Genomic DNA, 115,343 nt, shown 5'->3' with positions numbered 1-115,343 from the left:
GCCTGCCATGCCACCAGTTGGGCGACGTTGATGCCGCCGATCCCGAGGGCGGCCTGGTGCGGTCGTACCGCTCGAGTTGCCGCCGCCGCGGCCGCGGCCGCCGCGTCGTCGGCGACCGCGGCGGGCTGGGGGGCGGCGGGAGCGACGGCGGCTTGCGGGGGCGGCGCGGCCTGCACCGTGGCGGTGGCCTGTGCGGCCGCCGCGGCCCGTGCCGCGCCGGCCGCCTGGCTGATGTACGCGGTGCCGACAGCCGCCTGACCCTGACCGCGCTGTGCCAGGGCATCCGGACGTGGGCCGCTGCCGGCCCGGCTCACCGTCGGCGCGGGCGCCGCTACGCCGGCCTGCTGCGGCGGTGCCACCCGTGGGGCGGGCGGCACCTGCGGGGCCGGTTGGGCGGCCACACCCGGATGGTGCTGCCAACCCGGTTCGCCCGGCCGTGCCGCACCCGGATGCGTCACCTCGCGTCCCTCCTCACCTGGGCCGGCCCGCTCAGCGACCGATCGCGGCGCGGATGTCGGCCGCCGTCACGGTACGCAGCTCGTCGAGGCTGGGCCGCTGACCGGACTGACGCAGCCGTTGCGCCTGGGCCTTGCGGACGCCCTCGAAGAGCTTGCGGGCCTCGCGGGCGTTGCCGAAGTTCTGGTCCCGCTCGATGGTGGCGAAGTGCGTCTGGAGCAGGTCGGAGACCCCGTCGGCGAGCACATACTCGTCGCCGCCGGCCATCCGCTCCACGATGACGACCAGTTGCTCGGGGCTGTAGTTGCCGAACTCGATGGTCTTCGCGAAGCGCGACGCCAGACCCGGGTTGGCGTCGAGGAACTGGAGCATCTCCCCGGTGTAGCCGGCGGCGATGACGGCCACCTCGTCGCGATGGTCCTCCATCAGCTTGACGAGCGTGTCGATGGCCTCCTGCCCGAAGTCGCCACCACTGCCGAAGGAGCGGGAGAGGGTGTACGCCTCGTCGATGAAGAGCACCCCGCCCCGGGCCAGGTCGAAGGCCGCGGCCGTCTTCTCGGCCGTGTGGCCGAGGTACTGGCCGACGAGGTCCCGCCGGGACACCTCCCGGAACGCGCCGCCGGGCAGCGCGCCGAGCGCCGCCAGCAGCTCGCCGTAGATGCGGGCCACGGTGGTCTTACCGGTTCCGGGTGCGCCCGCGAAGATCAGGTGGTGGCTGACCGTGCCGACCGGCAGGCCGGCACTGCGCCGCCACTCGTTCACCTGGATCTCGTCGATGAGCGCGCGGACCTCCTCCTTCACCGACTCCAGGCCGACCATCGCCTCGAGCTCCGCGAGCAGCTTGTCGGTGCGCGCGGTGTCCTGCTGCTTCGCGGCCTGCGCCGCCTCGGCCCCGAAGGTGGCCCGCCGGCTGGCCACGCCCTCCACGATGGTCGGTGCGGCGCCCTCGGCGACCTCGATCGCCGGCAGTGCGGTGTTCTCGGTGGTGCATTCCTCGACCGTGCCCTGACACCCACGGGCGAAGGAGACGGCCGGGCCGCGGGTGTCGCGGATCCGGCAGCGGCGCAGCACGGGCGCGCTCTGGTGCACCACGGCGACTCCGGCGTGGCCGGTCTGGGAGATGTCGCAGGCCTCGATGGTCGGGCGGCCGTACTGGTAGACGTAGATGCCGCGGTTGCCGCAGCGGGTGACCGTGCTGGTCCGGATCGTCGGGGCGGCGCCGATCCGGACGATGATGCCGTCCTCGCTCAGGTCGCTGAACTCGCAGCCCTCCACTGTGCCGTCGGAGTCCTCGACCACCAGCCCGTAGCGGGCGCCGGTCACGCGGCAGCGGGTCAACGTGAACTCCGACCGGCTGGCCACCGAGACGGCCGGGCCGAAACCGGCGCTCAGCTCACACCCGGTCATGCTGAGCGTCGCCCGGTCGACCGCCACGACCGGCGCGTCGCCGGCCTTGAGGACCAGATCGCGCAGCTCCAGCCGGCCCGAGTTGCAGGACACCGTGGGGTACGCCCCGGACGAGGCGTCGATGGTGACCGTGCCGGCGCCCTGCGCGGCGACGATGGTGGCCCCGCGGTCGTTGACGAACAACGCCTCGTAGTAGGTACCGGGGCTGACCGAGACGACGGCGTCGTCGTCCGCCACCGCGAGCGCGTCACCGATGGACGGATAGGCGCCGGGCTGGTCCGGGGAGACGAGAAGGGTGCGCGTCATGGCTCCGGTCTTCGTACGGCGGAAGGGTCACGCCGACGATATCCCAGGCGGTCGACACGGCGGGAGCCCCGTCGCCGCGAGCCGAACCGCGCCATCCGGGGCCCGTCCGGCGCGGGGCGGCGGGACCGGACGCGCCGGCTTGTCGGCGGCGCCGGGGGAGGTTTCACGCGGCCGGGCCAGGTCGACGACGGGTCGGGCAGCCCGGTGCCGGCCCGAGCGGCACGGCGACGGGCCGCTAGGCTCGAGCCCGGACCGATGGCTGGTACGCAAGAGCTGGAGGACGGATGGCGGAACTCCGGATGTTGCCGCTCGCCGCGGGCGCGTTGCTGGTCGACGGGACCGTCCATACCCACACCTCGATCCGCGGCGACCTCGCGCCCGACCTGCACCCGGTGATCCGGCGCTTCCTGCACGAGCTGCCGAGCGGCCAGCGGGAGCGCTTCGCCGGCTGGTGCGCCGAGTCGGTCCTGCTCTCCGACCGGCTGTACGCGGCCGAGGCCGGTGGGGGGTCGCTCAGCCCGGCCCGGGCCCGGTCGCTGCTGTGGGGCGCGAAGGTGCGGGTGACCCGGGTCCGGGAGGAGGGCGACCCCCGCCACGGTGAGGTGCAGCCGCCCTGCCGCTCGTGCGCGGCCCTGCTCGACTGGTTCGGCGTGGAGGCGCTGGCATGACCGCACGCTTCCCACCCCTGGTGGCCGAGACGCTCCAGGTCGCCGGTTGGGTTCCCGGCCGGCGCGACGACGAGCGGGCCCGGCGGTGGGCGCTGAGACTGGCCGCCGACGCCGCGCCGGACGGCCGGCAGCACACCGTCGTCCGCGCCGCCGTCGAGGCGTACGCCGAATTCGGCGGCCTGCTGGTGCGCCCGCAGGGCGACGGAGAACAGATCGCACCGAGCACGTTCCACCTGGACCCGTTCCTGGTGAGCCACTCGGCGGCCACCCTCGCCGCGCTGGCCGGGGTCATCGGCGCGCCGCTCACGCCGCTGGGCGAGGAGGGCGACGGCACCGGCATCCTCGCGGTCGACGAGCCGGGGCGCGTGTTCGTGCTGGACCACGGCGGCGACTGGTATCTCGGCGAGCACCTCGACGAGGCGATCACCGCGTTGGTGCTCGGCCGGCAGCCCCGCCGGGTAGGTCAGGACGGCAGGTGGTGACCGACTGGGCGCCCGCGACCCCGACCGAGGAGGCGCTGCTGGCCGCCGCCGAGGCCGGGGACCGGGACACGTTCCTGGCGACGCTGGCCACCGGACCGCTGCTGCTGCCGGTGTCCCCCGAGGCGGCAGCCGGCCGCGCGCCGGTGGCGTGGCCGACGGGCGGGTACGACGGGCGGACCCACGTCATCGCGTTCACCTCACCCGGGGCGATCGCCGCCTGCCTGCCCGGGCAGTCGGTCAGCTACCGGGTGCTCGCCCTTGCGGACCTGGCCGCCGACTGGCCGGACGACGACTGGCTGCTCGCGGTCGACGCCGGGCTGCCGATCGGCGTCCAACTCACCGCCCGGGAGCTGCGCGCGGTCGCCGGGCCCGCCTTCGACGCCGAGCGGGAGCTACGCGAGGCGATCGCCCGGCAGGATCCGGACGCCCTGATGGCGGCCCTGCTCCGGGCGGAGCTGCTGCTGCCGCTGCGGCCGGGCGGGTCCGAGTCGCGGGATCTGTCCGATCCGGACTTTCCGTGGTGGTGCCTCCCGGACGAGCAGGGGCAGCCCTGCCTGCCGGTCTTCACCGCCGAGGTGCGGCTGCGGCAGGCCCTCGGCGACCACGACCTGGTCGCGGTCAGCAGCCTCCAGTTGGCCGAGCAGTGGCCGGACCCCTCGTGGCAGCTCCTGCTGAACCCTGGCACCCCGCTGGCGGCGGCGCTGCCCGGCGAGGCCGTGCGGACCCTGCGCGACTGGCTCGGTCAGCTACGGCAGGCGGTCACCAGCGCCAGCGAGGAGGAGCGCCAGCGCCTGGAGACGGCCGCGTACGCCGAGCCGGCCACGGTGGGCGTACCGGCGCAACGGACGGTGCCGGACGAGGACGCCGAGTACGAGCCGGACCCGGACCTGCCGGTGCGGCTGCAACTGGTGATCCCGCACCGGTACCTGCCGTCCTATCTGGAGGACGGTTACCAGCGGGCCGCCGGGCTGGTGCACGCCTGGGCCGGGCCGGGCCGGGACACGCCCACCCGGCTCTACCGGCGCCTCGGCCTGCTCGGCGAGGGTTCGCCGTTCGCGGAGTCCGACGAGTGGGTGGCCGTGTTGCGGTGGGACCCCAACGAGGACACGCCCGAGGACTGGGGGCGCGGCCAGCCGCGGATGGAGTCACTGGTGGTGCCGGACGGGACGGGCCTGCACTGCCTGCACCACGACGGCCGCGACGAGCTGCTGGCCCGCTTCGACGCGGCCAGCGGGCGCTGGTTGCCGGCCTGACCGTCGGCCGGCTCGCGGCCCTGGCGCCGCCGCAGCCCGGAGGGCCGGGGCTGCGGCGGCAGCGCGGGTCAGCGCCGGTTGCCGGCGAACCAGCCCCGGGCCGACCGGCTCTTGAGCAGGACGAGCGCCACCCCGGAGAGCCCGCCCACGACCAGCGGCGTGACCATCGTCGGTTGGAAGCTGAGCTTGCCCTGGACGAGCAGGCCGACCAGGGCGAGGACGAAGAGCCCGAAGGTGAACGTGGCCGGCGTCCGCAGCCCCGCGGCGCCCGCCCGGCGCCAGGCGAGGACCATGCCACCCACCGTCATGGCCACCAGCAGCAGGCAGAGCGCCAGGATCAGCAGGGCGATGACGATCAGGAAGACCTTGCCGTCTCCGTCGCTCCTCGCCATCGCCACGAGGAAGGCGACGCCCGCGACGAGCCAGGTGAGGGCCGTGGGCACCATCAGGAGGATCGCCGCGACCACCGTGGCCGGCCGCCGGGTGGCCGTGGGCGGCACCGGCGCACCGGGCGGTCCGGCATGCGGGGGTACCGCGCCGGGCGGTGACGGAGGCCCGGCGCCGGGGAACTGGGCCGGCATCTCGCCTCCTGTCCGTCAGGCATCCGGCCGGCGCCAGCCGGCGTCACCCGTCGGGTCGGTGGGGTGGGCCGGCTGCCCGCCCGCCGGGCCCGACGGCGGCACGCCCGGCCCGACCGGATGCGCCCCCGGTGCCGGCGGGTACGGGGTTCCGCTCCCGGCGGGACCGGCGACCGACGTGCGGGCGTCCTGCGCGGATGCCGCGCTCCTCCGACGGCGGCGTCGCCACACGAGCAGCACCACCGTCACCACGAGGCCGAGGACGACGAGTACGACCGCCAGCGAGAGCACCCATTCGAGAACCTTGTTCGGGCTCCCTGAGTTCTCCGCGCGCGCCCGGGCCAGCGTCGGGTCGAGCGAGGGCTCCCGGGGTGCCTGGGTCCGGCTGCCTCGGCCGTCCGGCTCGCCGGTCAACGCCCGGCGCAGGTCGAGCTGGCCGTAGCCGTAGTCGAGGTCCTTACCCGGTGTGCCGGCGTCCCGCGTGGTCTCCAACATCCGCTTGAACAGGTCGTGCGAGTTGAGGTTCGGGTACTTCGACTTCACCAGGGCGACCGCGCCGGAGACGAGCGCGGCGGAGCCGCTGCTCCCGGTGCTCATCGTGTACCGCCCGCCGGGCAGCGCGGCGAACAGGTCGTCGCCGGGTGCGGCGAGGTCGGTCTCCTCGGCGGGAATGGCGGCGATCCGGCTGGGGCGACCGTTGCGGTCGGTGCCGGTCACGGCGAGCGCGCCGGGGTGCCGGGCCGGGCTACCGATGATCGCGTCCTGCTTGTTGCCGACGGCGGCGACGACGATGACGTTCTTCTGGTACGCCCGTTTCACCGCCCGGTCCAGATCGACGTCGGTCGAGCTGCCCAGGGAGACGTTGATGACGTCGGCGCCGTGGTCCACCGCCCAGTCGATCCCGGCCGCGAGCGCGTCCGGCGCGATGATCGCCTTGCCCTCGGCGCCCTGAACGGTCACCGGCAGGAGCTTGGCCTTCGGGGCGACGCCGAGCACGCCCTCGCGGCCGCCCGGGCCGTGCCCGTGGCCGGCGATCAGGGACGCCATCGCGGTGCCGTGCCCCTGCCGGTCCTGGTGCCCCTTGCTCCGGTCGTCGTAGAGGTCCACGCCGGGGAGCACGTTGTTCTTCAGGTCCGGGTGCCGGGCGTCCACTCCGGTGTCGACGACCGCGATCGTGATGCCCTCACCCTGGCTGAGCTTGTGCAGCTCGGTCAGTTCGAGGGCGTCGAGGTGCCAGGCGTCCTTGCGGCTGTCGGCGGCTTGGGCCGGCGTGCCCGCCAGGGCCAGGGCCGCCAGGACGCTCAGCGCGGCCGTGGCCAGCGTGGCCGCCGGGCGAGGGACGAGACGCATCGCGCGTACCTTCCTCTGTGGGCCGTCGATCGGCCGGATGCACGGTCACCGCATGGTACGGGCCGGCCACCCATGGTGTGGTGACCGGCCCGCCTGTGCGTCAGCCCTGACCGAGCGCCCTGCCCTGCTGCTGCGGTCGGTGCTCCACCGGCGCCTCGATATTGCCGACCGCGACCGACTCGGTCGTCCAGAGCTCGTCGTCGCCCTCGCCGTACTCCCAGGTCTCCTGCTCGTCCTCGGCACGGCGTGCGGCGCCGCGGGCGCCCGGGACGGCCGGGCCTCCCCGGCGTCCACCCAGCGACGGCGCCGGGCCGGTGGTGGGAGCCGGACGCGCCGCGCCCCCCGCGCCACGGCCCGTGAGATCCGGACGGGCACCCGTGCCAGGGGTGAGCGGGCCACCCGCACGGGTGCCGCCGGCGCTCGGCGTGGCCGGGCGAGCGGCGCTCGGCGGTGTGCCGGGACGGCCGGCGGTCGGGGAGCCGGCGCGCGGACCGGAGGTGGCGGGCGTGGCCGGGCCGGTGCCGCGCTGGCCGCCGAGGCTCGGCGGCGGCGACGCCGGCCGACCCGGAGCGCCCCCCGCGTGCCTGGGGCCGGCGGTGCTGCCCGGCAGGCGCGGGCTGGACGGGGGGGTCGCCGGACCGGTCGGCCGAGTGCCGAGGCCCGGCGCGCCGGAGCGGGGGCCACCCGGCCGGCCCGTGCCGGTGTTGCCGGGCAGGGTGGGTCGGTTCGGCGCCGGTCCGCGACCCGCCGGGTTCCCGCCGGGGTTGCCGGTGCCCGGCAGGGTGGGCCGGTTCGGCGCCGAGCTGCGGGCGCCAGGGTTGGGCGCCCCGGTGCCCGGCAGGGTGGGCCGGTTCGGCGCCGGGCCGCGGGAGCCAGGGTTGGGCGCCCCGGCACCCGGCAGGGTGGTGCGCGGGGTGCCCGGCCGGCTGGTGTTCGGCGGGTTCGGGCGCGGATTGCCCTGGCCGGCCACCGGCAGCACCGGGGTGGGCGGGGGCGGGGTTGCCGGCGTGGGGGTGACCGGCGGCGCGGCGGGCGGGGGCCCGGTCGGCGCGGGAGGCGCGGTCACGGTGCCGGCGAGCGTGAGGTCGTTGGGCACGCCGGGCGGCGGCGTGGTCGGCGTGTCGGGCGTGTCGGGGCGGCTGGGCATGTCCGGCCGGGTCGGCCGGTCGCCGGACATCCTCGGGGCGACCGGCTTCGGCCCGGCCGGCGCGCCGGGTCGAGTGGGCCGCGGGGCCAGCGAGGGGGTGTGCACGACCGCGTTCGTCGGCCCCTTGTACATGCCGCCGCGCGAGATGTTCGAGATGTAGACGTCGATGTAGAGGTCCGCGAGCGGCTTGACGATGTTCTTCGCCCGGTCGTGGAATTCCTTCTGCACGTCCTCGTACGATTTGGCGTTGTTGATCCCGAAGAGGTCGCTTACCTGGACGCCCTCGTCGTCCTTGCGTTTGTCGGCCTGGTGCTCCTGCTCGGCCTTGTACTCCAGCCAGAGCTCACGCATGTCCCGCTGGGTCTGCGCGATCTTGCTGGCGATCTGCTCCAGACCGCTGGCCGTCTTGTCGGCGACGTCCTTCCACTCGTCCAGCGAGTAGAGGGCCGCGCCCACCTTGCCCATGAAGACCCGGCCCGCCGGCGACCGCCACTTGGCGTCCAGCGCGTCGGCGTGCCGCTTGAGGTTCTCCCGCGTGGTCTGCAGCAGGCTGCTGGCGCGCCGCCAGGTTTCGGCGAGGGCGACGGTGCGCTCGTCGCTCTCCTTGCGGGCGTACTCCCACATCTCCTCGATGGTGACCCCGTCCCACGCCGTGGGTTCGTAGGGTGCGGCCTGGGCAGACCGCTCGGCGGCGTAGTCGTCGACGACACCGGCGTAACTCGGAATGTACGTCGGCGTCCACCCGTAGTAGTTGTCGCTCATCCCCGCTCCTCAGCGTTCCCGTCCCCTGCCCACCGTCAGGACCGCACGTCCGGGCGTGCCACCTCATCGCCGTACATCTGCTCGTTGTCACCCTGGACGCGGTAGGAGCCGGGGCCCTCGCCGATGGTGTCCGGCTTGTCCACGTCCGGTGTCTCCTCCGAGTCGTCGTCCGCGGTGCAGACCTCCGGGCCGTAGTAGGTCGCCGGGTCCGTGGCCTCCGGCGGGACCGTGTTGGCCGGGTTCTGCTGCTCGTCCCCGCCCTGCTGCCAGTAGTCGTTGAGCGTCTTCTGCCCGTCGATACCGTTGAAGGCGTTGTAGACGTCGTCGTTGGTGGCCTGGGCCAGCGCGTCCCCGGTGAGGTACTCGGCGGAGATCGACGCCGCGGCCGTGCTGAGGGAGACCAGGCCCTTCATCGCGTCGCCGAGCATCTGCGCCACCGCCGAGCGGCTCTCGTCGTGCCGGCCCCGGAAGAACTTGCCCTCCTTGAGCCCACCCCCGCCGAACGGCGCCTGCACGGTGAGCATGGGGCGTACGCCGTTCTCGAAGCTGGGCCGGAAATTGACGTCCAGCTCGTCCTGGATGGCCTTCGCGAAGTCCTTCAGCTGCTGGATGTCGACGTCGATGTTCTCGTCGACGAGCCACTCGTCGCCCATCTGCCTCCCCGTTCGCTCACACGCCAGCGGCGCGGCTGTGCCCCCAGCCGCAGCGCCATGGTTCCACTCTGGTGGACGATAGCCTCATCGGGCAACCCCGCGTGGTGCTCACGTCCGTGGCGGCAGGTGCACCAACTGCACGAGGCGGGTGCCCTCCCGCCGCGTGACCAGCCAGCCCCGGCCCGGCGGCAGCGGCCCGGGGCGGACGGTGCCGAGCAGCACGCCCTCGTCCCGGTTGCCGGACATCACGATGCCCGGCGTGCTGATCTCGCGCAGCCGCATCAGCACCGGCTCGTACAGCGCCCGGCTCGCGCCGCCGGTGCGGCGGGCGATGACCAGGTGCAGACCGATGTCCCGGGCCTGCGGCAGGAACTCCAGCAGCGGGGTCAGCGGGTTGCTGCCCGCGCCCGCCACCAGGTCGTAGTCGTCGACCAGGACGTACAGGTCCGGTCCCTTCCACCAACTGCGGGCGCGCAGTTGGTCGGGCGTCACGTCGTTGGGCGGCAGCCGGTCCCGCATCACCGCGGCGACCTCGGCGATGATGCCCTCGGTGAGCTGGGCCGACGAGCCGTACCCGATCAGGTGCGGGGTGTTGATGTCGCCGAGCATGCTGCGGCGGTAGTCGACGATGACCAGCCGGGCCTCGGTCAGCTCGTTGCGGTCGACGATGGTCTGCGCCAGCGCCCGCAGGAACGTGCTCTTGCCGGACTCACCGTCGCCGAAGAGCACGAAGTGCGGGTCGGCGGAGAAGTCCAGGTGCACCGGTTGGAGGTCCACCTCGGCGATGCCGATCGGCACCCCGGGCCGTCCGGTGGCCGGCAGGCTGCCGTACGGGACCACCGACGGAAGCAGCCGGATCGGCGGAGCGCCCGGCCCCTGCCAGGCGCCGGCCAGGTCGTTGACCAGCTTGCGGGCCCCCTCGGGCAGAGTGTCCGTCTCCTGCACGCCGTCGGTGCGGGGCAGGGCGGCGAGGAACTGCTGCCCGTCGGCGGTGATGCCCCGACCGGGTGACTTCTCCGGCACGTTCATCGCGGCCCGACGGTCCAGGAGGGAGTCCCCCGCGTCGGCCAGCCAGAGCTCCAGCCGGGTGCCGAAGACGTCCCGCACGGCAGGGCGCAGGTCCATCCAGCGGCCGGCGGTGACGATCAGGTGGATGCCGAAGGAGAGACCGCGGTTGGCGATGTCGTTGATGGTCGACTCGAGGTCCTCGAACTCGGCGCGGATGGTGGACCAGCCGTCGATGACCAGGAAGACGTCGCCGAACGGATCGTCGGTGTGCTGACCGTGCCGGCGGGCCCGCCGGTACTCGGCCATCGAGTCGATCCCACGCTCGCCGAACCGCCGCTCCCGCTCGCCCATCAGCAGTTGCAGCTCGGCGACGGTCCGGCGGACCAGACCGCCGTCGAGCCGGGTCGCGACCGAGCCGACGTGCGGCAGGTCGCGCAGCGAGGAGAGCGCGCTGCTGCCCAGGTCGAGGCAGTAGACCTGAGCCTCCCGGGGGGTGTGGGTCAGCGCCAGCGAGGCGACGATCGTACGCAGCAGGGTGCTCTTGCCGCTCTGCGGGCCGCCGACGATCACCGTGTGGCCGGCCGCGCCGGCCAGGTCGAACCAGAGCACGTCCCGGCGCTGGTCGAACGGCTTGTCGACGACGCCGACGGCCACCTGCAGCTCGCCCACCAGGCCGGCGTGCGCCACCGTCACGCCCCGGGCCGGGTCGGCGGTCAGCGGCGGCAGCAGCTGGTCCAGCGTCGGCGGCTCCGCCAGCGGGGGCAGCCACACCTGGTGGGCCGGCGCACCCCGGCCGGCGAGCCGGCCGACCAGGATGTCCAGCACGCTGTCGCCGCCCGTGTCGGCCGGCTCCGGTGTCGTCTCCGGGACCGTACGGGTCACCGGCGGCGCGACGTAGGCGGTGCTGTACTCCCGCACGCGCTCCTCGCCGTCACCGGCGGCGACCGCCTCGGCCGTCTTGCTGCGGTAGGTGCCGGAGACGTACGCGGCCTTGAAGCGGACCAGTGGTTCGGTGCCGAAGCGCAGGTAGCCGTGGCCCGGCGACCGGGGCAGTTCGTACGCGTCGGTGGCGCCGAGCACCACCCGGCTCTCCATCGCCGAGAAGGTCCGCAGACCGATGCGGTACGACAGGTGGGTGTCCAGGCCGCGCAGCCGGCCCTCCTCCAGCCGCTGCGAGGCGAGCAGCAGATGCACGCCGAGCGACCGGCCGACCCGGCCGATCTGCACGAACATGTCGATGAAGTCCGGCTTGGCGGTGAGCAGCTCGGAGAACTCGTCGCAGATGATGAGCAGGCTCGGCAGCGGCGCCAACGGGGCGCCCGCCGCGCGGGCCTTCTCGTAGTCGCGTTGCGAGGCGTAGTTGCCGGCCGAGCGCAGCAACTCCTGCCGACGCACCAGCTCACCGTTGATCGCGTCGGTCATCCGGTCGACCAGCGGCAGCTCGTCGGCCAGGTTGGTGATCACCGCGCTGGTGTGCGGCAGGGCGTCCAGCCGGGTGAAGGTAGCGCCACCCTTGAAGTCGACCAGGACGAAGTTCAGGCTCTCCGAGCTGTGCGTGGCGGCGAGCGCCAGCACCAGCGTGCGCAGCAGCTCGGACTTGCCGGAGCCGGTGGCGCCGATCAGCAGGCCGTGCGGGCCCATGCCGTCCTGCGCGGACTCCTTGAGGTCCAGCTCGACCGGAGCGCCGTCGACGCCCACCCCGATCGGCACCCGCAGCCGGTCCCGGTTCGGCCGGGGCTGCCAGGCCCGGTCCACCTCGAAGTCGTACGGATCGCCGAGGTTGAGCAGTTCGGCCAGGCCCAGCTCGGTGGTGAGCGGGGCATCGCCCCCTCGGGACGCGGCCGAGAGGCGCAGCGGGGCCAGCTGCATGGCGAGCGTCTCGATCTCCGCGATCCGGCAGTCGTCGGCCCGCCCGATCTCCGCCGAACCGTCCACTGTGGTGCTGTGCAGCCGCCGGTCGGCGGTCACGTCGAGCACCAGCCGGGCCCGGTCCAGCACCCGCGGCGCCGGGTGGGAGAGGTCGAGCAGGGTGACCCCCTCCACGCCGCCCTCGGTCATCAGGTGGTCCGATCCGGCGGTGTCGCCGCCGTCGATGATGACCAGGACGTGCGGTCCGCCCACCTGGGGCGGCCCGCCGGAGGAGTTGAACCGCGGACGGCTCGCCAGCACGTCGTCGAGCATCGCCTCGAGCCCGGTGACCGAAGGTGCGACCAGCCGGAGCTGACCGAGCGCGTCGGTGCGGGTCGGGTGCAGCGCGTGCGGCAGCCACTTCGTCCACTCCCACGCGGCCCGCCGGTCGGGGGCCACGCAGACCGCGACGAGCATGTCGTCCGGCGCGTGGAACGCGGTGGCCTGGGCGAGCACCGACGTGACGAGCCCCCGCACCGCGTCGTCGTCGCCGCGCAGGTGAACCCGGGCGAAGCCGTTGAGCGCCATCGTCACCGGCAGGTCCGGCACCTCGCCGTAGGTGGTCAGGAAGCGGCGCAGCGCCAGCGCGCACATCGGCTCCAGCTTCTCCAGCGAGGTCGCGGGCGGCGGGACCAACGGCGTGGCCAGCTCCTGCGGGCCGAGACCGATGCGCACGGTGGCGAAGTCCACGTCGCCGCGCCGGCGCTCCCACAGCCGCGGCCCGAGCGGGACGGACCAGAGCGCGTCCGGATCCGGGTGCCGGTAGAACGCCGCTTCCCGCTGCTTGCGGATCGTCTTGAGCACCCGGCGGCGCTGCCGCGACAGGTGCGTCATGTACTCCCGCCGCTTCTGCAGCATCTCCTGCTTGCTCGGGCCGCCGGAGTTGTTGGTGAGCTGGGAGGCGAGCATGCCGATCGCGGAAAGGCCGAAGAGTCCGCCGGTGACGTAACCGAGGGTGCTGCCGCCCCGGCCGGCGAACATCAGCGCCATGGCGAACGAGCCGGCGAGCATCGGCAGCAGCATCAGCATCTGGCCCCAGGCGCGTCCACTGGGTGCGGGCACCTCGGGCGGCGCCTCCAGCAGGACCTCACCGGACGGGTACTCCGGCTCCGGCTGCCGGGCCGGACGTTTTACGACGACCGTGCTCACCTATCAGACCTCCCCGCTGGCGTGCCCGGACCGATCGGACCGAACCGGCGCCCACGCCACCGGCACATGGTAGGTAGCCTTCTCTCGTCATGACAGCCGCGGGCCCTACCCGGTCCGCTCCCCGTCCCGAGGGGTCATCAGTGGTCACCCAGGCCGGAACCGGTCTCGTGCGCATCGCCGTCGTCACCCCGAACCGGCGGCTCGATCTCGCCCTGCCCGAGCATCTGCCGCTCGTCAGGCTGCTCCCCGCCGTGCTGCGGCAGGCGGAGGAGCACCCGTCGGACGGGACGTCACACGGTGGCTGGACGCTGCGCCGCACCGACGGCACCGCCGTCGACCTCAACCGCACGCTCGCCGTGCAGAACGTCCGGGACGGCGAGACGCTGCACCTGGTGCCGCGCCGCACCGAGTGGCCCGAGCTGGCGTACGACGATCTGATGGAGGCTGTCGCCGACGGTGCGCGCCGGCGCGGGGTGGCCTGGAGCCCGTTCGCGACCCGACTGACCGGTCTGATCGTCGGCGGCGCGCTACTGCTGCTCGGCCTGGCCGTCATCGTCGCCTCCGACGAGCCCGGCTGGCTCGGTGGCGTGATCGCCCTCGGCACCGCCGTGGTGCTGCTGCTGGTCGGGATCGTGTTGTCCCGGGCGATGGCCGACTCCCTCGCCGGGGCCGTGGTCGCCGCCGCCGGTCTGCCGTACGCCTTCGTCGGCGGCACCCTGGTGATCGGCACCGGGGAGTCCGTCTGGGCGCTCGGCGCGCCGCACGTGCTGCTCGGTTCCGCCGTCCTGCTCCTCACCGGCCTGCTCGGCTTCCTCGGTGTGGGCGACGCGACCCGGGTCTTCGTGGCGGCGGTCTTCGCCGGGTTCTGGGGCATGCTCGGCGGCCTCTTCGCCCTCGGCTCGATGGACGCGGCGCAGGGCGCGGCGATCGTGGTCAGCGTCGTGACCCTGCTGCTGCCGGCGATGCCGCTGCTCGCCGTACGGCTCGGCAAGATTCCGATGCCGGCGCTGCCCCGCACCGCCGAGGACCTGCTGCGCGACGAGCCGCAACCCCGGCGCGAGTTGGTCTACCAGGCCACTGCCCGGGCCGACGAGGTGCTCACCGGCATGATCTTCGGCTCGTTCGTGGTCACCGTCGGCTGCCTGATCGTGCTCACCGCACACGGCTCGGTCGCCGCCCTGCTGCTGACCGGAGTGGTCGCACTCGGTCACCTGCTGCGTGCCCGGCTGGTGCCGACCGTCCGGCACCGCGTGCCGCTGCTCGCCGTGGGCCTGGTCGGGCTGGCCCTGCTGCCCCTCGTCGGCGCGGCGGACGCCGGAACGGTGCTGCGGGTGCTGGCGGTGCTGCCGGTGGCGGTGGTCGCGGCCGGGTTCTCGGTCAGCGCCGGACTCGCCTACAGCCGGCGCGCCCCGTCGCCCCGACTGGCCCGCCTGGGGGACATGCTCGACATCCTGCTGCAACTGGCCGTGGTGCCGGTGGCCTGCAGCGTGCTGGGCCTGTACGCGTTCATGCGCGCGCTGAACGGCTGACGCCGGGCGCCGGCCGTCGGTCCGCCGAGGTGTCCGGGGCGCCGAGGGCTCACAGCGTTACGTCGCTGACCGCCGGCGCCTTGCCACCACGGATGAGCGCGATGATCGCGGTGTCGATGTCCTGACCGATGAAGAAGTCGTCGGCCCAGTGCAACTGGAAGACCCGTCCCTGAGCGTCGATGACGAGTTCCGAGGGCCCGTCGGCGTTGTTGCCGAGCGGAAAGACCGGGATGCCGTACTCCTCGGCGAAGACCTCGGAGCCCTCCGCCAACACACCGCCGCGGGTGGGATGCAGGGCGCTTCCGAAGCCGCCTCCCGGCTCGCCGTGCCCGCCGAACTGGGGCAGGCGCAGGCCACCGAATTCGACCAGGGCGGCGCGTGCCGCCGGGAAGAACTCCAGCCCGGCCAGTTCGTCGGCGAAACGGGTCAGCCACAGGTCGACGGCGGCCGTCATGTCCCGGCCGGGAAACCAGCCGGCCTTCTCCAGCACCTCGCGGACGTCCGGCGGGAAGCGGCCCTCGGCGGCGCGGTGCTTCGCGTACCGTTCGGCGATCGCCGGGGCGGGCAGCGACGGCCACTGGGACAGTTCCCCGGTCTCCCGGTCGATGACCGCTGTGGGTTGTCCGGTTGCCGACGGTGGCCGGGGCGGCCCGTTCGCCGCCTCCGGCTCGGGTTCACGGCGCGAGGCGATGAAGCCCAGATCGAACTCGTAGAGGTCGATCTCCGGCGGCGGGCCGGGGTGGCCGGCGGCGGCCCACTCCCGGGCGCGGGCCAGCGCCTCGTCGCGACTGATCATCGGAACTCCCTCGGGCCGTGGTCGTCCTGGTCGCCGGCTGCGACCGGGTGCCGGCACCACCGTGTTCGGCGCGGTGCCTATCGTAGGCACCGCGGTCCGGCGCTTCCGTCCGCGCCGACCGTACGCCAGGGGAGGATGCCATGCCGTCGCGGCGGGACCAGGTCCAGTCGTACCAGTTCTTCGTCCAGCGGATGACGTCCGCGCTCGTGGCGCGCGAGCCTGATCCGGAGGCCGCGCCGTTCCGGCGGCTCGGCGGCGCCGGCTTCGCGGGCGTCATGGTCGCGGTGCTCTGCCTCGCCGCGGTGGGCGTCTACGGCCTGCTGCGCCCCGGTGGCGCCACCAAATGGAAGGCGGGCGGGGCGGTCGTCCTCGAGAAGGAGACCGGCACCCGGTACGTCTACCGGGATGGCCGGCTGCACCCGGTGGTCAACTACTCGTCCGCGCTGTTGGCGATGGGGTCGGCGGTGCCCACCGTCTCCGTCTCCCGGAACTCGCTGGTCGGCACGCCGCGCGGCCCCCGGATCGGCATTCCGGACGCACCGGATGCCCTGCCCGACCCGAAGCGGATCCTCTCCGGGCCGTGGACGCTCTGCACCCAACCGGCCCGGAACCAGGCCGGCGGGACCGTGGCCACCACCGTGCTCACCGTCGGCAGGGCGCCCAGCGGTGGACGTGCGATGGGCGACAGCGCGCTGTTGGTCCGGGACACCAAGACGAGCCGGTTGCACCTGATCTGGCACGACCACCGGTACGAGATCCGCAACCAGAAGATCGTCCTCGAAGGGCTCATCATGACCGCGGAGCCGGTGGTCGAGGTGGGCGGGGCCTGGCTCAACGCGCTGCCCGCCGGCGAGCCGATCGCCACCCGGACGGTGGCCGGCCGGGGTGAGCCGTCCGACGCGCTGCGGGATGCCCGGGTCGGCCAGATCTTCGTCGTGGAGAGTCAGAACGGCAGCCGCCAGTACTACCTCGCCGACCGGGAGCGGCTGGCTCCGCTGACTCCGCTGCAGGCCGACGTGTTGTTGGCCGACCCGGAGACGCGGCGGTCCTATCCGGACGGGTCTACGCCCCGGGCGGTCCCGCTCGCGGCCGGCACCGCCGCAGCCGCCCCCAAGGCGTCGGTCCCTGCGGCGGGGCGTCACCGCGCCCCCGACGAACGCCCCGAGGTCGCCCGGCTGACCGGCGACCAGCCGGCCGTCTGCGCCGGCTACCAACCGGGGCAGGACGAGCCGACCCTGCTGTTGGACGCCCAGGTGCAGCCGGTGAAGGAGCCGGTACGCACCGGCGAGCAGACCGGCGACGGCATCCCGCTCGCCGACCGGGTGGTCATCGAACCCGGGTACGGCGTGCTGGTCGCCGCCATGCCGTCGCCGGACGCCCCGACCGGCACCCTGAACCTGGTCACCGACCTGGGATACCGGTATCCGTTGGCCTCCGAAGATGTGCCGGGGATGCTCGGCTACCGGGGTGTGCGCCCCGTCGAACTGCCGGCGAGCCTGGTCGTCCGGCTACCGGCCGGTCCCGCGCTCGACCCGACGAACGCGAAACGGGCGCTGGACCCGGAGTGAACGCACCTGCCACAGTGGCGCGCGTTGCGGGTCCGAATGCCAACCGGCCTAGCGTCGGCTGGACGCGACCCGTTACGGTTCGTACGAGAAATGGTGCACGAGCGCCGTAACTATGGCTGCCCCCGGCGACGCGGGGCGATCGACGAGGACGGGGGTGACTCCACCATGACGATGCGTACCGACACCGGCTTGATGGTGAAGACCGAGGGCGACGTAGATGCCGTCGCCGACCGGCTCACCAGCAACCTGAACGGGCTGATGGACCAGCTCACGCCGCTGTACGACCAGTGGAAGGGTGCTGGTGCGGGCTCGTTCCAGCAGGTTCGCGAGCGGTTCGACCAGGACATGGCCCGGTTGAACGTGGCGCTGCGGGCCATCGCCGAGGCCGTCGGGTCCGCGGGTAAGGACTACGACGTCAGCGACGACGAGATCCGGTCCGACATGGACTCTGCCGGTGCCACCGCCGGCCAGATCACCGCCGCGCTCAAGCTCTGACGGGGAGGGGTTCCGAGATGGAGATTCGCTACAACTTCGGTGCGCTGAACGCCGCGGCGGACAGCTGCGGCGGTGCCGTGAGAAACCTGACCGGCGAGCTCGACGGGCTCAAGTCCGGCATCGCGCCGCTGCTCGCGACCTGGGACGGTGACGCCCGCGAGGCGTACTTCCGTCGGCAGAGCGACTGGGAGTCGGCCGCCAACGACCTGCGTGACCTGCTCGGCCGGATCGAGAAGGCGCTGCGCGAGTCGGCGGTCAAGATGCAGGCCCGCGAGGCCGCCAACCGGGCGAAGTTCGGCGACTGAGCTCGACCGTTACGCGTCGATGGCCCGGCCCCGTGCCGGGCCATCGTCGTTCCCACCATCGTCTGACGACGCGGGCCCGGCCTCGGGCTCGCCCTGACGACGCGGGCTCGGCCTCCGGGTTGTCCCTCAGCCGACGCCGCAGGCTCGGCCTCCGGGCTGTCCTCAGCCGCGGGGCAGCGAGGTGGGCACCCGGAAGAACGCCTCCTCGGGCTCGTCGACCTCGCGGACCGGGGGTGGCGGCGCCGTCGGCCGGGTCGGCCGCCACCGCAGGCGACGTCCGCGCGGCAGCAACGAGGCCGCCGCGCCGATGGCGAGCGCGATCGCCGCCGCCACCAGCCCGCCCCAGAGCGCCACCCGGCCGAAGACGCTCCACCGCTGCGCGCGCTCCTGCGCCACCGGGTCGTACGACGGATCGGGCAGCGGGGGCTGGGCCACCGGCGCCCCCCTGGTCAGCCGCTCGGTGACCGCCCGGTACGGGTTCAGCACGCCCTGTCCGTAGCCCTGCTCCGGATTCCCGCGCGCCGGGTCCACCGTCGCGACCAGCCGGCGGGTGACCTCCTCCGCCGACAGGCCCGGCTCGGCGGCGCGGATCAGGGCGGCCGTCGCGCTCACCAGCGGGGCCGCGAAACTGGTGCCGCTCCAGACCGCGTGGCCGGAGAGACGGGTCGCCGCCACCACCGCGCCACCGGGCGCCACGAGATCGACGTACGGTCCGACCTGCGACTGCTTCACCCGCGCGCCCTGCTGGTCGATCGCGCCGACCCCGATCACACCCTCGTAGGCGGCGGGATAGGGCACCGGGTCGGGACGCTCGCCGTCCTGGTGCAGGTTGCCGGCGGCGGCGATCAGCACCACGTCCTTCTCCCGCGCGTAGCGGATCGCGCTCTCGACGGCGGGGTCGGGGCGGTAGAGCGTCAGGGACATGTTCACCACGTCCGCGCCTTCGTCGACCGCCCGGCGGATGGCCTGCGCGAAGACCGCCGTGGAGGCGCTCTCGCCCTGGCCGTCCACGCCCTCGTTGCCGGCCCGTTCGCTGACCCGGATCGGGACGATCGTGGCGTCCGGGGCCAGTCCGTGGAAGCCCACGCCGTCCTGCGGACGGGCGGCGATGAGGCTGGCGACCGCCGTGCCGTGCGAGACGCAGTCGACGTCGCCGCCGGCAGCGCCGCGCAGCGCGTCGAAGCCCTTCGCCACCCGGCCGCGCAACTGGGCGTGGCTGCCGTCCGAGCCGGAGTCGATGACCGCCACCCGCACCCTCGCGCCCGTGCTGAACGGCCACACCCGCTGCGGCGAGAGCCACTGCTGGTGCCAAGGGGTCTCGCGGATGACCTGCCCCGGATCGCTCGGGTTGCCGCAGACCGCCGGGGCCGCCACGGACCGCGCCGGCGTGCCGAGGATGGTCGTGCCCGTCAGCGCCACCACCAGGGCAACTGTGGACGTACGGCGGCCGAGGGCCATTCCGCGCTCACCTCCCGTCTGCACGGCGTCGGTGCATCGTAGCGATGCCCGGACCTGGACCGGATACCCGATGTCGCGCCGGTTCAGTATGGTCGACCTGTCACGCCGTCGGTGGGACCGCGGCGGCGCATGGACGTGCAGGGGGAGGACGTCATGGACACGCAGGCGCTGCGCGCCCGGGCCGACGAGCTGATGGCCCAGTTCGAGCGGATGCGTTCGGGCGTGGGTGACCTCCAGCAACGACTCAAGGCCGTGAACGCCACCGTCACCTCCGACGACGGGTTCGTCACCGTCACCGTGGGCCCCCGGGGCCAGGTGGTGAAGGTGGAGTTCGACCCACGCATCTACCGGCGGCCGAACTCGAAGGAGCTCTCCGCCACGGTCACCGAGACGATCCGGCGCGCCACCGAGAAGGCGATGGCCGACGTCGAGGAGCTGTTGCGGCCCTTCGTGCCGGACAGCCAGTTCCAGGCGTACATGGACCACGACCTGGACGGCATCTTCCGCCAGTTGGACAGCGATCTTCCACGGGAGGACGACCGATGAGTGACCCGAACGAGACCTTCGTCAACCCCGACGGCGCGCGGGACGGCGGCCGTCAGCTCGGTGTCGCCGGCTCGACGCTGGCCAGCCGATGGGCGCAGCACGCGGCCACCATCTCCTCGCTGAACGCCTCGGCCCCCTGGGGCACGGACGAGCCGGGCAAGGAGTTCAACAAGCACTACCTGGAGGGCGACGACGCCCCCGCCACCAGCGTCCTCACCGGTGGCAAGACGATTGTCGACCTGGTCAAGGTGCTGGGTCCCGACGTGACCAGCGCCGTCGACGGCACCGTCGAGGTCGACGACATGGTCGACAAGTGGTTCGGCGGCGAGGACAAGTAGCCTCCCACTCTCGGGCGGTCGAATCAGGGCGGAAGGGCACAACAGGTGGCGGTACCGAATCCCAAGGCCTCGCTCGGCGAGTACGCGTGGGTCTGGGACGCCATCTGCTGGGTCAGCGCCGGTGAGGCGTGGCCCACCGGCGACGAGGACCGGATGCGCGACCTCGCCGACGCGTGGAACAACCTCGCCGAGACGATCAACGACGCGCTCGCCGACGCCGACCCGGCCGCCATGAAGATCCTCCAGAACTGGGGCGGCGGCGCCGGCGAGGCGTTCGGCCAGCTCTGGAACCAGCTCGGCGTCGATCCGGGCACCGGCCTGCCGTTGATCCAGGAGGCGGCGTCCGCCTTCGCCAGCGGCTGCGACAACGCGGCCATGGAGATCGAGTACGCGAAGCTGACGGTCCTCATCGCCGTGATGATCACCGTGATCGCGGTCTTCGTGGCGCTGCTGATGGCCTGGCTGGGTGGGGTGTCGGCCGGAGCGATCCCCGGCATCCTCGCCGCCGGCCGGCAGGCCGTGACGGTCGCGTTCCGGCGGCTGATCGCGCAGATGGGCCGGCAGCTCCTCACCCGCGCCGGGATGCAGGCGGCCCTGCGCACCGTCGGCACCCAGATCACTCGGCGGGTCACCAGCGAGGCGCTACGCAACGCCGGGCGGCGGTTCGCCCTCGAACTCGCCGAGGAGGTCGGCGAGGAACTCATCATCGACATCGGCGCCCAGGCGTACCAGATGAACGCCGGCACGCGGACGGAGTGGGACGTCAAGCGTACCGCCACCGCGGGCATCGGCGGCGCCTACGGTGCGGTCCTCGGCACCGGCCTGAACGCCGGCACCCGCTTCGCCCGCAACAACGTGGCGCCCCGGATGCCGGTCTCGTTCAGCCCTCCCTCGATGAACTTCCGGGGTGCCGGGGTCGTCCGCTGGGGTGGCAACTCGATCGCCGCCGGCCTGCAGAACGCGGTCATCTCGCCAGCCGCCAGCGTTCTGGCCAACGCCACCATGACCGGGCAGTGGAACATGCCCGGGGCTGACGCGTTCCTCGGCGGCTTCGCCAGCGGCGCCGGTCGCGGCGGGGCCACGATGGCGGCCAGCAACCTCGGCAGCGGCATGGCGAACCTGCACAACCGGCTCGCCGGCTTCGACCCCGGCGCCGCGACCGGCACCGGTACCGGGCCCGGCACGGGTACCGGGAACCCGGCAGTCGGCGGGGCGAACCTCGGCAACCTCGGCAACGGCCCGGGGACCGGCGCCGGCACGGGAACGGGCAGCGGCGCCGGCACGGGCACCGGCAGCGGCGCGGGCACAGGAACCGGCAGCGGCGCCGGCACAGGTTCGGGTTCGGGTTCGGGGAGTGGCTCCGGGTCGGGCTCCGGCACGGGTTCGGGCAGTGGGTCCGGCACGGGTTCGGGTAGCAATTCAGGCTCGGGTTCGGGCAGTGGGTCCGGCACGGGTTCGGGCAGTGGGTCCGGCACGGGTTCGGGCAGTGGGTCCGGCACGGGTTCGGGCAGTGGGTCCGGCTCGGGTTCGGGCAGCGGTTCGAGCGGCAGCGGCCAGGGCGACGGGAGCGCCGACGCCGGCCCGAGCAACGCGCCGACCACCGGGTCCGGATCGATCTCGCTCGCCCCACCGACGGCCGACGCCGGCGCCCCGCCGAGCGCGGACACGTCCGACACGTCCGACACGTCGGCCACGGGCACCACCCAGGGCACCGATACGGGCACGAGCGGCGGCACGCCGGCCGCCGGTGCCCCGGTCACCGCCGATGCGCCGGGCACTGGCCTGGTCACCGACCAGGGCTCCGCCGACGCCGGTACGGGCAAGGGCGCCGACTCGGCCGCCTCGACCGCCGACGGCACCCAGGACGGGTCGTCCACGACCACCGTCGGCAACTCCGGGCCGTCCGCAGAGTCCACGGTGGATGCTCCGCCGTCGCAAACCACCGACCACTCCGGGACGAGCGACACCACGTCGGACTCCGCGGCTGATCCGCTCACCGGCGACCAGACGCCCGCGGTCGTACCCGGCACGACGACGGGCACCTCCGTAGCCGGCGGGCCTGCCGGCACCGTGTCGGCGGCGCCGATCAGCGGCGGCACCGCCACGAACCCGGCCGTTGTCGGGTCGACGGCAGCGACCACCGCACCGTCCGCTGCCACCGCGAACGCTCCCGTCGCGAACGCGCCGACCACGAACGCGCCGACCACCAACGCTCCCGCCGCGAACGCGCCAGGCACGAACACGAGCAGCCAGACCGGGACGGGCACCCAGGCCGCGCCGGCGACCAACACCGGCACGAACACGCAGCCGACCACGGGTCGCCCGACGCCCACCGTCAACCCGACTACGGCGAACTCGGCCGGCTCCATCTCGCTGGGGCCCGCCACCACGCCGTCGACCAGCGCCTCGACGACGAGCACCGCGCCGGCCAGCAACACCAACCAGGGCACCCCGAACCAGCAGGGCACCCCGGCGCAGCAGGGCACGACCAGCCAGCCCGGCATCAGCCAGGCCGACCCGTCCGGACGGCCGGAGGGGCGTACCCCGCTGGTCGGTGTCGGGCCCACGGACGTCGCCGCGGCACCGGACGGCTCGACCCGCCCGGACGCCGCGCCGGCCGTCCCCGACGCGACCGGGACCAACCCGTCGAGCACGCCCGACCCGTCGGCAGACCCCGAGGCCGACGCCGACGCGACGACGGACCCGGCGACGGATGCCGTTCCGGCCCAGCGGACTTCCGCCGACGGCGTGGTGCTCGTCCCGGTGTCGACCAACAACGATCCGAACAGCGGCACCCCGACCGCGCCGAACGCCAACAACGGGACGGTCGACCCGACCACGCTGACCCGCTCCACCGGCCCGACCGGTCGTGGCACCCACAGCTGGCACCTCGACCCGACCACCGTCCCCGGCGATCCGACCGGCCCGGACGCCGAGCGCATGCTCATCGAGGCGTCCCGGACTCTTGCCGAGACCGTCCGGACTGCGGTCAAGGCCAAGACGATCTCCAAGGGCAAGATGCCGGGCATGGCGGGCGCGCTGATGATGCCGAACGGCGACATCACCACCCACACCAGCATGACGGTCGACAAGAGCACCAATCCGCCGACCGGGCCAGCGGTGCACCCGCTCGCTGAGGCCGCCCTCCGCCGGACCGAAGCCGCCCTGGGCAGACCTGGGGCCGGCCACGGCAAGTGCGCTGAGGTCGCGCTGGTGTCGGATCAGCTCTACCGGCTCGAGCAGCAGTGGCGGGAGGCTGGCGAGCCGGGGAACTTCGAACAGTACGCCCTGGACGCCTTCCAGGGGTCGAAGATCGTCACACACCAGGTCGCCACCGGCTTCGATGACGCCGGGGTTCGATACGACCTGGGCCACTACCGGTCCCCGTGCCGTTCCTGCACGCACTTCCTGCCACAGTTCAACGTCGACCCGATCGAAGACACGGAGCGGTTGCCGGCGAACTACCAGCCGCCGGTGCCCGGGGTGGTGGGTAACGGGCGACCGCTGAGCGACTCCCGTCCGTACGGGGATCCGCAGGGCTTGGTGCCACCGGACCAGGCCGACCAGCAGGCACTGGACGACGCCGTGCCCCGCGACCCGGACACCGGCCGGCCCGAGGTGCACCCCGACCCCCGCGTGGGCAACTGGGCGGGCCTGGTCAACGACGGAGGCCCGACGGTACCCGGCCGGGACCGCAACTGCGCCGACGCCGGTCTCTCCTTCCTGTCCACCTGGTTCGGCCGGCCCGAGGTGGCAGCGGCCACGGCGGACGCGGCGACCGTCGAGCGCAACAGCACCGCCCGGCAGGAACAGGCACTGCGCACCACGTTCAGCCACCGCGGCACCGGCAGGTCCGGACTGGCCGAGATCGCCGCCGCTCTTCGGGACGCCGGCCACGGCTCGGCTGCCCTCATCATCACCACCGCCACGGACGCCAGCGGCCGGGCGCACACCTGGAACGCGGTGAACCACAACGGGACGATCGTGTGGGTCGACGTTCAGGCGCGAACGGTCTCCGACACCGACCCGATCTACAGCGACGGTGTCGACAACGTCTGGTCCATCACGCTCGACGCCCAAGGTGACCCGTTCACGCCGGGCGTCACCCGGACCGACGCCGACGCCCGGGCCGCCGGGGCGGACCCGGTGCCGCCGCACTCCACCGCACCGGCTGACCAGAACTCCGAGCCGGGCGCCGGTGACACCACGGCTGCCCAGGACCAGCCGGCCGCCGCCTCCGCTGCCGACGGAAGCGGAGTTGACGGAGATCTGCCGCCAGGCGACCCGACCATCGACAACCCGGCGGCCGACACGTCGACCACCCCGGGCCCGGACGCCGCGCAGAGCGGCGGCGCGATCCGCCCGCGCAACGTGCTCGATGTAACAGCCCAGGATCGCTGGGCGGCCCGCGCGTACGAGGTGTTCCGCTCCGATCCGACCGACGTCGCGCAGATGGCGGAGAACCTTGCGCAGGTGCCGCGCGACGACGGCTCGGTCGGCTTCAGCGCGGCCGAGATCCAACAGATCAAACAGCACCTGTTCGTCAACGAGCATCTGTTGAACGTCTACGACGACAACGGGGACGTGGTCGGCCACCAGCTCGGCCACTTCGAGCCGGACGCGGACATCGCCGAGGCGTGGATCCGCCTCCGCGGCGGTGAACCGCTGCCCCAGGACGTGGTGCTGCTCGAGCATGAACTGCGCGAGTCGCGCTACGAGCGCGAACAGCCGAATGCGACGTACGCTGAGGCGCACGCGTATGCAAACGAGCGGTACAACTGGGAACAGAATGTCCCCGAGCGCACCGGGGAGGATCTTGATAGTTGGGGACACCGGGATGGCGATTCTGCAACGCTTCCGCAAGGCCGAGGAGACCGACCAGGAGGTGCGCTACCTCTTCGGACATCCGATGATGGACCGGCAGTTGACCATCAACAAGCTGGACCGGACGTACCGGGTGGCGGACCAGCGGGAGGACATGGCCTTCCGGGCGGTGGTACGACGGATCATGGTCCGCGAGGCGGACGAGAAGGCCTGGCCAGCGGGGGGCGGGGTCCAGTCCTAGACGGCGACCTGCCGTCGGGTGATCCGACCGTCGATGCCCCGCCGAGCGGGGAGACGGCCGGCGAGCAGACCGTCGAAGAGCCGCCCGGGAACGACGACCAGACCCAGGGCTACCCGGACATGCAGGGCTGGCCGATGCCGGACACCCGGCGTTTCGGGCCGGACGAGCTGGCGCCGCTGGAGGATCCCCGGTTCCAGGATGATGTCGCCGACAGCCTCCGGACCCCCGACGGGTACGCCGTCTTCGCCGATCCGTCCACCCACCCGTACGGCCAGCTGATCAACGACGGTGGGGTGGGCCAGCCCGGCCGGAGCAACAACTGCATCGACTGCGCCATGGCGGCGCTGGCCAGCTTCTTCGGCGATCCCCAGGTGGCCCTGCCGCGCTGGCCGGACCAGCTCGAGGACGGCTCCATCGACACCGTGACCGGTGAGCTGGACGGCTTCGGCCGGGTGCAGAGCTGGCTCGGCGGCGAGTGGACCGGCGACAGCGACGCGATGCCGTCCACCCCCGGCGAACGCGCTGCGGCGGTCACCGACCGGTACGAACAGCTCTACCAGCGGATCCATGACGCCGGACCGGGGTCGGCCGCGGTCGTCGTCGTCGAGTGGCTCGCCTTCGACGAGAACACCGGCGAGCCCCAGCTCGACGAGGACGGCAACGTGCGCGGGGCCGCGCAACACGCCTTCCTGATCGTCTATCCGGAGGGCGCGGACGGGCCGGTCTGGTGGGACCCGCAGCAGGGCGACACCATCTCGGACGTGCTGCCCGGCGACTACGTTGAAGGGACGTACGACCTGTGGTCGATGGAGGTGCAACCGAGCGATGCCGATGACCAGGGAGGAAGCCCGGCAACTGATGACCCGCCTGCTGGGGACCAGCAACCCGGTGGCGGTGTTCCCGTTCGAGTTCGGCTGGGCGGCCCAGGAGACGCTCTCTCCGCAGGACCGGGCGCAGGGCAGGCAGCTGGGCCAGGGGGTCTTCATCATCGACGAGACGGGAGTGGTGACGGCCCATCCCAGCCTGCCGCCACCCCTGGTGATGAAGCGGTACGCGGCGGCGCGCCGGGAGGGCCGGGTGACCGGGCGGCAGGTGTGGCCGAAGGTGGACCAGCCGGACTGACCTCAACCGACGTCGCCGTCGACGTCGACACGACCGCACCCGGCATCGACGTCGACCTGGACGTCGACGCCGACACGACCGCACCGGACCGCGACGTCGACCACGCCGCGCGGCCGGCGACCCCGGGCAACAGCGGCGCGTCCACCGACGGCAGCGTGGCGACGGGCGAACCGATCACCGCGAGCGCACTGCCCGGCACGGCCTTCCACGGCGAGGGCCGGACGCAGGCCGATCCTGACGCCGTCCTCGACCGGGCGCGGGCCGCGCTGCCCGGTCTGGCCGCCCACGCCGGCGTGCAGGCCGTGACCGCCCTGACCGACGGGACGTACCAGGTCACCCGCGCCGACGGCAGTCAGTTCAACCTCCGGGTGACCAGCGCCCCGGTCCCCGACAGCGCGGTCGCGGCCAGCGCGTTCGACAACGACGGTACGGCCGTGGTGACGGTCTCCGACCGGGCCGCCGACGCGGTGATCGAGCGTGCGCTGGCGCACGAGGTTGCCGAGCTGGCCGCCCTCGGGCAGCCGCTGGCGGAGGGCGCACCGGTCGTCACGCCGCTCACCCCCGCCGACGTGGCCGAGCTGGTGACGGCCGCGCACCAGGTCCGGACCGCGGACAGGTGGTCCCAGTCGGCTGCGCGACGCGAGCTGGCCGCCGTCGTGGACCGGCTGGGCCTGCGTGACGGCATGCTCGGCGCCGAGCAGCGGATCGCGGCCCTGCCCGCCGAGGCGCGGGCCGCGCTGGCCGACGCGACCAGCCAGCGTGCGGCCCGGACGAGCGAGCGTTCCCGGCTGCGCGCCGACCGCCGCTCCGCCGAGGCGGATTCGAACGCCCGCCCCACCGGTCTCCCCCGGATGCGGACGTACCTGGTCACGCATTTCACCGTGAACTCTCTCCTGGCCTCGCTGGCGGTGAAGCTCACCCTGGACGCCGGCGGCCGGCCGGAGGTCGCCCTGATGGTGGGCGCCGGCGCGCTCGTCGGAGCGATCGCCACCGGGCCGGCGAAGTGGCTGGCCAAGCGGGCCGGCCTGGCCGCCGAGGACCGGCGGGCGCGGTACGACGCCCGTCAGGACGCCCGCAGCGCCGTGGAGACGGACACCACCACCGGGGAGGCGCTCGCCGCCCGCACCGGCGACGCGGCCTCGGCGCTCCAGGAGCTGGGCGAGGCGGTGACCGGGCTCGGCGAGCAGGCCGCGGCCGTCCAGGAGCAGCTGCGCCAGGGGGAGCGCCGGCACCGGCTGATGGGCCGGCCCCGCCGGTTCCCGCCGATCGGCGGGGACCCTTCGGCGGCGGCCGGCCGCGATCCCGGCAGCGGTACGCCGACGTCGCCCGACGGCCAGAGTGGTCCGCCCGTCGTCGGGTTGACCCCGCACGAGCACGGACGGCTCGCCGAGTTGCGCAGCCTTGTCGCCCGTCATGACGGGGCGCGGCCGTGGTCCCGGTTGGGCACCGGCCGGGAGATCCGGGCGCTGCTCGACAACCTCGGGCTGCGGCAGGGGACGCCGGGCGCGAACCAGCGCCGGGAGCTGCTGCCGGCCGACGTGCGGCCGCTCGTCGACCGGTTTGGCGACTCGCGGACGACCGCGGTCCGGGAGCGGGTCCGGGTCGTCATCGACCGCCAACCGGCCGATGGGCAGCGGCCGGGCACGGTCGCGCCCTGGTGGATGTCGGTGGCGGAGACCGCGCCGCACCTGCTGACGGCCGCCACCATCGCGGGGGTCGGTGACCTCCTCGGCCAGTTGAAGCTCGGCTGGTTCGGCATCGCGGGCGCGCTGGCCGCGGCGGCGACCGGCGTGGCGGTCGACCCGGTGATCGCCCGCAGGGAGGCCGCCGCCAGGGACGCCCGGGACACCTGGGACGCGGAACACCCGGCGCTGCCGGCGGAGGCGCTGCTGTCCCAGGCGGCCGAGGCGCTCGCCGACCCGATCGGCGCAGTGGCCGACCGCGCCGCGGCCGCCGCCCGACGGACGGCCGACCTGGAGCAGCGCCTGGCTGACCTGGAGCGCCGGCTCGCCGAGTCGCAGCGCCGCAACGGCGTCGCCGACTCGCTCCGCCGCCTGCTCCTCGGTGACCCGGCCTGGGCGGGGCTGGCCGCGCCGGACGTCACCACGACCCCCGAGCCCCGCGCGTCGACCGACCCGGCGACGTCGAGCGACCCGGCCGCTGCCGGGTCGCTCGACCCGCGCGACACGGCATCGCTGCAACGGCTCACCGAGCTTGCCGCGCGGCACGAGGCCGCAGGACTGCTGGAGCGCCCGTCGGTGGCCCGGCAGTTGCGGCTCCTGGTCGACCAGCTCGGTCTGCGGGAGGGCACGCCGGGCGCGGATCAGCGCCGTGAACTGGTGCCGGCGGAGCTGCGGCCGGTGGTCGAGCGGCACGGGCGTCCGGGCCTGACCGACCGGGCGGCACGGCTGCTCACCCGCCCACCGGCACACGCGACGGACAGCGCCCAACGGCCGAGCGACGTGCCGAGCATCGGGGTCTACGCCGTCGAGCAGACGCCCGGCCCACTGGTGCAGGCCGGGATGACGGTCGGGGTGGCCAAGGCCCTCCAGGTCGCCGCCGGGGCCGGGCCGATCAACATGCTGGCCGGTGGGCTCGTCAGTCCGCTCCGCGACCTGCTGCTCAGGCGCGTCGAGGCCCGGATCATGGATGCCCGCCAGGCCTGGGACCTGGCCAACCCCAACCCGGCGACGGACCCCACGTCACGGGTGGAAGGGATCGCCGGCCCGTCGGCGACGGCCGTGACCGACACCGCCCGGCAGCTCGACGCGGCCTCGCGGCGCCTCGACGACATCAACGCGGCCATGGACCGGCTGGGGCAGAGGCACACCGCCTCGCGCGGGTCGACCGAAACCTCGACCACGCCCGGTGGCACGACCACACCCGACCCGGCCGCCACGCCGGACCCGGGCGGTACGCCGGATGCGACCGGTCCGGACCGGCTGAGCAGGGCCGACGCCTGGGAGTTGCAGACGGCCGCGCACCAGGTGCGTACCGCTGATCCCGTCTCGTTGAAGCCGGCCCTGCGCGAGCTGCACGCGGTGATCGACCGGCTGGGTCTGCGGGACGGCATGCTCGGGGCGCCGGACCGGATCGCGCAGCTGCCCCCCGAGGCCCAGCAGGTGGTCGCGGAGTTCGGCGGCGACCGCGCCGGCCGGACGCGGCAGCTCCGCACGCTCCGGGCCGAGCGGCGGGCCGCCGAGGACGCCCGTCCACCGGGCATTCCCCGCCTGCGCACCTTCCTCGTGTCGAGTGTGCTGACGACCGGGGCGACCGCCGCCGCGGCGACTGCGGTCGCCTTCGCGGTGGCCAGTCCGCTGGCGCCGGTGATCCCCATCGCCGCGGTGGCCGCCGCGCCGGTGATCGGGGTGGCGAAGTGGCACGCCAAGCGGCGGGGCCTCGCCGCCGAGGACGTGCGCGGCCGGTTCGACGCGCGCAGCGACGCCCGGGACGCCGCCGACAGGGTGGACCAGGTCGTCGACCGGTTGAACGAGCCGATCGCCGAGCTGGAGCGGGCGGCCGACCGGCTCGAGGGCCGGCTGAGCGCCGCCGAGTCGGCCACCGGTCGGCTGGCGGAGCGGCTGGCGGAGAGTCACCGCCGCGCGGGCCTGCTCTCCGGCCTCTTCGGCGCGTCCGACAGCGGGCAGGCGGACCCGACCGCGACCAACCCCGAGAACGGCAATCCGGAGATCCGCCCAGGCCCGGCGGGCAGCGGCGACCCCGACACCGGCGCCGACCCCGGGCGGATCACGGCGGCGGCGGTACCGAACTCGGGTTTCCACGGTCTGGGGCGGCCGACGGCCGACCCGGCCGCGGTGCTGGACCTCGCCCGGGCCGCGTTGCCGCAGGTGGCCCCGTACGCCGGGGTGGACGAGGTCGCCGCCGTCGCGCCGGACCGCTTCGAGGTGCGCGCGGCCAACCTGTTCCCGCTGCGGGTGGAGCTGACCGTCGGCCCGCTGACCGACGGGGTGGTGGCCCAGTCGACGCGCAATCCGGACGGGTCGTTCACCGTGACCGTCTCCGACCGGGCCGTGGACGGCGTCATCGCCCGGGCGCTCGCGCACGAGGTCGCCGAGCTGGTGGCGCTGCACGAGTCCGGGCAGGCCCTGGTCGGACCGCTCGACCCGGGCAACGTCGAAGGGCTGATCGACCCGGCCGGCCTCACCGCGCACGACCGGGGCCGGATGGCCGAGATCCGCCTGCTCGCCGCCGAGTACGAGACCGGCGACCAGGCCACCCGGCTCGCCGTACGCGCCGAGATCGACGCCCTCGTCGACCATCTCGGCCTGCGGGTGGGTGATCCGGCCGCACCTGCGCGGTGGGCCGCTATGCCGCGGGACGCGGTCGCGCACCTGTTGCGCCTGAGCGTGCCGTCGGTGACGTCCGAGTCGGTCACCCGGGTGCTGCAGGGCGGCCCGGCGCTCACCGACGTCGAGCGGTTCCGGCTGATCGACTATCGGGCGCGACTCGCCCCGGACTTCCAGGTGCCGTCGACCGCCGAAATCGACGCGCGGCTGCGTGAGCTGGCGGTGCAGGGCGAGCAGGCCCAGACCAGCCTGCCGCGGATGCCGGCGTACGCCGGGCAGATCATCGTCATGCCGCCGGCTCAGCTGGACGCGATCCGGCAGGTGGACCCGCAGCTCGCCGACCGGATCGCCGCCCAGGGCGTGTACGTCGACCTGACCGGCCAGTTCGACCTGCGACCGTACGCGGTGGACGGCCAGCCCGAGATCGGCCTGGGTGACGGCCGGGCGGCGTTCGACCTGGGGACGCCGGCCGGCCGGCAGGCGCTGCTCGTCGAGGACCGGGTCCGGGCACGCGCCGCGCTGCGTGGTCTCACCGGCGGCCAGCCGGTCCCGCTGCTCGCCACCCACGACTTCCACTACCTGGGCGCGGGTCGGGTGATGGGTCTGGTGCCGGACGCGCTGACCCGGGTGCTGCGCGGGTTCAGCCCGATCGCCGAGGCGACGACCGCGGAGACCACCGCCACCGTAGTCAGCCCGACGGAGACCGCCGTGGTCGCCGACCGGGTCACCCTGCCGGCCGCCGAGGCGGGCACCCCGGCCGTGGCGTACGGGCAGGCGCTCGACGGCCAGACCGGCCAGCCGCCGCCGCTGTTCGACGGGCCGCCCAAGCGCGAGGACGTGCAGCAGGGCATGCTCGGCGACTGCGGCATGATCGCGGTGATCGGTGCGGTGGCCGGCCACCTGCCCGCGGCGCTCGCCGATATGTTCCACCTCAACCCGGACGGGACGGTGGACGTGCTGCTGCACGAGAGCAGCCTGCCCGGCCGGTCGGTGACGCCGACCGGGCGGCGGCTGCGGATCACCGTGCAGCCGGACGTGCCGCTGCGACCCGGCGTGACCGGCCGGACGGCGTACGCGGACCAGTCGGCGGTGGGCGTGGCCTGGGCGTCGCTGCTGGAGAAGGCGATCGCCGCGATCGACCGGACCTGGACGCAGGAACGCCACGACCAGTGGCAGCAACTGTGGACCAACCGACCCGACGTGGCCGACAGCCGGGCCGCCCCGCTCGGCTACGCGCGGCTGAACAGCGGCAGCTCGCGACTGGTGCAGGCGGAGCTGCTCACCCAGCTGACCGGCCTGCCGACCTCGGTGGACCAGCTGGACAACGCGCCCGGTCAGGAGGCCGCCGCCGAGGCCCGGCTGGCGGAGCTGCTGGCCGCCGGCAGCCCGGTGATCACCGGCACCCGGCCGGCGTCGGCGTACCAGACCACGACGCTTCCGCACGGCCTGTACGCCGGGCACGCCTACGAGGTGGTCGGCGTCGCCAACGGTCAGGTGCAGCTGCGCAACCCGTGGAACAGCAGCCACCCCACGCCCATGTCGGTGCGCGCCTTCCTCGACCTGATGAGCCCCTGGTACGCGCACGTCGAGCTGGCCCGTACCGCTACGACCGCGGTGCCAGACTCGTCAATCGACGGGGTGGGTCGCCCGGCGGCCGACGCCGTGGCGGTGGCGGACGCGGCCCGGGCCGCGCTGCCCACGGTGGCCGGCGCCGCGCGGGCGGACCAGATCGTCGCGGTCGGCCCGGACCGGTTCGAGGTGCGGGTGACCGGCCTGGACCCGCTGTCGGTGCGGGTGGCGGCCGGCCCGCTCGCCGACGGCGTGGTGGCCCAGACGGTGCGGAACCTGGACGGCTCGTTCACGCTCACCGTGTCCGACCGGGCGACCGACGCCGCGATCACCCGGGCGCTGGCGCACGAGGTGGCGGAGCTGGTGGCGCTGCACGAATCCGGCCAGGCGCTGGTCGGTCAGCTGGACGTCGACCACCGCGACGGGCCGATCGACCCGGCCGGCCTGACCGCGCAGGACCACGGCCGACTGGCCGAGCTGCGTGTCCTCGCCGCGTCGTACGCCGACGCGGATCCGGCGACCCGGCTCACTCTCCGGGCCGAGATCGACGCCCTGGTCGACCACCTCGGGCTGCGCCTGGGCACCCCGGACGCGTACGCCCGCTGGGGCGTCCTTCCCGGCGACGTCTCCACCCGTCTGATGCAGTTGAGCGTGCCGCTGGTGACTCCGGAGTCGATCGCCGGCGTGCTCAGCGGCAACCCGACGAACGCCGTCGAGCGCTTCCGCGCGATCGACTACCGGGCCCGGCTGGCTCCGGACTCCCAGGTGCCTCCGGCCGCCGCGGTGGATGCCCGCCTGCGTGAACTGGCCGTCCAGGGCGAGCAGGCGCAGTCCAGCCTGCCCCGGATGCCGGCCTGCGCCGGGCAGATCATCGCCATGCCGCCAGCCCAGCTGGACCTGATCCGGCAGGTGGATCCGCAGCTCGCCGACCGGATCGCCGCCCAGGGCGTGTACGTCGACCTGACCGGCCGGTTCGACCTGCGCCCGTACACGCTCGACGGCGCGCCGGAGTTCCGGCTGGCGGAGTCGCGGGCGGCCTTCGACCTGGGCACCGAGGTGGGGCGGCAGTCGCTGCTGGCCGAGGACCGGGTTCGCGCCCGGGTCGCGTTCCGGGCCGAGTACGGCGCGAACCCCGCCGCCATGGCGGTGCTGAACACGCACGACTTCCACTACCTGACCAACGCGCGGGTGCTGGCCCTGGTGCCGGACGTACTCGCCCGGGCGTTGCACGGGCTGGTGCCCGGCGCGCCGCCCCTGGACGTCGAGGTCAAGGCGACCGTCACGGCCGGTGAGTCCGCGGTGGTCGCCGATCGGGTCACGCTGCCGGCCGCGGAGCCGGGCCAGCCCGCCCCGGAGTACGGCCAGGCGCGCGACGCGCAGACCAGTCAGCCGGCGCCGCTCTTCGACGGGCCGCCCCGCCGGGAGCAGGTGCAGCAGGGCATGCTCGGCGACTGCGGAATGCTGGCCACCATGGCCGCCGTCGCCGGCCACCGGCCGGACGCGATCGCCCAGCTCTTCCAGCCCAACCCGGACGGCACCGTCGACGTGCTGCTGCACGAGAGCACCCTGCTCGGCGACGCGATCAACCCGACGGGCCGGCGACTGCGGATCACGGTGCGCCCGGACGTGCCGCTCAGCCCCGGCCAGAACGGCGTGACCGCCTACGCCGACCAGTCCGCGAACGGCAGCTCCTGGGCGTCGCTGTTGGAGAAGGCGCTGGCGGCGGTGGATCGGACCTGGAGCACCGAACGCCATCAGCAGTGGCAGCGCGCCTGGTCCTCCTGGCACAGCCCGAACGATCCACACGTGGCCGCGCCGACCGGATACGCCCGATTGGACGTCGGCAGCCCGTCACAGATGCAGGCCGAACTGCTCACCCAGCTCACCGGACTGCCGAGCCGCGTCGAACTGTTCGACCCGACGCCCGGGCGGGAGTCCGCCCTCGAGGCCCGCCTGACCGCACTGCTGGCTGGGGGCAGTCCGGTGACCACCCATACCAGGCCGAAGGAGCACTACCCCGTAGCGATCCGCAACAAGCTTCCGCACGGGCTCTATCCCGGACACGTCTACGAGGTGGTGGCGGTCAACAACGGCCAGGTGCGGCTGCGCAATCCGTGGAATCAGGATCACCCGACGTCGATGACGGTGCGGGAGTTCCTCGACCTGATGGATCGGAGCTTCGCCCACCTGGAGCCACAGCCAACCCCGCCGCACGCGGCCGCCGTGGCTCCGCAGCCGCCGATGCCGCCGATTCCGCCGATGCCCCCGCAGGCGCCGGTGGGACCGGTGGGACCGGTGGGACCGGTGGGACCGGTGGGACCGGTTCAGCCCCCGGGGCACCCAACCCGCCCGCACCCCCTCGGGCGGACCTACCTGGAGGAGTTCAGGTACGTCATCGCCTACTACGCCCTGCTCGCCACCGACGGTACGGTGAGTGGCCTGGGGGTGGTCGAGTCGTCTGAGCGGGGACAACGCACCCTCCACTGGACGGCCGACGGTGCGCCCCCCGGTCCCGGACGCTCGCTACCGGTCGGCCGGGCCGAGGCCGAGCGGATCGCGCGGGAGGTGCTCGGCTTCGCGCTGCCCGACGAGGCGACGCTGCACGACATGCTGGACGGGTGACCGTGCCGAGAAGAGAGCTGGGAGGAGAGCCGTTGCGCTCCTACACGGACGTCATGTCCATCCGCAACAACGTGCCGTCGGACATCGGGCCGGCCCGGCTCGGCGTTCGATGGATCGACGAGGGCCCCCCGGTCCGGTGCGAAATCGTCGTCATGCCCGGCCGAAGCGGAGAATCCCCTCACTACGAGGTCACCCTCGGCGAGACCTTCCCGGTGGGCGACGAGACCTGGCGCTTCGCGGACGTCGACATGAAGAACGCGGACGAGTGGCGGGTGATCGTCCGCCGGGTCGACGAGAACGAGGTGATGACGCCACCCACCGGCCACGTCTGGCAGTCCGCCCGGCTGCGGCCCTATGGTCAGCTCGACGAGGCGCAGCTGCGGGCGGTGGAGGCCGAACTCGGCACCCCGTTGCCGCCGGGCTACCGCGACTGGCTGCGTGGGAACAACGGGGCGCAGCCCGAGGTGGAGCACCACGTCCCGGGTCTGCCGTTCGCGCTCATCCCGGAACGCCCCCTGTTCGGTGTGCATCCGCAGTACCCGCCGTTCGACCTGGTGCACGCGCAGCGCGTACACCGGGATCCCTGGCTGTCGCCGGACTGGCTGGTCATCGCGAACCTCTCCGGCGGCCTCCTGATGCTCTCGCTGCGGCCACGCGACATGGCGGAGGAGGGTGTCTACTTCCTGCCGGACACCGGCCTGGGTGGGCCGATCGGGCCCGCGGGTGCCGCCGGGCGGGAGCGGCACCTCGTCCCGGTGGCCCGCACGATCGGACACTTCCTCGGCCGGCTGACCCCGATCGGCCTGTCCGACCTGCCGCCGGCACAGATCATCCGGCCCGGTGAGGCCGGCCACTCCCACCACGAGGACCAGCCGCGATGACCACGACGCAAACCGGGCAGGCGCTGCTGCTGCCGGTCGGGCAGTTCTTCGGCACCTTCCACCCGGTGGCCGGTTCGACCGAGCGCTACCACCGGGTCCGCCTCGGCGACGAGGTGTGGGAGCTGGACGACCAGCGCTTCACCCTGTGGGCGCTGGCGCACGGCGCCGGCGACCGACCGGCCGAGGAGCCCTGGACCCTGCCCGCGGTACGCGACGCGGCCGCCGCACAGCTGCCCGGTGTCGACAGCGCCCCGCTGCTGCACGGGCTGCTGGCCGAGGGGCTCGCCGTGGAGGTCGCCCCCGCCGAGGCGGTGGAGTTCGCCCGCCGGCACCGGGTCGGCGCCCGCATGCTCGGGTTGGGCAACAGCGCCGAGCAACCCTGGCTCTGGTCGATCGGCTTCTTCGAGCACCCGGTCGTGAGCGTCACGCGCACGGTCTACGACATGTGGGAGCGGTGCCCGTCCGGGGAGAGCCTCTGGACGATGTGCCAGGCGCTCGCCGACGAGGAACGGGAGGCCGGCGGCACCGAACCGGACCTGGTCGACCCGGAACGGCTGCTCACCGCCTTCCTCGGTACCGCCCACCTCCTGCTCGCGGCCAGCGTCGTCTACCTGGAGCCGCTGCCGTGACCGACACGACGAGGAACCCCGCGATGGCCGATCCGCTGATCCTGCCGGTGGGGCGCTACACCGGGGAGTTCCACCCGGCCGTCGGCGCCCCGGTGAAGTACCACTCGCTGAGCATCGGCCGCCTCTCGGTGACCCTGGAGGACCCACAGGCGTTCGCGGTCTGGGCCGCTGCGCACCGTCCGGTGGACCGGCCCGACGCCATCTGGGACCGGACCGCCGTGACCGATGCCGCCAGGCAGCTCGGCGTGGCCGACCCGGACCGCATCGTCGCGGAGTTCCTGGAGGACGGCCTGCTGGTGGAGATCGCGCCGAACGCGCCGGACGTGGTGGACTTCGCCCGCGCGCACCGGGTGCTCCCACTCATGGTGTCGCTGGGCAACACCCCCGACGACCCGCTGCGCCACAACATCGGCCTCTTCGGCGCCGCGCCGGTGTTGCGGGTGCCGGCGTTGGTGCACGACGTGTGGCAGTGGAGCAGCGTGGGTGCCAGCCTCTGGGACGTCTGTCAGGTCTTCGCCGACGCCGGCGCGCGGGCCGAGGTGGCGGATGCCCGCGAGCACGACCCCCGGCACGTGCTGAGCGAGTTCCTGGCCGCGCTGCCCCTGCTGGTCGGCGCGAACGCCGCCTGCCTGGACGAGGCCCGCCGGTGAGGATCGCCGCCTCCGGGACCTGGCGGGCCTGAGGACCGACCGCGCGGGACGGTGTCACTGCCGGAAGGGCTCGACGCGATGCGGCCGGCATCCCGACCGCGGGTCGCGCCGGTGCCGTGCGAGGGTCGAGGGCGACGCGCGTGCGAGGGTCGAGGGCGACGCGCGGTTCGCTCAGACGGCCTGCGGCAGCATCCCGGCGTACGTGTCGCGGACCGCGGCCAGCCGGCCGCGCCGGAATCGACCCGGCTCCCGCTGGCGCAGGTCGCGTCCCCACTCGCTGGTGCAGGCGGCGGCGGGCACCACGTCCTCGCCGGGCGGGATGAACTTGAGCACCTCGTCCAGCGCCGCGACGGCCCGGATCAGCGTGGCCCGGGCCGGCTGCCCCGCGTCCCCGACCGCCGGCACCGACCTGGCGTACGTGTCGGCCACCCGGAGCCACTCGCCGGGATCGAGCAGCTGCGACGGCTCGTCCCCGCCATAGCGGAAGCCACCGGCCCGGGCCACGGCAGGCTCGGCCGGCAGCCGGAAGGTGAACTCGCGCGGCTGGCCGCAGGCGGGGCAGGCACCGGTGTAGCGGGCGGCCAGGTCGCCGTCCTCGAGCGCCACGACCGCGCTCTGCCGGGCGAACCGCGCCTCGCCGCAGGAGCAGGGCCGCAGGTCCATGTAGAGGTGCGCCTCCGCGCTCGTACGGCTGGGGGGCAGGATCATGCGCTCCACCGTACCGATCCTCCGCCCTCCCGGGCGACCGCAACCTGGTGCCGCCGACGCGAGCCGACGCGGCGGTTCGGCCCTCCCGTCGCTCGGACCGGCACGGCCGCGGCCCGCCGGGCGGGGCGCGATAGGACCGGCGGCGTCAGCCCGGCCCCGGCCAGGACAGGGCGGGGCGGGGCGGGGTCCACCCTGGACGACGTGGTGGCGGTCACCCGGTCCGACACCGCCGCCGCGCTGCACGGTCCGCGCATGGGCGTTAGGTTGGACGGGTGCCGTCCGCAGCGTCCACCGACCCGTTCTGGTCGGTCACGCTGCGCTCACTGCGCGAGCTGACCCGGCTGGCCGTCGCCGCGCTGGTGCTCGCCGTCGGCCTCGGCGGCGTGACCGCCGCACCGGCACCGGCCACCCCCACCCTCGGCCCGGTCGTCGCGAGCACACCGGTCGCCGCGAGCGCCCCGGTCGACCGGCTGCTGCCGCACCGGGAGCCGGCCGCTGAGCGGGTGGCCGACGCGGCCGCCCCGCCAACCGTCCGCCGGGCCGAGACCCCGGTCGCGCCGACCGCCCGCCCGGACGTGCCGGCCCGCGACCCCGGTCGGGGCGTTCCCACCCGGCGCGGTCCACCGACCGCCTGACCCGTCGGCCGCCGTCCCCGAGGCGATCGGCCGCCGCGGCGGACCCTCCCGCAGTGCGAGGCCGTCCGACCGGGCCGTCTCCCGGCACTCCGGCCGCCACGGCTCCGGCCCGCCACCGCGTGGACCGCCATGCCGCCACGGCCGCCTCCGCCTCGGCGTCGGTCCGCCCGACCGTTCCCGCGGGCCCCGCCGGAGACGACCACCTGCCGCGGTACGCCCGCAAGCGCCCACGATGCCCATCCGCCCGTCCGCCGGGCACAACCACGTCGATATCCCTCGATCGACCGCGAGGTGCTGACCATGCAGACCGTGCTCTCCTCCGTACTGCTCGACGTGCCGCGGGCCGCCGCGATCTGGCTGAGCCTGCTCGGCGTCATCGCCGTCACCGTCGCCGGCTTGTTGCTGCGGCCGGGCCGACTCCGCTTCGACGCGGGCGCCCGCATCCGCCGCGCGGCGATGCCGAGCGAGCTGGAACGTGCCGAGGAGCAGCGTGAGCGGTCCCGGTACGCGGAGGAGATCGCGGTGGCCGCGGAGCGGGCCGGCACCACCGCCGCCCGACTGCGGGCCGAGTGGCTGACCGCGCAGGAGGCGGTCGAGGCGGCCTGGCAGGCGTACGAGGCCGCCGAGGCCGACGTCCGCCGGCTGGCGACCGCCGAGGCGATGCCCCTGCCGAGCACCCCCCGGACCCCGGCCGAGTACGCCGAGCGCGAGCGCTTCCTGCACCGGGCCGCGCTGGACGCGTACTGGCGCAAGGAGCTGTCGGTGGACCAGCTCAGCGACGTCTTCGCACACCGCAACGGGTGGGATCCGCGCCTGCACCCGGTCGAGCAGGAGCTGGTGCTGCGCCGGGCGGTACGGGACAACCTGTTCGCGCGGCAGCAGGCCGCCCGGGACCGGGAGCAGGCCGCCTGGCGGGCCGCCGAACGCGCCGCCGAGGCCGCGCGCAGCCTGCGGGACGAGGCGTTCGCCGCGGTCAACAGCCGCCCCGAGGAGTCGCAGTCGCTGCTGCCGCTGATCGAGGGGACGGGTGAGCAGACCCGGGAACTCCCGGCGGGGCCCGGCCGCGAGGTGTCCTCGGTGGCCCGGGGGCGGGCGGCCGTCGCCGCGTACTGACCGGGGCGACGCGGCCGGCCCGGCAGTTCCGGGCAGGGCTGGCCCGGCTGGGCTAGCGTGGCCGTATGTCCAGGGAGGCGTGGATCGTCGTCGGCGTCGTGGCGCTCGCCACGCTGGTCGGCGCAGTGCTGCTGGCCGTCCGCGTGATCCGGACCCGCCGGATGCTCGGCACGCTCGGGGTGAACGGCAAGGTCGCCTTCTACGGGGCGCTGCTCTACACCGTGCTGCCGATCGACCTGCTGCCCGACCCGATCTACCTGGACGACATGGCCGTGCTGACCGGCGCACTGATCTATCTCGGCCGGCTGGTCCAGCGGCGGCGCGCCGGGAATCCCCCGCTGCCCGGCGCAACCGGCACCCCGCCCGCCGACCGGACCGGCCGCCGGGTGCCCTGACCGGACGACTCGGCCGCCGGCGATTCGTCCCGCGACCGCCGGGCCCCTCACCGGACAACTCGGCGCCCGGTGATCCGCCCCGCGACCGTTGCGTCCCGACCCCGGGCGGTTCGTGCCATGATCGGAGCCGCACCGCGAGGACAGGGGACGGACATGGCCGGCGACCATCGGTTGGCACCGCACGACGAGCGGGTCGCCGCGTTCTGCCGGGAGCGCCATCTCGCCACGTTGACCACCGTGCGCGCCGACGGCACCCCGCACGTCGTGCCGGTGGGAGTCACCTTCGACGCGGCGGCGGGCCTGGCCCGCGTGATCACCAACGGCACGTCCCACAAGGCGCGCCACGTCGCCGCCGCCGGCCCCGGGGGCGCCCCGGTGGCCGTCTGCCAGGTCGACGGGCGGCGCTGGCTCACCATCGAGGGGCGGGCCGTCGTCCGCACCGACCGGGCCGCCGTGGCGGAGGCCGAGCGCCGGTACGCCGACCGGTACCGGACGCCGCGTCCCAATCCTGACCGGGTCGTCATCGAGATCGCCGTGACGCGCCTGCTGGGAAGTCTGTGACCGGCTGACCGGTTCGCCCCGGCCCGGCCCCCGCCCGCCCGACCGTGGGCGCCGCTGCGACCCGGCCCGGCCCGCCCGACGGCAGGGCCCCCAGGGTCAGCCACGGCGTGTGACGAGCGGCATCCGTACGCCGGAATCGCGCTGCCCCGGGCGCCGTTGCATCTCATCGTGCGGCCGGGACCCCGGCCGTGGGCCCGGAATGCCCGGCGCAGCAGGGCCGTTGGATCCCCGGTACGCCGGCGGACCGACGCGGTCCGGGCCGTCGAATCCCTCCAGGCGAGCGCCTTTCCCGGTGCTTGCGCCTCCGACCCCCGGAGGCGTCAAACCCCCGATTGGAGCCCGACCATGAAGCCGATCATTCACAAGAGCGGTCTCTCCGTCGCCGGCCTGCTGGTGGCCGGCGGATGCATCGCCGGACCGGCGGTGGCCGCCCAGGCCGCGCCGGTGACGACCACCCCGGTCGCCTCGGTGCACACCGACAAGGGCGGGCGTGCGGAGCAGGCCGACAAGGGCGGCCGCGCGGACAAGGGTGGACGCGCCGACAAGCGGGCCGAGCGCATGGTGGGCATCGAGTACCAGGCGCAGCCCAACTTCTACTACTGCGGCCCGGCCGCGACCCGGATCGCCCTGTCGGCGCAGGGCAAGATCCTTTCGCAGGACGAGGTCGCGAAGATGCTGGGCACCACCGAGGCCGGCACCGACTCGGCCCTGGACACCACCCGGGTGCTCAACGAGCTGACCGGCGGCGGGTACCGGACGACCGAGATCCCGGGCCCGGTGGCCAAGCCGGAGGAGGTCGACCGGCTGCGGGCCGACGTGGTCGCCGCCCTGGACGAGGGCCGGCCGGTGGTGGCCAACGTCAAGGGCACCGCGGTCGACACCGACGGTCACCCGCAGTCGTACGAGGGCGGGCACTACCTGACCCTGGTGGGCTACCGGGACGGCGGTGACCTGATCCGGATCGCCGACCCGGCCTCCCCGGAGGGCGAGTACTGGATGACCCTGGAGAAGGTCGCCAACTGGATCGCCGAGCGCGGTTACTCGTCCTGACCGGACGGCACCGGCGAGGGCCGGTCTCCCATCGCGGGGAGACCGGCCCTCGCGCGTCTCCGCACACGTGCCCGGGCGGACGGCCGGAAAACCGGCTGCCGCGTGGGCAGGAGAACGCGCGCCGCCTCGCCGCGCACGTGCCGCTGCGTCGACACCCGGTGGATTCGGCCGGCGACTCGGGGGTACCAGCAGCGAAGAGCCGACCGTTCCGCAACCGGTAAGGGGCAGACATGACCGACACACACGGCACCGGTCAGGACGTCGTCGACGTCCTGACCGCCGACCATCGCGAGGTGGAGGCGCTCTTCGTGGAGCTGGAGAGCCGGCGGGGCACCCCCGAGCACCGCCGGCAGCTGGCCGACGTGGTGATCGCCGAGCTGGTCCGCCACGCGGTCGCCGAGGAGATGTACGTCTACCCGGCCGCCCGCAAGGCGCTGCCGGACGGCGACCAGGTCGCCGAGCACGAGATCTCCGAGCATTCCGACGCCGAGCGGACGATGAAGGAGCTGGAGTCGCTGGACCCGTCCGAGCCGCGCTTCGACGAGGTGCTGGCGCACCTGACCCGCACGATCCGGCACCACGTGAAGGACGAGGAGTCGGACCTCTTCCCCCGCCTGCGGGCGGCGGTGGCGCGCGAGGAGCTGGTGGAACTGGCCGGGAAGGTGGAAGCGGCCAAGAAGACGGCACCGACCCGGCCGCACCCGGCCGCCCCGGACCATCCGCCGGCAAACAAGCTGCTCGGCCCGGGCGCCGGCCTGGTGGACCGGATGCGGGACGCCCTCAGCGGCCGGCCCACGTCGATGGCGGAGCTGCGCGAGAAGCAGCACTGACCCCCTGCCACGTCGATCGGTCGCCACGCCCGCCCGGGCGTGGCGACCGGCGTCTCACCGGCCGAGCGGATCCGGCGGGCGGTCGAAGAAGGTCTCCAGCACCACGATGGTCCGGGTGCCGGTGACGCCCTCGATCTGGAACAGTCGCCGCAGGCTGGCCTGGAGCTGCTCGGGGGGACTTAGCCCTGATCTTGACCAGCAGCGAGGCCGGTCCGGCCACCCCGACGGCACCGACACCGTCATCGCCGACCGCTACCGGGGGCAGTGGCTGAACAGGCCCAACGACGTGGTCGAGCACTCCGACGGCTCGATCTGGTTCACGGACCCGAGCTTCGGCATCGACAGCGACTACGAGGGCCACCGCGCCGAGGGCGAGATCGACGGCAACCACGTCTACCGGGTCGACCCGCACGACGGCGAGGTGCGCCTGGTCGCCGACGACTTCGCCCAGCCGAACGGGCTCGCGTTCGACGCCGACGAGTCGGCGCTCTACGTGGCGGACACCCGGCATCGGCACCTGCGGCGCTTCAGCGTCGGCGCGGACGCCACCCTGCGCGGCGGCGAGGTGTTCGCGCAACCATCTCTTCGTCTGCGCGTCCAGCTCGCTCTACGCGCTGCGCGTCAACATCAACGGGGTCCGCTACCCGGGGCACTTACCGACGGGCGTGCCGGCAGGCGTGCCGGCACGCCCGCCCGGTTCACGGCTCCGGGGCGATCCGGCGCAGGCTGCCGACCTCGGACACGATGACCGCCTCCATCGGGCAGGAGTCCGCGGCGTCGATCAGCACGTCGTCGGGCGCCACCCGTTCGGCCAGCGGGCGGGACATCCCGTCCACCAGCACGAAGTGCCCCGGCGCGGTGCCCGCGCAGATTCCCGACCCGATGCACCGGGTCGTGTCCACGTGCACCCGCCACCGCTCGTCCGGCCCAGTCACCGGTTCACCAGCTCACCGGCATGGCGACCAGGCCGCGCACCAGCAGGCCGCTCTTCCAGGTCAGCTCGGGTTCGGGCACGGCCAGCCGCAGGCCGGGGGTACGGTCGACCAGGGTCTCCAGGACGACCTGGAGCTCCATCCGGGCGAGCTGCGCGCCGATGCAGTGGTGCACCCCGTGCCCGAAGCCGAGGTGGGGGTTGGCCTGCCGGGTCAGGTCGAGCCGGTCCGGCTCGGCGAAGACCGTCTCGTCCCGGTTCGCCGACGGGATCGACACCATGACCGGCTCGCCGGCACGCACCAGCACGCCCCCGAGCTCGACGTCCTCCAGGGCGTAGCGGGCGAAGGCCGAGGACGCGCCGAGCGGGACGAAGCGCATCAGCTCCTCCACGGCGCTCGGCACCAGCGCCGGCTCCGCGCGCAGCCGGTCCCACTCGTCGGGGTGGGTGAGCAGCACGTACACGAAGTTGGGGATCTGGGTCACGGTCGTCTCGTGGCCGGCGGCGAGCAGCCCGGCGGCCAACTGCACGACCTCGTCCTCCGCGAGCCGGTCGTCGGCGTCCCGAGCCCGGACCATCGCGCCGAGCAGGTCGTCGGTGGGCTCCCGGCGCCGCCGCGCGATCAGCTCGCCCATGTACGCGAAGAGGTTGTCGATGTACTGCTGGGCCACCTCCGGCGTGAGCGAGGTGGTCGACACGATCGCCTCGGACCAGGTGTGGAAACGGTCCTGGTCGGCCACGGGCACACCGAGCAGGTCGCAGATGACCCGGATCGGCAGCGGGGTGGCCAGGTGCTCCACCAGGTCGGCCGGCGGCCCGGCGGCGAGCATGCCGTCGACCAGTTCCTCGGCCATCGCCCTGGTGCGGGGACGCAGCTGCTCTACCCGGCGGGCCGTGAACGCCTTCGCCACCAGCCGCCGCAGCCGGGTGTGCTCCGGCGGGTCCATGGCCAGGATCCCGGTGTCCTGCTGCCGCGCCGAGTTGCGTGGCTCGTCCCGCCCCACCGAGGCGGCGCGGCTGAACCGGGGGTCGCCGAGCACGGTCCGGACGTCGGCGTGCCGGGTGGCGAGCCAGGCCGGCTCCCCGAAGGGCAGCCGGATCCGGGTGAGCGGCTCGTCCCGGCGCAGCTTCGCGTAGCGCGGGTCGAGGTTGAGCCGGTCGGGCTCGCTGAACGGATAGCGCTGGGGGTGGGTCGTCGTCTCGGGGGCCTCGGTCACCGGCTGACTTCCTCTCGTCGCGGCGTCCGAAGGAGGACGCCGGTCCGGTCGGGGGCGGACTCCACGAAGAGTCATGTTCCGACTGCGGATGGTAGCGAGAGTGGTCGATCCTTGGCTAGCGGTAACCGTTGATCGATCGGAAGGCGTGCCGCACCGCCGGCGGTGCGGCACGAGAAAAGACGCTCCCGGGCTGCCGAGGAGCGGCGGCCCGGGAGCGGGGCGGCGACGTCAGCGGACCTCGTCGCCCTCGCCCGTACGGGCCTGGGCCTGGTCGACGCCCTTGTCGATCTGCTCGTCGTACCTGCCGCCGGTGCGCTGGTCGGCCATGTCGCCGCCCTTCTCCAGGCCCTGGTCGACCTGCTTGTCGTGCTTGTCGGCGAAGTCCTTGGCCTTGTCCATGAAGTCGCTCACCGGGTCCTCCTCGAATCGGGGTTCGGTCCCAGCCTTCCCTGCGGTCACGGGCGCAAACGCGGTCCGGACAGGGCGGCGCGAAGGCGGCGGGAGGCCGCGTCGGCGCTGATCGGCGCCCCCGGGAGCCGCCCGGGCATCTAGCGTGAAAGGGGACGCGGGTGTCGCGGGGACGCCGGCCGGGTACCGACTCGCCGGAGATCGAGGAGGGCCGACGTGGTCGCAGACGGTGCCGGGCGGACGCCCGAGGGGTCGACGGACCGGGGCGCGGGTCCCCGACAGAGCTGGGCGGCGCTGCCCTGGCTGGTCCGTTCGGCCGTGGTGTGGAGCGCCTGCCTGGTGGTGGTCGTCGCCGGGCTGTACCTGCTGGGAAAGATCGCGGTGCTGCTCGCGCCGCTGGCGATCGCGCTGGCCGCCACCGTGTTCCTCACCGCGCTGCTCGATCCGGTGCAGCTCGCGCTGCGCCGGCTCCGGCTGCCGGCCTCGCTGGCCGCCCTGCTCACCGTGCTGCTGCTGCTCGGCGTGCTGTTCGGGGTCGGCGCGCTGGTCTGGAACCTGACCGCGGACCAGTTCAGCGAGCTGAGCCAGGAGCTGAGCCAGGGCCTGGGACGGACCCGCGAGTTCGTGACCTCCACCCTGCCGGTCAGCGACCAGCAGCTCGACCGGCTGCTCGACCAGGCCCGGCAGGGCGCCGGGCAGGGCTCCGTCGACCCCGTGTCGGGGGCCCGCACGGCGGCCGAGGTGCTGGGCTCGGCGCTGCTCGCGCTCGTGCTGCTGTTCTTCCTGCTCAAGGACGGCCGGTCCATGTGGCACTGGCTGCTGTCCCGGGCGACCGGGCCGAACCGGTCGGTGACCGCGGAGGCGGGCCGGGTCGGCTGGCGGACGCTCGGCGCGTACAGCCGGGGCACCATGATGATCGCCGCGATCGACGCCATCGGCATCGGCCTGGCCCTGGTGCTGCTCCGGGTGCCGCTGGCCTTCCCGCTGGCGCTGATCACGTTCTTCGGCGGCTTCATCCCGATCATCGGAGCGACCGTGGCCGGCGCGGTCGCGGTGCTGGTCGCGCTCGCGGCGAAGGGGCCCTTCACCGCGCTGCTCGTCCTGGCCGCCGTGATCGCCGTACAGCAGATCGAGGGCAACCTGCTGGAGCCGCTGATCATGAAGCGCCAGGTGCGCCTGCACCCGGCGGTGATCCTGGTGGCGGTCACCGCCGGCACGCTGATCGCCGGGATCGCCGGCGCCTTCGTCGCGGTGCCGATCACCGCCGTCGTCTGGCGCGTCATCGACACCGTTCAGCAGCACCGCCAGGGCCGCGGTCCCGAAGCCACGACCACGCCGCCCGCCCGCGCCTGAGCCGACCGTCCCCGCAGCCGGCCCGGGGAGGGCCGGGCCGTGGCCGAGCCGGACGGCGGCGGGCCGTGGCCGAGCCGGACGGCGGCGGGCCGTGGCCGAGCCGGACGGCGGCGGGCCGTGGCCGAGCCGGACGGCGCGACGGGCCCGGCCTCAGGCCGGCCGGGGCACGGCGAGGTGGGCGGTGAACCAGTCGGCGGCGCAGTGGGCGACCTGTTCCAGGGTGCCCGGCTCCTCGAAGAGGTGCGTGGCGCCGGGGATCACCGTCAGCTCGGCGCTCTCCGGCAGCGCCTCCTGTGCCTGCTCGTTGAGAGTGATCACCTGCTCGTCCAGGCCGCCGACCAGCAGCAGCGTGGGCGCGCGTACCTGCGTCAGGGCGGGGCCGGCCAGGTCGGGGCGGCCGCCCCGGGAGACCACCGCGCCGACGAGGTCCGGCCTCGCGGCGGCGGCCACCAGCGCGGCGGCGGCCCCGGTGCTGGCCCCGAACAGGCCGACGGGCACCCGGCCGAAGGGCCGCTGGGTGGCCAGCCAGTCCACGATCGCCGCGAGCCGGCCGGCGAGCAGCCCGATGTCGAAGCGCAGCTCGGCGGTCCGGGCGTCCACCCGGTCCTCGGCCGGGGTCAGCAGGTCGACCAGCACGGTGCCGAGGGCGCTGCGGTTGAGCACGTGCGCCACGGCCGTGTTGCGCGGGCTGTGCCGCGAGCTTCCACTGCCGTGCGCGAAGAGCACCACGCCGGCCGGCTCGGCCGGGACCAGCAGGTCCGCGGGGAGTTCGGCGTCCCCCGCCGGGATCGTCACCTCGCTGCTGCGCACGTCCATCTCCGCCTCCGTCCCGTACGTCGTCCCCGGCGGCCCGCATACCCGCCGGCGCCGCCGTCAAGCGGGGGCGGTCCATCCGGCGTTTGTCGAGGGGGGCGCCGGGTAGGCGGCGGGTGACCGCAGACCGTACCGGCGCAACCGCGCCCCCGACGGATCGCGAGGATCGCCATGGCGCAGCAGCGAGAGTCCCGCCAGCAGACCGCCGAGCAGGAACGGCGCGAACAGGACGCCGAACGCGGCCGGGACTGGGCGGACGAGGCGGCCCAGGCACGGACGGCCGACGACCCGCGGGCGATGGCGCCCCGGGACGCGGCCGGGCGCCCCTCACAGGGCAGAGCGCTCTGACCGACGCCGCCGGCCCGCCGACCGCGGGCCGGCGGCGGTCACGGCTCGTTCTCGGGCAGGCGGAGCAGCGGGGCCCGGCCCGGGGCCTGCTCCGGCGACGGCCCGGAGACCTCCGCCGGCGGGATGGGCATGGTGACCGGCTCCTCGCAGGTGAGCCGGACCGTCTCGCCGTGGTGGCGCAGCTCCAGCACGTCCTCCGGGTCACCGTGGCGCAGCGCGTACGTGGTCTCGTGCGGCCGGACGTCCACCCGCAGCCGCAGCCCGCGCCACTGGAGCGAGAACTCCAGCCGCCCGAGCCGGCTGGAGAGGCGCGGCGCGAACGACAGCGTGCCGTCGTGGTCGCGCAACCCGCCGAACCCCGCCACCAGGGCGATCCACGCCCCGGCGAGCGACGCCATGTGCACGCCGTCGCGGGTGTTCTCGTTGAGGTCGTGCAGGTCCATCAGCGCGGCCTCGCGCAGGTAGGTGTGCGCCAGCTCCGGGTGGCCCACCTCGGCCGCCAGCACCGCCTGCGTGCAGGCCGACAGCGACGAGTCGCGCACCGTCCGGCGCTCGTAGTAGAGGAAGTTGCGCAGCTTCTGCTCCGGGGTGAACGCGTCGCCCCGCCAGTGCATGGCGAGGACCAGGTCCGCCTGCTTGACCACCTGCTTGCGGTAGAGGTCGAAGTACGGGTAGTGCAGCAGCAGCGGGTACTTCTCCGGCGGCGTGTGCGCGAAGTCCCACTCCTGGAGCCGGGTGAAGCCCTCCACCTGCTCGTGGACGTCGATGTCCTCGTCGTACGGGATGTGCATGGACGCCGCCGCGTCCCGCCACGCGGCGGCCTCCTCGTCGGTCACGCCGAGGTGGAACGCCTCGTCGCGGTAGCGCATCACCGCCTCGGCGGCGGTGATGAGGTTCCGCTGCGCCATCAGGTTGGTGTAGATGTTGTCGTTCTTCACCGCCGTGTACTCGTCGGGGCCGGTGACCCCGTCGATGTGGAACTGGCCGTGCCGGTCGTGGTGGCCCAGCGACCGCCACAGCCGGGCGGTCTCCACCAGCAGTTCCAGCCCGATCTCGCGTTCCAGCTCGGTGTCCTCGGTGACCTGCACGTAGCGCCGGAGCGCGTCGGCGACGTCGGCCGCGATGTGGAAGGCCGCCGTGCCCGCCGGCCAGTACGCCGACGACTCCGGCCCCTCGATGGTGCGCCAGGGGAAGGCCGCGCCCTCCAGGTTGAGCGTCCGGGCCCGCTCGTGGGCGGCGGCCAGGGTGCGGTACCGCCAGTGCAGCGCGTCCCGCACGGCGGACGGGTGGGTGTAGGTGAGCACCGGCAGGACGAACATCTCGGTGTCCCAGAACGCGTGCCCGTCGTACCCGGGGCCGGTCAGGCCCTTCGCGGCGATCGGCCGCTGCTCGGCGCGGGCGCCGGCCTGGAGCACGTGGAACATGCCGAACCGGACGGCCTGCTGGACCTCCGGGTCGCCCTCCACCACCACGTCGGCGACGTCCCAGAACTCGTCGAGGTACTCCCGCTGCTCGCGGTGGAGCCCCTCCCAGCCGTCGAGCCGGGCCGCGGCCAGGGCCGCCCCGACCTGGTCCCGCAGCGCCGGCAACGAGCGGCGGCTCGACCAGCCGTAGGTGAGGTACTTGACCACCCGGAGCTTCTGGCCGGGCTGGAGCACGCACGCGATCGTGGTACGCACCCAGTCCTCGTACCCCTCGGACTCGATGGTCTTGCGCTCCGGGCCGTACACCTCGTGCTCCATCGCGGCGGCCACCCGCAGCCCGGAGACCTTGGTCCGGTGGATCAGCAGCCCGCCGTCGGGGGTGGTGAGCTCCTCCTCGGCCTGCAACGGCGACTCCAGCACGGCCGCGACCCGGGGGTCCCGGCTCTGCGCTGGCAGCGTCTCGTTCGCCACCAGCTCCGACTGCAGGATCAGCCGCAGCGGGCCGTCGACCGCCTCCACCTCGTAGTTGATCGCCGCGACCGCCCGCTGGGTGAAGGAGACCAGCCGCGTGCTGCGGACCTTGACCTCCCGGCCGGCCGGGGATCGCCAGTGCAGCTCCCGGTGCAGGGTGCCGGCGCGCAGGTCGAGGACCCGCTCGTGGGCGAGGAGTTCGCCGTACCGGACGTCGAGCGGCTCGTCGTCGACCAGCAGCCGGATCAGCTTGCCGTTGGTGACGTTGACGACCGTCTGACCGGATTCCGGGAATCCGAAGCCGGCCTCCGCGTAGGGCAGCGGGCGCAGCTCGTAGAAGGAGTTGAGGTACGTGCCGGGCAGGCCGTGCGGCTCGCCCTCGTCGAGATTTCCGCGCAGCCCCACGTGCCCGTTGGAGAGCGCGAACACCGACTCGGACTGGGCCAGCACGTCCATGTCGAGCCGGATCTCCCGGACGTGCCACGGCTCGACGGGATACGCGCGTTCCCTGATCACGCGGGTCGCCCGGTGTCGAGCAGGTCCGCGAGATCGGTTACCACGACGTCGGCCCCGTGGGCGCGCAGCTCGGCGGCCTGGCCGACCCGGTCGACCCCGACCACGTAGCCGAACCCGCCGGCCCGGCCGGCGGCCACCCCGGCCAGCGCGTCCTCGAAGACGGCGGCGTTGGCCGGGTCGACCCCGAGCAGCCTGGCCCCGGCCAGGAAGGTGTCCGGGTGTGGCTTGCCGCGCAGCCCTCCGGCGCGGGCGACCAACCCGTCGACCCGCCCCTCCAGCAGCGGTTCCAGGCCGGCGGCGGCGACCACCTCCCGGCCGTTCGCGCTGGCCGTGACGACCGCGCGGCGCAGGCCGGCGGCGGCCGCGGCCTTCAGGTAGGTGACCGAGCCGGGGTAGACGTCCACCCCGTGGGTGCGCAGCCGCTCCAGCAGCAGCACGTTCTTGCGGTTGCCGACCCCGTTGACCGTGTCGGCGTCCGGCGGGTCGTCGGGCGCGCCCTCGGGCAGCACGATCCCCCGCGAGGCGAGGAAGGTCCGCACCCCGTCCGCCCGGGGCCGGCCGTCGACGTAGCGGTTGTAGTCCGGCCCCGGGTCGAAGGGGCGGAACGGCTCGCCGGTGGCCGCGGCGCGTTGGCGCAGGAAGCCGTCGAACGTCTCGGTCCACGCGGCGTTGTGCACGCGGGCGGTCTGCGTCAGCACACCGTCCAGGTCGAAGAGGCAGGCGGTCACGTGAGCAGGCAGGCCCAGCACGGTACGAATCTATCCAGACCCCCGTGCCCGGCAAACCTGTTTCGGCCCGCTTGCCCGGAACCGCTCAGTGCGGGCGCAGCGTCCAGACGACCGTCATGGCCGAGGTGGGCTTCCCCTCCTCGGTGGTGATCTCCACCTGCACCGGGAACTCCGGCCGCTGGCCGGCCTCCAGCTCCGCGACCACCTCGGGCGCCGGCCGGCCGAGCCGGGCCGTCGCCAGCACCGGGCCCATGGCCAGCTTGCGGTACGCGATCTCGGCCCGCACCGCGAGCGGCGTGGCCCGGTCGAGCAGCTGCCCGAACGCGGCCAGCACGACCGCGCCGGAGGCGGTCTCGCCGAGGGTGAACATGGCCCCGGCGTGCGGCCCGCCGACGTGGTTGTGGGTGGCCGGCGAGTCGGGCAGGCGGACGACCGCCCACACCCCGCCCTGCGCTTCGGGGGCCACCTCCACGAATTCGAAGCCGAGCGTGCGGGCGAACGGCACGGCCTCCAGCATGCCGGCCGCCACCTGGCGCGAGTCGATGCTCATGCCCAGACGTTACTAGTCGGTAACTTCGACCACAAGCCCCACCCCCGGCGCACGGAACGGCCTTCCCGCAACACCCGGCGCCGAGAAGACGCCCTTCCTCGCGTCGTCAGCGCCAGCCGACGTCGATGCGGTCGCCCCGCTCGTCGAAGAAGTGCAGCGCGTCCATGCGTACCGAGACGGCCAGGGGGTGACCCGCCGCGACCGCGGGGTACGGCGCCAGCCGGACCGCCAGTTCGGCGGGACGGCGGTGGTGCCGGCCCGGGTCGTTGAGCACGCTGGTCCGGGCCCCGGAACCGGGGGCGCGCTCCTCCTCCGCCGCGCGCCCGGTCAGCCGCTGCATCACCTGGCCGAAGCGGCGCAGGCCGCGCTGGTCGACCGGGGCGTCGACCGGGGTGCCCATCTCGTCCACCACGATCGCGGTCGCCCCGATGTCGAGGAAGGCGAGCGACTCGTGCCCGTGGTGCTCCAGGTAGCGGATCCGGCCGTGGAGCACGTCGCCCGGGGTGTCCGGGGCGACCGGGGTGAGCGCCTCGGCCCGCATCCCGACCACGATCCGCTCCCCGTGGTAGTGCGCCACCGCCCGGCTGCGGATGTCGTCCCAGGGCAGGTAGAGCGCCTGCTCGCCGAGGGTGAGGGTGACGTAGCGGTCGAGGTGGACGTAGACCGACGCCTCCAGCAGGTTCATCCGCGGGCTGCCGAGGAACGCGGCCACGTAGAGGGTGGCCGGCCGGCCGTAGACCTGCGTCGGGGTGCCCACGTCCTGAAGGACGCCCTTGCGCATGATGGCGACCCGGTCCGCCATGGTCAGCGCCTCGGCCTGGTCGTGGGTGACGTAGATGGTGGTGACGCCCAGCTCGCGGGTCAGGCCGGAGATCTCCGCGCGCAACTCGGCCCGGAGCCCGCTGTCGAGGTTGGACAGTGGCTCGTCCATCAGGAACAGCCCGGGGCGGCGGACGATCGCCCGGCCCATCGCGACCCGCTGGCGCTGCCCGCCGGAGAGCTGGCTGGGCTTGCGGCCGAGCACGTCGCCGATGCCGAGCGCGCTGGCCACGTCGGTGACCCGCTCGCCGCGCGGCTCGGGCTCCACACCGGCCAGCCGCAGCGGGAAGGCGATGTTGTCGCCGACGGTCATGTGCGGGTAGAGCGCGAAGTCCTGGAAGACCATGGCGATCTTCCGTTCGCGCGGCGGCAGGTCGTTGGCCAGCTCGCCGTCGAGCATCACCGCGCCCGACGTCGGATCCTCCAGGCCGGCGACCATCCGCAGCACCGTGGACTTCCCGCAGCCCGACGGACCGAGCAGCACCATGAACTCACCGTCGTTGACGTCGAGGTTGACGCTGTCGACGGCGAGGGTGCCGTCCCTGAACACCTTCGTGACATCCTTGAGCGCGACGGTGGTCACCGTGCCCTCCCCCCAGCTCGTGGACCGAACCCCGAATGACTGTGACGAGGATCATTCGGTTCGCACATCGGGTAAACGTGCCATGTTCGACTCGTAACGGCCCTGTAACGCCCACGGGCCGGGACGGCGCAGCGGTCAGCAGCCGCCCGGGGCGGGTTCCGGCTGTTCGCCGAGAAAGACCCGGCGGACCACCCGCTCGGCGGCGCGGCCGTCTTCGAGCGCGCAGAACCGGGCTCGGAACCGCTGCCGGGCCTTCGTCGCCGCCTCCGCGTCGACCGTGCCGGAGCGGAACAGGTCCAGCAGGTCGGCGAAGCTCGTGGCGACCGCGCCGGGCGGCTGGTCGAGCAGGTCGAAGTAGACCCCCCGGGCCAGCCGGTACGCCTCCCAGTCCGGGGCGTAGACGACGATCGGCCGGTCCAGCACGGCGTAGTCGAACATCGCCGACGAGTAGTCCGTGACCAACACGTCCGCCACGAGGTAGAGGTCCTCGACGCGCGGGTGCCCGCTGACGTCGCGCACCCGTTCCCGGTCGGCGGGGCGCCGGACGCGCCGGTCCCGGTCGTGGAAGTAGTGGCTGCGCATCAGCAGCCGGCCGGACGGGCCGAGCACGTCGAGCAGGCGCTCCGGGTCGAACGGCGGCCGGTAGCCGGGCAGGTGCTCCCGGTGCGTCGGGGCGTACAGGACGACCCGCTCGCCGGGGCCGAGGCCCAGCTCCGCGCGCAGCCCGAGCACCTCCTCGGCGGTCGCGGTGACCAGCCGGTCGTTGCGCGGGTAACCCACCTCCAGCGTGGTGTACGCGGCCGGGTACGCCCGCTCCCACATCTGGGTGGAGAAGCTGTTCGCGCTGACGCTGTAGTCCCACCGGTCCACCCGGCGCAGCAGCCCGGCGAAGTCCATCCCGACCGCGCCGATCGGGTACCGCTGCTGGTCGAGCCCCATCACCTTCACCGGCGTGCCGTGGTGGGTCTGCACGTGCACCGACCCCGCCCGTTTGCGGACGAAGTCCGGGAAGTTCACGTTGTTGACCAGCCAGCGCGCCCGGGCCAGCGCCCGGTAGTACGCGGGGGTGCCGGCCACCACGTACTCGACGCCCTCGGGCACGGTGTGCACCCGGTCCCGCCGGACGATCCACACCCCCCGGACGCCGGGCGCCAGCCGCCGCGCCGCCTCGTAGATGGCGGCCGGGTTGTCCGCGTAGCCGCGGTACCAGTAGGCCGCGTACACGGCCAGTGTCGGGTCGACGGGCCGGCGCAGTTCCGCCCGGTAGTACTCGCGCAGCAGCGTGTCCCGGGCCAGCCGCGCGGCCCGGCGGGCCGGGGGCGCGACCCGCCGCTTCGTGCTCCGCGCGGTACGCCGGGCGGCGTCCCGCGCGCGGTAGGCGCTGCGCAGCGCGCTGAACGTCCGCCACCGGCCCGCCGCCACCAGCCGGTGCTTGAGCCCCTCGGTGCCCTCGGGCGCCGGGTAGCCGCCGGGCGGCAGCCAGCGCGCGTAGTCGGCGGTGATCTGCGCGAAGAAGGCGGGCCGCAGGTCGGGGGCGATCCGCTGCCCGTTGCCGAGCACGGTCAGGTAGTGCCAGATCATCCGCTCGAAGATCGCCGGGCGCAGGTCGTCGACCGCCGGCCCCCAGGAGTCCATCAGCCGGAACACCCGGTGCCACTGGTGGAACACCTCGAAGTGCCGGTCGCCCCGCGTCCTGGTGATCGCGCCGGCCCGGCGCTGGCGGTAGTTGACGCAGACCCGGTCCAGCACGCCGATCCGCTCGGCGGCCATCAGCACCGGATAGCTGAACGAGACGTCCTCGTACCAGCCGGGGGCGAAGCGCAGCCCCTCCTTGAGCAGGAACTGCCGGCGGACCAGCCGGTTCCAGGCGGTGTGCAGCAGCCGCAGCGTCTCGGGCCGGTCCCGCAGCCGGAAGGTGCCCTCGCCGGGCGGCTCGGGGAACACCTCCGCCATCGCGCTGCTGGTGGCCGCGTTGTTCCAGTGCGTCCGCACGTGGTCGACCAGGAGCACGTCGGGCCGGGTGGCGCGGAGGCGCTCGGCCACCTCCGCGAGGCACTCCGGGGCGAGCCAGTCGTCGCCGTCGACGAACCAGACGTACTCGCCGACGGCTCGGTCCAGCCCGACGTTGCGGGCCGGACCGAGCCCGACGTTCTCGGTCAGCCGGACGGCGTGCACCCGCCGGTCGCGGGCCGCGTACTCGGCGAGGATCTCGCCGCTGTCGTCCGGCGAGCAGTCGTCGACGCCGATCACCTCGATGTCGGCGACCGGCTGGTCGAGGATGCTGTCCAGGCACTCGCGCAGGTAGCCCTGCACCCGGAAGGCCGGCACGACGAAACTGATCAGGGTCATCGGCCGGCCCCTCCGTCAGCCCGGCGAGCGACCCCCCGCACCGGCCAGGCCCACCGACGCCCGCGTGGCGCGGGCGGGCAGGACGACCCAGGCGAGGACGACACTCCCCACGAAAACCACGAGAAGGTACGTACCAAGTGTAGCCATCCCGATACCCGCAATTCCGACGATCGCCGCCAGGGCCAGCAGCACCGACCGCCCCTCCCAGCCCAGCGTGACGCCGTGCAGCGGCGGCGCGGACTGCCGCTTCTCCAGCCGCGCGGTCAAGTCGTAGTGGTGCAGGGTGAGCACGAAGACGTACCCGAACACCAGCCACGCCGGCACGTCACCGACCACCCCGACCGCGATGGCGAAGAGGTACTCCCCCGCCCGCAGCGCGGCCGGCACCAGCCAGTCCAGCGGCCCGTTGTGCGCCGCGCCCGCCCCGAGGCCGCCGACCAGCAGCACCAGCAGCGCGACCGGCACCGCCCAGCGCAGCCCGTCCGCCCCGTCGCCGTCCGCCGCGACCAGCGCCGCCACCAGCAGCGCCGCCGGCCCCGACGCCGCCACCACCGCCAGCGTCAGCGGGCCCATCGGGCGGACCACCGGCAGGAGCCGGGCCAGGGGGCCGTCGTCGCGGTGCAGGGTGGCGTCGACCGTGTCCAGCACGGGCACCCACATCCAGCGCGCGCGCAGCGTGCGCAACGCCCCGGTGTACGCGAACGCCAGCACCCCCCACGCCAGCACCGCGTACAGGCTGACCAGCGGGCCGAACAGCGCGACCGTCAGCGCGATCAGCGCCCACCGTTCCCCGATCGGGAAGACCACCGTGCGCTTCAGCCAGTACGACACCGACCCCGTGTCGGCCTGCACCCGGTTGGAGGCGGCGTTGAGCTTGTCGCCGATGCCGCCGCCCCCGGCGCCGACCGCCTTCGGCCGGCGGGCGGCCTCGTCGTGCAGCACGCCGTACCAGGTGTCCGTCATGTGCCGCACGGTCTGCAGCGTCATCGCGGCGATCGCCAGCGCCCAGCCGTACCGGAACCCGGCCTGGGTGGCCCCGTAGCCGAGGCCGGCGTAGACCACGTACTCCTTCGCGCGGTCGGCCATCGTGTCCAACCAGCCGCCCCAGGCGCTGAAGTGCCGGGTGTAACGGGCGAGCTGCCCGTCCACGCAGTCGAGCACGAAGCCGAGGTAGAGCAGCACCGCCCCGGCGACCAGTGCCGGCCGGCCGCCGACGCCGAACAGCACCGCGGCGGCCACCGCGAAGGCCACCGAGATCATGGTGACGGCCGTCGGGCCGAGCCCGAGCCGGGCGGACGCCTTCGTCACGTACGGCGACCAGGTGCTGACGAAGAAGGTGGTGAAGAAGTCGTCCCGCTCCTTCACGGAGAGCCTCAGCTCGGCCCGGTCCTCGTCGACGGCGGCCACGGCCGCCTCCGCGTCGGCCAGCCCCGCCGGGTCCGTCACCCGGCGCGCGACGAGCAGGCGTACGCGATGGGCGAAGGTCAGCACGCCCAGCCCGGTGAGGCCGGCGAAGAGCCGGTCCACGGCGGGCCCGGCCACCGGCGGCGCGGCGGCCGACGGGGCGCCGGCGGGCAGCATCCCGGCGGCGGCCGCCCGCGCGGCGGCGGCGAGCGACGGCAGGTCGTCGACGCCGACCCGCAGCGCGCCGCCGAAGATCCCGGTGGCGTCGCCGTTCAGCGCCTCCGGCGGCCCGGCCTCGACCACCTGGCCGCGCTCCTCCCGCACGGCCGTGCGCCCGTGACCGGGCGGGTCGGTGAGCACCAGCGCCACCGTCGGCCCGACCGGGCTGGTCGCCAGATGCCGCAGGACGGCCGTGTGCGCGACCAGGTCGACGCCGGTGACCAGCACCGGCCCGGTGGCCGCGTCGACCAGTGCGGCCAGCTCGCCCAGGTCGGCGGCGCGGCGCACCTCGTCCGCCCCCGCGCGGCGGAGCTGGGCGGCGAGCCGGTCGGCGAGGGGTTCGCCCGCGCGGGTGGAGAGACTCGCGGCCGGGGCGTCGGCGGCGAGCACGATCGCGAGCGTCACCGCGGGACCGCGGTGTGGTACGCGTCGAGCGCCTCGGCGATCGTGCCGTCGACGCTCAGCCGGCCCGCGTCGAGGTAGAGCCCCCGACGGCAGAACCGGGTCAGGTCCTTTTCGTTGTGTGACACCAGCACCAGAGTGCGCCCCTCCCCGAGCAGACGGTCGATCGTCGCATAACACTTCTTGCGGAACTCCGCGTCCCCGACTGCGGTCACCTCGTCCATCAGCAGGATCGGGTGCGGCAGGTGCGAGATGATCGCGAAGCCGAGACGGACCTTCATGCCGGACGAGTAGTGCCGCACCGAGGTGTCGATGGCCCGCTCCACCTGCTCACCGGCGAACGAGACGATGTCGTCGAAGTGCCGCTTCAGGTAACCCGACGACAGCCCGTGCAGCCCGCCGACCAGGTATAGGTTCTCCCGTCCGGTCAGGTCGTTGGAGAAACCGGCGGAGAGCTCCAGCAGCGGCGCCACGTCCCCGCGCACCCGGATCCGGCCCTCGTCCGGGATCAGCACGCCGGCGATCAGCCGCAGCAGTGTGCTCTTGCCCGTGCCGTTGCGACCGATCACGCCGACGGTCTCCCCGGCGGCGATCGAGAACGACACGTCCCGCAGCGGCCAGAACTGGCCGGCGGACGCGCCGCGCCTGCCGCCGTGGATGAACAGCTCGCGCAGCCGCAGCTGCCGGCGCCGGTTGCGGACGAAGCGGATGCCGAGCCCCTCCGCCTCGATGATCGGATCGGCCATCGTCACAGTTCCTTGAGCACGGCGGGTTCGAGCCGGCGGAACGACCACCAGCCGACGGCCAGCACCAGCAGGCTGACGCCGGCGGTGGTGGCGAGCAGCCGGGCGTCGGGGAACTCGTCCGGGTACCAGACCGCGTGGTGGAGCTGGAAGATGCCGACCAGCGGGTTCAGCTCGTACGCGACCTTCAGCCAGCCCGGCAGGTCGGCGTCCCGCACGAGGCTCAGCGGATAGATGATCGGTGTCGCGTAGAAGAGCACCCGGATGATCAGCCGCATGAAACGCTCGACGTCGCGCATCAGCACGTTGACCGCCGAGAGCAGCAGCGCCAGCCCGACCAGCAGGACGCCCTGCACCGCCACCGCCAGCGGCAGGGCGAGCAGCGACCAGCCCGGGTCGATCCGGTCGTACGCCGCGTACCCGACGGCGACGGCGACCAGGATCGGCAGGCCGGCGGCGTACTCGGCGAAGCGGCCGGTGACCCGGCCGATCGGGAAGACCTGGCGGGGCACGTTCATCGTCGTGATCAACCGGGACTGGCCGGTCAGCGCGTTGGTGGCCTCGCTCAGCGCCGAACTGGTCCACATCCAGGCGAAGATCCCGGTGATCAGGAACAGCGGGTACGAGTCCGCCGCGTCACCCAGGTGGCGGATGGTGTCCCGGGAGTAGAGGACCCCGAAGACGAACCAGTAGATCGCCCCCATGCCGAGGGGCTCGATCAGCGACCAGAGGTAGCCGAGCACCGACTGCTGGTACTTCACGGCGAGGTCGCGCTTGACGAGGATGCGCAGGGAGTTGCGGTGCGACCACAACGCCGCGACGCCAGAGGTCACCGCCGCCTCCCGCCTCACCGGACGGACGACAGGTTAGCAGTCGTCGAACGAATGCCCCCTCAGCACTCGATCACGTTGACGGCCAGGCCGCCGCGCGCCGTCTCCTTGTACTTCACCTTCATGTCCGCGCCCGTCTCCCGCATGGTCTTGATGACCTTGTCCAGCGAGACGTGGTGCACCCCGTCACCGCGCAGCGCCAGCCGGCGGCCGTGATCGCCTTGATGCTAGCCACCGCGTTCCGCTCGATGCAGGGGATCTGCACCAGGCCACCGACCGGATCGCAGGTCAGCCCGAGATTGTGCTCCATCCCGATCTCGGCCGCGTTCTCCACCTGCTCGGGGGTCCCGCCCAGCGCCTCGGCCAGCCCGGCGGCGGCCATCGAGCAGGCCGAGCCCACCTCGCCCTGGCAGCCGACCTCGGCACCGGAGATCGAGGCGTTCTCCTTGAACAGCACGCCGATCGCGCCCGCCGCCAGCAGGAACCGGACCACCCCCTCCTCGGAGGCGCCCGGCACGAACCGGGTGTAGTAGTGCAGCACCGCCGGGATGATCCCGGCCGCACCGTTGGTCGGGGCGGTGACGACCCGCCCGCCGGCCGCGTTCTCCTCGTTGACGGCGAGGGCGAACAGCGTCACCCAGTCCATCGCCCGCAGCGGGTCGGCGGGGTCGGACTCCGTCTCCAGGCTGCGCCGCAGCTCGGCGGCGCGGCGGCGGACCTTCAGCCCGCCGGGGAGCACCCCGTCCCGCGAGCAGCCGCGCTCGACGCACTCCCGCATGACCCGCCAGATCTCCAGCAGGCCGGCGCGCACCTCACCCTCGCTGCGCCAGGACAGCTCGTTGGCGAGCATCACGTCGCTGATCGACAGCCCGGTCGCCGAGGTCACGTCGAGCAGTTGCGCGCCGGTGAGGAACGGGTGGCGCACCCGCGTGGCGTCCGGCTTGATCCGGTCCGCCCCGGCCGCCGCCTCGTCGACCACGAACCCGCCGCCGACCGAGTAGTACGTCCGTACCCGCAGCTCCGCGCCCCGGTCGTCGAACGCCACGAAGGTCATCCCGTTGGGGTGGTACGGCAGCGACCGACGCCGGTGCAGCACGAGGTCCCGGTCCGGGTCGAAGTCGATCTCGTGCGCGTCGAGCAGGCTCAGCCGGCGCTCGGCCCTGATCCGGCCGATCCGTGCGTCGACCGTGTCGGTGTCCACCGTCTCCGGCGCCTCACCGGCCAGCCCGAGCAGCACCGCCCGGTCGCTGCCGTGGCCGTGCCCGGTGGCGCCCAGCGAGCCGAACAGTTCCGCCTGCACCCGCACCGTGCCGGTCAGCAGCCCGTCGGCCTTCAGCCCGGCGACGAAGGTGCGGGCGGCCCGCATCGGACCCACCGTGTGCGAGCTGGACGGCCCGATGCCGACACTGAAGAGGTCGAAAACGCTGATCATGCTGCACTTCCCTCGCCGTCGTACCCCTCGTGGGTCCGGCCCGGTCGTGGCCGTCCCGGGTGCGGGCGGCCGTCCGGCACCCAGGCGTACGGGTGCCCGACCGGCGAGCCTACCCGCCCAGCTCAGCGGCCGCCCGGCGCGTCGCCACCGCCCCCTCCCGCCGGGTCCCCTCCGGCCGCGGCGCCGCCCGGGGCGGCGTCGCGCGTCGGCTCGCGGGTAACCACCTACGGGTACGGGGACCGCCGCTCCTCCTCGGGACCGAGGGCGCGGTGGCCACCCCTTCCTACCGTGGAGACAGACGCGGCGAACGCCGCAGAGTGGGAGTACGACGATGAGTCGCAAACTGGTCCGCCCCCGTCAGGGACGCATGATCGCCGGTGTCTGCGCCGGTCTGGCCCAACGTTTCGGCAGGTCGGCAGGGTTCGTCCGGCTGCTGTTCCTGCTGTCGCTGCTGCTGCCCGGCACCCAGGTCGTCGTCTACCTGGTGCTGTGGGTCCTGATGCCGAACGAGGACCGCTACGCCGCCACCCGCTACTGACCTTCGACCGTCACCTGCGCCACGCCCGGCCGCCGGTCGAGGCGACAAACGTCCCCGAAGTAGCCCTCTCCGGCGCCACGGAGGGGGCTACTTCCGTGCGGTCGCGCGGATCACGGGGCGGTGTAGGTGACCGTGACCTTCTCGTAGCCGAGGGAGCGGAGCAGCCCCTCCAGCATCTTGCGGGTGTTCTCCTCGGCCCGCTGGGTCAGGCCGCTGTCGCGGGCGGCGGTGGTGATGCGCTCCTCGGCGAGCTGGTAGACCTGCTGCTGCCGGTTGGGGTCGCCGCCGACCAGCTCGCCGATCCGGTTGAGCAGCCCGCGCTCCTCGGCGAAGACGTAGCTCTTCTCCAGGTCGAGGTTGGTCTTGGCGAGCTGCGGCGCCGGCAGCCTGATCTCCACGGACTTGCCGTCGGCGGACTCGACCACCGCGCCCTCGGAGATCTTGGCGAAGTCCACGTACGCCTCGACGCTGCCCGCCCCGACGAAGAGGGTGCGCTGGTTGAGCAGCCAGTCGGGCACGTTGCGCCGGTCGTTCTGGAGGTCCACGACCACCTGGAAGTTGCCCTCGGCGGCGACGTAGCGGCTGAGATCCTGGATCGACTTCAGCAGCGGCGGCTGGCTGCGGTCGGTCTGCTCCTTGGCGAACGGGTTGCGGAAGTCCGGCAGGATGCCCGTGGCCTGCACGCCGAGCAGCACCACCACCGCCAGCGCCGCCGCGCCGAGCACCCACAGCAGGCCGCGGGCCGGTGTCGGCGCACCCGGCGCGGGCTCGGGCGCGACGTCCGTGCGGGCCTTGAGCTCCTCGCCGGTCGGGTAGCCCGGGAACTCCCTGGTGGGCTCGTTGATGTCACCGTCGCGGGCCATGGCCCTCACCGTCCTCGTCAGACACGTCGTCTGTCATGACGGTAAGGCCCCCGTACGACAGGCGCTCGCCGAGCGGCGCAACCGGACGCGATCGCCCCCCGGCACCGCGCCGGAACGCCGGCCGGCCGGGCGGAAGCGCAGGTCAGGCGAAGGCCGACAGCCCGGTCAGCCGCTGCCCGATGACCAGTTGGTGGATCTCCGAGGTGCCCTCGTAGGTGAGCACGCTCTCCAGGTTGTTGGCGTGCCGCATGACCGGGTACTCCCCGGAGACGCCGTTCGCGCCGAGGATCGTGCGGCACTGCCGGGCGATGGCCAGCGCCTCCCGGACGTTGTTGAGCTTGCCCACGCTCACCTGGTCGGGGCGCAGCCGCCCGGCGTCGGCGAGCCGCCCCAGGTGCAGCGCCAGCAGCGCGCCCTTGTTCAGCTCGACGGCCATGTCGGCGAGCTTGGCCTGGGTGAGCTGGAAGCCGGCCAGGGGACGGCCGAACTGGGTGCGCGTGGTGGCGTACTCCAGGGCGGTCTCCAGGCAGTCGCGGGCCGCGCCGAGCGCGCCCCAGACGATGCCGTGCCGGGCCTCGGTCAGGCAGCTCAGCGGCGCCTTGAGCCCGACCGCCCCGGGCAGCCGGGCGTCCGCCGGGAGCCGGACGTCGTCGAGCACGACCTCCCCGGTGACGGAGGCGCGCAGCGACATCTTGTGCCGGATCTCCCGCGCCGTCACCCCCGGCGTGTCCATCGGTACGGCGAAGCCGCGCACGCCGTCGTCGGTGCGCGCCCAGATCACCGCGACGTCGGCGATCGGCGCGTTGGTGATCCACATCTTGGCGCCGGTCAGCACCCAGTCGTCGCCGTCGCGGCGGGCCCGGGTGGTCATCGACGCGGGGTCGGAGCCGTGGTCGGGCTCGGTCAGCCCGAAGCAGCCGATCGCCTCGCCGGTGGCCATCGGCGGCAGCCAGCGCTGCTTCTGCTCCTCGCTGCCGTAGCGCCAGATGGCGTACATGGCCAGCGAGCCCTGCACCGACACCAGCGAGCGCAGACCGGAGTCGCCGGCCTCCAGCTCCAGGCACGCCAGCCCGTACGCGACGGCCGACGCGCCGGCGCAGCCGTAGCCGGTCAGGTGCATGCCGAGCAGGCCGAGCTTGCCGAACTCGCGGGCCAACTCGCGGGCGGGCACCCGGCCCTCCTCGTACCAGCCGGCGACGTGCGGGCGGACCCGGTCGTCGACGAGCTGGCGCACGACGGCGCGGATCTGCCGCTCCTCCTCGGTGAGCGACGAGTCCAGGTCCAGCAGGTCGGTACGGCTCATGGCAGCCACCTTAACGAAGCCTCAGGGCCGGCCGCTCACTCGATGGGCCCGGAGAGGACGAGCACCCGGGCGTGGATCTGGTTGCGCTGCTGGAGCGCCGCCCGCAGCGCACGGTGCAGCCCGTCCTCCAGGTAGAGCCCGCCGTTCCACTGCACCACGTGCGGGAAGAGGTCGCCGTAGAAGGTGGAGTCCTCGGCGAGCAGCTTGTCCAGCGCCAGCTCACGCTTGGTGGTGATCAACTGGTCCAGGCGCAGCGGCCGCGGCGGGATCTCCGCCCACTGCTTGAGCGTCAGGTTGTGCTCCGGGTAGGGACGCCCGTCCCGGACCGCTCTGAAGATCACGACGGCACGCTCCCCTCCCCCTGGCCGGGCCGACCCCACGACGCCGGGGCCGGGTCGCGGCGTGGCGCCGCGTACCGCGGCACCGATGACCGTGCCAGCGTAGCGGGCTGCACCACCCCGCGTTCTGCTCCCTGATGTCAGTTTCGCTACCCACCGTCCGGTTCACAACCGGACGAACCACCCGGAGCCCCTCAGCTCCACCGCCCCCGCCGGACCACCTCGCTCGCCGGACGCCGCCCCCGGCGCAGCGACGGTGACCGGTGGTCCGGCGCCCGGTAACCCACCGTCACCGCACCGACGGGGTCGTACTCCGCCGGCACCCCGAACGCGTCCCGGTAGGCGTCGAGGCGCTGCGGCGGGATGCCGAAGAAGCACGCCCCCAGCCCCTCGTCCACGGCGGTCAGCAGCATCAGCAGGGCGGCGAAGCCGGTGTCGACGTACCAGTACGGCACCGGCCAGCGCTCCGCCGAGCGGTCCGCCCAGCCCTTGTCCGGCTCCGCGTACCGCTCCAGGTAGGCCGAGCGGTTCGCGTGCGGCACGACGATCAGCGGGGCCCGGCGCATGCCGGCCAGCCAGCGCTCCCGGCCGCCCCCGCCGGGGGTGGTCGCCGCCCAGAACCGTTCCCGGTCCGCCTGCTCCTCCAGCACCAGGAAGCCCCAGCCCTGGGCGAAGCCGGCCGACGGCGCGCGGACCGCGTGGTCGAGCAGCCGCTCCACCACGTCGGGCGGGACCGGACGGTCCGGGTCGTAGTTGCGGACCATCCGGCGCCGCCGGACCACCTCGCCGAACTCCATGCGCTCCCCCGCTCAGACCCCCGGCCGTACGCCCCAGACACCCCGCCAGGTCGCGCCCGGCTTCAGGATGATCACGTCCCGGCCGGAGCGGAACGCGTCCGGCGGGCAGGTCATCGGCTCGACCGCGACGGATCGGCGCTGCCGCTGCCCGGATAGCGCGTCGCCGGTGAACACCTGCCACCAGCCGAACTCCCGGTCGGCCCAGATCCGCACGCCCGCCGAGCCGTCCGGGGCGGCCAGGCTGACCGCCGAGCCGCCGTCCTCGTCGCGGATCACGTCGCCGAAGGTGAGGTCCAGCCGGGCCCGGCCGATCCGGCGCGGGCTGGTCCAGTCGTACTCGGTGCCGGCGACCGGGGTCACGCCGATCGGCAGCAGCCGGGAGTCCACCTGCAACCGCGACCGGGCCGGCAGCCGCATCGACAGGTCGTCCACCGCCACCCCGGGCACCCGCAGGTACGGATGCACGGCGAAACCGAACGGCGCGGGCTCGACGCCGAGGTTGGTCGCCTCGTGCTCGGCACGCAGCCCGTCCGGGCCGACGCTCCACCGGGTGCGCAGCCGCAGCGGCCACGGGTAGCCGGGCTGCGGCGGCAGGTCGTAGCCGACCGTCACCGCGTCCGGCGACCGCTCCACCAGCCGCCACGGCACCCAGGCGACCAGCCCGTGGATGGCCACCGCCCGGTCCGGCTCGCTGAGCGTGAGCTGCAACAACCGGTCGCCGAAGGTGTAGCGCCCGTCGCGGATCCGGTTCGGCCACGGGGCCAGCACCTGGCCGGCGCAGCCGGGGCACATCTCGTCGGCCCCGTACCCGTCGAGGTGGTCGACCCCGTCGTGCCGGTATGTCCGCACCCCGCCGCCCACCTCGACGATGACGGCCTCGTGGCCGTCAGCGGCGATGGTCCACTGTGTCCCGGACGGTGATGACCTCACGGCGCTGTCCATGCCGGCGACCTTAGTCGACGCGGGCAGGCGCCCCGGCCATCGCCCGCGGTGCCGCCGGCGGTCAGCCCGACGAGCGGGCCCGCCGGGCACGGCGCCACCGGGAGCCGCAGTTGGACCCAGCGGTGCCTCGGAAGGGAAATCACGCCGAGGAACATGATCAGGTATCGACTATCCTGACAAATGCCCCTGGGATGGACCGATGTCGCGGAGCGGGTCCGTCCGGTTCATCAGCTCGGCTGGAGGTCGCAGTGGGTCCTGAAGGGCGTGCGCGGGCCGGGTTCCGGGTGCTCGGGCCGGTGGAGCTGCAGACCGGGACCGGACACGTCGCCCTGACCGGCAAGCAGGGCGCGTTGCTGACGATCCTGCTGCTGAATGCCAACCACGTGGTGTCGGTCCGGCGGCTGGCGGAGTTGCTGTGGGGGGAGCCGCTACCCAGTTCGCCCGCATCCCGGATCAGGACCCTGGTCTCCGACCTGAGGAAGACGTGCCTCGCCGCGGGGGACGATCTGATCCACACCCAGCGGCCCGGGTACCTGCTGCGGCTGGAGCCCGATCGGCTCGATCTGACCACGTTCCTCGACCGGGTCGCGCGAGCGCGCGAGGCGGCCGCCGAGGGTGACCCGACCTCCGCGGTGATCCGCTACGACGAGGCGTTGAGCCTCTGGCGCGGGGCGCCCCTGGAGGGGGTCGACGGCCCCTTCGTCCAGGCGGAGGCGGTCAGGCTCGGGGAACTGCGGTTGCAGGCGGTGGAGGAGCGGGCCTCGGCCCTGCTGGCCACGGGCAGGCACGCCGAGGCGATCACCGAACTCACCGCCGTCATCACGGACCATCCGCTACGCGAGCCGGCACATGGTCAGCTCATGACGGCCCTGTACCGAAGCGGCAGGCGTGCCGACGCCCTGGCGGTCTACCGGAGGCTCCGGGATCGAGTCAGCGCGGAGCTGGGGCTGGAGCCCGAGAGCGAGCTGCAGCGGCTGCACCAGCGCATCCTCAGCTCGGACAGCACACTCGCACCCGCCCGCACCACGCCCGACCCGGCGGACACCGCGCCGGCACCCACAGACACGACCCCGGAACCGCCGCGGCACGCGCCCCGCGGGCCGGTGGCCCCGGTGCCGGTCCCCCGGCAGTTGCCGGCTCCGCCGCCGCACTTCATCGGCCGCGAACGCGAACGCGCCGAGCTGGACCGCCTTGTCGACGACAGCACCACGAACAGCGTGGCGATCGCCGCGATCAGCGGCACCGGGGGAATGGGGAAGACCTCGCTGGCCCTGCACTGGGCGCACGACAACCTCGAGCTGTTTCCCGACGGCCAACTCTATGTCGACCTCCACGGGTTCGACCCGACCGGCGGCCCGCTGCCGTCTCATGTGGCGCTGCGCCACTTCCTCGGTTCCCTCGGTGTCCCGGCCGCGGCCATGCCGGTCGGGGAGGTGGCCCAGTCCGGTCTCTACCGGTCACTGGTCGCCGGCCGCCGCCTGCTCGTCGTCCTTGACAACGCCCGTGACGTGGCACAGGTCGAGCCGCTGCTCCCCGGCAGCCCCAGCTGCACCGTCGTGATCACCAGCCGCAACCGTCTCCCGGGCCTGAACGCCACCCGTGGCGCCAGCCTGATCGGGCTGGACGCCCTCACGCGCGCCGAGGCCCACCGCCTGCTCCGCCGCCAGCTGGACGGCTCGAGGGCCGCGGAGGATCCGGACAGCGTGGCCATCCTCGTGGAGCACACCGGCGGCCTGCCCCTGGCGATCGGCGTGCTCGCCGCACGCGCCGCCATGCATCCCGGCTTCCCCCTGTCGGTCCTCGCCAAGGAGCTGAGCAACCCCTCCACCCGTCTCGACGCCCTGCAGACCGGCGACCTGAACACCGACCTCCGGGCCACGTTCGCCGCCTCGTACGAGGCCCTCGACGCCGCCACCGCCCGGCTGATCACGCTTCTGGGACTGACGCCGTGGCCCGACATCAGCCTGCGGTCGGCCGCCGCGCTCGCCGGCCTGCCCACCTCTCGTACCAGGGTGTTGCTGGACCATCTCGAAGCCGCCAACCTGATCCACCAGCGGCGTCCCGGGCGGTACCGCATGCACGACCTGGTCCGCCTCTACGCCGCCGAACGCGCGCAGTCCGATCGGCCTGACCACGAGCGGGCGGAGGCGCTCACCCGCCTGATCGACTCGTACGTGTACACCGCGTCCGTCGCCGACCGGGTGCTGAACCCCGGCCGTCCGCTCGCCACGCGGATCTTTCCCGAGCGGGCACAGGACGAGTTCGAGGACGCCGCATCGGCCTGGGCCTGGTTCGAGGACGAGCAGCTCAGCCTCATCGCCGTTCAGCAGCTGGCCGTCAAGCTGGGCATGGACGAGGCCGTCTGGCGACTGGCCTGGGCGATGGACACGTACCACAAGCGGTGCCAGCACGAGCAGCGCATCGAGTCCTGGCAGCGGGCCCTGAGCGCGGCCGATCGACTGGGTCACCGGAACACCCGGGCCTTCGCCCACTGGTACCTGGGGTACGCCTACGCGCAGGCCTCCCGCGCCGAGGACGGCCTGGCGCACCTGCTGCTCGCGCTGAACCTGTTCGAGCAGGACGAGGACCTCGCGGGACAGGCGCACACCAGCCACACCCTCGGGTTCGCCTGGCTCGAACGAGGCGAACCCGCGAGCGCGCTCCCGCACGTGGAGAACGCCCTGCGCCTGCAGCGGGAACTCCAGGACCCCCGCTGGGAGGCCAACGCGCTCAGCGCCGCCGGCTGGTGCCACGCCAGACTCGGCCACTACTCGACGGCGCAGGCGTACTGCGAGCAGGCACTGCGGCTCTTCCAGCGGTACGAGGACCGCAACGGCGAGTCCGCCACCCTCGACAGCCTCGGCTACATCGCCCACCGCGCCCGGCGACACGACGAGGCGCTCGGCTACTACGGCCGGTGCCTCGAGCTGCGCGAGAGCCTCGGCAACGCCTACCAGGCCGCCGACACGCTGGTCCGCATCGGCGACGTCCACCAGGGGTCGGGCCGGCTCACCGCCGCCCGTCGCGCCTGGCAGCAGGCGCTCGACTCCTACCGCGAGCAACGCCGCACCGTCGAGGCCCGCAACGTGCGGGAGAAGATCAGACGCCTTGCGGTACGACCTTCCTCCGCAGCCCGACCCGCAGGTCACGGGGGACCAGCAGACCGCTGAAGTCGGGCGTCGCCTCCGGCGGCCCGGTGATCTCCATGTCGCCGACCAGCCAGGACGTCGCCAACGTCAACTGCATCATGCCGAGTTGCGTCCCCACGCACACCCGCGGTCCCGCGCCGAACGGCAGATACGTGTGCCGGGCGGGCGCGACATGCGGGTCCAGCCACCGCTCCGGCACCAGCCGGTCGGGGTCGGCCCACCAACGGGGATCCCGATGCAGCCGGTACAGGCTGAACAGCACCTGGTCACCGGGGTTGAGACGCCACCCGTCGAGTTCCGTCTCCCGCCGTACGGTCCTGCCGATCAACCAGGTCGGTGGCCACAGCCTGAGCACCTCCTTGACGAACGCCTCGGTGTACGGCAGTTCCTCCAACTCCGGGACATCGCCGGCTGAGGCCGACTCGGCCGCCAGCCGGGCCCGCACGTCCGGCCGCCTGCCGACCTCGTACACGATCCACGTGAGGGCGGCGGCCGGGACGCCCAGCGCGGCGAGCATGATCCCGCGCAGGAACCGCTCGATCTGCAGGTCGGACAACCCCCGGTCCGCCGAGGCGAGCAGCACGTTGAGGAGATCCTGAGCCGACGGATCTCCGGCCAGACGGCGGCGGCGCACGACCTCGGCCATGAGCGCCAGGAGCCGCTTGCGGGCCCTGGCGAAGCGCCGTACCCGACGTGACGGCCACCAGGACGGTGGCTGCAACGAGTCGCGCGAGAGGGGGTCGATGGCCGCCACCTGCTCGGCCAACGCCTCCGGCACGCCCTCCGCGTCGACGCTCAGGCAGAAGTCGGCCGTCGCCCGACCGAAGAAGTCGGCCATCGTGGCGAACACGTCCATTTCCCCGTCACCGACGGTCTTGCGGAAGAGCTCGCGCAACCGCGTCGCGTGCGCCTGCGCCACCCGCCGGTGCAAGCCCTGCCAGCCCGCGCGACGGGCCGTGGTCCACAGCTCGGCGGCGGCCGCCATCCGCTCGGTGTCCATGCGCCCGGCGAGCGGCGACGTCTCCGCCAGGAAATCCTTGTTGGTCCGGGCGAGCAACGCATGCACCTGATCCGGCGAGGACACCACGATGGTGCGGGCGTCGTAGGAGAAGACGTCCCCGTATTCGCGGTGACACCGTTCCAGGAAGCCGTTCCTGTCGCGGTCGTACTCCTCGGTGTTGCCGAACAACCAGTGCCCTCGCGGCCCTGGCGGCCGCTCCGGACCAGGTGCATGCGTCGTCACTCGTCGGCCCTCAACCGGTCAGTTGTAGATGTTCCAGTAGCCGTAGATGCCGCCCATGCGGATCCGGCCCAGGACGCGAACGGTTGCGTGGCGGATGTGCTTCATGCCCGACCTCCAACAGTTGACGGTGTTACCGACCACGATCGATCGTCCGGCGCATGATCCCCGCATGAACGCCGCAGGCATGGCGCCTGATTCGTGATCGGTCCGGGCTCGCCGTCGCGGAGGGATCGCTGCACGAACGGGCCGGACAGCCCGGCGGACGGCTGGCCCGCACCGGCGTGAGCCCGGGTGGACGACCGGTCAGTCCCGGTCGGCGGCAGTGGTGGCGGCCCGGTAGCGCAGCAGGACCGGGAAGGCCACCACCAGCAGCACCGCGAGCACCGCGGAGATCAGCCCGCCGCTGACCCAGGCGACGCCGCCGCCGAAGCCCGCCGCCACCGCACCGGCCCGCAGGTCGCCCAGGCGCGGACCGCCGGCGATGACCACCGTGTTGACGCCCATGAGCCGCCCGCGCATCCGGTCCGGCGCGTAGACCAGCAGCATCGACTGCCGCAGCACCGCGCTGACCAGGTCGGCCGCGCCCGCCACCGCCAGCAGCAGCACCATCAGCCAGAGCCGGCCGGCCAGCCCGGCCGACGCCACCGCCAGCCCCCAGGCGACCACCGCCGCCACCAGCGCCAACCCCTGCCGGCGGAGCCGGCCGATCCAGCCGGAGGTGAGCCCGCCGAGCATCGCGCCGAGGGCGAGCGCGCTGTAGAGCCAGCCGACCGCCGCGCCGCCGCCGAACCGCTCGTCGGCGATCTCCGGAAAGAGCGCCCGGGGCATGGCCAGCACCATCGCGATCAGGTCGATGACGAAGGAGAGCAGCAGCACCGGCGTGGTGGCCAGGTAGCGCAGCCCGTCGACGATGCTGGCCAGCCCGGCCCGCCGGGGGGTACCGGCCGACTCCGGGTCCGGATCCGGCGGCATCGCCGGCAGCTTCGCGGTCGCCCACACGGCGAAGGTGAAGAGCACCGCGTCGGCCGCGTACGCGATCGGCAGGCCGAGACCGGTGCCCCACCAGGCGAAGACCAGGCCGGCGACCAGGGGCCCGAGCACCGAGGCGGCGGTGTAGGTGGTGAAGTTCAGCGTGGTCGCCGCCGGCAGCAGGTCCGCCGGCACCAGCCGGGGCAGGATCGCGTTGCGGGTGGGCGAGCTGATCGCGAAGGCGACCGACTGCACCGCCACCAGGGCGAGCAGCAGCAGCGGGCTGCCGACGCCGAGCACCGCCTGCACCACCAGGCCGAGCGTCGAGGCCCAGAGCACCGCCGCCGTCGCCAGCAGCACCTTGCGCCGGTCGTGCGCGTCGGCCAGCGCGCCGCCCCAGAGCCCGAAGACCAGCAGCGGTACGAACGCCGCGATGCCGATGAGGCCGACCCAGAGCGAGCTCCCGCTGATCTCGTACATCTCGACGGGCACGGCGACGGCGGTGAGCTGGATGCCGAACATCGCGATGCCGTTGCCGAGCCACATCCGGCGGTACGCCGGCACCCCCAGCGGGCGCAGGTCGATCGCGAACCGGCGCAACCCGCGCGCGCCGGGCTCCTTGAGCTGGGTCACGGGGCGAGCCGCTCGACGGCCCACTCCCCGGCCCCGGTGAGCCGGAACCGCAGCCGGTCGTGCAGCCGACTGGCCCGGCCCTGCCAGAACTCCACCGACTCCGGCCGCACCCGCAGCCCGCCCCAGTGCGGCGGCGCGGGGATCGGCTCGACGTCGGCGAACCGCTCCGCCGCCGCCCGGTACGCCTCGTCCAGCGCCGTCCGGTCCGGCACCACCCGGGACTGGGTGCTGGCCCAGGCGCCGAGCTGGGAGCCGCGCGGCCGGCTGGCGAAGTACGCCTCGGTCTCCGCCCGGTCGACCCGCTCCACCCGGCCGGCGACCACCACCTGGCGCTGCATCGCGAACCAGGGGAAGACCAGGCTCGCGTGCGGATTGGCGGCCGCCTCGGCACCCTTGCGGGACTCGTAGTTGGTGAAGAAGACGAAGCCCTCCGGGTCGTACCCCTTGAGCAGCACGGTCCGCGCGCTCGGCCGGCCCGCCGCGTCGGCGGTGCCGACCACCATCGCGTTCGGCTCGGGCAGCCCGGCGGCGACCGCGTCGGCGAACCAGCGGTCGAACTGGGTGTGCCAGTCGGCGGCCAGGTCCGCCTCGGAAAGGCCCAGGTCCGCGGCGTACTCGTTACGCATCGCCGCCGGCGGCAGTGTGTCGCCCGTCACGTTCTCTCCCCTCCCCGTCGACCCGGCCCGCGCCCTCCGAGCAGGCCAGCCCGTACCGCCCAGTGTCGCCGACGCCTCCGGGCCGCCCCGGACGGGGGATGTCACGCGCAGCACAGTCGCAGCGGGTCGCGGATCTGGTTACCCACCAGGCAAGATGTCACGAACACATCCCTGAGGGTCGCCTGAGGCGCTCGGCCGGTTGGCCGGATGAGGGCCCGACCGGGCGCACCGAGCAGATCCAGGAGAGCGACTATGGCCGATTTCAAACCCGGGCTGGAGGGCGTCGTAGCCTTCGAGACCGAGATCGCCGAACCCGACCGCGAAGGCGGCGCACTGCGCTATCGCGGGGTCGACATCGAGGATCTCATCGGCCAGGTCTCCTTCGGCAACGTGTGGGCGCTGCTGGTCGACGGGCGGTTCGGCCCCGGCCTGCCGCCGGCGGAGCCGTTCCCGGTGCCGGTGCACTCCGGTGACATCCGGGTGGACGTGCAGTCCGCGGTCGCGATGCTCGCCCCGTACTGGGGCCTCAACCAGCTCCTCGACATCTCCGACGAGCAGGCCCGCGAGGACCTCGCCCGGGTGTCGGTCACGGCGCTCTCCTTCGTCGCCCAGTCCGCGCGCGGCCTCGGCCTGCCGGCGGTGCCGCAGAAGGAGATCGACAAGGCCTCCACCATCGTCGAGCGGTTCATGAAGCGCTGGCGCGGCGAGCCCGACCCGCGGCACGTCAAGGCCGTCGACGCCTACTTCATCTCGGCCGCCGAGCACGGCCTGAACGCCTCCACCTTCACCGCCCGGATCGTCGCCTCCACCGGCGCGGACGCCGCGGCCTGCATCTCCTCCGGCATCGGCGCCCTCTCCGGCCCGCTGCACGGCGGCGCCCCCTCCCGGGTGCTCAGCATGCTGGAGGCCGTCGAGCGCAGCGGCGACGCCGAGGGCTACGTCAAGGGCGTCCTCGACCGGGGTGAGCGGCTGATGGGCTTCGGCCACCGGGTCTACCGGGCCGAGGACCCGCGCGCCCGGGTGCTCCGCCGCACCGCCAAGGAGCTGGGCGCGCCGCGCTTCGAGATCGCCGAGGCGCTGGAGAAGGCCGCCCTGGCCGAGCTCCAGGCCCGCCGCCCGGACCGGGTGCTCGCCACCAACGTCGAGTTCTGGTCGGCCGTGGTCCTCGACTTCGCCGAGGTGCCGGCGCACATGTTCACCTCGATGTTCACCTGCGCCCGGATGGGCGGCTGGAGCGCCCACATTCTGGAGCAGAAGAAGCTCCAGCGGCTGGTCCGCCCGTCGGCCCGCTACGTCGGCCCGGGCAGCCGCAAGCCCAGCGACGTCGAGGGCTGGGACGCCATCCCGCACGGCGTCTGACCGCGCACCTCCGGGGGGCCCCGTCCGCGCGGACGGGGCCCCCGCGCGTGTCTGTGGCGCACGCCTCACGCCCCGGGAGTGGGACCAGCGGCCGGACCGGCCGGCCCGGGTGGGAGGATGAAGGCCGGCAGTGTCGCCGGACCGGGCCCGGATCCCGGCCGCCCCGCGCGCCCGCGCGCGTCCGCCGTCGATCCGCGCCCGTTTCAAGACCGGGCCCGCCCTCGCCCTTGCGGAAGGATCTCGACAACCGTGGCTGACGCACCGACCATCCGGATTCCCGACGACCTCAAGCCCGCCGACGGGAGGTTCGGCTGCGGGCCGTCCAAGGTCCGTCCGGCGGCGGTCTCCGCCCTCACCGACGTCGCGACCAGCTACCTGGGCACCTCGCACCGGCAGAAGACCGTCCGCGACCAGGTCGCCCGGCTGCGCCGCGGCATCGCCGAGTTCTTCTCCCTGCCCGAGGGCTACGAGGTGGTGCTCGGCAACGGCGGCACCACCGCGTTCTGGGAGGTCGCGACCTTCGGCCTGGTCCGGGACCGGGCGCAGTTCGCCAGCTTCGGCGAGTTCGGCGCGAAGTTCGCCAAGTCCGTCAAGGACGCCCCGTTCCTGGGCGAACCGACCATCCGCAAGTCGGCGGCCGGCAGCGCCCCCGCGCTGGCCGCCGAGGCGGGGGTGGACGTCTACGCCACCCCGCACAACGAGACCTCGACCGGCGTCGCGGTGCCGATCAGCCGGGTGGCCGGCGCCGACCCCGGCTCGCTGCTGCTGGTCGACGCCACCTCCGGCGCCGGCGGGCTCGACGTGAACGTCGGCGAGACCGACGTCTACTACTTCGCCCCGCAGAAGTGCTTCGGCTCCGACGGCGGCCTCTGGCTGGCCCTGATGTCCCCCGCCGCGCTCGCGCGCGCCGGTGAGATCAAGGCGTCGGGCCGGTACATCCCGGCCTTCCTCGATTTGGTCACCGCGATCGACAACTCGCGGCTGGAGCAGACCTACAACACCCCGGCGCTGGCCACCATCTTCCTGGCCGCCGAGCAGACCGACTGGATGAACTCCCAGGGCGGGCTGGCGTGGGCGGCCAAGCGCACGGCCGAGAGCGCCGCGATCGTCTACGGCTGGGCGGAGCGCTCCGAGGTGGCGACGCCGTTCGTCACCGACCCGGCGCTGCGGTCCAACGTGGTCGCCACCATCGACTTCGCCGACTCCGTCGACGCCACCGCGATCGCCAAGGCGCTGCGCGCCAACGGCATCGTGGACACCGAGCCGTACCGGAAGCTGGGCCGCAACCAGCTCCGGGTCGCGCTCTTCCCGGCCGTCGAGCCGGCCGACGTCGAGGCGCTGACCGCGTCCATCGACTACGTGGTGGAGCGGCTCTAGGCCGTCGTCACGTTCGGTGGCCGCCGAACGCGTCGGCGGCCACCGAACGTGATCATCGCCGCAGCTCAGTCGCGACATGCGGGTGTCGCATCCCCCACCTCGGGGCAGATACGCGTACGGTGGTGCGAGACGCCCGGGTGGCCGGCTCGTGGCGTGACGGCCAGCGAAGCGGGACGGAGGCAACGCTATGCGCCCAGTACGCTTCGTCGCCCTCTCCGAGGACGGCCAGGCCCTGGTGCTCGCCGACGAGGTCGGGCGACTGCTCGCCCTGCCCATCGACGAGCGTGTCGCCGGTGCGCTGCACGCCGAGCCCGGCGCCCCGCCGCTCGCGGTGGCCCCGGCCGCCGCGGCCGATCCGGTGCCCTCCCTGTCCCCGCGGGACATCCAGGCGAAGATCCGCTCCGGCGAGTCCGCCGAGGACGTCGCCCGGATCGCCGGCGTGCCCGTCGACCGGGTGCTGCGCTACGCCGGCCCGGTGCTCCAGGAGCGGGCCATGCTGGCCCAGCACGCCCGGCGCACCCGGCTCAAGGGCGCCGAGAAGCCCACCCCGCTTGCCGAGGTCGTCAACGGCCGGCTGGCCCAGCACGGGATCGACACCGAGAAGATCTCCTGGGACGCGTGGCGCCGCGACGACGGCACCTGGCGGATCGTGGCCACCTGGCCGTCGGGCAAGGCGACCGCCCAGGCGGTGTGGGACCTCGACAAGACCCGGCAGGCGGTCACCCCGCACGACGACATGGCGCAATACCTGTGCGCCGAGCGGCCCACCCCGATCCTCGGCCAGGAGCCGGCCCCGGAGCGGGGCGGTCACGCGCTGCCCGGCCCGTCGCGCGGCGAGCCGAGCCGGGGCGGGCACGGCCTGCCGGCGCCGGCCGAGCACAGCCGTCCCGGCCGCGATCCCATCCGGGCCGGGCGGGACGCCCTGCTCGCCTCCCTCGACCGTCCGCTCGGCTCGACTTCGGGCCGTGGGCTCGACCCGCGCTCCCCGGCCGCCCTGGCCGGGCAGGACGCGCCACGGCAGCGGCCGGTCGCCGGCGGGGCGGCGGCGCTGCTCGGCGGCGGACAGGGCTCCGCGTTCGACGACGACTCGGACGCGCCCAAGGAGGTGCCGGCCGTGCCGTCCCTGGCGGTGCTCCGGCCCCGCCGCACGGGTGCCGCGGCGGCGTCGGCCGCCGAGTCGGCCGACGCCGGGGGCAAGCCCCGCAAGCGCCTTCCGAGCTGGGACGACGTGCTGTTCGGCAGCGGGCCGGCGGCCCGCGAGTCCTCCTGACGCGTCGACTCCGGCGGCCGCCTGCGCCGGAGTCGACGCGAGGCACTCGAAGTGCCGCCGTGGCAGGGTTGCCGTATGGACTACACGAACCTGGGCCGCACCGGCCTGTCCGTCAGTCGTCTCTGCCTCGGCACCATGAACTTCGGGCCGCAGACGACCGAGCCGGACAGCTACGCGATCATGGATCGGGCCCTCGAACACGGCATCAACTTCTTCGACACCGCCAACGTCTACGGCTGGCAGACCGGCGAGGGGATCACCGAGCAGATCATCGGCCGCTGGTTCGCCCGGGGCGGCGGCCGGCGGGAGAAGGTCGTGCTGGCCACCAAGGTCTACGGCAAGATGGGCGAGTGGCCCAACGAGCAGGGCCTCTCCGCCCGGCACATCATCCGGGCCTGCGAGGACTCGCTGCGCCGGTTGCAGACCGACACCATCGACCTCTACCAGATGCACCACGTCTCCCGGAGCACGCCGTGGGAGGAGATCTGGCAGGCCATGGAGACCCTGGTCGCCCAGGGCAAGGTGCTCTACGTCGGGTCGTCCAACTTCGCCGGTTGGCACATCTCGGTGGCCCAGGAGGCGGCGGCCAAGCGCCACTTCCTCGGCCTCGTCTCCGAGCAGTGCATCTACAACCTGCTCACCCGGCACGTCGAGCTGGAGGTCGTGCCGGCCGCGCAGCACCACGGGTTGGGCATCATCCCGTGGTCGCCGCTGCACGGCGGGCTGCTCGCCGGGGTGCTGCGGAAGATGGCCGAGGGCGGGGCCGCGCGCGGTGCCAGCGGCCGCTCCGCCGACGCGCTGGCCGCGCACCGGCCGACCATCGAGGCGTACGAGAAGCTCTGCGCCGAGCTGGGGCACGACCCGGCGGACGTGGCGCTCGGCTGGCTGCTGTCCCGGCCGGGGGTGACCGCCCCGATCATCGGGCCGCGCACCACCGACCAGCTCGACCGCTCCCTGGGCGCGCTCGACGTCAGCCTCGGCGAAGACGCTCTGCGCCGGCTCGACGAGCTCTTCCCGCCGATCGGCAACGGCGGCCCCGGCCCGGAGGCGTGGGCCTGGTAGCCGACGGCCAGCCAGGCTCCGGGCCCCGTCCGAAGGTCCGGAGCCTGGCCGCCGGCGCCCGGGTCGGCCAGCCTCGGCCGCCCGGGCGATGGCGCTCCCGGCACGGCTCGACCGGTCACAACGGCCAGGCGGCCAGGCGGTCGTAGGTGGGGCGGGGGCCGGGGTGGCTGCGCACCAGCACCATCTCGGCGGCCGGCCACTCGGGGCCCTCGTAGTCGTCCAGGGTCGCCACGTCGGCCGTGACGTCGACCGGGGGGAGGCGGTCGCCGGGACGGGCGACGGTCAGGTGCGGGCGGAACGGCTTGTCGTCGTGCGGCAGGCGGGCGTGCCGCAGCCGGGAGCGGATCAGCCGGGCGAGCACCTGGATCTGCTCGACCTCGCCCCGCAGGTCGACCCAGAGCACGGTGAAGCGGCCCCGACCGAAGCGTCCACCGCCGGCGAGCCGGAGCCGGGGCGTGGTGGCCCGGCCCTCCCGGGACCACTCGGCGGCGAGCCCGAGGGCGCTCTCCACCTCGACCAGCCGGGCCGCTTCGACGTCGCCGAGGAAGGCGAGGGTGACGTGCGCGGTGGCCGGGTCGGCGAGCCGGACGTTGGTCCCGGCGGCGGCCGCCGCTCCGATGCGCAACCGGGCGACCTGCGCGCCGAGGTGCGCGACCGCCTCGGGCGGCGGGTAGACCGCGACGAAGAGCCTCAAGCCGGTCCGCCGCTCAGTGGTGGCGCTGCCGGTCGCTTGCCCGGGCGGCGGGCAGGGTCAGGCCGGCGGCGTGCAGGAGGCCCTCCACCCGGACCCGTTCCAGCTCAAGGTCGACGCCCGCCAGCTCGGTCAGGTGCTCGGTGATCCCGAGCGCCCGGCAGGCCAGCCGGAGCCGGTCGTCGTACGCCTGGAGCACCGTGCCGTGCCAGACCGCCTGCCGGCCGTGGGCGACGGCCCCCTGGCCGCGCAGGCGGCGCAGGTCGGCAGCGAGTTGTTCCAGCGGGCGCCGGTCCGGCCGGTCGAAGTCGGTGAGGTCGATGTCGCGGGTCAGGGCGTCGGCCTCGACGGCCCGGTCCAGCCGCGCGATGGTGCGCCGCTCCCGCCGGCGGTCGCGCCACTCGGCGTAACCGCAGGCGACCCGGTCGATGATCTCGTCGGCGCAGAAGATCAGCGCGATCAGCGCCGGCAGGCTGGCCACGCCGACGAAGGCCAGGACCAGCAGCACCCCGCGTCCGACCTCCACGCATCGACGCTAAGCCCCATGCCGGCGGACCGCCACCGGATTGGCCGCATCCACGCCATCCGCCGGATGGGACGGATCGTCCCATCCGGGCGGCGGTCACGGCTCAGCAGTCGGTCGAGGTGACGTAGAAGCGGGGCATCGGCAGGACGCGGAAGCGCAGCCGGGCGCCGGAGCGGCGCAGCTGCCAGGTGAGCGCGATCAGGGCGGTGGCCAGCGAGACAAGCCCGCCGATCCAGATGCTGGCGCCGGCGCCGTAGGTCTCCGCGACCCAGCCGATCACCGGCGCGCCGACCGGGTTGGTGCCGAGGAAGACCAGCACCCACAGGGCCATCACGCGGCCCCGGAACGCGGCGTCCGTGCCGAGCTGAACGCGCTGGTTGGCGGCCTGGGCGAAGAACACCATGAAGAACCCGGTGGGCAGCAGGAGCGCCACCACCATCCAGTACGCGGGGGCGAGCCCGACCAGGGTGCCGAAGCTGGCGCAGCCGACCGCGGCGCCGAGCACCAGCCACACCGAGGGGCGGCTGCGCCGCCCCGTGCCGGCCAGCGCCCCCACGAGCGCGCCGACCGCCAGCGCGGTGCTGAACAGCCCGAACGAGGCCGCCCCGGTCTGGAAGACGGTCTTGGCGAGCGCGGCCAGGGTGAGCTGGAAGTTGAACAGCGACATGCCGATCACCGACATCACCGCCATCGGCAGCAGCAGGTCGGGGCGGCGCGAGACGTAGCGCAGCCCGTCGACCACCTTGGCCGACGCCCGCTCGTCGCGCGGCGGCAGCGCCTCCCGGTACAGCTCGGCCGGGCGCATCCGGACCACGTTGACCAGCGGGGCGACCGAACTGAGCGCGGTGAACAGGAAGACCGGCCCCACGTCGAAGGCGGCGATGGCCAGACCGGCGACGGCCGGCCCGACGATCCGCGCGGAGTTGAACACCGCCGCGTTCAGCGAGAGCGCGTTCGGCAGCAGCGACGTGCCGACCAGCTCCGACACGAACGCCTGCCGGACCGGGGTCTCCACGGCGTTCGCGACGCCGAGCAGGGCCGCGAACGCGAAGACGTGCCAGAGCTGCACGAGGCCGGTGATCACCAGCAGGCTCATGGCGAGCGCCAGCACGGTCCAGAACGCGTTGGCGACGAAGAGCAGCATCCGCTTGTCGTAGCGGTCGGCGAGCCGCCCGGAGAGCAGGGTGAGCAGCAGCACCGGGGTGAACTGGAGAGCCGTGACCACGCCCAGCGCGGTGGCCGAGTTGTCGGAGAGCTCGAGGACGAGCCAGTCCTGGGCGATGAACATCATCCAGACACCGATCAACTTGATCAGTTGCCCGGATGCGAAGAGCCGGTAGTTGCGGACCTGTAGGGACTGGAACATCGTGCTCAGCTTCGCCTGCACTCTTGGTGCGCCTCCTCGCGGTCGTACGCGTCATCGACGGCGGACGGCGCGGTGGTGCGAGGCGCGCGGGTCAGGCGCGGGCGAGCTGCTGAAGGATCTCCGCGGCCTGCCGCAGGGTGTCCCGTTCTGCTTCGGTGAGCTCGGCCAGCCGGTGGGCCAGCCACTCGTCGCGGGCGCGCTCGAACTGCTCGAGCACCGCCCGTCCCCCCTCTGTCGCCGCGAGGATGACCTGCCGGCCGTCGGTCGGGTGGGGGGTGCGCTGCACGAGGCCGCGCTCCTCCAACTTCGCGACGATCTTGGTCATCGTCGGCGGCTGCACCCGTTCGACGTCGGCCAGTTCCCGGGGCGTCAGCGCGCCCGCCAGCCGGAGGCTGGTGAGCGCGGAGAGCTGGGTGACCGTCAGGTCGCCGACCGGCCGGGCCTGGCGGACCCGTCGGTTGAGCCGGGTGATCGCATCACGCAGCTGGGGTGCCAGCTGCGCCGGTGGCACGCGTTTCGCCGTCACCGTCCGCTCCGTCACGATAGTTAGCCTAACTAATGAGCCTGGCTAATGAGCTGCGATATGACCATGCTCACGAGAAGTTTGCCCTGCTCCGGGCCGGGTATCCGATTCGGTCACCGGCCCGGAGCGCAGGGTGTGTCAGAGCACCACGGACTCGATCGGCCCGCGCAGGAAGTACAGCACGAAGAGGACGGCCACCCCGTACAGCAGCGGGTGGACCTCCCGGGCCTTGCCCTTGGCGAGCTTCACCACCACGTACGTGATCAGGCCGGCGCCGATGCCGTTGGAGATCGAGTACGTGAAGGGCATCAGCACGATCGTGAGGAACGCCGGGACGGCGATCTCGTAGTCGGACCAGTCGATCGTCCGCACCGCGGTCATCATCAGGAAGCCGACCACCACCAGCGCGGTGGAGGCCGCCTCGAACGGCACCACCACGACCAGCGGCGCCAGGAACATCGCCAGCAGGAACATGCCGCCGGTGACCAGGTTGGCCACGCCGGTCCGGGCGCCCTCCGCCACACCGGCGGCGCTCTCGATGTACGACGTGTTGCTGGAGGTGCTCGCCGCGCCGCCGGCCGCCGCGGCGATCGAGTCGACCAGCAGGATCTCGCGTGCCCGCGGCGGGGTGCCCCGCTCGTCGAGCATCGCCCCCTCCTGGCCGACCGCGACCATCGTGCCCATGGTGTCGAAGAAGTCGGTGATCAGCAGGGTGAAGACGAACATCAGCGCGACGACCCAGCCGGCCCGGCCCCAGGAGTCGAACAGGTTGAAGTTGCCGACCAGCGACAGGTCCGGCACGTCCACCCAGGTCTTCGGGAACTCGGGGACGTTCAGCGCCCAGCCCTTCGGGTTCGGCTTGCCGTCGACGAACGACGGCCCGATGTTCGCCACCGCCTCGACGACGACCGCCAGCACGGTGGAGGCGAGGATGCCGATCAGGATCGCGCCCCTGACCCGACGCACCAGCAGCACGATCGTCAGCAGCAGGCCCACCACGAAGACCAGCAGCGGCCAGCTGGCCAGCTTGCCGCCGATGCCCAGGCTGACCGGCACGGTGGTGTTCTGCACGTCCGGAACCCGGCGCACGAAACCGGCGTCGACGAGGCCGATGATGGTCAGGAAGAGGCCGATGCCGACGCCGATCGCCGTCTTCATCTGCGTCGGCACCGAGCGGAACACGGCCGTCCGCAAACCGGTCAGCACCAGCACCGCGATGATCAGACCCTCGATCACCACGAGGCCCATCGCGTCCGCCCAGGTCATCTCCGGGGCGATCTCGTACGCGACCAGCGCGTTGACGCCGAGGCCGGCGGCGAGGGCCAGCGGGAACCGGCCGACCACACCCATCAGGATCGTCATCAGGCCGGCGACCAGGGCGGTGGCCGCGGCGAGGGCGGGAATGGGCAGTGACTTGCCGTCGCCGTCGACGGCACCACCGAGGATGAGCGGGTTGAGCACCACGATGTACGCCATCGTGAAGAAGGTCGCCAGGCCACCGCGTACCTCGCGGCTCATCGTCGAGCCACGGGCGGAGATCTCGAAGAAGCGGTCGAAACCGTTACGCGGATGAGCGGGGTCGGGTGGTGTGCCGTTGTCGGGCGGCGCTACTGCCATCAGGTCCTCGCAGGTGATCTTCCGTTTGTCGCGCGCATCGTCGCAGATCACCGGCAGGCAGGGAAAGTTGATCGCGTACGCTTGCCGCGTGCCGAAGGAGCAGCCGCCGCGACCCGAGCCGCTCGACCCGCCGATGGTGCCGTTCGCCCTCGCCGGGATGGCGGGCTGGGCACTCGCCGGGCTGGTGCTGCTGATCTTCTTCCGCGGCTGGCTGACCGAGCACGGTCACCAGGACTGGCTGTGGATCTGCCTGGCCGGTTTTCTGTGGGGTTTCCCCGGTCTCGCCGTGATGATGCGGCACGACGCCAACCGGCGCCGCCGTCGCGCCGGCCGCTGACCTGCGCCGAGCGTCGATCCGACGCCCCGGCGGTCCGTCAGGGGTGGCCGTACGGCTCCGCCGGCTCCGCGGCCTCCACCGAGCCGGGCGCGCGGCTGACCGACACGGGCTCCACCGCGCTGTCGTCGTAGACCGTCGGCATCTCGTCGACCGTGGTGTCCGCGGCCTCGATCAGTGCCTCCGAGTGGGCGCCGCAGCCGTGGTCGGCGCTGACCACCCGACCGTCGTCGGGGGCGTAGAAGTTGCCGCAGGCGCCGAAGGACTGCCGCAGGGCACCGGCGAGCGGCAGGTAGAAGCCGCAGGTCCCGCAGCGCGCGGCGGCGGGGGCGGCGACCGAGATCGCCGCGGACGGGCCGTGGTCGCCGTCGTACCAGCGCTGGGCGGCGTCGCTGCGCCCCTCCCGGGAGAGCACCCGGGCCCGGCCGAGCCCGAGCTCCCAGGCGGTCTCCTCGACCGCCGGGTCGTCGGAGAGCACGTAGCCGGGCTGGAGCCGCTCGTCGTCCGGCGGGGTGGGCAGCAGGTCACCGGGGCCGAGGTCGCCCGGCTTGAGCCGCTCCTGCCAGGGCAGCCAGCCGGGCGCGAGCAGCGCGTCCGAGCCCGGCAGCAGCACCGTTTCGCAGACGGTGACGTGCCGGCTGCGGGGCACCCGGGTGACGGTGACCGCCCACCGCCAGCCGCGGTAGCCGGCGAGCCGACACTCGAAGTAGTGCGTGACGAGCCGGTCGCCCTCCGCGACGGCCTGCAGGTGGTCGCCGATGTCCGAGGCGTCGACCTCGGTGATGGCGTCACGTGCCACCTCGACGGCGGCGGCGCAGACCTGGTCGAGACGAGCGGCGCGGGCGGAGGCGGGCCTGGTCACCCCACCATTGTTCCCCATGCGTACGGCCGACCGACAGGCACCCGCCGATGACGTTCTGGCGCAGTGGTGCGGCGTGCGCCGATCGGATGGGCCAGGATGGTGGGCATGCCGCTGTTCTCCCGCTCCGGGCGTTCCGTACTCGGGCAGACCGTCGGCACCGGCATCAGGGCCGTACGCCTGCTGTTCCGGGGTTCGGTCAGCAGCGGGCGCTGGATGACCCGCCGGGCCGGCCGCGCCCGCGCCCGCGGCGCCGGGGGCGAGGTCGGCATGGTCCGGCTCTTCGACCTGCACGCGGTCTCCTGCGCCGGGGACACGCTGATCGCCATCGGCCTGGCCGGGACGATCTTCTTCAACGTCCCGCTCGGCGAGGCGCGCAGCAAGGTGGCCCTCTACCTGCTGGTGACCATGGTGCCGTTCGCCATGCTCGCCCCGGTGGTGGGGCCGCTGCTCGACCACTTCCGGCACGGCCGGCGGTACGCGCTGGCCGCCACCATGCTCGGCCGGGCCTTCCTGGCCTGGCTGATCTCCGACTACATCCACGGCTTCGGGCTCTATCCGGCGGCCTTCGGCGTGCTGGCGCTCTCCCGGGCCTACGGGGTGGCCCGCTCCGCGGCCGTGCCCCGGCTGCTCCCCGAGGGGCTCGGGCTGTCCCAGGTGGGCGCCCGGGCCAGCGTCTACGGCACGGTGGCGGGCGCGCTCGTCGCCCCGATCGGTCTGGCCGCCTTCTGGTTCGGCCCGCAGTGGCCGCTCCGGGTGGCCTCGGTCATCTTCCTGGTCGGCATGGTGATCTCCCTGCGGCTGCCGCCGAAGGCCGACTCGGAGCCGCCGGAGCGGGTGCCCCGACCGCTGCGGGCGCTCGGCCGCCGCGCCGGGGACCGCCCGCTGGGCCGGGGGCGGCCGGCGGGCCGGCTCGTGATCGCCACCCTGATCGGCGCCGCGACCCTGCGCGCGGTCTACGGTTTCCTGCTGCTCTTCCTGGCCTTCGCGATCAAGGCGGGCGACCTCACCACCGTCGTCTTCGGCCGGGACCTGGGCGACGAGGGCGCGCTGGGCCTGGTCGGCGCGGCGCTCGCCGTGGGCACCTTCCTGGCCACCGCGGTCGGCACCCGGCTGCGCATCCACCGGCCGGCCGCGATCCAGTCCAGCGGCATGGTCATCGTGGCTGGCGTGGCGATCCTCGCCGCGCTGAAGTTCTCGCTGCCCATGGTCGCCCTGCTCTGCCTGGTCGCCGCGTTGAACAGCGGCATCGCCAAGCTCGCCGTGGACGCCTCGATCCAGGAACGCATCCCGGAGCGGCTGCGGGCCAGTTCCTTCGCGCACTCCGAGACGGTGCTGATGCTCGCCTTCGTCGCCGGGGGCGGGCTGGGGCTCGTACCCTTCGACGGCCGGATCGGGATCGCCGTCGCTGCCGCCGTCGGCACGGTGGCCGCCGCCCGGGGCGTGGTGGTGGCCGGGCGGCTGCGCGCGGAGCGCCTGCTCGGACGGCCGTTGGGCGACGACGAACTGGCCGAGGAGACGGGCGAGACCGAACCGGACGGCCCGGGCGACGACGGCGCGGAGGCCCGCGACCCGGATGCCGGAGACCGGTACGACGCCGCGCCCACCTCCCCCGCCCCGGCGCAGGGCGGCTCGCCGCTGGACGAACCCGGCCTGGCGCCGCCGGGCTACCACATCTACCGGCCGTCGTCTGCGGTCGGCGGACCGGGCCCAACGGACGACGAGACCCGCCGGGAGTCGCAGGGGCCGCTCTCGTGACCGGCCTGCTGGTGGTCACGGCGGTGCCCGCCGAGGCGGAGGCGGTCCGGGCCGGCCTCGCGGACCCGACGACCACGGTGCTGCCGGTGGGGGTCGGGCCGGCCGTCGCCGCCGCCACCACCGCCCGGCTGCTGGTCCTCGCCGAGGCCGCCGGTCGGCCGTACCGCGGCGTGGTCAGCGCGGGCGTGGCGGGCGGCTTCACCGGCCGGGTGGAGGTGGGCGCCACCGTGCTGGGCACCGCGTCCGTGGCCGCCGACCTGGGCGCCGAGTCGCCGGCCGGTTTCATCCCGGTCGACGAGTTGGGCATGCCGCCGGACTGGCTCGGCGGCGGCACCGCGCTCGCCGCCGACCCGGACCTGCTCGCCGGGCTGCGGGCCAGGATCCCGACGGCCACCGTCGGCCCGGTGCTGACCGTCAGCACGGTGACTGGCACCGCCGCCAGCACCGACGCCCTGCGCCGGCGGCACCCGGACGCGGTCGCCGAGGCCATGGAGGGGTACGGGGTGGCCGTCGCCGCCGCCCAGGCGGGCCTCCCGTTCGCCGAGTTGCGTACCGTCTCCAACCCGATCGGCCCCCGCGACCGCGACGCCTGGCGCATGCGCGAGGCGCTCGCCGCCCTGACCACCGCCGCGGCGGCGCTGGCCTGACCCGTCCCGCCTGCCTGCCTGCCGGCCCGGCTGCACCGTCAGTCCGCGACCGCCGGCCGACGGTCGAGCCGCAGCGACCAGGGGCGGCTCGCCTCCAGCTGGTATCCACAGGCCAGCAGCAGGTCGACGCCACCGCAGCGGGCGACCGCCCGGGCGCTCCGGATGCCCGCCCGGTCCATCTCATCGGCGAGCAGGCCGACCAGCCGACGACCGATGCCGAGCCGCTGGTATTTCCCGGCCACGAGGACGCCGTCCAGGACGATCTCCCGATCCTCGCTCGGGCCGTCGCCGTACGTGAGGTGCCGGCTGCGTTCGTAGGCCCGCAGCTCGCCGACCAGCTCGCCGCCCGGTAGTTCGGCCACGAAGCGCCACGACGTCGCCGGCAGGCCGCCCGTCACCCGGCGCAGCCGGACCGTGCGCCGGATCTCCGCGGCCCACCGGCGTCTGTCCCGGTGGGCACGGTTCCGCTGGTACGTGGCCGCCGGTAGCGGGAGCGGCCACAACGGGGGCGGCAGGTTGTACCAGTTCGCCCACCAGGCACCGGGCCAGTCCTTCGGCTCCCGGACCTCCCACGCGTCAAGGTGGGCGGGATAACGCCGCCCAGCCGCGTCCCGCAGCCCGTCGTGCGGCACCACCGGCAGCAGCCCGTCGGGCGGCGCTGCCGACGGCTCATCGTGAGGCACCGCCGCCGGTCCGTCGGCGGTTTCGGCTCGACCGACCGCACCGACCGCCACCTTCCCGCCGGCAGCCCGGACGAGCCGTTCCACCGTGCGGAACCTCGGATCCATCGCCCGCCCCGACTCGATCCGGGCGAGGGTGGCCTGTGGCACACCGGACAACTCGGCCAGCTCCCGCTGGCTCAGGTCTGCGCGGCGCCGTAGGGACCGGAGGGCCGCACCCAGGTCAACCGCCTCTCTCTGCTCTGCCACCAGACCATGCTCCCGAGGCGCCGCAGCTTCCTCAACAGCCCTCCCAAACCTGTGGACAAACTTGTGGACAACCGTGGCAACGTCGGCAGCCGCAACGGTGCCTTCACGTCGATCGGCCGTCGATCGGCCGTCGATCGGCCGTCGACGGCGGACGCCGGCTCTCAGAATTGAGCCAGGCATGCCTCCTCGCGACGCTGTCGAGCTGAATCGTTTACGACATCACCGGCGAGCACGAGGCCAGGCGGTGCGGCGGCCGTTACTCAGCCAACGAGGAGACCGAACCGAGGCGAACCGGCGACCCACAGACCCGGATCGAGGCGAACCGGCGACCCGCAGACCCGGACCGAGGCGGACCGGAGACGAACCGGACCGACGCGCACCGAAGACCACAGACCCGGACGGTGGCGGTGCGGCGGTCACAGACCCGGACGGTGGCGGTGCGGCGGTCACAGACCCCGACGGGGGCGGGGGCAGTCACAGACCCCGACGGGGGGCGGGGGCGGCCGTAGACCCGGACGAGGGCGAGGCTGCAACCGTTACCCGGCGACGACGAGACCGAACCGAAGCGGAGCCACGACCGTAACCCCGCGACGACGAAACCGAACCGAAGCGGGCCGCCGACCAGACGGAGCGGACCGCCGACCACACGACCGCGGCCGGTCGGTCTGGTGCAGCAAGGACGGCGGTCGGCGCGGACGGCAACAGAGCGGCTGGCATCGGCGGCCGATGGTGGGTGAATGGTCGGGTGGGTGGGTGGGTGGGTGAGTCGTTTACGACATCAGCTCGACAGCGGTCGCACTCGCGTTCCGGCACGCCGCACCCGCCAGCACCACGGAGCCGCCGCACGCCGAAGCGGCCACAACCGCATCCGCCCGTGCGTTGCGCCCGGCGGGGCGCCGGAACCGCCGGCACGCCGCACCCGCCAGCACGCCGCGCTCCCCGCCGGCCCCGAGCGCATGCGGGAATTCGTTCGGCTGAAGACACCTGCCCAGGCTCCGCGAACGCCGGCACGCCGCGCGGCCGGAACAGTGGGCGTAGGTCGAGCAGTGCGTAGGTCGAGCAGTGCGTAGGTCGAACAGTGCGTAGGTCGAACAGTGGGCGTAGGTCACAGGGGTGGTGCCGCGGGCGGGTGACCACCAGGGGGCGGGGATACCGTGGGGGCGTGGCGCTCTCGCTGGCGATCTCGCCCTGCCCCAACGACACGTTCGTCTTCCACGCCCTCGTGCATGGCCTCGTGCCCGGCGCGCCGCCGGTCGAGGTGAAGTACGCCGACGTCGACGTGACCAACACCGCCGCCGAGCGGGGGATCTTCGACCTGGTGAAGGTGAGCTACGCCGCGCTGCCGTGGCTGCTGGACGACTACCACCTGCTGCCCTGCGGCGGCGCGCTCGGCCGTGGTTGCGGCCCGTTGGTGCTGACCCGGGGCGACCGCGCCCACGGCACCGACCGCACCGACCGTGACCCGACCGATCGCGATCGCACCGACCCTGCCGGCCGAACCGACGGGGCCGGCCGAACCGACGGGGCCGGCCGAACCGGCGGAGCCGTCCAAACCGACGGAGCCGATCGGGCCGACCTCAGCGGCGCCACGGTGGCGGTGCCCGGCGACCGGACGACGGCGTACCTGCTCTTCCGGCTCTGGGCGGCGGACCGGCCCCCGGCGCGGATCGAGGTCGTGCCGTTCCACGAGATCATGCCGGGGGTGGCGGCCGGCCGGTACGACGCCGGCCTGGTCATCCACGAGGCCCGGTTCACCTATCCGCGACACGGCCTGACCGCCCTCGTCGACCTGGGCGAGTGGTGGGAGGCCGACACGGGCCTGCCCATCCCCCTCGGCGCCATCCTGGCCCGGCGCGGCGCGGTGGATCCCGAGGCCGCCGCCGGATGGATCCGCGAGTCGGTCCGCCGGGCGTGGGCCGACCCGGCGGCGAGCCGCGACTACGTGCTGGCGCACGCGCAGGAGATGGAGCCCGACGTGGTGGACCGGCACATCGGCCTCTACGTCAACGAGTTCACCGCCGACCTGGGGGACGCCGGGTTCGCCGCCGTGGAGGCCCTGCTCGGCCGGGCCGCCGACGCCGGGCTCGTGCCTCAGACCTCCAGCTCGCGGGCGACCGCGTGGACGAGCTGAGCGATCTTCTGGGCGGTCTTGCGGTCCGGGAAACGGCCGCGCCGCAGGTCCGGCTGGACCTTCGCCTCCAGCACCTTGATCATGTCCTCGACGAGGCCGTGCAGCTCCTCCGCCGGCCGGCGGCGCAACTCCGCCACCGACGGCGGGGCGTCGAGCACCTTTACCCCCATCGCCTGCGCACCCCGGCGGCTGTCCACCACGCTGAAGTCGACCCGCTGACCGCCCTTGAGGTCGGTGACACCCGCCGGTAGCGCGGTCTTGGGAAGGAACACGTCGCCACCCTCGTCGCTGGTGACGAACCCGTATCCCTTGGCCGCGTCAAACCACTTCACTCGACCCGTCGGCACCTGAGAACCCCTGCTTCGCTTGAGACGTCTACTGCCCCAAGGCTAGCCGGATCATCCCGTCCAGCGCCGCCGGGAATCCGGTGAGATCATCCAGCACCACCTCCGCCCCGGCCGCGCGGAGTTCGTCCGCCGAACACGGGCCGGTGGCGACCGCGATGCCGGGCACGCCCGCCGTACGCGCGGCCACCATGTCGGCCACGTGGTCACCCACGTAGTGGGTGGCGCCGTGCCCGCGCAGCGCGGTCGCCTTCTCCTCGGCGAACAGGTCGCCGGCCACCTCGTCGACCGCCAGCCCGAGGTGGTCGAGGTGCAGTCGGGCCAGGCGGCCGAGCTTGGCGGTCACCACCAGCACGCGACCGCCACGTCCGCGTACCGCGTCGATCGCGGCGCGGGCGCCGGGCATCGGGACGGTGGGTGTGATCGCGTACGCCGGATAAAGCTCGCGGTACGTCCGGACGGCCGCGTCGACCTGCTCCGGCGGGAACCAGTGGGCGATCTCGGTGCGCAGCGGCGGGCCCAGTCGGGACACGGCGGCCTCCGCGTCCACCCGCACCCCCGTCCGGGCAGTCAACGCACGGAAGGTGTCGGCGATGCCGGGGCGCGAGTCGACCAGGGTCATGTCGAGGTCGAAACCGACCGTCAGTACGGGCATGCCGAGGAACCTACCCGTCCATCGCCTCGGGCCAGCCGGACGTCCGAGGGGCGGGAGGACCCCCGGCCGGGCTAGCGTGGAACGACGATGACCACCTCACTCGCCGACCACCTGCGGTCGCTGCCCGACGAGTCGCTCGCCGCCCTCCTGCAACTGCGGCCGGACCTCGTCGTACCCGTGCCCGCCGACGTCTCCGCGCTCGCCATCCGGGCCCAGTCCCGGGTCTCGGTGGCCCGCGCGCTCGACGGGCTGGACCAGTTCACCCTGCAGATCCTGGACGCCGCCCGGCTCACCCGGGGCGGAGCCGAGGCGACCACCTCCACCGAGGCGGTGCTCGCCATGGCCACCGCGGGGCCGCACCCGCCCGCCCCCACCTCCGTCCGCGCCGCCGTGAACCGGCTGCGCGCGCTGTTCCTGCTGCACGGCCCCGAGAGCGACCTGCACGTGGTGGCGAGCGTCGACGAGGTCTCCCCGTACCCCGCGGGGCTGGGCCGACCGGCGGCGGAGCTGGATGCGCGGGCGGCGGCGCTCTGCGCGGACCCGGCGAAGCTGCGGCGGACGCTGCTGGCCGCGCCGCCCTCGGCCCGGGCGATCCTGGACCGGCTCGCCGCCGGGCCGCCGGTGGGCAGCGTGCCGCCGGGCGCGTTGCAGGCGCCGCCCGTCGGCGCGGAGGACGACCTGCCCCCGGACGCGACAAACGGCGGCGCGCCGACCGGCTCGCCCGTGCGCTGGCTGGTCGACCACCACCTGCTGGTGCCGGTCTCGGGCGGCAGGGCCGGCGCCACCGGCACGGTGGAGCTGCCCCGGGAGGTCGGCCTGCTGCTGCGGCGCGACACTGGCCCGCTCGGCCCGCTGCGGACCAGCCCACCGCCGGTGGCCACCCCACCGCGCGAGCCGAAGGCCGCCGACTCCGCCGGGGCCGGGCAGACCATGGAGGCGGTACGCCACACCGAGGCGCTGCTGGAGCAGCTCGCCGCCGAACCGGCGCCCGTGCTCCGCTCCGGCGGCCTGGGGGTGCGCGACCTGCGCCGGCTGGCGAAGGCGGTCGGGGTGGACGAGCCGACGGCCGCCCTGCTGCTGGAGGCGGCGTACGCGGCCGGGCTGATCGGCGAGGTGGACCTGCCCGGGGCCACCACCAGTCGCTACGGCGCCGACCAGCAGGTCCTGCCCACCGCCGGGTACGAGGTGTGGCGCGCCGGTTCGCTCGCGCAGCGCTGGGAGCAGCTCGCCCGCGCCTGGCTGACCATGACCCGGCAGGTCGGGCTGGTCGGGCAGCGCGACGACCGGGACCGGCCGATCGCCGTGCTCTCGGCCGAGGCGGAACGGGCCGGGGCGCCGGCCGCCCGGCGGGCGGTCCTCGGGGTGCTCGCCGACCTGGAGCCCGCCACCGCGCCCACCCCCGAGGAGGTGCAGTCCCTGCTCGACTGGCGGGCGCCCCGGCGCAGCCGGGGGCGGGAGGCCACGCACCGCGAGGTGCTGGCCGAGGCGGCCACGCTGGGCGTGACCGGGCTGGGGGCGCTCACCTCGTACGGGCGGCTGCTGCTCGCCGACGTCACCGCCGCCGACGAGCGGGGCGCGGACGACCCGCTCGGCCTGCGCGCGGAGACCGAGGGGGGCGACGGAACCGGCGCCGTGCGGGCGCTCGACGCGCTGCTGCCCGCCCCGGTCGACCATTTCCTGGTGCAGGCCGACCTGACCGTCGTGGTGCCCGGCCCGCCCGACCCGGCGCTCGCCGCCGAGTTGGAGGTGGTGGCCGAGCACGAGTCGGCCGGCGGGGCCAGCGTGCACCGGGTCACCCCGGCCAGCGTGCGCCGGGCGCTGGACGCCGGGTACTCGGCCGACGACCTGCACGCCCTGTTCCGGCGCCGGTCCCGCACCCCGGTGCCGCAGGGGCTGACGTACCTGGTGGACGACGTGGCCCGCAAGCACGGCGGGCTGCGGGTCGGCTCCGCCGGGGCGTACGTGCGCAGCGACGACGAGGCGCTGCTGACCGAGGTGCTCGCCGACCGGCGGCTGGAGTCGCTGGCGCTGCGGCGGCTCGCCCCGACGGTGCTGTCGACGCCGTACCAGGTGGGCCGGATGCTCATGGCCCTGCGCGAGGCCGGGTACGCCCCGGTGCCCGAGGACGGCAGCGGGGCGGCGGTGCTGTCCCGCCCGAAGACCCGCCGGGCCCCGGCCCGGGTTTCGGTGGCGACCCGGACACTCGACCCGCTGACCGCGCCGAAGTTGTCCATGCCCCGCCTGCTCGGCGTGGTGGAGCAGATCCGACGCGGTGACGCGGCGGCCCGGGCGGCCCGGCGCGCGCCGGCCGTGGTCCGGGGCGGCGCGGCGCGTACCGGGCCGGCGCCGGTGCACACCCACAGCGACGCCCTCGCCGTGCTCCAGCAGGCGGTGCGGGACAAGGCGCTGGTCTGGGTGGGTTACGTCGACGCGCACGGGGCGACCGCGTCGCGGCTGGTCCGGCCGGTGTCGATCGGCGCGGGCTATCTGCGCGCCGAGGACGAACGGACGGAGATGCTGCACACCTTCGCCCTGCACCGGATCACGGCGGCGGTGCTGGAGGACTGAGCAGACCGGGTCAGCGCCGGCTGCGCCGCACCGTCCCGACGACGGAGACGACCAGCAGCAGCGCGAATCCGGCGCCGGCCGACTCGCCGACCGAGTCGACGAAGCCCTGCTCCAGCACCAGCCAGCCGAAGAGGAACCAGCCGACGAGCACCACCGCGGCCGCCGCGTACGCGACGACGGTGGCGGTGGAGACCTGCTCGTCCGGCAGCCGGTCGCGCTCGACGCTGTGTTCCGGTATCGCCTCCCGGTCGACCGTCATGTCCAGCCTCCCCGTCCGGTCCGACGCCTGGCATCCAGCGTGTCACTCGGGTGGCGGGAGTGACAGGGGATAAAACCCCGATCGGACGGCGTGTGCGACGCGCGTGGGCCGGCCCCGGGGCGGATCAGGTGCCGGGGCGGCGGCTCAGGTGCCGGGGCGGCGGCCGACCAGCACCACCCGGCTGCCGACCTTGCCCAGCTCCCAGTAGCGGACGGCGTCGGCGTGCAGCAGGTTGACGCAGCCGTGCGAGCCGATCGACCTGTCGTGCAGGTAGGTCGTGGTCTCGTGGAAGCCCATCCCCTGCGTGAAGTGCTGCCAGTACGGCAGCCAGACCTCGTACGGGTCGGACCACTCCTTGACGTTGCGGTAGTTGATCGTGAAGGTGCCGGCCGGGGTGCGGTAGCCGGGCATTCCCGTCCGCGTGACCGTCGGCTTCACGAGCACCTTGCCGTTGCGCATCACCCAGGTGGTCTGCCGGGTCAGGTCGATGCAAAAGGTGGTGCCGGAGCCGGCCTTGCAGCGCGCCGTGTCGGTGGTGGCGAGCCGCTTGGCCACGTCGTGGGTGGTGGGCCCGGCGCGGCCGTGGGCGGGGCGGATGTCGTACCGCTTCTGGAACCTCTTGATGGCGGCGCAGTCGGCGGCGGACTGCCGGCCGTCCACGGTCAGCGTGCCGAACCCGCCCAGCCGGGCGAGGTACGCCTCCACCTCGCGCTGGTGCTCCCCCTGCGGGCAGCCGGCGACGGACGGCGACCCGGTGGGCTTCGCCGCGGGACGGGTGGGCTTCGGCGTGCTCCGGGTCGGCGTGGGCGAGGGCTTCGCCACGGGCTTCGCGGGCGCCGTGGCGGGCCGGGTCCGCTGGTCCGGCCCGGGCGCACCGCTCGCCCCCGTTACCTCCGCAGCACCGACCGGGACGGGACCCCCGCCCCCACCGCCGTCGGCCTCCGGATCGAACGCGCACGCACCGGCGCCGACCAGCGTGGCCACTGCCAGGGCGAGGAGCCGGGTGGTGATCCGGACGTGTTTCATGGCGCCTCCCGTGACAGGTGTCCTCTTGCTAGACGTTGTGAGCACCGCTCCGGTTGCGCCCGATGTCCAACTTTTTCTGCGTCACCCGGATGCGTGCAACACTGGTGGGTCGGCCTGGGGCGGGTCAGTCGCCTCCCGGACAGCCGGCGACCCGAGGCGGAGGAGAGGCACTGGCGTGAGCGGTGGACCCCTGATCGTGCAGTCGGACAAGACCCTGCTGCTGGAGATCGACCACCCCGACGCGCAGGCATGCCGGATGGCCATCGCGCCCTTCGCGGAGCTGGAACGCTCCCCGGAGCACGTGCACACCTACCGGCTGACCCCGCTCGGGCTGTGGAACGCGCGCGCCGCCGGACACGACGCCGAGGCCGTGGTGGACGCGCTGATCAAGTACAGCCGCTACCCGGTGCCGCACGCGCTGCTGGTGGACGTGGCCGAGACGATGGACCGGTACGGTCGGCTCCAGCTCGCCAACGACCCGGCGCACGGTCTCGTCCTGCGGGCGCTGGACCGGCTGGTGCTGATCGAGGTCGCGAAGAGCAAGAAGCTCGCCGGGATGCTCGGCAACAAGATCGACGACGACACGATCGCGGTGCACCCGTCGGAGCGGGGCCGGCTCAAGCAGGCGCTGCTCAAGCTCGGCTGGCCGGCGGAGGACCTGGCCGGCTACGTCGACGGCGAGGCGCACCCGATCGAGCTGGCCGAGGCCGGCAAGGACGGCGGGAAGCCGTGGACGCTGCGCTCGTACCAGCGGGAGGCCGTGGAGGCGTTCTGGGCCGGCGGGTCGGGCGTGGTGGTGCTCCCCTGCGGCGCCGGCAAGACGCTGGTCGGGGCGGCGGCGATGGCCGAGGCGAAGGCGACCACCCTGATCCTGGTCACCAACACGGTCGCCGGGCGGCAGTGGAAGCGGGAGCTGATCGCCCGCACCTCGCTGACCGAGGAGGAGATCGGCGAGTACTCGGGCGAGCGCAAGGAGATCCGCCCGGTCACCATCGCCACGTACCAGGTGCTCACCTCGCGGCGCGGCGGCGCGTTCACCCACCTGGACCTGTTCGGGGCCCGCGACTGGGGCCTGGTCGTCTACGACGAGGTGCACCTGCTGCCCGCGCCGATCTTCCGGTTCACCGCGGACCTCCAGGCCCGTCGCCGGCTGGGCCTCACGGCGACCCTGGTCCGCGAGGACGGCCGGGAGGGCGACGTGTTCAGCCTGATCGGCCCGAAGCGGTACGACGCGCCGTGGAAGGACATCGAGCAGCAGGGCTGGATCGCCCCGGCCGAGTGCACGGAGGTACGGGTGACCCTCACCGACGCGGAGCGGATGGCGTACGCGACGGCGGAGGCCGAGGAGCGCTACCGGATGGCGGCGACCGCCCGGACGAAGCTGCCCGTGGTGAAGGCGCTGGTGGACCGGCACCCGGGCGAGCAGGTGCTGGTGATCGGCGGTTACATCGACCAGCTGCACCAGCTCGGCGAGTACCTCGACGCGCCGATCGTGCAGGGCTCCACCACCAACAGGGAGCGGGAGCGGCTCTTCGACGCGTTCCGCACCGGCGAGGTCCGCACGCTCGTGATCTCGAAGGTCGGCAACTTCTCCATCGACCTGCCCGAGGCGGCGGTGGCGATCCAGGTGTCGGGTACGTTCGGGTCGCGGCAGGAGGAGGCACAGCGGCTGGGGCGGGTGCTGCGGCCCAAGGCCGACGGCCGGCAGGCGCACTTCTACACCGTCGTCTCGCGGGACACCATCGACACGGAGTACGCGGCCCACCGGCAGCGCTTCCTGGCGGAGCAGGGGTACGCGTACACGATCGTCGACGCCGACGACGTCCTCGGCCCGAAGCTGCCCACCGTCGACTGACCGCCTTGGTCGGCTCCGACCGGGCGTCTCACGGCACTCCTGGGTGTCCCTCGCGCTCGCTGTCGATCTGATGTCGTAGACGACTCAGCCGTCAGCGGTTCTCCGGTCGGCGACGGACGCTCTCCAGCAGAGGGAGGAACGGCTTCACGTCCTGCGCGCGGTGTGCCCTGCCGGTAGACCACACCGCGCCCCCGGTCACGGCGCGCGCTGCGGCTGAACCCGCGCACGGGTGGGCCACACCCGACCGAGAGCAAGGGGCTGACGGGCCGCTGAGGCGCGGTCCGCCAGCCCCGTCGAGGCTTGCTCAGCCCGCGCCGCCGGCGCGGAACGCCACCCAGGCGTCGCTCATCCGGTCGGCCTGTCCGGCGGTGAACATGTTCATGCAGGAGTCCTGCGTGTAGTCCATGAAGTTGTGGATGGGGTCCAGCCCGGGTGCGGTGCAGGTGTCCGCCCCCACCGGGCAGTTGAACTGCGGGGTTGCCTCCCGCGGGGTGTCCGCGACGAAGTCGCCGGAGGCGGAGCACCCGTGCGCGAAGGTGTGCTCCAGCATCAGCCAGTGCCCGACCTCGTGCGTCAGGGTGTCACCGAGGGCGTACTTGCCCGCCGTCCCGCCCGGCATCGACTCGTCGAGCATCACCACGCCGTCGATGAAGTCCCGGCCGTTGTTGTAGCCCTTCGGGAAGTACGCCCACCCGAGCAGGCCACCGCCGATGTTGGCCGCGTACACGTTGAGGGTGCGGGAGTCGCCGGTGTGCAGCGCCTGCTTCATGTCCCGCTCGTTCTTGCCCGGCACGACGGTGTACCAGTCGCTGTTCACCGTCCAGGTCGTGTCGACCAGGTCGAACCGGAACGGGGTGTCGGAGGCGTTCGCCGCGGTGCGGCCGGCGAACGAGTCGTTGAGCACCTTCATCTGCGCCGCGATCAGGGTGTTCCACCTGGTCGTCTCCGCCGCGCTGAGCGGGTGGTCGGAGATCATGTGGAAGACCGTCGGCACGGTGACGCTGCCGTTGGGCAGGCGGGGGGAATCCTTGATGACGCCGTACGCGTTCGCCTCGTTCTTGGCGTACAGCTCCGGCTCCTGCGCGGTGGCGCCCTCGGCGAGCCGGGCCGCGCCGTGCCCGTCGGCGGCCGGCTCGCACTCTGCGACACCCGGGGAGACGGTCACGGGCGCTGCCGAGACCGCGCCGTAGGCGCCGCCGGACGCCAGGAGCGTCGCGGTGGTGGCGGTGAGGACTGCCAGTCGGAAGATCGGTCTCCTGTGCATCGATGCACCTTTCAGGAGGATGGAGGCGGTGCGGGAGTCGACGCGGGCTGCCATGACCAGGGTCGATGACGTCGTCTTCCCGGTATGAGACCACGTCGGTGGCACCGGCAAAAGACCTGGGAGACAGGGCCGGTGGCGGCGTAACGGCAGAGGGCTGAGGAGCGCTGTTGCAGAGGGACCGGCCCCGCCGTGTCCGGTACGCCCGTTTTCCGGGCGGCTACGGCCGGCGGACCCGGTAGTGGAGGTGGATGACCCCGCCGTTCTCGTACCAGCGGAAGAGTTGGTCGAGGCCGCCGTCGCCCGGCCCGGCGATGTAGCCGTCCAGCGACATGCTCGCCTCGGTGTGGACCCCCGCCATCAGAGCACCCGGGTGATCTGCTCGGCGGCGATCCGGGCGTCGAGCCGGGCCGGGTCGAGGTTGGCGCAGAGCACCACCGACGCGCCGACAGCCAGGGGCGCCAGCAGCCAGTAGACGGGCTGCTCGTGCTCGGCGACGTCGACCAGCAGTCGGTCGCCGGCCCGCAGGTCGAGCCGGTCCGCCACGGCCAGCGCGACGCTGCCCCACTCGCGGTAGCTCGTGCCGTCGGAGCTGGCCGCATCGGCGCTGGTCAGTGTGGCGGACGCGGGCAGCGCGTCGGTGTGCCGCCGCACCTCGGCTAGCCATTCCAGGTAGCCCGGCGGCACCTCCTTCGGCGGGTTGGCGCCGAGCCCGAGGACGTAGCGGTGCCGCGCCTCGGGCACGTCCTCCAGCCAGTCGTCCAGCCGCTTCGCGCTGACGAAGAGGGCGTCGAACGGCTCGTCGTCGCCCGGCGCGACCTGCGGCAGGCCGGCCGTGGCCCGCGGGCGGAACGACACCGCCACCCCGGCCGACCAGGCGCCCAGCAGCACGGCGGCGGTCTGCCAGTGGGCCGGGAGGAGCACCGCCGCCCGGTCGCCGACGCCGAGCCCGCAGCCCTCGCGCAGCAGCCCGGCGGCCCGCGCCGCCCAGCCGCCCAGCTCCGCGGCGGTCAGGTCGGTCCGTTCGCCGGTCGCGTCGTCCAGGTACGTCAGCAGCGGCTGGTCGATCTCCGTGGGCCGGTCACCGGCCGGCGACTCCCGGACGAGGGCATCGGTCAGGGTCATCACGCACTCCTCGGGCAGGCTGGGGCCACCCTACTCAACGGGCACCGGACGGGCGTCCAGCGGCGCACCGGCGGTCGTCGGCTCCTTGGTGACCGGTTCCGAGCGTCGGCCGCGCCGCCACCGCGTGCTGGCCGGCGGGTCCGGGGCGAGACCGGCCCTGGGCCTCGAGAACGGCGCCTTCCTCGGCGACTGGAGCACCGATGTGATGATCCCGGGCCCCGATGCCGGGAGACCGGTTCCCCAGCGTTGACCCGACGACGAGCACGTGGAACGCCGACCGTCACCCCGGCAGTTCGGGGCCGCCGTCGAGCAGCGGGGCGAGCAGGTCGCCGTGCTTCTCCACCCGCCTGAGCACTTCGCTCGCCACGTACGGCTTCGCCGAGGGCCGCTTGCCGGCCGCGCCCGCCTCGACCTCGTCCCAGGTCAGCGGGGTGGACACGGACGGCACCGACTGGGCCCGCAGCGAGTACGGCGACACGGTGGTCTTGGCCGCGTTGTTCTGGCTCCAGTCGATGAACACCTTCCCCGGCCGCAGGTTCTTCGCCATCTTCGACACGATGAGCTTCGGGTGCGCCCGCTCCAGCTCCTGGGCGATCCGCTTCGCGTAGGCGGACACGTCCTCGGCGTCCTGGGTGCCGGCGATCGGGCAGCAGAGCTGCATGCCCTTCTTGCCGGACGTCTTCGGGTAGCTGTCGATGCCGTCGTCGGCGAGCCGGTCGCGCATCAGCAACGCCACCTGGCAGCACTGGCGCAGCGCCGCCGGCGGCCCCGGGTCCAGGTCGACGACCATCATGTCCGGGTGCTCGCCGATCTTCCACTGTGGGGTGTGCAGCTCCAGCGCGGCGAGGTTGGCCAGCCAGACCAGGGTGGGCAGGTCGTCGGCGACCACGTAGTCGATGGTCTCCCGGCCCTTGCTCGACCCGGGCGCGGGCAGCGTCTCGGTGCGGACCCAGCCGGGGGTGGCGGCGGGGGCGTTCTTCTCGAAGAACGAGCCGCCGGTGACGCCGTTGGGGAAGCGGATCCGGGTCAGCGCCCGGTCGCGCAGGTGCGGCAGGAGCACCGGGGCGACGCGGGTGTAGTAGTCGATCACCTCCCCCTTCGTGAAGCCGGCGTCGGGATAGAGCACCTTGTCCAGGTTGGACACCTCCAGCGCGCGCCCCTCGACGTCCACCCGGAACCGGTCAGCCGGCATCGTCTACCTCCTCGGCGGGCTTGTCCGGCCGCAGCCGGAGCACCCGGGGGAACCGCAGCCGTCCGTCCGGGGTGCGCTGGCCGTACTTCACCTCCACCACGACCCTCGGTGTTACCCAGATCGCGCCCCGGGCATCCTCGCGCGGCAGGTCGCCGGCGAACGGCGAGCCGCCGGCCCGCAGCGGCTCCAGCTCGCGGAGCAGTTGCCGCTCGATGGCGGCGCCGATGCCGCCGCCCACCCGCCCCCGGTAGACGAGCCGCCCGTCCGGGCCCGGCACCCCGACCAGCAGGCCACCGATCTTCCGTGCCCCGGGCCGCCAGCCGCCGACCACGAAGTCACCGGTCACCTCCAGCTTGACCTTCACCCAGTCCGGCGAGCGCACCCCGGGGCGGTAGACCGACTCGACCCGCTTGGCCATCACCCCCTCCAGGCCGTGCTCGCCGGCCGCCTCGTAGGTGGCCAGGCCGTCGGGGAAGACCGGCGACACCGCCCACCGGGCGCCGCCGAGCGCCAGGCCGTCCAGGGCCTCCCGCCGGCGGGCGTACGACCAGCCGGTCAGGTCCTCGCCGTCGAGCCGGAGCAGGTCGAAGATCATGTACGTCACGGGCATGACCGCCGCCAGCCGGGCGGCCTTGTTCCGGTCGCGGACGTGCATCCGCTCCGCCAGGGCGGTGAACGAGGGCTGGCCGGTCTCGCCGAGCAGCACCACCTCGCCGTCGAGCAGGGCGTCGCCGACCTGCTCGTGCAGGGTGGCCAGCTCGGGGTACGCGGCGGTGATCTCGACGCCGGAGCGGGCGTACAGGTGCTGCCGGCCGGCGCAGATGTCGGCGAGCGCGCGCACGCCGTCCCACTTGAACTCGTACGCCCAGCCGGAACCCGCCGGGAGCTGCCCGGTCATCGCGAGCATCGGCTTGAGCGGCGCGCCGGGCACCTCCCGACTGTACTTGCGCACGGAAGCCCTCGCGTGGCCTTCGATCTTTTGCGATCCTGGGCAGTACCGGCGAGAGGAGCACGGGATGCGGGCCATCTGGAAGGGAGCGGTCTCGTTCGGGCTGGTCTCGATCGGGGTGCGGGTCTACTCGGCCACCGAGGAGAAGGACATCCGCTTCCACCAGGTGCACCGGGAGGACGGCGGCCGGATCCGCTACAAGCGCACCTGCCAGGTCTGCGGCGAGGAGGTCACCTACGACGACATCGCCAAGGGCTACGACATCGGTGGCGGCGAGATGGTGATCCTGACCGACGAGGACTTCGCCGACCTGCCCCTCTCCACCTCGCACGCGATCGACGTGCTGGAGTTCGTCCCCGCCGAGCAGGTCGACCCGATCCTCTACAACAAGGCGTACTTCCTGGAGCCCGAGGGCACGGCCACCAAGCCGTACGTGCTGCTGCGCGACGCGCTCGCCGACTCGGAGCGGGTGGCGATCGTCAAGGTGGCGCTGCGCCAGCGGGAACAGCTCGCCACGCTGCGGGTCCGGGAGGGCGTGCTGCTGCTCAACACGATGCTCTGGCCGGACGAGATCCGTACCCCCGACTTCGGCTTCCTCGACGAGGACCTGAAGGTCCGCCCGCCGGAGCTGGCCATGGCCAGCTCGCTGATCGACTCGATGGCCGGCGAGTTCGAGCCGGACGCCTTCACCGACGACTACCGGGCGGCCCTCCAGGAGGTCATCGACGCCAAGGTCGAGGGCCGCGAGGTGGTCCAGCCGGAGGAGGTCGAGGAGGCCCCGGCGGCGGCCGTGGACCTGATGGCGGCGCTGAAGGCGTCCGTGGAGCGGGCGAAGGCCGCCCGCGGCGAGGCGCCGGCCGGCGGGGGCGGGGAGCCGACCCCGATCTCGGCGGCCCGCTCGGCGCAGAAGAAGGCAGCCGAGAAGAAGGCGGCCAAGGCCCCGGCCAAGAAGACCGCCGAGAAGAAGGCGGCGCCCAAGAAGACCGCCGCGAAGAAGGCCGCGCCGAAGAAGGCCGCCGAGGGCGAGAAGAAGCCGGCGGCCAAGAAGGCAGCACCGAAGAAGGCGGCCCGCAAGACCGCCTGATCCTCTCGGGCGCGGCCGGAGCGCCGCCCGCGGCAGTCCCCTCGACCGACCGACCCCGCGCCCGCCGCCGTTGCCGCCGGGGCGGACCCGACCCTTGTGTGGGTGGGAGCGGCGACGGCCGAGGCGGCACGGTGGGCGTCCGGGCGGGTACCGTGTGCGTCGGCTTTCCCCCCGGCACTCCGATGCCGGCCACCACCTTCGCAGCAGGGAGTCGACGCCGTGAGCGAGCGTACGCAGAACCGGTCACAGAAGTCGGAGCGGCGGCTGGCCGCCCAGTTGGCGGCGCAGAAGGCGGCCGAGGCGAAGCGTCGCCGGCAGGCCTGGGCCGGCGGGCTCGCGGGCGTCGCCGTCGTCGCGGTGCTGATCACCGTCTTCGTCACCATCGGGCGCAACGACGACGACCCCAAGGACCAGGCGGCCGGCACCCCGTCGGCGTCCGCCACCGCCCCGGCGGCCGACGCCCCCGGCGCCCCGCAGCTCCCGGCGGGCGCGGACCCGGCCCTGGGCAGCAAGCCGACGGTCACCGCCGGCAAGGGCGAGCTGAAGAAGCTCACCGTGACCCCGCTGATCAAGGGAACCGGCCCGGCGGTGCAGAAGGGCCAGACGATCACCACCAACTACGTCGGCGTGTTCTTCAAGGACGGCAAGGAGTTCGACTCGTCGTGGAACGCCGGCCAGCCGGCCTCCTTCCCGATCGGCGTCGGCCAGGTCATTCCCGGCTGGGACCAGGGCCTCGTCGGGGTGACCGTCGGCAGCCGCGTGCAGCTCGACATTCCCGCCGAGCTGGCGTACGGCACGAAGCCCGCCGGCGGCCGTCCGGCCGGCCCGCTGCGCTTCGTGGTGGACGTGCTCGCGGCCCAGTGACCCGGCTGGCCGGCCCGGTTCGCCCGGGTTGTCGCCCGACCGTGATGCAGTAGCCCACAGAGGGCTTCCGACCCTTCACCCACCGGCAGTAGGTTCAGCGTCACCCCGGGCGGTCCCGCCGGCCGGGGTGCCAACCCGACCGGACGCGGAGGTGCACGTGACGGCGCTGGACGACGCGGGACGAACCGCCCGGGTGATGTGGACGCACTTCGAGCCGGTCCACGCGGTCACCTACTTCCATCCCCGGGCCCGGACCGCCTTCGAGGCGGTCGGCCTGCGCGGCTTCTGGCGTGGCTACTTCGCCGGCCGGGCCGCGCCGCTCGGGCCCGTCGACGCCGCGCCGGTGGTCGCTTCGTTCTTCAACTTCGCCCCGCACACGGTGGCGCGGGCGCTGCCGGCGGTCTGGCGGCTCGCCACCCCGCAGGAGGCGCTGCGCGCCCGGCTCACGGGGGCGGTGCAGGCGCTCGCCGAGCTGACCTACGAGCTGCCCGAGTCGCACCTGGTCGAGGCGGCCGACCTGCTGGAGGCGGCGGCGGCCGAGGTCGAGCCCGCCGGGCGGGTGCTCGGCGCGGCCAACGCCGCCCTGCCGCGCGGCGAATACCCGCTGGCCCGGCTCTGGCAGGCCGCCACGACGCTGCGGGAGCACCGCGGTGACGGGCACGTGGGGGCGCTGGTCGCGGCCGACCTCGACCCGGTGGAGACGCTGGCCTGGCGGGTCGCGGTCGGCATGCCCCAGCTCAACCTGCTCGGCCGGGGGTGGAGCGAGGAGCAGTGGGCCGCCGCCCGCGCCCGGCTGGCCGAGCGGGGCTGGCTGACCGCCGGGGGCGAGGCGACGGAGCGGGGCCGGGCCCGGTTCGAGGCGATCGAGGACGCCACCGACGCCGCCGCCGCCCGGCCGTGGCGGACGCTGGGCCGGGAGCGCGCCGACCGGCTGCGGGAGCTGCTGGAGCCGATGGCCGTCGCCGCTCACTCGGTCATCCCCGAGGGCAACCCGATCGGCCTGCCCGCGCTGCGGCGCTGACCCGGTCGGGCGGCACGCGCGGCCGCCCCATGGGGCAGGATGGGGCCGTGGCTGATGCGGTGATCTTCGACCTGGACGGCGTGATCGTGGACTCCGAGCCGGTCTGGGAGGAGGTCCGGCGCGCGTACGTGGCGGCGCACGGCGGGACCTGGCAGCCCGACACCCAGCGCCGGCTGATGGGCATGAGCACCGGCGAGTGGTCTCGCTACCTGAGCGGGGAGCTGGGCGTCGACCGGGGGGCCGAGCAGGTCGCCGCCGAGGTGGTCGAGGAGATGACCCGGCGGTACGCGGCGCGCGTACCACTGATCGACGGGGCCGACGAGGTGGTGCGCCGACTGGCCGGACGGTGGCCGCTGGGGCTGGCCAGCTCCTCGCCGACCCGGCTGATCGCGGCGGCGTTGGCCGCGACGGGCCTGGCCGACGTGTTCGGCGCGACGCTGTCGACCGAGGAGACCGAGCGGGGCAAGCCGGCGCCGGACGTCTACCTGGCGGTCGCCGAGCGGCTGGGCGTCGACCCGGCCCGCTGCGTCGCCGTGGAGGACTCGTCCAACGGCGTCCGGTCGGCGGCGGCGGCCGGGATGACGGTGGTGGCGGTGCCGCACGGCGCGTACCCGCTGGACCCGGACGCCGAGCGGCTCGCGGCCGTGGTGCTGGGGTCGGTGGACGAGCTGACCCCCGGGACCGTGGACCGGCTCGGGTAGCGGCTCAGGCGGGGCGGGCGACCACGTCGAGCAGCGGCGTCGGCCGGTCGACCCGGGCGATCTCCACGACGGTCCAGCCGGCGGCGACCACCCGGTCGCTGAGGCGGTCGACGAGCACGGCGAGCCGCGTGGCGTGCGGCGGTTCGTAGACCAGGTGCAGCGCGCCTCCGGGGGCCAGCAGGCCGGCGAGGTGACGGAACTCGGCCGTGGGCGGCCGCGTCCAGAACAGGTTGACGTTGACCGCGAGGATGCGGTCGTAGCGCTCCCCGGACGATTCCAGGGTGGACAGGTCGGCGTGCCGGAACTCCGCCCGCCCGGCGGCCACCTCCGCCGCGTTGCGCTGCGCGGCGGCGCGCAACGCGGTGGCGGAGCGGTCGACCGCGACCACCCGGGCGACCTGTGGAACCGCGCAGATGAGCGCGACGGCGACCCCGTTGCCGCAGCCGATCTCCAGCACCCGGTGGCCCGCGCGCAGGTCGAGCCGGTCCACGGCCCACCGCAACCGCTCCGGCACCGGCCTGGTCGCCATTGCGCCAGCGTAGCCACGCCGGACGCGGTCGGGCCGCCCGTCTCCGGCTCGACCTGGGCAGCCGTCGGGCCGTCCCCGGCTCCGCCGTCCGGCCGGTCGACCCGCCGGCCGCCCCGCGCCACCCCTCCACCCCGCCCCGCGTGGCCACTCCCTCCCGCCGGCTACCCGGTCGTCCGGTTTCCGGCCCCACCGCGACCGGCATGAGCCCGGATCCGCCGGGTACGGCAGCCGACGGCGCCCGAGCCGGGTCGCCGGGTGAGGAGACGGGGATGAAGGCGATCGTGTACGAGCGCACCGGCGACGCCTCGGTGCTGCAACTGGTCGACCGGCCGGTGCCGGAGCCCGGCCCCGGCGAGGTGCTGGTGCGGGTGGCCGTGTCGGGGGTGAACCCGACGGACTGGAAGTCGCGGCGGCAGGGGCCGCTGCCGGACGGCTGGCAGACGCCGGGGCAGGACGGCGCGGGGGTGATCGAGGCGGTCGGCGAGGGCGTCGACCAGGAGCTGATCGGCGAGCGGGTCTGGCTGTGGGAGGCCGCCTGGCAGCGACCGTGGGGCACCGCCGCCGAGTACACGGTGGTGCCGGTCCGGCAGGCGGTGACCCTCGGTGACGCCTCCTTCGACCTGGGGGCCTGCCTGGGCATTCCCTTCCTCACCGCGCACCGGTGCCTGACCGCGGGGGAGTACACGCCCGATCGGTTGCGCGCAGGCGCGCTCAGCGACCACACGGTGCTCGTGCAGGGCGGGGCGGGCGCGGTGGGCAACGCGGCCATCCAGCTCGCGCGGTGGGCGGACGCCTGCGTGGTCGCCACGGTCAGCAGCCCGGAGAAGGCGCAGCTCGCGGCGGCGGCCGGCGCGTCCTTCGTGGTCAACTACCGCGAGCAGGACGTGGTCGAGGAGGTCCGCAAGATCGCGCCCGACGGGGTGCACACGATCGTCGAGGTCTCCGCGGCGCGCAACGCCGCCACCGACGTCCAGTTGCTCCAACGCGGCGGCGCGGTCTGCGTCTACGCCGACGACGGCGGGGCCGAGGTGACCCTGCCGATCCGGCCGCTGATGGCGCCGAACGCGCGCTGGCAGTTCGTGCTCGTCTACACCGAGCCGAAGGCGGCCAAGGCCCAGGCGGTGGTGGACGTGGCCGCCGCGGCGGCGCAGGGCGGCATCCGGGTGGGCGAGGACGCGGGGCTGCCGCTGCACCACTACCCGCTCTCGGCGGCCGTCGCGGCGCACCAGGCGGTGGAGGACTCGACGGTCGGGAAGGTGCTGATCAGCACCAGCGGGGAGGGGTGACGGCGCTGCCGGGCTGGCACGCCGGGTCGACGACCGACCGAACCCGCCTGAGCTGGACGAATTTCCCCGTCATCGGGACAGAGGCGAACATCTTTCGCAACAATGACTGTGCGGGTCGCCCCGCATGGAGCGGGCGGCCCCGGCGCGGTGCGAACGCCGGGGCCGCCCCTGGGGAGGGATGTCTCAGGAGTGCGTCCCTTACCCCAACAGGCGACGGCGCGCCTGAAAACGTTACGGGGCCGTCAGCTCCCGCACACTCAACTCGCCCCCGGCGTACCTCGAACGCACCACCTTCTTGTCGAACTTGCCGACGCTGGTCTTCGGCACCGCGTCGATGACCGCCCAGCGCTCCGGCAACTGCCAGCGCGCCACCGACCCGGCCAGGAACTCCCGCAGCTCCTCCGGGTCGGCCTGCGCCCCCTCGCGGAGGACCACGGTGGCCAGCGGTCGCTCCCCCCAGCGCTCGTCGGGCACCCCGACCACGCACGCCTCCAACACGGCCGGGTGGGCCATCAGGGCGTTCTCCAGCTCGACCGAGGAGATCCACTCGCCGCCGGACTTGATGACGTCCTTGGCCCGGTCGGTCAACGTGATGTAGCCGTCGGGCGAGAGGGTGCCGACGTCGCCGGTGCGCAGCCAGCCGTCGCGGAACTTCTCCTCGTCCGGGGTGTCGTCGCCGAGGTACCGGGCGGTCACCCACGGGCCGCGGACCTCCAACTCGCCGACGGACGTCCCGTCGGCGGGCAGCGGCTCGCCCAGCGGGCCGACGATCCGGGCCTCCACGCCGGCCGGCACCCGGCCCTGGGTGTAGCGGTAGCGCCAGGCCTCGTCGCCGCTGGCCCCCGCCGGCGGACGGGCCACCGAGCCCAGCGGCGACATCTCGGTCATCCCCCACGCGTGCACCACGTCGACGCCGTGCCGCTCGACGAACGCGTGCATCAGCGCCGGCGGGCAGGCCGAGCCGCCGACGATCACCTCCTTGAGCGAGGAGGCGTCCACGTCGTGGCTGTCCAGGTGGGCCAGCAGGTCGTTCCAGATGGTCGGCACCGCGCCGGCGAGGGTGGGCCGCTCGGCGGCGATCATGTCGGCGATCGGCGCGGCCTGGAGGAAGCGGTCCGGCATGACCAGCGACGCCCCGGAGAGGAAGGCCGCGTACGGCAGGCCCCAGGACATCGCGTGGAACATCGGCACGATGGCCAGCTCGCGGTCGGTCGGGCCGAGGCCGAACGACTCCGGCATGCAGATCTGCAGGGAGTGCAGGTAGATCGAGCGGTGCGAGTAGGCGACCCCCTTGGGGTGCCCGGTGGTCCCGGAGGTGTAGCAGAGGGCGGCGGCGTCGCGCTCGTCCACCTCCGGCCAGTCGTAGACCTCCGGCCGGTCGGCCAGCAGCGCGTCCCAGTGGTGTACGGCGATCCGGTCGCCGGCCGCCGCGACCAGCGGGGCCGGGTCCCCGCCGCCGACCACCACCACGTGCCGGACGGTGGTCATCTCGCCGATCACCCGGGCCAGCAGCGGGATGAGCGTGGTGTCGACCAGCACCACCCGGTCCTCGGCGTGGTTGGCGATGTAGGCGAGCTGGTCCGGGAAGAGCCGGATGTTGAGGGTGTGCAGCACGGCGCCCATGCTCGGCACCGCGAAGTAGGCCACGAGGTGCTCGCTGTTGTTCCACATGAAGGTGGCGACCCGCTCGTCGCCGGTGACCCCGCACTCGTCGCGCAGCGCGTGGGCGAGCCGGGCGGCCGTCCGCCCGACCTCGGCGTACGTCATCCGGCGCGGTTCGCCACCGGTCCACGTGACCACCTCGGCCGTGCCGTGCACGGTCGAGCCGTGGGTGAGGATCCGCGCGACCTGGAGGGGGGCGTCCATCATCGTGCTACGCATGGGTAACAAGTTAGTGTCGGCGGTCACACCTTGGGAACCCTGGAAAGCCCGTCCGCCCCGGGCCGGCCCCGTAAATTGTCCGGGTGAGCATCTCCTGGGCCGATTCGTACGTGGGGCAGTTGCGCGCCCTGGCCGGTGACCGGACGCTGATGTTCGTCGGCGCCCGCGCCGTGGTCCGCGACAACGCCGGACGCGTCCTGCTGATCCAGCGCTCCGACAACCACCAGTGGGCCCTGCCCGCAGGGGCGATGGAGCTGGGCGAGTCGATCGCCGACTGCGCCGTCCGCGAGGTGCGCGAGGAGACCGGCCTGCGTGCGCTGCGGGTCAGCGCCTTCGCGCTCTACACCGGCCCGGACCGCACCCACACCAACATGTACGGCCACACGTACCAGGTGTTCACGGCCGCGTTCCGGGTCGAGGAGTGGGACGGCGACCTGGCCCGGGTCACCGACGAGACCGTCGACGCCGGCTTCTTCCACCGGGAGCAGTTCCCGGCCCCGCTCTCCGCGAGCGTCTCGGAGACCCTCGCCGACCTCGACGTCTTCGAGCAGACCAACCGGCTGATCCTCAAGTGACCCGTCGCGTCCGCGCGACCTGATCCGCCCGGTCAGAGCAGGGTCTGGCTCTTCGCCTCCATCTCGGCGGCCGCCTCCTCCTTCGACTCCCGGGACAACGGCTTGCCGCCCGGGGCGGGGGCCTCGCCGCCGAGGCCGTCCGTGCCGCCGGTGGTGCCGCTCGGGCCCGCCCCGCGCAACTTGTCGTTGGGCAGCGCCAGGGTGACCAGCACCGCCACGATCGCGATCAGGCCGGCGGTCAGGAAGACCAGGTGCAGCGACTCGACGAAGGCCGCCTGGACGGCCGCGCGTACCGGGGCGGGCAGGGCCAGGACGGTGGCCGGATCGTTGATCGAGACGTCCGCACCGCCGCTCGCCGCCACGGCGGCCTGCTGCTGCGGCGGCAACTGCGCGATCGCACCGGGCAGCCGGTCGGCCAGCTCGGAGGTGAGCCGCGACGACAGCACCGCGCCGAGGATCGCGACGCCGAACGACCCGCCCAGCGACCGGAAGAACGTCGCCGACGACGTGCCGGCGCCCAGGTCCCGCATCGAGACCGCGTTCTGCACGGCCAGGATCAGCGACTGCATGCACAGCCCCAGCCCGACGCCGATCACCACCATGAAGCCGAAGGCCACCCAGAGCGAGGTGCCCACCTCCAGCCGGGTGAACAGCAGCATGCCGACGAGCAGCACCGCCGCGCCGGCCACGGGGAACCACTTGTACCGCCCGATCCGGCTCATCGCCCGGCCGGTGAGCACCGAGGTGACGATGATGCCGGCCATCATCGGCAGCATCAGCAGGCCGCTGCGGGTCGGCGAGGCGCCCTTGACGATCTGCAGGTAGAGCGGGATGAAGATGATCGACCCGAACATCACCAGGCCGAGCACGAAGCCGGCCGCGTTGGCCAGCGCGAAGGTGGCGCTGCGGAACAGGCGCAGCGGCAGGATCGGCTCCGCCACCCGGGCCTCCTGGAGCACGAAGAGCACGCCGAGCACCGCGCCGCCGGCGAGGAGCCCGACGATCACACCCGAGCCCCAGGCGTACTCGTTGCCGCCCCAGCTCAGCGCGAGCAGCAGGCAGCTCACCCCCGTGACCAGCAGGGCCGCGCCGAGCCAGTCGATCGCGTGGTCGCGCCGGGTGAACGGGATCAGCCGCATCACCCGCGAACACACCACGATCGCCAGGATCGCCAGCGGCACGTTGACGTAGAAGATCCACCGCCAGTCCGTCTCGGCGAAGTAGCCCCCGACCAGCGGCCCGGCGACCGACGAGAGGCCGAAGACCGCCCCGAACAGCCCCTGGTAGCGACCGCGGTCCCGGGGCGCGACCACGTCCGAGATGATGGTGAACGCCAGCGTCATCAGGCCGCCGGCGCCGAGGCCCTGGATCCCGCGGGTGGCGATGAGCTGGGTCATGTCCTGCGACAGACCGGCCAGCAGCGAGCCGAGCAGGAACGTGCCGATGGAGAAGAGGAACACGGGACGGCGCCCGTACAGGTCGGCCATCTTGCCGTAGAGCGGCGTCGAGGCGGTGGAGGCGAGCAGGTACGCGGTCACCACCCACGAGTAGTGGTTGATGCCGCCCAGCTCGCCGACGATGGTCGGCAGGGCGGTGCCGACGATCGTCTGGTCGAGCGCGGCCAGCAGCATGCCGGTCATCAGGCCGAACATCAGCAGCCGGAGCTGGCGCCTGTCGAGCACCGGGGCTTCCGTGGTCATGCCAGGTCCTTTCCCCGCCCACCCGAAACATGCCGGCCGGCCGTCGCGTCGACCGGGAAACCGGCCTGCGGCCTGCCGTCGACCGCGCTGTCGACGAGGGGCCGGCGGGACGGGTGCGGCCCGCGGTGGCCTCCTCGACGATCCTCGCGCAGAACGCCGGCCGGCACGGCGGAACGCCTGACGAGGCGCACCGCGTCGGCGTCGGTAACGGGAGGTCGCCCGGTGCCCGCCGCCAGGGGCCCCGGGTTTGACCCCGACACCTCGGGGGATCCCGGAGGGCATGGCAGGAGCAGCAGCGGAACAGCGCCGGCTCGCCACGGTGGTGGAGAGCTGGCTGGGGCGTCCCGTCCTGGTCATCGGCGACGCCATGCTCGACGACTGGCGGTTCGCCGAGTCGGACCGGCTCTGCCGGGAGGCGCCCGCCCCCGTCCTCACCCTGCGGCGGCGGATCTCCGCGGCCGGCGGGGCGGCGAACACCGCAGTGAACGTCGCCGCGCTCGGCGGCCGCGCGGTGCTGGTGGCACCGGTCGGTGCGGACGTCGCCGGGGACGAACTGCACGACTGTCTGGACCGGGCCGGCGTCTGGGACCGTACGGTCAACCAGCCCGGCCGCCCGACGCCGGTGAAGCGGCGGATGCTGGCCGGCAACCAGATCCTGCTGCGGGAGGACTCCGGCGACCCCGACGACGCGCTCGGCGACGACGGGGTGGCCCGGCTGCTCACCGCGCTGGAGTGCGCCACCGAGGAGCTGCGCGCCGCCGCCGGCGGCGAGGCGCCGACCCTGGTGGTCTGCGACTACGGCCTGGGCGCGCTGCCCGCGCCGGTGCGCGCCTGGCTGGTCGCCCAGCGGGAACGGTACGCGACGGTCGCGCTGGACGCCCACGACCTGGCCGACTGGCGCGGCCTCGCCCCGACCGTGGTGACCCCCAGCTTCGCCGAGGCGACCCGCCTGCTGGCCCGGGCCGCCGGCACCCGGGCGGCGCACGGCCCCGAGCTGCACCTGGCCCACCCCGACGGCGACCGGGCCGACGGCCCCTCCGAGCTCACCGTGGGCGCGGCCCCGGGCGGCCTCGGGCCGCCGCACGACGCCCGCCACCCTGACGGGCTGGCCGGCGACCTCCCCGGCCTCGCCGTCGGTGAGATGGGTCCGACCGGCGACGTCCCGGGCCTGGCCGCTGGCGCAACGGGTCCGGTCGGCGGTGCGGTCGGGCCGACCGGCGAGCCGATGCCCGGCGAGGGCCGGGTGGCGATGACCGGGGACGGGACGACCGTGACCGGCACCGGTGTCACCGTGAACGCCACGGCCGGCGAGGGCGTCGACCGGGCGGAGCTGGCGGAGTCCCGCCTCGCCGAGTTGCGCGCACACACCGGCGCGGACGTGGTGGCGGTGACCCTGGACACCGACGGGGCGGTGGTCGGCGGGGCCGACGGCGAGCCCCGGCGCAGCCACAGCACCCCGGTTCCGGCCAGCCACGCCGTCGGGGCCGGGGACGCGTACCTGGCGGCGATGACGCTGGCGCTGGCCGCCGACGCGCCGCTGCCGACCGCCGCCCAGCTCGCCCAGCTCGCCGCGACCATCACCGTCTCGGACACCGGCACCTGCGTGTGCCGCCGGGAGGACCTGCTCACGGCGCTGGACGTGCCGGTCGACGGGGCCGGGAACCGGGCGCTGGTGGGCGCCGACGAGCTGGCCGCGATCGTCGCGGAGCACCGCCGGGCAGGCCGCTCGATCGTCTTCACCAACGGCTGCTTCGACGTGCTGCACCGTGGTCACGTGCGCTACCTGGAGCAGGCCCGGGCGCTCGGCGACCTGCTGGTGGTGGCGGTCAACTCCGACGGCAGCGTACGCCGGCTGAAGGGCCCGGACCGGCCCGTCAACCCGGTCGAGGACCGCGTCGCCCTGCTCGCCGCGCTGGCCTGCGTCGACCACGTGGTGGTCTTCGAGGAGGACTCCCCGGCCGGGCTGATCGAGACGGTCCGCCCCGACGTGTACGTCAAGGGCGGCGACTACCCGCCGGAGATGGTGCCGGAGGCGCCGCTGGTCCGCCGGCTCGGCGGGCAGGTCCGCACCCTCGGCTACGTGCCGGACCGGTCCACCTCGGCGATCATCGACCGGATCCGGTCGCACGGCCAGGAGGTCCAGGAGGACTCCTCCCTGACGAGCAAGCCGTCGTGAGCCGCCCGCTGGACCTCGGCACGGCCGAGCGGTTCCGCGCCGAGCGGCTGCTCGACGTGCTGATCCCGACCCGCAACCGCCCGGCCGAGCTGGCGGTCACGCTCTCCGGGCTGGCGGCCCAGGAGGGGGTGCCCGGCTTCGGGGTGGTGGTCAGCGACCAGTCCGACGGGGCCGCCGCGTACCGGCACCCGGCGGCGGCCACCATGGTCCGGGCGCTGCGTCACCGGGGGCACCCGGTGCTGCTGACCCGCCGGCTGCCCCGGCGTGGGCTGGCCGAGCACCGGGCCTTCCTGCTGGCCGCCTCCGCCGCCCGGTACGTGCTCTGCCTCGACGACGACGTCTGGCTGGAGCCGGGCACGCTGCGCCGGCTGGTCACCGCCATCGAGGAGCTGGGCTGCGGCTTCGTCGGCAACGCCGTGCACGGGCTGTCGTACGCCGACGACGTCCGGCCGGAGACGCACCGGCACTACGAGGAGTGGACCGGCCGTCCCACCCCGGAGCGGATCCGCCCGGGCACCCCCGAGTGGGACCGGGCGGCGATCCACCCGGCGGCGAACCTGCTGCACGTCACGCGGCAGCTGGACCTGCCGCCGGGGGCCTGGCGGGCGTACAAGGTGTCCTGGATCGGCGGCTGCGTGCTCTACGACCGGGCCAAGCTCGTCGACTCCGGCGGGTTCGACTTCTGGCGGCGGGTGCAGGAGAAGCACCAGGGCGAGGACGTCGCGGCCCAGCTCGCCGTGCTGGCGCGCCACGGCGGCGCCGGCGTCCTGCCCAGCGGCGCCTACCACCTGGAGTCGCCGACGACGGTCACCGACCGGGACGTGGAGGCGTGGGAGGTCGTGCTCGCCGAGGAGGACGCCGCCCAGCCGGCCTGAGCCGGCGCCGTCGGCCGCGACGAGCGGCGGCGGTCAGGGCGCGCCGGGTTCGGGGCGCAGCAGCTCGCGGGCCGCCTCCACCACCTCGACCACCGGCACGTCGGTGACGAACGAGTCCCGGTGCGGACACTCGCCGTCGCCCGGCCGGTGCGGGTAGATGCCGGGGGTGCAGTCGACCCCGCAGACCGGGCAGCGCACCGTCCACGAGCTGATCGGGCGGTGCCGGCCGCGCAGCAGGTTCGCCACGGTGATCAGGTTGCCGACCCAGTAGATGCCGACGGTCGCGGTGCCCACGGCGGCCGCCAGGTGCAGCGGCCCGGTGTCGTTGGAGATCACCAGCTCGCAGCCGGCGTAGCAACCGGCCAACCCGCCGAGGCTGAGCGTGCCCACCTGCGGCCGGAGCGGCACCCCGGCCACCGCGACGACCCGGTCCACCACCTCCCGCTCCGCGGGCGTACCGGTGACCAGCACCTCGTACCCGTCGGCGACCAGTTCCCGGGCGACCTCGGCGAAGCGTTCGGCGGGCCAGCGCCGCCGGGTGTCCGTCGCGCCGGGGTGCAGCGCCACCCTCGGCAGCCGCGGCGGGCCGAGCACCTCGGCCGCCTCGGCCCGGTCGGCGTCGGTGAGCGACAGCGTCGGGACGACCGTCGTGGCCGGCGCGCCCACCAGCGCGGCCACCTCCAGGTAGCGGATCACCTCGTGCTGGTAGTACACGTACCGGATCCAGCGGTCCAGCGGCGGCGCGTCCTCGGCGCGCAGCCCGGCGGTGATCCGGGCGCCGAGGGCGGCGACGACCGGGTTGGAGTTGGCGCCGCCGCCGTGCAGTTGCAGCGCGAGGTCGAAGCGCTCCTTGCGGGCCGCGGCGAGGAAGTCGTCCATCGACGACTCCGGCTCGCCCGGCTCGGGGTAGCGGATGCCGGGCGCGGGCGGCACCACCAGCACCCGGTCCACCGGGCCGGGCCGGTCGCGCCAGAGCTTCGCGTGCCACGGCGCGCCGAGCAGCACGATCTCCGCTTCCGGGTACGCGGCGCGCAGCGAATCCAGCGCCGGAAGGATGAAGATGAAGTCGCCGAGCGCGTTGGCGCGCAGCACGGCGATCCGCTCGACGTCGGGCACGCGCCCGGCGACCGGGCCGAGCAGGTCCGGGGTGACCACGGCGCCCGCTACGGCCGGTCGGTCTCGCCGATGGCGGTGTCCGGGTGGTGCATCTCCCGGTCGGCGGCCGGGTCGACGACGGTCCGCGTACCCGCGGCGGGGCGGGCGCCGGCACGGCCGACGGTGATGGTGCGCGGCGCGGGCCGGGCGGCCCGGGGCAGCCGGACCCGGAGCAGGCCGTGGTCCATCACGGCGTCGATGGCGTCCGGGTCCACCCGGGCGGGCAGGTCGACCCGGTACTCGAAGCCCCGCGTCTCGAAGCCGCCGGGGATGCCGTGGTCGGCGTTGACCTCGGCCTCGGAGCGGGCCCGGACGCACAGCTCGCGGTCGTCCAGCTCGACCGCCACCTCCTCCGGCGCCACGCCGGGCAGCCGCACCACGACCTCCCAGCCGTCGGCGGTCTCGGCCAGCTCGACGTCCGGCGGCCCGGCCCGCCCGCCGACCAGCCGGCGCAGCTCGGACCGCAGGGACTGCAACTCGCCCATCGGGTCCCAGCCCTGCTGGCGGCCGCGCCAGCCCCGGCCGGATCCCTCGCTCTGCTCGCTCATGCCAGCCCTCCGCTGCGCTCGCTCATCGCACCTCTCCGATCCGCTGGGTGGCCGCCGGCGGCCGCAGCGAGCTGGGCGCGTCCAGGCCGGCCTCCCGGTCCACGCCGACGCCGAGCCGGTCGACCAGTTCCCCGCCGAGCCAGGCGCTGATGCCGAGGATCGCCAGCGCGACCACCTCGATGGCGATCAGCGCGCCACCGGCGGCCCGGGAGTCGGCGTTGAGCCGCACCGCCCAGATCGCGGCGAACAGCAGGATCACCGCCAGGTTGGCGGCGGCGTGGGTGAGCGCCACCCGCTTGGCGCGGGTCGCCGAGGGGATGGCCAACAGGTCGAACGTCCCGGCCGCCGCGGCCAGCAGGCCGCCGACGAGGCCGACGGTGATGTTCCAGTACGCGACCTCACCGAGGAAGTCCGGCCCGCCGACGGTGTCCACCACGTCGAACAGGACCGCGGTGACCAGCAGTCCCACCGGGAACATCACCAGCATGGGGTGGACGGGGTGGCCCAACACCTTGAGTCGGCTCTCCACGCGGGCCTCCACTGCTCGGTCTCTCCGGGCGGGTCGGGTGAGGCGGTACCCCCGGCACCGGCGGGCAAACCTCGCGCCGGCCCGTGCCCCATAGGCTGGACGGACGGCGGCGGCACGCCGCCACCGGAATCAACGCACGGGGGAGGGCCACGTGACGGTGGAGATCACGTCGCACGAGGAGCTGCGCGAGCTCCTGGGAGCGCCGATGCCGCGGGCGCTCGACAAGGAGCGGCCCGTCCTGCACCCCAGGGACCGGCAGTGGCTCGCGGCGTCGCCGTTCTGCCTGGTGGCGACGGCCGGCGCGGACGGCACCTGCGACGTGTCGCCGAAGGGTGACCCGCCCGGCTTCACGCTGGTGCTGGACGACCGGACCATCGCCATTCCGGAGCGGCCGGGCAACCGGCGCGCGGACGGCTACCGCAACATCCTGGACAACCCGCACGTCGGGCTGATCTTCCTGATCCCGGGGCGCACCGACACGCTGCGGATCAACGGCCGGGCCCGGTTGGTCCGCGACGCCCCGTGGTTCGGCGACATGGTCGTGAAGGGCCACCGCCCCGTCCTGGCCGTGGTGGTGGAGATCGAGCAGATCTTCTACCACTGCGCCAAGGCGTTCCTGCGGTCCCAGCTGTGGCAGCCGGAGACCTGGCGGCCGGACGCACTGCCCTCCCGGGCCCGGCTGGTCAAGGAGCTGGAGGCGCCCGGCGAGAGCCTGGCCGCCCTGGAGCGCCACTACGGCCCGGACTACGTGAAGAGCATCTACGCCTGACCCTCGGCCGGCGTCAGCCGGCCCGACAGCGTGCACGCCGACAGCCCGGTCGCACGCCTGCCTCCCGCCGACCGAGCCGGTCCGCCGGGATCCGGCGGACCGGCACTGTGGACACGACGGCGGGCGCGCTCGCCGGGTGCTCCGGAGGCTCCTCCCGCCGGTCCCCCGCCCGCCTGGCCCGCCGGAGCGGGCCGACTGGCCCGGCCGGACGTTTGAGGCGGCCGGCGAGGGTACTGATACGGGGACGGCCCGGCGCGTCATTCGGCGCCGCAACCCCCTGGACACGGGTCGAAGGAAGGACGGACCTCCCATGCCCATGCGAAGCAGCTCGGGATCGACCGCGACCAAGAATCCCCCGGGCAACCAGACGCCGAACACCCCGGACATCAACGAGAGCGAGATCGCCCGGATGAAGGTCGACGACCTGCGCGACCGGCTCCGCCGCCGCGGCGTCACCGACACCGCCGACATGAAAAAGGACGACCTGGTCAAGGCCCTCGTCAAGAGCATGAAGGCCGGCACCGGCCGCGCCGGCGGTTCGGGCAGCGGCGCCAAGGCCGGCGCGGGCGGCGGCCGCTCGTCATCGAACGGCAACCCGCCCGGCAACCAGACGCCGAACACCCCGGACATCAACGAGAGCGAGATCGCCCGGATGAAGGTCGACGACCTGCGCGACCGGCTCCGCCGCCGCGGCGTC

Annotated in this window: 93 protein-coding genes and 5 pseudogenes (1 of these 98 only partly in view); 44 read left to right on the top strand and 54 right to left on the bottom strand. The window is 74.0% G+C overall.

The window, feature by feature from the left end:
* Both eccE and ACGF7U_RS02000 read right to left on the bottom strand, forming a co-directional pair.
* Positions 1-401, bottom strand: the 5' portion of a protein-coding gene (gene eccE / locus ACGF7U_RS02005; protein ID WP_393102203.1) for a type VII secretion protein EccE. The gene continues 1,069 nt to the left of window position 1, outside the view; the window shows 401 of its 1,470 coding nt (coding positions 1-401); the start codon lies at positions 399-401; the stop codon falls past the left edge of the window.
* Positions 402-489: 88 nt separating this feature from the next.
* On the bottom strand, positions 490-2,169 hold the full coding sequence (locus ACGF7U_RS02000; RefSeq protein WP_393102202.1) for a right-handed parallel beta-helix repeat-containing protein: 1,680 nt from the start codon (positions 2,167-2,169) through the stop codon (positions 490-492).
* 299 nt (positions 2,170-2,468) lie between these two features.
* Between ACGF7U_RS02000 and ACGF7U_RS01995 the strand changes: the two genes are divergently transcribed.
* Genes ACGF7U_RS01995 through ACGF7U_RS01985 form a run of 3 tightly spaced genes read left to right on the top strand, consistent with a single transcriptional unit; the run spans position 2,469 to position 4,572 of the window.
* Positions 2,469-2,837, top strand: coding sequence for a YwqJ-related putative deaminase (locus tag ACGF7U_RS01995; RefSeq protein ID WP_393102905.1), 369 nt, complete (start codon positions 2,469-2,471; stop codon positions 2,835-2,837).
* The gene (locus tag ACGF7U_RS01990; RefSeq protein WP_393102201.1) at positions 2,834-3,319 is read left to right on the top strand and encodes an SUKH-3 domain-containing protein; all 486 of its coding nucleotides are present in this window, start codon (positions 2,834-2,836) and stop codon (positions 3,317-3,319) included. Before ACGF7U_RS01995 ends, ACGF7U_RS01990 begins: the two co-directional genes overlap by 4 nt.
* A complete protein-coding gene (locus ACGF7U_RS01985; protein WP_393102200.1) occupies positions 3,313-4,572 on the top strand; it encodes an SseB family protein in 1,260 nt (419 codons plus the stop codon). Before ACGF7U_RS01990 ends, ACGF7U_RS01985 begins: the two co-directional genes overlap by 7 nt.
* A gap of 68 nt (positions 4,573-4,640) precedes the next feature.
* Here the strand turns inward: ACGF7U_RS01985 and ACGF7U_RS01980 are convergent, their stop codons facing one another.
* From ACGF7U_RS01980 to eccCa, 5 genes are all read right to left on the bottom strand, one after another.
* Entirely contained in the window at positions 4,641-5,072 is a 432-nt protein-coding gene (locus ACGF7U_RS01980) for a hypothetical protein (RefSeq protein ID WP_393102199.1), read from the bottom strand.
* Positions 5,073-5,168: 96 nt separating this feature from the next.
* Entirely contained in the window at positions 5,169-6,500 is a 1,332-nt protein-coding gene (mycP, locus tag ACGF7U_RS01975) for a type VII secretion-associated serine protease mycosin (protein ID WP_393102198.1), read from the bottom strand.
* A 100-nt stretch (positions 6,501-6,600) separates the two neighbouring features.
* On the bottom strand, positions 6,601-8,409 hold the full coding sequence (locus ACGF7U_RS01970) for a hypothetical protein (protein WP_393102197.1): 1,809 nt from the start codon (positions 8,407-8,409) through the stop codon (positions 6,601-6,603).
* Positions 8,410-8,444: 35 nt separating this feature from the next.
* Positions 8,445-9,062, bottom strand: coding sequence for a hypothetical protein (locus ACGF7U_RS01965; RefSeq protein WP_393102196.1), 618 nt, complete (start codon positions 9,060-9,062; stop codon positions 8,445-8,447).
* Between the two features lie 108 nt (positions 9,063-9,170).
* Complete coding sequence (gene eccCa / locus ACGF7U_RS01960) at positions 9,171-13,127, bottom strand: type VII secretion protein EccCa (protein WP_393102195.1); 3,957 nt, start codon at positions 13,125-13,127, stop codon at positions 9,171-9,173.
* Between the two features lie 140 nt (positions 13,128-13,267).
* On the opposite strand from eccCa, the gene eccD reads away from it, so the two are divergent.
* Positions 13,268-14,656 (top strand): type VII secretion integral membrane protein EccD, encoded by a 1,389-nt coding sequence (gene eccD, locus ACGF7U_RS01955; RefSeq protein ID WP_393102194.1) that lies wholly within the window; start codon positions 13,268-13,270, stop codon positions 14,654-14,656.
* 49 nt (positions 14,657-14,705) lie between these two features.
* Here eccD and ACGF7U_RS01950 read toward each other — a convergent pair whose 3' ends face one another.
* Positions 14,706-15,452 (bottom strand): SUKH-3 domain-containing protein, encoded by a 747-nt coding sequence (locus ACGF7U_RS01950; protein ID WP_393102193.1) that lies wholly within the window; start codon positions 15,450-15,452, stop codon positions 14,706-14,708.
* A gap of 140 nt (positions 15,453-15,592) precedes the next feature.
* Here ACGF7U_RS01950 and eccB point away from each other — a divergent pair, with 140 nt between their 5' ends.
* From eccB to ACGF7U_RS01935, 3 genes are all read left to right on the top strand, one after another.
* Positions 15,593-17,020 (top strand): type VII secretion protein EccB, encoded by a 1,428-nt coding sequence (gene eccB, locus ACGF7U_RS01945; protein ID WP_393102192.1) that lies wholly within the window; start codon positions 15,593-15,595, stop codon positions 17,018-17,020.
* 165 nt (positions 17,021-17,185) lie between these two features.
* Positions 17,186-17,515, top strand: a complete 330-nt coding sequence (locus tag ACGF7U_RS01940; protein WP_091098749.1) for a WXG100 family type VII secretion target — start codon at positions 17,186-17,188, stop codon at positions 17,513-17,515.
* 17 nt (positions 17,516-17,532) lie between these two features.
* Positions 17,533-17,820: a WXG100 family type VII secretion target gene (locus tag ACGF7U_RS01935; RefSeq protein ID WP_393102191.1), complete on the top strand. Its 288-nt coding sequence runs from the start codon at positions 17,533-17,535 to the stop codon at positions 17,818-17,820.
* Between the two features lie 162 nt (positions 17,821-17,982).
* On the opposite strand, the gene mycP (ACGF7U_RS01930) is transcribed toward ACGF7U_RS01935, so the two are convergent.
* A complete protein-coding gene (gene mycP, locus ACGF7U_RS01930) occupies positions 17,983-19,278 on the bottom strand; it encodes a type VII secretion-associated serine protease mycosin (protein WP_393102190.1) in 1,296 nt (431 codons plus the stop codon).
* Positions 19,279-19,431: 153 nt separating this feature from the next.
* Here mycP (ACGF7U_RS01930) and ACGF7U_RS01925 point away from each other — a divergent pair, with 153 nt between their 5' ends.
* Genes ACGF7U_RS01925 through ACGF7U_RS01900 form a run of 6 tightly spaced genes read left to right on the top strand, consistent with a single transcriptional unit; the run spans position 19,432 to position 37,007 of the window.
* A complete protein-coding gene (locus ACGF7U_RS01925; protein WP_393102189.1) occupies positions 19,432-19,824 on the top strand; it encodes a YbaB/EbfC family nucleoid-associated protein in 393 nt (130 codons plus the stop codon).
* On the top strand, positions 19,821-20,162 hold the full coding sequence (locus tag ACGF7U_RS01920) for a hypothetical protein (protein ID WP_393102188.1): 342 nt from the start codon (positions 19,821-19,823) through the stop codon (positions 20,160-20,162). The genes ACGF7U_RS01925 and ACGF7U_RS01920 overlap by 4 nt, the downstream gene beginning before the upstream one ends.
* Positions 20,163-20,207: 45 nt before the next feature.
* Entirely contained in the window at positions 20,208-34,847 is a 14,640-nt protein-coding gene (locus tag ACGF7U_RS01915) for a toxin glutamine deamidase domain-containing protein (protein ID WP_393102187.1), read from the top strand.
* Positions 34,848-34,879: 32 nt separating this feature from the next.
* Positions 34,880-35,728 carry a DUF6406 domain-containing protein gene (locus tag ACGF7U_RS01910; protein WP_393102186.1) on the top strand — a complete coding sequence of 283 codons (849 nt, stop codon included), beginning with the start codon at positions 34,880-34,882 and terminating at the stop codon, positions 35,726-35,728.
* Entirely contained in the window at positions 35,725-36,357 is a 633-nt protein-coding gene (locus tag ACGF7U_RS01905; RefSeq protein WP_393102185.1) for a hypothetical protein, read from the top strand. Before ACGF7U_RS01910 ends, ACGF7U_RS01905 begins: the two co-directional genes overlap by 4 nt.
* 23 nt (positions 36,358-36,380) lie before the next feature.
* Positions 36,381-37,007 (top strand): hypothetical protein, encoded by a 627-nt coding sequence (locus tag ACGF7U_RS01900; protein WP_393102184.1) that lies wholly within the window; start codon positions 36,381-36,383, stop codon positions 37,005-37,007.
* Between the two features lie 171 nt (positions 37,008-37,178).
* On the opposite strand, the gene ACGF7U_RS01895 is transcribed toward ACGF7U_RS01900, so the two are convergent.
* A complete protein-coding gene (locus ACGF7U_RS01895) occupies positions 37,179-37,715 on the bottom strand; it encodes a hypothetical protein (protein WP_393102183.1) in 537 nt (178 codons plus the stop codon).
* Positions 37,716-37,987: 272 nt separating this feature from the next.
* Between ACGF7U_RS01895 and ACGF7U_RS01890 the strand changes: the two genes are divergently transcribed.
* From ACGF7U_RS01890 to ACGF7U_RS01865, 6 genes are all read left to right on the top strand, one after another.
* Entirely contained in the window at positions 37,988-38,350 is a 363-nt protein-coding gene (locus ACGF7U_RS01890) for a hypothetical protein (RefSeq protein ID WP_393102182.1), read from the top strand.
* Positions 38,351-38,650: 300 nt separating this feature from the next.
* The gene (locus ACGF7U_RS01885; protein WP_393102181.1) at positions 38,651-39,463 is read left to right on the top strand and encodes a hypothetical protein; all 813 of its coding nucleotides are present in this window, start codon (positions 38,651-38,653) and stop codon (positions 39,461-39,463) included.
* 65 nt (positions 39,464-39,528) lie between these two features.
* Positions 39,529-39,858, top strand: coding sequence for a DUF1232 domain-containing protein (locus ACGF7U_RS01880; RefSeq protein WP_393102180.1), 330 nt, complete (start codon positions 39,529-39,531; stop codon positions 39,856-39,858).
* A 153-nt stretch (positions 39,859-40,011) separates the two neighbouring features.
* Positions 40,012-40,419, top strand: a complete 408-nt coding sequence (locus tag ACGF7U_RS01875; RefSeq protein ID WP_393102179.1) for a pyridoxamine 5'-phosphate oxidase family protein — start codon at positions 40,012-40,014, stop codon at positions 40,417-40,419.
* Positions 40,420-40,764: 345 nt separating this feature from the next.
* Positions 40,765-41,469 (top strand): C39 family peptidase, encoded by a 705-nt coding sequence (locus ACGF7U_RS01870; RefSeq protein WP_393102178.1) that lies wholly within the window; start codon positions 40,765-40,767, stop codon positions 41,467-41,469.
* Between the two features lie 230 nt (positions 41,470-41,699).
* Entirely contained in the window at positions 41,700-42,299 is a 600-nt protein-coding gene (locus ACGF7U_RS01865) for a hemerythrin domain-containing protein (RefSeq protein ID WP_393102177.1), read from the top strand.
* A 54-nt stretch (positions 42,300-42,353) separates the two neighbouring features.
* Here ACGF7U_RS01865 and ACGF7U_RS01860 read toward each other — a convergent pair.
* Positions 42,354-42,519 (bottom strand): annotated as a pseudogene (locus tag ACGF7U_RS01860) (Lrp/AsnC ligand binding domain-containing protein); the annotation flags it as partial.
* 3 nt (positions 42,520-42,522) lie between these two features.
* On the opposite strand from ACGF7U_RS01860, the pseudogene ACGF7U_RS01855 reads away from it, so the two are divergent.
* Positions 42,523-42,876: pseudogene (locus ACGF7U_RS01855) on the top strand (SMP-30/gluconolactonase/LRE family protein); the annotation flags it as partial.
* Between the two features lie 121 nt (positions 42,877-42,997).
* On the opposite strand, the gene ACGF7U_RS01850 reads toward ACGF7U_RS01855, so the two are convergent.
* The 3 genes from ACGF7U_RS01850 to ACGF7U_RS01840 form a co-directional block, all read right to left on the bottom strand.
* Complete coding sequence (locus ACGF7U_RS01850) at positions 42,998-43,234, bottom strand: ferredoxin (RefSeq protein WP_393102176.1); 237 nt, start codon at positions 43,232-43,234, stop codon at positions 42,998-43,000.
* Positions 43,235-43,238: 4 nt separating this feature from the next.
* Positions 43,239-44,447, bottom strand: a complete 1,209-nt coding sequence (locus ACGF7U_RS01845) for a cytochrome P450 (RefSeq protein ID WP_393102175.1) — start codon at positions 44,445-44,447, stop codon at positions 43,239-43,241.
* 228 nt (positions 44,448-44,675) lie between these two features.
* The gene (locus ACGF7U_RS01840) at positions 44,676-44,858 is read right to left on the bottom strand and encodes an antitoxin (RefSeq protein ID WP_393102174.1); all 183 of its coding nucleotides are present in this window, start codon (positions 44,856-44,858) and stop codon (positions 44,676-44,678) included.
* A gap of 213 nt (positions 44,859-45,071) precedes the next feature.
* On the opposite strand from ACGF7U_RS01840, the gene ACGF7U_RS01835 reads away from it, so the two are divergent.
* Positions 45,072-46,208, top strand: coding sequence for an AI-2E family transporter (locus ACGF7U_RS01835; RefSeq protein ID WP_393102173.1), 1,137 nt, complete (start codon positions 45,072-45,074; stop codon positions 46,206-46,208).
* Between the two features lie 150 nt (positions 46,209-46,358).
* Here the strand turns inward: ACGF7U_RS01835 and ACGF7U_RS01830 are convergent, their stop codons facing one another.
* The gene (locus tag ACGF7U_RS01830) at positions 46,359-47,024 is read right to left on the bottom strand and encodes a dienelactone hydrolase family protein (RefSeq protein WP_393102172.1); all 666 of its coding nucleotides are present in this window, start codon (positions 47,022-47,024) and stop codon (positions 46,359-46,361) included.
* 168 nt (positions 47,025-47,192) lie between these two features.
* On the opposite strand from ACGF7U_RS01830, the gene ACGF7U_RS01825 reads away from it, so the two are divergent.
* Positions 47,193-47,369: a hypothetical protein gene (locus tag ACGF7U_RS01825; protein ID WP_393102171.1), complete on the top strand. Its 177-nt coding sequence runs from the start codon at positions 47,193-47,195 to the stop codon at positions 47,367-47,369.
* Positions 47,370-47,407: 38 nt separating this feature from the next.
* On the opposite strand, the gene ACGF7U_RS01820 is transcribed toward ACGF7U_RS01825, so the two are convergent.
* The 9 genes and pseudogenes from ACGF7U_RS01820 to ACGF7U_RS01780 all read right to left on the bottom strand — a co-directional run bounded on the left by ACGF7U_RS01820 (position 47,408) and on the right by ACGF7U_RS01780 (position 59,839).
* Positions 47,408-49,780 carry a glycoside hydrolase family 65 protein gene (locus ACGF7U_RS01820; RefSeq protein WP_393102170.1) on the bottom strand — a complete coding sequence of 791 codons (2,373 nt, stop codon included), beginning with the start codon at positions 49,778-49,780 and terminating at the stop codon, positions 47,408-47,410.
* Positions 49,777-50,529 carry an HAD-IA family hydrolase gene (locus ACGF7U_RS01815; protein WP_393102169.1) on the bottom strand — a complete coding sequence of 251 codons (753 nt, stop codon included), beginning with the start codon at positions 50,527-50,529 and terminating at the stop codon, positions 49,777-49,779. The genes ACGF7U_RS01820 and ACGF7U_RS01815 overlap by 4 nt, the downstream gene beginning before the upstream one ends.
* Positions 50,530-50,593: 64 nt before the next feature.
* Complete coding sequence (locus ACGF7U_RS01810) at positions 50,594-51,058, bottom strand: DUF4442 domain-containing protein (RefSeq protein ID WP_393102168.1); 465 nt, start codon at positions 51,056-51,058, stop codon at positions 50,594-50,596.
* Between the two features lie 106 nt (positions 51,059-51,164).
* A complete protein-coding gene (locus ACGF7U_RS01805) occupies positions 51,165-52,460 on the bottom strand; it encodes an ABC transporter ATP-binding protein (RefSeq protein WP_393102167.1) in 1,296 nt (431 codons plus the stop codon).
* Between the two features lie 135 nt (positions 52,461-52,595).
* The gene (locus ACGF7U_RS01800) at positions 52,596-54,809 is read right to left on the bottom strand and encodes a CDP-glycerol glycerophosphotransferase family protein (protein WP_393102166.1); all 2,214 of its coding nucleotides are present in this window, start codon (positions 54,807-54,809) and stop codon (positions 52,596-52,598) included.
* Between the two features lie 15 nt (positions 54,810-54,824).
* The gene (locus tag ACGF7U_RS01795; RefSeq protein ID WP_393102165.1) at positions 54,825-56,837 is read right to left on the bottom strand and encodes a DUF5941 domain-containing protein; all 2,013 of its coding nucleotides are present in this window, start codon (positions 56,835-56,837) and stop codon (positions 54,825-54,827) included.
* Positions 56,834-57,580: an ABC transporter ATP-binding protein gene (locus ACGF7U_RS01790; RefSeq protein WP_393102164.1), complete on the bottom strand. Its 747-nt coding sequence runs from the start codon at positions 57,578-57,580 to the stop codon at positions 56,834-56,836. Before ACGF7U_RS01790 ends, ACGF7U_RS01795 begins: the two co-directional genes overlap by 4 nt.
* Positions 57,581-57,582: 2 nt before the next feature.
* A complete protein-coding gene (locus tag ACGF7U_RS01785) occupies positions 57,583-58,410 on the bottom strand; it encodes an ABC transporter permease (protein WP_393102163.1) in 828 nt (275 codons plus the stop codon).
* Between the two features lie 59 nt (positions 58,411-58,469).
* Positions 58,470-59,839, bottom strand: a pseudogene (locus ACGF7U_RS01780) (L-serine ammonia-lyase).
* Positions 59,840-60,170: 331 nt separating this feature from the next.
* On the opposite strand from ACGF7U_RS01780, the gene ACGF7U_RS01775 reads away from it, so the two are divergent.
* A complete protein-coding gene (locus tag ACGF7U_RS01775; protein WP_393102162.1) occupies positions 60,171-60,377 on the top strand; it encodes a PspC domain-containing protein in 207 nt (68 codons plus the stop codon).
* A 110-nt stretch (positions 60,378-60,487) separates the two neighbouring features.
* Here the strand turns inward: ACGF7U_RS01775 and ACGF7U_RS01770 are convergent, their stop codons facing one another.
* From ACGF7U_RS01770 to ACGF7U_RS01750, 5 genes are all read right to left on the bottom strand, one after another.
* Positions 60,488-61,240 carry a DUF4230 domain-containing protein gene (locus ACGF7U_RS01770; RefSeq protein ID WP_393102161.1) on the bottom strand — a complete coding sequence of 251 codons (753 nt, stop codon included), beginning with the start codon at positions 61,238-61,240 and terminating at the stop codon, positions 60,488-60,490.
* A gap of 142 nt (positions 61,241-61,382) precedes the next feature.
* Positions 61,383-62,543: an acyl-CoA dehydrogenase family protein gene (locus ACGF7U_RS01765; protein ID WP_393102160.1), complete on the bottom strand. Its 1,161-nt coding sequence runs from the start codon at positions 62,541-62,543 to the stop codon at positions 61,383-61,385.
* 35 nt (positions 62,544-62,578) lie between these two features.
* Positions 62,579-62,884, bottom strand: a complete 306-nt coding sequence (locus ACGF7U_RS01760; RefSeq protein WP_089002310.1) for a type II toxin-antitoxin system VapB family antitoxin — start codon at positions 62,882-62,884, stop codon at positions 62,579-62,581.
* Positions 62,885-63,075: 191 nt separating this feature from the next.
* A complete protein-coding gene (locus tag ACGF7U_RS01755) occupies positions 63,076-63,678 on the bottom strand; it encodes a nitroreductase family protein (RefSeq protein WP_393102159.1) in 603 nt (200 codons plus the stop codon).
* Between the two features lie 12 nt (positions 63,679-63,690).
* Entirely contained in the window at positions 63,691-64,620 is a 930-nt protein-coding gene (locus tag ACGF7U_RS01750) for an aldose 1-epimerase family protein (protein WP_393102158.1), read from the bottom strand.
* Positions 64,621-64,868: 248 nt separating this feature from the next.
* Between ACGF7U_RS01750 and ACGF7U_RS01745 the strand changes: the two genes are divergently transcribed.
* Complete coding sequence (locus ACGF7U_RS01745) at positions 64,869-67,790, top strand: BTAD domain-containing putative transcriptional regulator (protein WP_393102157.1); 2,922 nt, start codon at positions 64,869-64,871, stop codon at positions 67,788-67,790.
* Here ACGF7U_RS01745 and ACGF7U_RS01740 read toward each other — a convergent pair.
* The 3 genes from ACGF7U_RS01740 to pdxH all read right to left on the bottom strand — a co-directional run bounded on the left by ACGF7U_RS01740 (position 67,720) and on the right by pdxH (position 71,240).
* A complete protein-coding gene (locus tag ACGF7U_RS01740; protein WP_393102156.1) occupies positions 67,720-69,012 on the bottom strand; it encodes a cytochrome P450 in 1,293 nt (430 codons plus the stop codon). The genes ACGF7U_RS01745 and ACGF7U_RS01740 overlap by 71 nt on opposite strands.
* 303 nt (positions 69,013-69,315) lie before the next feature.
* On the bottom strand, positions 69,316-70,614 hold the full coding sequence (locus ACGF7U_RS01735) for an MFS transporter (RefSeq protein WP_393102155.1): 1,299 nt from the start codon (positions 70,612-70,614) through the stop codon (positions 69,316-69,318).
* A complete protein-coding gene (gene pdxH, locus ACGF7U_RS01730) occupies positions 70,611-71,240 on the bottom strand; it encodes a pyridoxamine 5'-phosphate oxidase (RefSeq protein WP_393102903.1) in 630 nt (209 codons plus the stop codon). Before pdxH ends, ACGF7U_RS01735 begins: the two co-directional genes overlap by 4 nt.
* 282 nt (positions 71,241-71,522) lie before the next feature.
* Between pdxH and ACGF7U_RS01725 the strand changes: the two genes are divergently transcribed.
* The 4 genes from ACGF7U_RS01725 to ACGF7U_RS01710 all read left to right on the top strand — a co-directional run bounded on the left by ACGF7U_RS01725 (position 71,523) and on the right by ACGF7U_RS01710 (position 76,338).
* On the top strand, positions 71,523-72,629 hold the full coding sequence (locus ACGF7U_RS01725; protein WP_132231920.1) for a citrate synthase 2: 1,107 nt from the start codon (positions 71,523-71,525) through the stop codon (positions 72,627-72,629).
* Between the two features lie 249 nt (positions 72,630-72,878).
* Positions 72,879-74,006, top strand: a complete 1,128-nt coding sequence (gene serC / locus ACGF7U_RS01720; RefSeq protein WP_393102154.1) for a phosphoserine transaminase — start codon at positions 72,879-72,881, stop codon at positions 74,004-74,006.
* A 187-nt stretch (positions 74,007-74,193) separates the two neighbouring features.
* Positions 74,194-75,276, top strand: a complete 1,083-nt coding sequence (sepH, locus tag ACGF7U_RS01715; protein WP_393102153.1) for a septation protein SepH — start codon at positions 74,194-74,196, stop codon at positions 75,274-75,276.
* A gap of 75 nt (positions 75,277-75,351) precedes the next feature.
* Positions 75,352-76,338 (top strand): aldo/keto reductase, encoded by a 987-nt coding sequence (locus ACGF7U_RS01710; RefSeq protein WP_393102152.1) that lies wholly within the window; start codon positions 75,352-75,354, stop codon positions 76,336-76,338.
* 115 nt (positions 76,339-76,453) lie between these two features.
* On the opposite strand, the gene thpR is transcribed toward ACGF7U_RS01710, so the two are convergent.
* The 5 genes from thpR to ACGF7U_RS01685 all read right to left on the bottom strand — a co-directional run bounded on the left by thpR (position 76,454) and on the right by ACGF7U_RS01685 (position 81,061).
* Positions 76,454-77,032, bottom strand: coding sequence for an RNA 2',3'-cyclic phosphodiesterase (gene thpR / locus ACGF7U_RS01705; protein WP_393102151.1), 579 nt, complete (start codon positions 77,030-77,032; stop codon positions 76,454-76,456).
* Between the two features lie 13 nt (positions 77,033-77,045).
* Entirely contained in the window at positions 77,046-77,555 is a 510-nt protein-coding gene (locus tag ACGF7U_RS01700; protein WP_393102150.1) for a hypothetical protein, read from the bottom strand.
* Positions 77,556-77,658: 103 nt separating this feature from the next.
* Positions 77,659-78,942, bottom strand: a complete 1,284-nt coding sequence (locus tag ACGF7U_RS01695; RefSeq protein WP_393102149.1) for an MFS transporter — start codon at positions 78,940-78,942, stop codon at positions 77,659-77,661.
* Positions 78,943-79,012: 70 nt separating this feature from the next.
* On the bottom strand, positions 79,013-79,462 hold the full coding sequence (locus ACGF7U_RS01690; protein ID WP_393102148.1) for a MarR family winged helix-turn-helix transcriptional regulator: 450 nt from the start codon (positions 79,460-79,462) through the stop codon (positions 79,013-79,015).
* A gap of 120 nt (positions 79,463-79,582) precedes the next feature.
* Positions 79,583-81,061 carry an NCS2 family permease gene (locus ACGF7U_RS01685; RefSeq protein ID WP_393102147.1) on the bottom strand — a complete coding sequence of 493 codons (1,479 nt, stop codon included), beginning with the start codon at positions 81,059-81,061 and terminating at the stop codon, positions 79,583-79,585.
* Between the two features lie 88 nt (positions 81,062-81,149).
* On the opposite strand from ACGF7U_RS01685, the gene ACGF7U_RS01680 reads away from it, so the two are divergent.
* Positions 81,150-81,398, top strand: coding sequence for a DUF2530 domain-containing protein (locus ACGF7U_RS01680; RefSeq protein WP_393102146.1), 249 nt, complete (start codon positions 81,150-81,152; stop codon positions 81,396-81,398).
* 37 nt (positions 81,399-81,435) lie between these two features.
* Here ACGF7U_RS01680 and ACGF7U_RS01675 read toward each other — a convergent pair whose 3' ends face one another.
* Positions 81,436-82,275 (bottom strand): DUF3027 domain-containing protein, encoded by an 840-nt coding sequence (locus ACGF7U_RS01675; protein ID WP_393102145.1) that lies wholly within the window; start codon positions 82,273-82,275, stop codon positions 81,436-81,438.
* A gap of 87 nt (positions 82,276-82,362) precedes the next feature.
* On the opposite strand from ACGF7U_RS01675, the gene ACGF7U_RS01670 reads away from it, so the two are divergent.
* Both ACGF7U_RS01670 and ACGF7U_RS01665 read left to right on the top strand, forming a co-directional pair.
* Complete coding sequence (locus ACGF7U_RS01670; protein WP_393102144.1) at positions 82,363-84,012, top strand: MFS transporter; 1,650 nt, start codon at positions 82,363-82,365, stop codon at positions 84,010-84,012.
* Entirely contained in the window at positions 84,009-84,659 is a 651-nt protein-coding gene (locus ACGF7U_RS01665; protein WP_393102143.1) for a futalosine hydrolase, read from the top strand. Before ACGF7U_RS01670 ends, ACGF7U_RS01665 begins: the two co-directional genes overlap by 4 nt.
* 38 nt (positions 84,660-84,697) lie before the next feature.
* On the opposite strand, the gene ACGF7U_RS01660 is transcribed toward ACGF7U_RS01665, so the two are convergent.
* Positions 84,698-85,588 carry a GNAT family N-acetyltransferase gene (locus ACGF7U_RS01660; RefSeq protein WP_393102142.1) on the bottom strand — a complete coding sequence of 297 codons (891 nt, stop codon included), beginning with the start codon at positions 85,586-85,588 and terminating at the stop codon, positions 84,698-84,700.
* A gap of 1,162 nt (positions 85,589-86,750) precedes the next feature.
* Between ACGF7U_RS01660 and ACGF7U_RS01655 the strand changes: the two genes are divergently transcribed.
* Positions 86,751-87,719 (top strand): 1,4-dihydroxy-6-naphthoate synthase, encoded by a 969-nt coding sequence (locus tag ACGF7U_RS01655; RefSeq protein ID WP_393102141.1) that lies wholly within the window; start codon positions 86,751-86,753, stop codon positions 87,717-87,719.
* Here the strand turns inward: ACGF7U_RS01655 and ACGF7U_RS01650 are convergent.
* Together ACGF7U_RS01650 and ACGF7U_RS01645 are read right to left on the bottom strand one after the other, a co-directional pair.
* The gene (locus ACGF7U_RS01650) at positions 87,680-88,066 is read right to left on the bottom strand and encodes a cold-shock protein (RefSeq protein WP_393102140.1); all 387 of its coding nucleotides are present in this window, start codon (positions 88,064-88,066) and stop codon (positions 87,680-87,682) included. The genes ACGF7U_RS01655 and ACGF7U_RS01650 overlap by 40 nt on opposite strands.
* 28 nt (positions 88,067-88,094) lie before the next feature.
* A complete protein-coding gene (locus ACGF7U_RS01645) occupies positions 88,095-88,718 on the bottom strand; it encodes an HAD family hydrolase (protein ID WP_393102139.1) in 624 nt (207 codons plus the stop codon).
* A gap of 87 nt (positions 88,719-88,805) precedes the next feature.
* Here ACGF7U_RS01645 and ACGF7U_RS01640 point away from each other — a divergent pair, with 87 nt between their 5' ends.
* Complete coding sequence (locus tag ACGF7U_RS01640) at positions 88,806-91,286, top strand: helicase-associated domain-containing protein (protein WP_393102138.1); 2,481 nt, start codon at positions 88,806-88,808, stop codon at positions 91,284-91,286.
* A gap of 10 nt (positions 91,287-91,296) precedes the next feature.
* Here ACGF7U_RS01640 and ACGF7U_RS01635 read toward each other — a convergent pair whose 3' ends face one another.
* Together ACGF7U_RS01635 and ACGF7U_RS01630 are read right to left on the bottom strand one after the other, a co-directional pair.
* Positions 91,297-91,545 carry a hypothetical protein gene (locus ACGF7U_RS01635; protein WP_393102137.1) on the bottom strand — a complete coding sequence of 83 codons (249 nt, stop codon included), beginning with the start codon at positions 91,543-91,545 and terminating at the stop codon, positions 91,297-91,299.
* 144 nt (positions 91,546-91,689) lie between these two features.
* Entirely contained in the window at positions 91,690-92,571 is an 882-nt protein-coding gene (locus ACGF7U_RS01630; RefSeq protein WP_393102136.1) for a L,D-transpeptidase family protein, read from the bottom strand.
* 175 nt (positions 92,572-92,746) lie between these two features.
* Between ACGF7U_RS01630 and ACGF7U_RS01625 the strand changes: the two genes are divergently transcribed.
* The gene (locus tag ACGF7U_RS01625) at positions 92,747-94,426 is read left to right on the top strand and encodes a DNA repair helicase XPB (protein ID WP_393102135.1); all 1,680 of its coding nucleotides are present in this window, start codon (positions 92,747-92,749) and stop codon (positions 94,424-94,426) included.
* 304 nt (positions 94,427-94,730) lie between these two features.
* On the opposite strand, the gene ACGF7U_RS01620 is transcribed toward ACGF7U_RS01625, so the two are convergent.
* From ACGF7U_RS01620 to ligD (ACGF7U_RS01600), 5 genes are all read right to left on the bottom strand, one after another.
* Complete coding sequence (locus ACGF7U_RS01620; protein ID WP_393102134.1) at positions 94,731-95,690, bottom strand: zinc metalloprotease; 960 nt, start codon at positions 95,688-95,690, stop codon at positions 94,731-94,733.
* A 217-nt stretch (positions 95,691-95,907) separates the two neighbouring features.
* Complete coding sequence (locus ACGF7U_RS01615; protein WP_393102133.1) at positions 95,908-96,048, bottom strand: hypothetical protein; 141 nt, start codon at positions 96,046-96,048, stop codon at positions 95,908-95,910.
* Entirely contained in the window at positions 96,048-96,812 is a 765-nt protein-coding gene (locus tag ACGF7U_RS01610; RefSeq protein WP_393102132.1) for a TIGR03089 family protein, read from the bottom strand. Before ACGF7U_RS01610 ends, ACGF7U_RS01615 begins: the two co-directional genes overlap by 1 nt.
* Positions 96,813-97,092: 280 nt before the next feature.
* On the bottom strand, positions 97,093-98,004 hold the full coding sequence (gene ligD, locus ACGF7U_RS01605; protein ID WP_393102131.1) for a non-homologous end-joining DNA ligase: 912 nt from the start codon (positions 98,002-98,004) through the stop codon (positions 97,093-97,095).
* Positions 97,994-98,935, bottom strand: a complete 942-nt coding sequence (gene ligD / locus ACGF7U_RS01600; protein WP_393102901.1) for a non-homologous end-joining DNA ligase — start codon at positions 98,933-98,935, stop codon at positions 97,994-97,996. Before ligD (ACGF7U_RS01600) ends, ligD (ACGF7U_RS01605) begins: the two co-directional genes overlap by 11 nt.
* A gap of 85 nt (positions 98,936-99,020) precedes the next feature.
* Here ligD (ACGF7U_RS01600) and ACGF7U_RS01595 point away from each other — a divergent pair, with 85 nt between their 5' ends.
* From ACGF7U_RS01595 to ACGF7U_RS01580, 4 genes and pseudogenes are all read left to right on the top strand, one after another.
* Positions 99,021-100,037, top strand: coding sequence for a Ku protein (locus ACGF7U_RS01595; protein ID WP_393102130.1), 1,017 nt, complete (start codon positions 99,021-99,023; stop codon positions 100,035-100,037).
* Positions 100,038-100,219: 182 nt separating this feature from the next.
* A pseudogene (locus ACGF7U_RS01590) lies at positions 100,220-100,901 on the top strand (FKBP-type peptidyl-prolyl cis-trans isomerase).
* Between the two features lie 196 nt (positions 100,902-101,097).
* The gene (locus tag ACGF7U_RS01585) at positions 101,098-101,922 is read left to right on the top strand and encodes a hypothetical protein (protein WP_393102899.1); all 825 of its coding nucleotides are present in this window, start codon (positions 101,098-101,100) and stop codon (positions 101,920-101,922) included.
* Between the two features lie 29 nt (positions 101,923-101,951).
* Positions 101,952-102,623 (top strand): HAD family hydrolase, encoded by a 672-nt coding sequence (locus ACGF7U_RS01580; protein ID WP_393102129.1) that lies wholly within the window; start codon positions 101,952-101,954, stop codon positions 102,621-102,623.
* Between the two features lie 4 nt (positions 102,624-102,627).
* Here the strand turns inward: ACGF7U_RS01580 and ACGF7U_RS01575 are convergent, their stop codons facing one another.
* The gene (locus ACGF7U_RS01575) at positions 102,628-103,152 is read right to left on the bottom strand and encodes an SAM-dependent methyltransferase (RefSeq protein WP_393102128.1); all 525 of its coding nucleotides are present in this window, start codon (positions 103,150-103,152) and stop codon (positions 102,628-102,630) included.
* A gap of 269 nt (positions 103,153-103,421) precedes the next feature.
* Between ACGF7U_RS01575 and ACGF7U_RS01570 the strand changes: the two genes are divergently transcribed.
* On the top strand, positions 103,422-104,438 hold the full coding sequence (locus ACGF7U_RS01570; protein WP_393102127.1) for an NADPH:quinone reductase: 1,017 nt from the start codon (positions 103,422-103,424) through the stop codon (positions 104,436-104,438).
* 231 nt (positions 104,439-104,669) lie between these two features.
* Here ACGF7U_RS01570 and ACGF7U_RS01565 read toward each other — a convergent pair whose 3' ends face one another.
* Positions 104,670-106,319, bottom strand: a complete 1,650-nt coding sequence (locus ACGF7U_RS01565) for a fatty acid--CoA ligase (protein ID WP_393102126.1) — start codon at positions 106,317-106,319, stop codon at positions 104,670-104,672.
* 83 nt (positions 106,320-106,402) lie between these two features.
* Here ACGF7U_RS01565 and ACGF7U_RS01560 point away from each other — a divergent pair, with 83 nt between their 5' ends.
* On the top strand, positions 106,403-106,894 hold the full coding sequence (locus ACGF7U_RS01560) for an NUDIX domain-containing protein (protein ID WP_393102125.1): 492 nt from the start codon (positions 106,403-106,405) through the stop codon (positions 106,892-106,894).
* A 32-nt stretch (positions 106,895-106,926) separates the two neighbouring features.
* On the opposite strand, the gene ACGF7U_RS01555 is transcribed toward ACGF7U_RS01560, so the two are convergent.
* Positions 106,927-108,594, bottom strand: coding sequence for an MDR family MFS transporter (locus ACGF7U_RS01555; RefSeq protein WP_393102124.1), 1,668 nt, complete (start codon positions 108,592-108,594; stop codon positions 106,927-106,929).
* A gap of 280 nt (positions 108,595-108,874) precedes the next feature.
* Between ACGF7U_RS01555 and rfaE2 the strand changes: the two genes are divergently transcribed.
* Both rfaE2 and ACGF7U_RS01545 read left to right on the top strand, forming a co-directional pair.
* A complete protein-coding gene (gene rfaE2, locus ACGF7U_RS01550; protein ID WP_393102123.1) occupies positions 108,875-110,770 on the top strand; it encodes a D-glycero-beta-D-manno-heptose 1-phosphate adenylyltransferase in 1,896 nt (631 codons plus the stop codon).
* On the top strand, positions 110,767-111,645 hold the full coding sequence (locus tag ACGF7U_RS01545) for a glycosyltransferase (RefSeq protein WP_393102122.1): 879 nt from the start codon (positions 110,767-110,769) through the stop codon (positions 111,643-111,645). The genes rfaE2 and ACGF7U_RS01545 overlap by 4 nt, the downstream gene beginning before the upstream one ends.
* A gap of 33 nt (positions 111,646-111,678) precedes the next feature.
* Here the strand turns inward: ACGF7U_RS01545 and ACGF7U_RS01540 are convergent, their stop codons facing one another.
* Genes ACGF7U_RS01540 through ACGF7U_RS01530 form a run of 3 tightly spaced genes read right to left on the bottom strand, consistent with a single transcriptional unit; the run spans position 111,679 to position 113,877 of the window.
* On the bottom strand, positions 111,679-112,800 hold the full coding sequence (locus ACGF7U_RS01540) for a glycosyltransferase family 9 protein (protein ID WP_393102121.1): 1,122 nt from the start codon (positions 112,798-112,800) through the stop codon (positions 111,679-111,681).
* An 8-nt stretch (positions 112,801-112,808) separates the two neighbouring features.
* A complete protein-coding gene (locus tag ACGF7U_RS01535; protein ID WP_393102120.1) occupies positions 112,809-113,348 on the bottom strand; it encodes an Hsp20/alpha crystallin family protein in 540 nt (179 codons plus the stop codon).
* Between the two features lie 22 nt (positions 113,349-113,370).
* Complete coding sequence (locus tag ACGF7U_RS01530) at positions 113,371-113,877, bottom strand: DUF2231 domain-containing protein (RefSeq protein ID WP_393102119.1); 507 nt, start codon at positions 113,875-113,877, stop codon at positions 113,371-113,373.
* Positions 113,878-114,028: 151 nt separating this feature from the next.
* Here ACGF7U_RS01530 and ACGF7U_RS01525 point away from each other — a divergent pair, with 151 nt between their 5' ends.
* Both ACGF7U_RS01525 and ACGF7U_RS01520 read left to right on the top strand, forming a co-directional pair.
* Complete coding sequence (locus ACGF7U_RS01525) at positions 114,029-114,646, top strand: pyridoxamine 5'-phosphate oxidase family protein (protein WP_393102118.1); 618 nt, start codon at positions 114,029-114,031, stop codon at positions 114,644-114,646.
* Between the two features lie 310 nt (positions 114,647-114,956).
* A pseudogene (locus tag ACGF7U_RS01520) lies at positions 114,957-115,343 on the top strand (hypothetical protein); the annotation flags it as partial.

It is taken from the genome of Micromonospora sp. NPDC047670, from assembly GCF_043204915.1.
In the GTDB taxonomy this organism is placed as follows: domain Bacteria; phylum Actinomycetota; class Actinomycetes; order Mycobacteriales; family Micromonosporaceae; genus Micromonospora.
The sequence above is the reverse complement of the archived record's forward strand: the minus strand, read 5'-3'. Positions and strand labels throughout refer to the sequence as shown.

Bases quoted from the DNA above. Each gene is read 5' to 3' on its own strand.
- ACGF7U_RS01675 (WP_393102145.1), bottom strand. From the start codon at position 82,275: ATGGGGAACAATGGTGGGGTGACCAGGCCCGCCTCCGCCCGCGCCGCT.
- ACGF7U_RS01885 (WP_393102181.1), top strand. From the start codon at position 38,651: ATGCAGACCGTGCTCTCCTCCGTACTGCTCGACGTGCCGCGGGCCGCC.
- ACGF7U_RS01565 (WP_393102126.1), bottom strand. From the start codon at position 106,319: ATGCGTAGCACGATGATGGACGCCCCCCTCCAGGTCGCGCGGATCCTC.
- ACGF7U_RS01935 (WP_393102191.1), top strand. From the start codon at position 17,533: ATGGAGATTCGCTACAACTTCGGTGCGCTGAACGCCGCGGCGGACAGC.
- eccB (WP_393102192.1), top strand. From the start codon at position 15,593: ATGCCGTCGCGGCGGGACCAGGTCCAGTCGTACCAGTTCTTCGTCCAG.
- ACGF7U_RS01670 (WP_393102144.1), top strand. From the start codon at position 82,363: ATGCCGCTGTTCTCCCGCTCCGGGCGTTCCGTACTCGGGCAGACCGTC.
- ACGF7U_RS01580 (WP_393102129.1), top strand. From the start codon at position 101,952: ATGGGGCAGGATGGGGCCGTGGCTGATGCGGTGATCTTCGACCTGGAC.
- ACGF7U_RS01870 (WP_393102178.1), top strand. From the start codon at position 40,765: ATGAAGCCGATCATTCACAAGAGCGGTCTCTCCGTCGCCGGCCTGCTG.
- ACGF7U_RS01790 (WP_393102164.1), bottom strand. From the start codon at position 57,580: ATGGCCGATCCGATCATCGAGGCGGAGGGGCTCGGCATCCGCTTCGTC.
- ACGF7U_RS01615 (WP_393102133.1), bottom strand. From the start codon at position 96,048: ATGGCGGGGGTCCACACCGAGGCGAGCATGTCGCTGGACGGCTACATC.
- ACGF7U_RS01830 (WP_393102172.1), bottom strand. From the start codon at position 47,024: ATGGACGTGCGCAGCAGCGAGGTGACGATCCCGGCGGGGGACGCCGAA.
- ACGF7U_RS01925 (WP_393102189.1), top strand. From the start codon at position 19,432: ATGGACACGCAGGCGCTGCGCGCCCGGGCCGACGAGCTGATGGCCCAG.
- ACGF7U_RS01635 (WP_393102137.1), bottom strand. From the start codon at position 91,545: ATGACGGTCGACCGGGAGGCGATACCGGAACACAGCGTCGAGCGCGAC.
- sepH (WP_393102153.1), top strand. From the start codon at position 74,194: ATGCGCCCAGTACGCTTCGTCGCCCTCTCCGAGGACGGCCAGGCCCTG.
- ACGF7U_RS01990 (WP_393102201.1), top strand. From the start codon at position 2,834: ATGACCGCACGCTTCCCACCCCTGGTGGCCGAGACGCTCCAGGTCGCC.
- ACGF7U_RS01685 (WP_393102147.1), bottom strand. From the start codon at position 81,061: ATGGCAGTAGCGCCGCCCGACAACGGCACACCACCCGACCCCGCTCAT.
- ACGF7U_RS02000 (WP_393102202.1), bottom strand. From the start codon at position 2,169: ATGACGCGCACCCTTCTCGTCTCCCCGGACCAGCCCGGCGCCTATCCG.
- ACGF7U_RS01710 (WP_393102152.1), top strand. From the start codon at position 75,352: ATGGACTACACGAACCTGGGCCGCACCGGCCTGTCCGTCAGTCGTCTC.
- ACGF7U_RS01940 (WP_091098749.1), top strand. From the start codon at position 17,186: ATGACGATGCGTACCGACACCGGCTTGATGGTGAAGACCGAGGGCGAC.
- ACGF7U_RS01630 (WP_393102136.1), bottom strand. From the start codon at position 92,571: ATGAAACACGTCCGGATCACCACCCGGCTCCTCGCCCTGGCAGTGGCC.
- ACGF7U_RS01725 (WP_132231920.1), top strand. From the start codon at position 71,523: ATGGCCGATTTCAAACCCGGGCTGGAGGGCGTCGTAGCCTTCGAGACC.
- ACGF7U_RS01800 (WP_393102166.1), bottom strand. From the start codon at position 54,809: ATGACCCTGATCAGTTTCGTCGTGCCGGCCTTCCGGGTGCAGGGCTAC.
- ACGF7U_RS01535 (WP_393102120.1), bottom strand. From the start codon at position 113,348: ATGAGCGAGCAGAGCGAGGGATCCGGCCGGGGCTGGCGCGGCCGCCAG.
- ACGF7U_RS01920 (WP_393102188.1), top strand. From the start codon at position 19,821: ATGAGTGACCCGAACGAGACCTTCGTCAACCCCGACGGCGCGCGGGAC.
- ACGF7U_RS01965 (WP_393102196.1), bottom strand. From the start codon at position 9,062: ATGGGCGACGAGTGGCTCGTCGACGAGAACATCGACGTCGACATCCAG.
- ACGF7U_RS01755 (WP_393102159.1), bottom strand. From the start codon at position 63,678: ATGGAGTTCGGCGAGGTGGTCCGGCGGCGCCGGATGGTCCGCAACTAC.
- ACGF7U_RS01905 (WP_393102185.1), top strand. From the start codon at position 35,725: ATGACCACGACGCAAACCGGGCAGGCGCTGCTGCTGCCGGTCGGGCAG.
- ACGF7U_RS01570 (WP_393102127.1), top strand. From the start codon at position 103,422: ATGAAGGCGATCGTGTACGAGCGCACCGGCGACGCCTCGGTGCTGCAA.
- ACGF7U_RS01995 (WP_393102905.1), top strand. From the start codon at position 2,469: ATGTTGCCGCTCGCCGCGGGCGCGTTGCTGGTCGACGGGACCGTCCAT.
- ACGF7U_RS01810 (WP_393102168.1), bottom strand. From the start codon at position 51,058: ATGAGCATCGACTCGCGCCAGGTGGCGGCCGGCATGCTGGAGGCCGTG.
- mycP (WP_393102198.1), bottom strand. From the start codon at position 6,500: ATGCGTCTCGTCCCTCGCCCGGCGGCCACGCTGGCCACGGCCGCGCTG.
- ACGF7U_RS01900 (WP_393102184.1), top strand. From the start codon at position 36,381: ATGGCCGATCCGCTGATCCTGCCGGTGGGGCGCTACACCGGGGAGTTC.
- ACGF7U_RS01950 (WP_393102193.1), bottom strand. From the start codon at position 15,452: ATGATCAGTCGCGACGAGGCGCTGGCCCGCGCCCGGGAGTGGGCCGCC.
- mycP (WP_393102190.1), bottom strand. From the start codon at position 19,278: ATGGCCCTCGGCCGCCGTACGTCCACAGTTGCCCTGGTGGTGGCGCTG.
- ACGF7U_RS01645 (WP_393102139.1), bottom strand. From the start codon at position 88,718: ATGCCCGTACTGACGGTCGGTTTCGACCTCGACATGACCCTGGTCGAC.
- ACGF7U_RS01585 (WP_393102899.1), top strand. From the start codon at position 101,098: ATGTGGACGCACTTCGAGCCGGTCCACGCGGTCACCTACTTCCATCCC.
- ACGF7U_RS01575 (WP_393102128.1), bottom strand. From the start codon at position 103,152: ATGGCGACCAGGCCGGTGCCGGAGCGGTTGCGGTGGGCCGTGGACCGG.
- ACGF7U_RS01775 (WP_393102162.1), top strand. From the start codon at position 60,171: ATGAGTCGCAAACTGGTCCGCCCCCGTCAGGGACGCATGATCGCCGGT.
- ACGF7U_RS01595 (WP_393102130.1), top strand. From the start codon at position 99,021: ATGCGGGCCATCTGGAAGGGAGCGGTCTCGTTCGGGCTGGTCTCGATC.
- ACGF7U_RS01865 (WP_393102177.1), top strand. From the start codon at position 41,700: ATGACCGACACACACGGCACCGGTCAGGACGTCGTCGACGTCCTGACC.
- ACGF7U_RS01750 (WP_393102158.1), bottom strand. From the start codon at position 64,620: ATGGACAGCGCCGTGAGGTCATCACCGTCCGGGACACAGTGGACCATC.
- ACGF7U_RS01765 (WP_393102160.1), bottom strand. From the start codon at position 62,543: ATGAGCCGTACCGACCTGCTGGACCTGGACTCGTCGCTCACCGAGGAG.
- pdxH (WP_393102903.1), bottom strand. From the start codon at position 71,240: ATGCGTAACGAGTACGCCGCGGACCTGGGCCTTTCCGAGGCGGACCTG.
- ACGF7U_RS01620 (WP_393102134.1), bottom strand. From the start codon at position 95,690: ATGCACAGGAGACCGATCTTCCGACTGGCAGTCCTCACCGCCACCACC.
- rfaE2 (WP_393102123.1), top strand. From the start codon at position 108,875: ATGGCAGGAGCAGCAGCGGAACAGCGCCGGCTCGCCACGGTGGTGGAG.
- ACGF7U_RS01555 (WP_393102124.1), bottom strand. From the start codon at position 108,594: ATGACCACGGAAGCCCCGGTGCTCGACAGGCGCCAGCTCCGGCTGCTG.
- ligD (WP_393102131.1), bottom strand. From the start codon at position 98,004: ATGCCGGCTGACCGGTTCCGGGTGGACGTCGAGGGGCGCGCGCTGGAG.
- ACGF7U_RS01970 (WP_393102197.1), bottom strand. From the start codon at position 8,409: ATGAGCGACAACTACTACGGGTGGACGCCGACGTACATTCCGAGTTAC.
- ACGF7U_RS01825 (WP_393102171.1), top strand. From the start codon at position 47,193: ATGGCGCAGCAGCGAGAGTCCCGCCAGCAGACCGCCGAGCAGGAACGG.
- ACGF7U_RS01875 (WP_393102179.1), top strand. From the start codon at position 40,012: ATGGCCGGCGACCATCGGTTGGCACCGCACGACGAGCGGGTCGCCGCG.
- ACGF7U_RS01640 (WP_393102138.1), top strand. From the start codon at position 88,806: ATGACCACCTCACTCGCCGACCACCTGCGGTCGCTGCCCGACGAGTCG.
- ACGF7U_RS01895 (WP_393102183.1), bottom strand. From the start codon at position 37,715: ATGATCCTGCCCCCCAGCCGTACGAGCGCGGAGGCGCACCTCTACATG.
- ACGF7U_RS01770 (WP_393102161.1), bottom strand. From the start codon at position 61,240: ATGGCCCGCGACGGTGACATCAACGAGCCCACCAGGGAGTTCCCGGGC.
- ACGF7U_RS01610 (WP_393102132.1), bottom strand. From the start codon at position 96,812: ATGACCCTGACCGATGCCCTCGTCCGGGAGTCGCCGGCCGGTGACCGG.
- ACGF7U_RS01880 (WP_393102180.1), top strand. From the start codon at position 39,529: ATGTCCAGGGAGGCGTGGATCGTCGTCGGCGTCGTGGCGCTCGCCACG.